This window comes from Arthrobacter sp. AOP29-A2-19 (genome assembly GCF_058138025.1).
This window is the reverse complement of record NZ_CM176894.1, coordinates 789,941-901,316: the sequence shown is the minus strand read 5'-3', so window position 1 is coordinate 901,316 and position 111,376 is coordinate 789,941. Positions and strand designations below refer to the sequence as shown.

At 70.3% G+C, this 111,376-nt stretch carries 102 protein-coding genes and 1 tRNA gene (2 of these 103 cut by a window edge); 41 read left to right on the top strand and 62 right to left on the bottom strand.

What is annotated here, in order from left to right; translation table 11 throughout:
* The 4 genes from AC3ZJJ_RS04080 to AC3ZJJ_RS04065 form a co-directional block, all read right to left on the bottom strand.
* A protein-coding gene (locus AC3ZJJ_RS04080; RefSeq protein ID WP_489895681.1) for a cytochrome b/b6 domain-containing protein crosses the window boundary here: on the bottom strand, nt 1-485 show its 5' portion. It extends 385 nt beyond the left edge of the window; the window shows 485 of its 870 coding nt (coding positions 1-485); it begins with the start codon at nt 483-485; the stop codon falls past the left edge of the window.
* A gap of 211 nt (nt 486-696) precedes the next feature.
* Nucleotides 697-773, bottom strand: a tRNA-Met gene (locus tag AC3ZJJ_RS04075).
* A gap of 103 nt (nt 774-876) precedes the next feature.
* Nucleotides 877-3,816 (bottom strand): UPF0182 family membrane protein, encoded by a 2,940-nt coding sequence (locus AC3ZJJ_RS04070; RefSeq protein ID WP_489895679.1) that lies wholly within the window; start codon nt 3,814-3,816, stop codon nt 877-879.
* 248 nt (nt 3,817-4,064) lie between these two features.
* On the bottom strand, nt 4,065-5,171 hold the full coding sequence (locus AC3ZJJ_RS04065) for a YlbL family protein (protein WP_489893980.1): 1,107 nt from the start codon (nt 5,169-5,171) through the stop codon (nt 4,065-4,067).
* Nucleotides 5,172-5,327: 156 nt separating this feature from the next.
* Here AC3ZJJ_RS04065 and AC3ZJJ_RS04060 point away from each other — a divergent pair, with 156 nt between their 5' ends.
* Nucleotides 5,328-6,857, top strand: a complete 1,530-nt coding sequence (locus tag AC3ZJJ_RS04060) for a zinc-dependent metalloprotease (RefSeq protein ID WP_489893979.1) — start codon at nt 5,328-5,330, stop codon at nt 6,855-6,857.
* Nucleotides 6,858-6,928: 71 nt separating this feature from the next.
* Here the strand turns inward: AC3ZJJ_RS04060 and AC3ZJJ_RS04055 are convergent, their stop codons facing one another.
* Nucleotides 6,929-7,513 (bottom strand): M48 metallopeptidase family protein, encoded by a 585-nt coding sequence (locus AC3ZJJ_RS04055; protein WP_489893978.1) that lies wholly within the window; start codon nt 7,511-7,513, stop codon nt 6,929-6,931.
* Between the two features lie 144 nt (nt 7,514-7,657).
* Here AC3ZJJ_RS04055 and AC3ZJJ_RS04050 point away from each other — a divergent pair, with 144 nt between their 5' ends.
* On the top strand, nt 7,658-8,692 hold the full coding sequence (locus AC3ZJJ_RS04050; protein WP_489893977.1) for a ThiF family adenylyltransferase: 1,035 nt from the start codon (nt 7,658-7,660) through the stop codon (nt 8,690-8,692).
* Nucleotides 8,693-8,764: 72 nt separating this feature from the next.
* Here the strand turns inward: AC3ZJJ_RS04050 and AC3ZJJ_RS04045 are convergent, their stop codons facing one another.
* Nucleotides 8,765-10,885, bottom strand: coding sequence for an ATP-dependent DNA helicase UvrD2 (locus AC3ZJJ_RS04045; protein WP_489893976.1), 2,121 nt, complete (start codon nt 10,883-10,885; stop codon nt 8,765-8,767).
* A 5-nt stretch (nt 10,886-10,890) separates the two neighbouring features.
* A complete protein-coding gene (gene nudC, locus AC3ZJJ_RS04040) occupies nt 10,891-11,877 on the bottom strand; it encodes an NAD(+) diphosphatase (RefSeq protein WP_489893975.1) in 987 nt (328 codons plus the stop codon).
* A 130-nt stretch (nt 11,878-12,007) separates the two neighbouring features.
* Here nudC and AC3ZJJ_RS04035 point away from each other — a divergent pair, with 130 nt between their 5' ends.
* The gene (locus AC3ZJJ_RS04035; RefSeq protein ID WP_489893974.1) at nt 12,008-13,459 is read left to right on the top strand and encodes a phosphotransferase; all 1,452 of its coding nucleotides are present in this window, start codon (nt 12,008-12,010) and stop codon (nt 13,457-13,459) included.
* 1 nt (nt 13,460) lies between these two features.
* On the opposite strand, the gene AC3ZJJ_RS04030 is transcribed toward AC3ZJJ_RS04035, so the two are convergent.
* From AC3ZJJ_RS04030 to AC3ZJJ_RS04020, 3 genes are read right to left on the bottom strand one after another with little or no spacing between them, the layout of a single operon-like run.
* The gene (locus tag AC3ZJJ_RS04030; RefSeq protein ID WP_489893973.1) at nt 13,461-16,919 is read right to left on the bottom strand and encodes an ATP-dependent helicase; all 3,459 of its coding nucleotides are present in this window, start codon (nt 16,917-16,919) and stop codon (nt 13,461-13,463) included.
* The gene (locus AC3ZJJ_RS04025; protein ID WP_489893972.1) at nt 16,916-20,233 is read right to left on the bottom strand and encodes an ATP-dependent helicase; all 3,318 of its coding nucleotides are present in this window, start codon (nt 20,231-20,233) and stop codon (nt 16,916-16,918) included. Before AC3ZJJ_RS04025 ends, AC3ZJJ_RS04030 begins: the two co-directional genes overlap by 4 nt.
* Nucleotides 20,233-20,631, bottom strand: coding sequence for an MGMT family protein (locus AC3ZJJ_RS04020; protein WP_489893971.1), 399 nt, complete (start codon nt 20,629-20,631; stop codon nt 20,233-20,235). The genes AC3ZJJ_RS04025 and AC3ZJJ_RS04020 overlap by 1 nt, the downstream gene beginning before the upstream one ends.
* Nucleotides 20,632-20,722: 91 nt before the next feature.
* Here AC3ZJJ_RS04020 and AC3ZJJ_RS04015 point away from each other — a divergent pair, with 91 nt between their 5' ends.
* The 4 genes from AC3ZJJ_RS04015 (at nt 20,723) to AC3ZJJ_RS04000 (ending at nt 24,296) form a co-directional block, all read left to right on the top strand.
* The gene (locus tag AC3ZJJ_RS04015; protein WP_489893970.1) at nt 20,723-21,433 is read left to right on the top strand and encodes a 3'-5' exonuclease; all 711 of its coding nucleotides are present in this window, start codon (nt 20,723-20,725) and stop codon (nt 21,431-21,433) included.
* A gap of 217 nt (nt 21,434-21,650) precedes the next feature.
* Entirely contained in the window at nt 21,651-22,640 is a 990-nt protein-coding gene (locus tag AC3ZJJ_RS04010; protein WP_489893969.1) for a methionine ABC transporter ATP-binding protein, read from the top strand.
* A gap of 2 nt (nt 22,641-22,642) precedes the next feature.
* Nucleotides 22,643-23,323, top strand: coding sequence for a methionine ABC transporter permease (locus AC3ZJJ_RS04005; RefSeq protein WP_489893968.1), 681 nt, complete (start codon nt 22,643-22,645; stop codon nt 23,321-23,323).
* 127 nt (nt 23,324-23,450) lie between these two features.
* Entirely contained in the window at nt 23,451-24,296 is an 846-nt protein-coding gene (locus AC3ZJJ_RS04000) for a MetQ/NlpA family ABC transporter substrate-binding protein (RefSeq protein WP_489893967.1), read from the top strand.
* A gap of 143 nt (nt 24,297-24,439) precedes the next feature.
* Here the strand turns inward: AC3ZJJ_RS04000 and hemL are convergent, their stop codons facing one another.
* From hemL to hemE, 8 genes are read right to left on the bottom strand one after another with little or no spacing between them, the layout of a single operon-like run.
* Nucleotides 24,440-25,750: a glutamate-1-semialdehyde 2,1-aminomutase gene (gene hemL, locus AC3ZJJ_RS03995; RefSeq protein ID WP_489893966.1), complete on the bottom strand. Its 1,311-nt coding sequence runs from the start codon at nt 25,748-25,750 to the stop codon at nt 24,440-24,442.
* A 3-nt stretch (nt 25,751-25,753) separates the two neighbouring features.
* Nucleotides 25,754-26,737: a porphobilinogen synthase gene (hemB, locus tag AC3ZJJ_RS03990; RefSeq protein ID WP_489893965.1), complete on the bottom strand. Its 984-nt coding sequence runs from the start codon at nt 26,735-26,737 to the stop codon at nt 25,754-25,756.
* On the bottom strand, nt 26,734-27,684 hold the full coding sequence (locus AC3ZJJ_RS03985) for a uroporphyrinogen-III synthase (RefSeq protein WP_489893964.1): 951 nt from the start codon (nt 27,682-27,684) through the stop codon (nt 26,734-26,736). Before AC3ZJJ_RS03985 ends, hemB begins: the two co-directional genes overlap by 4 nt.
* 8 nt (nt 27,685-27,692) lie before the next feature.
* Nucleotides 27,693-28,664 (bottom strand): hydroxymethylbilane synthase, encoded by a 972-nt coding sequence (gene hemC, locus AC3ZJJ_RS03980; RefSeq protein WP_489893963.1) that lies wholly within the window; start codon nt 28,662-28,664, stop codon nt 27,693-27,695.
* Nucleotides 28,661-29,818, bottom strand: a complete 1,158-nt coding sequence (locus AC3ZJJ_RS03975; RefSeq protein WP_489895677.1) for a ferrochelatase — start codon at nt 29,816-29,818, stop codon at nt 28,661-28,663. Before AC3ZJJ_RS03975 ends, hemC begins: the two co-directional genes overlap by 4 nt.
* 50 nt (nt 29,819-29,868) lie before the next feature.
* Entirely contained in the window at nt 29,869-30,576 is a 708-nt protein-coding gene (hemQ, locus tag AC3ZJJ_RS03970) for a hydrogen peroxide-dependent heme synthase (RefSeq protein ID WP_489893962.1), read from the bottom strand.
* A 45-nt stretch (nt 30,577-30,621) separates the two neighbouring features.
* A complete protein-coding gene (gene hemG, locus AC3ZJJ_RS03965) occupies nt 30,622-32,142 on the bottom strand; it encodes a protoporphyrinogen oxidase (protein ID WP_489893961.1) in 1,521 nt (506 codons plus the stop codon).
* 55 nt (nt 32,143-32,197) lie between these two features.
* Nucleotides 32,198-33,271, bottom strand: coding sequence for a uroporphyrinogen decarboxylase (gene hemE / locus AC3ZJJ_RS03960; RefSeq protein WP_489893960.1), 1,074 nt, complete (start codon nt 33,269-33,271; stop codon nt 32,198-32,200).
* A 138-nt stretch (nt 33,272-33,409) separates the two neighbouring features.
* Here hemE and AC3ZJJ_RS03955 point away from each other — a divergent pair, with 138 nt between their 5' ends.
* Nucleotides 33,410-34,777 (top strand): glutamyl-tRNA reductase, encoded by a 1,368-nt coding sequence (locus AC3ZJJ_RS03955; RefSeq protein WP_489893959.1) that lies wholly within the window; start codon nt 33,410-33,412, stop codon nt 34,775-34,777.
* 84 nt (nt 34,778-34,861) lie between these two features.
* Here AC3ZJJ_RS03955 and moeB read toward each other — a convergent pair whose 3' ends face one another.
* Nucleotides 34,862-36,043 carry a molybdopterin-synthase adenylyltransferase MoeB gene (moeB, locus tag AC3ZJJ_RS03950; RefSeq protein ID WP_489893958.1) on the bottom strand — a complete coding sequence of 394 codons (1,182 nt, stop codon included), beginning with the start codon at nt 36,041-36,043 and terminating at the stop codon, nt 34,862-34,864.
* A gap of 215 nt (nt 36,044-36,258) precedes the next feature.
* Between moeB and AC3ZJJ_RS03945 the strand changes: the two genes are divergently transcribed.
* Nucleotides 36,259-36,840: a TetR/AcrR family transcriptional regulator gene (locus tag AC3ZJJ_RS03945; protein WP_489895675.1), complete on the top strand. Its 582-nt coding sequence runs from the start codon at nt 36,259-36,261 to the stop codon at nt 36,838-36,840.
* Nucleotides 36,841-36,896: 56 nt separating this feature from the next.
* Nucleotides 36,897-37,118, top strand: coding sequence for a DUF3107 domain-containing protein (locus tag AC3ZJJ_RS03940; protein WP_489893957.1), 222 nt, complete (start codon nt 36,897-36,899; stop codon nt 37,116-37,118).
* A 75-nt stretch (nt 37,119-37,193) separates the two neighbouring features.
* Here AC3ZJJ_RS03940 and AC3ZJJ_RS03935 read toward each other — a convergent pair whose 3' ends face one another.
* Nucleotides 37,194-37,871 (bottom strand): ferritin-like fold-containing protein, encoded by a 678-nt coding sequence (locus AC3ZJJ_RS03935; RefSeq protein WP_489893956.1) that lies wholly within the window; start codon nt 37,869-37,871, stop codon nt 37,194-37,196.
* A 52-nt stretch (nt 37,872-37,923) separates the two neighbouring features.
* Here AC3ZJJ_RS03935 and AC3ZJJ_RS03930 point away from each other — a divergent pair, with 52 nt between their 5' ends.
* The 3 genes from AC3ZJJ_RS03930 to AC3ZJJ_RS03920 all read left to right on the top strand — a co-directional run bounded on the left by AC3ZJJ_RS03930 (nt 37,924) and on the right by AC3ZJJ_RS03920 (nt 42,339).
* Nucleotides 37,924-39,387: an RNB domain-containing ribonuclease gene (locus tag AC3ZJJ_RS03930; protein WP_489893955.1), complete on the top strand. Its 1,464-nt coding sequence runs from the start codon at nt 37,924-37,926 to the stop codon at nt 39,385-39,387.
* 283 nt (nt 39,388-39,670) lie between these two features.
* Nucleotides 39,671-41,368 (top strand): DEAD/DEAH box helicase, encoded by a 1,698-nt coding sequence (locus tag AC3ZJJ_RS03925; RefSeq protein ID WP_489893954.1) that lies wholly within the window; start codon nt 39,671-39,673, stop codon nt 41,366-41,368.
* A gap of 65 nt (nt 41,369-41,433) precedes the next feature.
* A complete protein-coding gene (locus tag AC3ZJJ_RS03920) occupies nt 41,434-42,339 on the top strand; it encodes a DNA-methyltransferase (RefSeq protein WP_489895673.1) in 906 nt (301 codons plus the stop codon).
* On the opposite strand, the gene AC3ZJJ_RS03915 is transcribed toward AC3ZJJ_RS03920, so the two are convergent.
* A complete protein-coding gene (locus tag AC3ZJJ_RS03915; RefSeq protein ID WP_489893953.1) occupies nt 42,336-43,196 on the bottom strand; it encodes a PHP domain-containing protein in 861 nt (286 codons plus the stop codon). The two genes, AC3ZJJ_RS03920 and AC3ZJJ_RS03915, sit on opposite strands and share 4 nt — an antisense overlap.
* A gap of 77 nt (nt 43,197-43,273) precedes the next feature.
* Between AC3ZJJ_RS03915 and AC3ZJJ_RS03910 the strand changes: the two genes are divergently transcribed.
* On the top strand, nt 43,274-44,842 hold the full coding sequence (locus AC3ZJJ_RS03910; RefSeq protein WP_489893952.1) for an aminopeptidase P family protein: 1,569 nt from the start codon (nt 43,274-43,276) through the stop codon (nt 44,840-44,842).
* 47 nt (nt 44,843-44,889) lie between these two features.
* Here AC3ZJJ_RS03910 and AC3ZJJ_RS03905 read toward each other — a convergent pair whose 3' ends face one another.
* Complete coding sequence (locus tag AC3ZJJ_RS03905) at nt 44,890-45,735, bottom strand: YflT domain-containing protein (protein WP_489893951.1); 846 nt, start codon at nt 45,733-45,735, stop codon at nt 44,890-44,892.
* Nucleotides 45,736-45,842: 107 nt separating this feature from the next.
* On the opposite strand from AC3ZJJ_RS03905, the gene AC3ZJJ_RS03900 reads away from it, so the two are divergent.
* From AC3ZJJ_RS03900 to AC3ZJJ_RS03890, 3 genes are read left to right on the top strand one after another with little or no spacing between them, the layout of a single operon-like run.
* A complete protein-coding gene (locus AC3ZJJ_RS03900; RefSeq protein ID WP_489893950.1) occupies nt 45,843-47,129 on the top strand; it encodes a magnesium transporter MgtE N-terminal domain-containing protein in 1,287 nt (428 codons plus the stop codon).
* Nucleotides 47,122-47,721: a DUF1003 domain-containing protein gene (locus AC3ZJJ_RS03895; protein ID WP_489893949.1), complete on the top strand. Its 600-nt coding sequence runs from the start codon at nt 47,122-47,124 to the stop codon at nt 47,719-47,721. Before AC3ZJJ_RS03900 ends, AC3ZJJ_RS03895 begins: the two co-directional genes overlap by 8 nt.
* 55 nt (nt 47,722-47,776) lie before the next feature.
* The gene (locus AC3ZJJ_RS03890; RefSeq protein WP_489895671.1) at nt 47,777-48,865 is read left to right on the top strand and encodes an Mrp/NBP35 family ATP-binding protein; all 1,089 of its coding nucleotides are present in this window, start codon (nt 47,777-47,779) and stop codon (nt 48,863-48,865) included.
* 46 nt (nt 48,866-48,911) lie between these two features.
* Here the strand turns inward: AC3ZJJ_RS03890 and AC3ZJJ_RS03885 are convergent, their stop codons facing one another.
* The 3 genes from AC3ZJJ_RS03885 to sigE form a co-directional block, all read right to left on the bottom strand.
* Nucleotides 48,912-49,298, bottom strand: coding sequence for a sec-independent translocase (locus AC3ZJJ_RS03885; protein WP_489893948.1), 387 nt, complete (start codon nt 49,296-49,298; stop codon nt 48,912-48,914).
* 70 nt (nt 49,299-49,368) lie between these two features.
* A complete protein-coding gene (locus AC3ZJJ_RS03880) occupies nt 49,369-50,346 on the bottom strand; it encodes a zf-HC2 domain-containing protein (RefSeq protein WP_489893947.1) in 978 nt (325 codons plus the stop codon).
* Nucleotides 50,347-50,979 (bottom strand): RNA polymerase sigma factor SigE, encoded by a 633-nt coding sequence (sigE, locus tag AC3ZJJ_RS03875; RefSeq protein ID WP_489893946.1) that lies wholly within the window; start codon nt 50,977-50,979, stop codon nt 50,347-50,349. It lies immediately after the preceding gene.
* A 105-nt stretch (nt 50,980-51,084) separates the two neighbouring features.
* On the opposite strand from sigE, the gene AC3ZJJ_RS03870 reads away from it, so the two are divergent.
* Entirely contained in the window at nt 51,085-51,720 is a 636-nt protein-coding gene (locus AC3ZJJ_RS03870) for an O-methyltransferase (RefSeq protein WP_489893945.1), read from the top strand.
* A gap of 98 nt (nt 51,721-51,818) precedes the next feature.
* Here AC3ZJJ_RS03870 and AC3ZJJ_RS03865 read toward each other — a convergent pair whose 3' ends face one another.
* The 3 genes from AC3ZJJ_RS03865 to AC3ZJJ_RS03855 all read right to left on the bottom strand — a co-directional run bounded on the left by AC3ZJJ_RS03865 (nt 51,819) and on the right by AC3ZJJ_RS03855 (nt 53,229).
* On the bottom strand, nt 51,819-51,986 hold the full coding sequence (locus AC3ZJJ_RS03865; protein WP_489893944.1) for a DUF3117 domain-containing protein: 168 nt from the start codon (nt 51,984-51,986) through the stop codon (nt 51,819-51,821).
* Nucleotides 51,987-52,089: 103 nt separating this feature from the next.
* Nucleotides 52,090-52,440, bottom strand: a complete 351-nt coding sequence (locus AC3ZJJ_RS03860; protein ID WP_489893943.1) for a DivIVA domain-containing protein — start codon at nt 52,438-52,440, stop codon at nt 52,090-52,092.
* A gap of 9 nt (nt 52,441-52,449) precedes the next feature.
* Nucleotides 52,450-53,229 carry an LOG family protein gene (locus AC3ZJJ_RS03855; protein ID WP_489893942.1) on the bottom strand — a complete coding sequence of 260 codons (780 nt, stop codon included), beginning with the start codon at nt 53,227-53,229 and terminating at the stop codon, nt 52,450-52,452.
* A 132-nt stretch (nt 53,230-53,361) separates the two neighbouring features.
* Here AC3ZJJ_RS03855 and AC3ZJJ_RS03850 point away from each other — a divergent pair, with 132 nt between their 5' ends.
* The 4 genes from AC3ZJJ_RS03850 to AC3ZJJ_RS03835 all read left to right on the top strand — a co-directional run bounded on the left by AC3ZJJ_RS03850 (nt 53,362) and on the right by AC3ZJJ_RS03835 (nt 56,755).
* Nucleotides 53,362-54,135 carry an amino acid ABC transporter ATP-binding protein gene (locus AC3ZJJ_RS03850; RefSeq protein WP_489893941.1) on the top strand — a complete coding sequence of 258 codons (774 nt, stop codon included), beginning with the start codon at nt 53,362-53,364 and terminating at the stop codon, nt 54,133-54,135.
* Between the two features lie 70 nt (nt 54,136-54,205).
* Complete coding sequence (locus tag AC3ZJJ_RS03845) at nt 54,206-55,027, top strand: glutamate ABC transporter substrate-binding protein (RefSeq protein WP_489893940.1); 822 nt, start codon at nt 54,206-54,208, stop codon at nt 55,025-55,027.
* Nucleotides 55,028-55,172: 145 nt separating this feature from the next.
* A complete protein-coding gene (locus AC3ZJJ_RS03840; RefSeq protein ID WP_489893939.1) occupies nt 55,173-55,850 on the top strand; it encodes an amino acid ABC transporter permease in 678 nt (225 codons plus the stop codon).
* The gene (locus tag AC3ZJJ_RS03835) at nt 55,847-56,755 is read left to right on the top strand and encodes an amino acid ABC transporter permease (RefSeq protein WP_489893938.1); all 909 of its coding nucleotides are present in this window, start codon (nt 55,847-55,849) and stop codon (nt 56,753-56,755) included. The genes AC3ZJJ_RS03840 and AC3ZJJ_RS03835 overlap by 4 nt, the downstream gene beginning before the upstream one ends.
* A 142-nt stretch (nt 56,756-56,897) precedes the next feature.
* Here the strand turns inward: AC3ZJJ_RS03835 and dapE are convergent, their stop codons facing one another.
* Nucleotides 56,898-58,016 (bottom strand): succinyl-diaminopimelate desuccinylase, encoded by a 1,119-nt coding sequence (dapE, locus tag AC3ZJJ_RS03830; RefSeq protein WP_489893937.1) that lies wholly within the window; start codon nt 58,014-58,016, stop codon nt 56,898-56,900.
* Between the two features lie 41 nt (nt 58,017-58,057).
* On the opposite strand from dapE, the gene dapD reads away from it, so the two are divergent.
* Both dapD and AC3ZJJ_RS03820 read left to right on the top strand, forming a co-directional pair.
* On the top strand, nt 58,058-59,029 hold the full coding sequence (dapD, locus tag AC3ZJJ_RS03825) for a 2,3,4,5-tetrahydropyridine-2,6-dicarboxylate N-succinyltransferase (protein ID WP_489893936.1): 972 nt from the start codon (nt 58,058-58,060) through the stop codon (nt 59,027-59,029).
* A gap of 76 nt (nt 59,030-59,105) precedes the next feature.
* Nucleotides 59,106-59,957: a hypothetical protein gene (locus AC3ZJJ_RS03820; protein WP_489895669.1), complete on the top strand. Its 852-nt coding sequence runs from the start codon at nt 59,106-59,108 to the stop codon at nt 59,955-59,957.
* 13 nt (nt 59,958-59,970) lie between these two features.
* Here AC3ZJJ_RS03820 and AC3ZJJ_RS03815 read toward each other — a convergent pair whose 3' ends face one another.
* The 4 genes from AC3ZJJ_RS03815 to fdxA form a co-directional block, all read right to left on the bottom strand.
* Nucleotides 59,971-60,609 carry a hypothetical protein gene (locus tag AC3ZJJ_RS03815; RefSeq protein ID WP_489893935.1) on the bottom strand — a complete coding sequence of 213 codons (639 nt, stop codon included), beginning with the start codon at nt 60,607-60,609 and terminating at the stop codon, nt 59,971-59,973.
* A gap of 154 nt (nt 60,610-60,763) precedes the next feature.
* Nucleotides 60,764-62,047, bottom strand: coding sequence for a citrate synthase (locus AC3ZJJ_RS03810; RefSeq protein WP_489893934.1), 1,284 nt, complete (start codon nt 62,045-62,047; stop codon nt 60,764-60,766).
* Between the two features lie 97 nt (nt 62,048-62,144).
* Nucleotides 62,145-63,260, bottom strand: a complete 1,116-nt coding sequence (gene dapC, locus AC3ZJJ_RS03805; protein WP_489893933.1) for a succinyldiaminopimelate transaminase — start codon at nt 63,258-63,260, stop codon at nt 62,145-62,147.
* 25 nt (nt 63,261-63,285) lie between these two features.
* On the bottom strand, nt 63,286-63,609 hold the full coding sequence (gene fdxA / locus AC3ZJJ_RS03800; RefSeq protein ID WP_489893932.1) for a ferredoxin: 324 nt from the start codon (nt 63,607-63,609) through the stop codon (nt 63,286-63,288).
* Between the two features lie 131 nt (nt 63,610-63,740).
* On the opposite strand from fdxA, the gene AC3ZJJ_RS03795 reads away from it, so the two are divergent.
* Nucleotides 63,741-64,031, top strand: a complete 291-nt coding sequence (locus AC3ZJJ_RS03795) for a putative acetyltransferase (protein ID WP_489893931.1) — start codon at nt 63,741-63,743, stop codon at nt 64,029-64,031.
* A 42-nt stretch (nt 64,032-64,073) separates the two neighbouring features.
* Here AC3ZJJ_RS03795 and AC3ZJJ_RS03790 read toward each other — a convergent pair whose 3' ends face one another.
* Nucleotides 64,074-65,306 (bottom strand): MFS transporter, encoded by a 1,233-nt coding sequence (locus tag AC3ZJJ_RS03790; protein ID WP_489893930.1) that lies wholly within the window; start codon nt 65,304-65,306, stop codon nt 64,074-64,076.
* A gap of 204 nt (nt 65,307-65,510) precedes the next feature.
* On the opposite strand from AC3ZJJ_RS03790, the gene AC3ZJJ_RS03785 reads away from it, so the two are divergent.
* On the top strand, nt 65,511-66,005 hold the full coding sequence (locus AC3ZJJ_RS03785) for an ArsR/SmtB family transcription factor (protein ID WP_489893929.1): 495 nt from the start codon (nt 65,511-65,513) through the stop codon (nt 66,003-66,005).
* A 186-nt stretch (nt 66,006-66,191) separates the two neighbouring features.
* Here AC3ZJJ_RS03785 and AC3ZJJ_RS03780 read toward each other — a convergent pair whose 3' ends face one another.
* Together AC3ZJJ_RS03780 and typA are read right to left on the bottom strand one after the other, a co-directional pair.
* Nucleotides 66,192-66,611 carry a hypothetical protein gene (locus tag AC3ZJJ_RS03780; RefSeq protein WP_489893928.1) on the bottom strand — a complete coding sequence of 140 codons (420 nt, stop codon included), beginning with the start codon at nt 66,609-66,611 and terminating at the stop codon, nt 66,192-66,194.
* Nucleotides 66,598-68,520: a translational GTPase TypA gene (gene typA / locus AC3ZJJ_RS03775; RefSeq protein ID WP_489893927.1), complete on the bottom strand. Its 1,923-nt coding sequence runs from the start codon at nt 68,518-68,520 to the stop codon at nt 66,598-66,600. Before typA ends, AC3ZJJ_RS03780 begins: the two co-directional genes overlap by 14 nt.
* 190 nt (nt 68,521-68,710) lie before the next feature.
* On the opposite strand from typA, the gene AC3ZJJ_RS03770 reads away from it, so the two are divergent.
* On the top strand, nt 68,711-69,589 hold the full coding sequence (locus tag AC3ZJJ_RS03770) for an SGNH/GDSL hydrolase family protein (RefSeq protein ID WP_489893926.1): 879 nt from the start codon (nt 68,711-68,713) through the stop codon (nt 69,587-69,589).
* Nucleotides 69,590-69,621: 32 nt separating this feature from the next.
* Here AC3ZJJ_RS03770 and AC3ZJJ_RS03765 read toward each other — a convergent pair whose 3' ends face one another.
* Nucleotides 69,622-71,463: an ABC transporter ATP-binding protein gene (locus AC3ZJJ_RS03765; RefSeq protein ID WP_489893925.1), complete on the bottom strand. Its 1,842-nt coding sequence runs from the start codon at nt 71,461-71,463 to the stop codon at nt 69,622-69,624.
* 89 nt (nt 71,464-71,552) lie between these two features.
* Between AC3ZJJ_RS03765 and AC3ZJJ_RS03760 the strand changes: the two genes are divergently transcribed.
* On the top strand, nt 71,553-72,176 hold the full coding sequence (locus AC3ZJJ_RS03760) for a PH domain-containing protein (RefSeq protein WP_489893924.1): 624 nt from the start codon (nt 71,553-71,555) through the stop codon (nt 72,174-72,176).
* Between the two features lie 55 nt (nt 72,177-72,231).
* On the opposite strand, the gene AC3ZJJ_RS03755 is transcribed toward AC3ZJJ_RS03760, so the two are convergent.
* The 6 genes from AC3ZJJ_RS03755 to ychF form a co-directional block, all read right to left on the bottom strand.
* Nucleotides 72,232-73,287: an ABC transporter permease gene (locus AC3ZJJ_RS03755; RefSeq protein WP_489893923.1), complete on the bottom strand. Its 1,056-nt coding sequence runs from the start codon at nt 73,285-73,287 to the stop codon at nt 72,232-72,234.
* The gene (locus AC3ZJJ_RS03750) at nt 73,284-74,828 is read right to left on the bottom strand and encodes an ABC transporter permease (protein WP_489893922.1); all 1,545 of its coding nucleotides are present in this window, start codon (nt 74,826-74,828) and stop codon (nt 73,284-73,286) included. Before AC3ZJJ_RS03750 ends, AC3ZJJ_RS03755 begins: the two co-directional genes overlap by 4 nt.
* A 205-nt stretch (nt 74,829-75,033) precedes the next feature.
* Entirely contained in the window at nt 75,034-76,812 is a 1,779-nt protein-coding gene (locus AC3ZJJ_RS03745; protein WP_489893921.1) for an ABC transporter family substrate-binding protein, read from the bottom strand.
* A 356-nt stretch (nt 76,813-77,168) separates the two neighbouring features.
* Nucleotides 77,169-77,747: a DinB family protein gene (locus tag AC3ZJJ_RS03740; RefSeq protein WP_489893920.1), complete on the bottom strand. Its 579-nt coding sequence runs from the start codon at nt 77,745-77,747 to the stop codon at nt 77,169-77,171.
* An 83-nt stretch (nt 77,748-77,830) separates the two neighbouring features.
* Nucleotides 77,831-78,103, bottom strand: coding sequence for a mycothiol transferase (locus AC3ZJJ_RS03735; protein WP_489893919.1), 273 nt, complete (start codon nt 78,101-78,103; stop codon nt 77,831-77,833).
* Between the two features lie 116 nt (nt 78,104-78,219).
* Nucleotides 78,220-79,305, bottom strand: coding sequence for a redox-regulated ATPase YchF (ychF, locus tag AC3ZJJ_RS03730; RefSeq protein WP_489893918.1), 1,086 nt, complete (start codon nt 79,303-79,305; stop codon nt 78,220-78,222).
* 54 nt (nt 79,306-79,359) lie between these two features.
* Here ychF and AC3ZJJ_RS03725 point away from each other — a divergent pair, with 54 nt between their 5' ends.
* Nucleotides 79,360-80,625 (top strand): DNA recombination protein RmuC, encoded by a 1,266-nt coding sequence (locus AC3ZJJ_RS03725; RefSeq protein ID WP_489893917.1) that lies wholly within the window; start codon nt 79,360-79,362, stop codon nt 80,623-80,625.
* 40 nt (nt 80,626-80,665) lie between these two features.
* Here AC3ZJJ_RS03725 and AC3ZJJ_RS03720 read toward each other — a convergent pair whose 3' ends face one another.
* Together AC3ZJJ_RS03720 and AC3ZJJ_RS03715 are read right to left on the bottom strand one after the other, a co-directional pair.
* A complete protein-coding gene (locus AC3ZJJ_RS03720; protein ID WP_489893916.1) occupies nt 80,666-81,760 on the bottom strand; it encodes a 4-hydroxy-3-methylbut-2-enyl diphosphate reductase in 1,095 nt (364 codons plus the stop codon).
* 10 nt (nt 81,761-81,770) lie between these two features.
* On the bottom strand, nt 81,771-82,679 hold the full coding sequence (locus AC3ZJJ_RS03715; protein WP_489893915.1) for a hypothetical protein: 909 nt from the start codon (nt 82,677-82,679) through the stop codon (nt 81,771-81,773).
* Nucleotides 82,680-82,796: 117 nt separating this feature from the next.
* On the opposite strand from AC3ZJJ_RS03715, the gene xseA reads away from it, so the two are divergent.
* Nucleotides 82,797-84,065, top strand: a complete 1,269-nt coding sequence (xseA, locus tag AC3ZJJ_RS03710) for an exodeoxyribonuclease VII large subunit (RefSeq protein ID WP_489893914.1) — start codon at nt 82,797-82,799, stop codon at nt 84,063-84,065.
* Nucleotides 84,058-84,291, top strand: a complete 234-nt coding sequence (locus AC3ZJJ_RS03705; RefSeq protein WP_489893913.1) for an exodeoxyribonuclease VII small subunit — start codon at nt 84,058-84,060, stop codon at nt 84,289-84,291. The genes xseA and AC3ZJJ_RS03705 overlap by 8 nt, the downstream gene beginning before the upstream one ends.
* Before the next feature lie 6 nt (nt 84,292-84,297).
* Here the strand turns inward: AC3ZJJ_RS03705 and AC3ZJJ_RS03700 are convergent, their stop codons facing one another.
* The 7 genes from AC3ZJJ_RS03700 to AC3ZJJ_RS03670 form a co-directional block, all read right to left on the bottom strand.
* On the bottom strand, nt 84,298-85,269 hold the full coding sequence (locus tag AC3ZJJ_RS03700) for a PPK2 family polyphosphate kinase (RefSeq protein ID WP_489893912.1): 972 nt from the start codon (nt 85,267-85,269) through the stop codon (nt 84,298-84,300).
* A 41-nt stretch (nt 85,270-85,310) separates the two neighbouring features.
* Entirely contained in the window at nt 85,311-86,525 is a 1,215-nt protein-coding gene (locus AC3ZJJ_RS03695) for a pyridoxal phosphate-dependent aminotransferase (protein WP_489893911.1), read from the bottom strand.
* Between the two features lie 136 nt (nt 86,526-86,661).
* Nucleotides 86,662-87,630 (bottom strand): ABC transporter substrate-binding protein, encoded by a 969-nt coding sequence (locus AC3ZJJ_RS03690; RefSeq protein WP_489893910.1) that lies wholly within the window; start codon nt 87,628-87,630, stop codon nt 86,662-86,664.
* Nucleotides 87,627-88,331 carry an ABC transporter permease gene (locus AC3ZJJ_RS03685; protein WP_489893909.1) on the bottom strand — a complete coding sequence of 235 codons (705 nt, stop codon included), beginning with the start codon at nt 88,329-88,331 and terminating at the stop codon, nt 87,627-87,629. The genes AC3ZJJ_RS03690 and AC3ZJJ_RS03685 overlap by 4 nt, the downstream gene beginning before the upstream one ends.
* Nucleotides 88,328-89,032, bottom strand: coding sequence for an ABC transporter permease (locus tag AC3ZJJ_RS03680; protein ID WP_489893908.1), 705 nt, complete (start codon nt 89,030-89,032; stop codon nt 88,328-88,330). Before AC3ZJJ_RS03680 ends, AC3ZJJ_RS03685 begins: the two co-directional genes overlap by 4 nt.
* Complete coding sequence (locus tag AC3ZJJ_RS03675; RefSeq protein ID WP_489893907.1) at nt 89,019-90,008, bottom strand: ABC transporter ATP-binding protein; 990 nt, start codon at nt 90,006-90,008, stop codon at nt 89,019-89,021. The genes AC3ZJJ_RS03680 and AC3ZJJ_RS03675 overlap by 14 nt, the downstream gene beginning before the upstream one ends.
* On the bottom strand, nt 90,005-90,490 hold the full coding sequence (locus AC3ZJJ_RS03670) for an NUDIX hydrolase (protein ID WP_489893906.1): 486 nt from the start codon (nt 90,488-90,490) through the stop codon (nt 90,005-90,007). Before AC3ZJJ_RS03670 ends, AC3ZJJ_RS03675 begins: the two co-directional genes overlap by 4 nt.
* Nucleotides 90,491-90,558: 68 nt before the next feature.
* Between AC3ZJJ_RS03670 and AC3ZJJ_RS03665 the strand changes: the two genes are divergently transcribed.
* Nucleotides 90,559-91,050 (top strand): Lrp/AsnC family transcriptional regulator, encoded by a 492-nt coding sequence (locus tag AC3ZJJ_RS03665; RefSeq protein ID WP_489893905.1) that lies wholly within the window; start codon nt 90,559-90,561, stop codon nt 91,048-91,050.
* On the opposite strand, the gene AC3ZJJ_RS03660 is transcribed toward AC3ZJJ_RS03665, so the two are convergent.
* A complete protein-coding gene (locus tag AC3ZJJ_RS03660) occupies nt 91,019-92,272 on the bottom strand; it encodes an MFS transporter (protein ID WP_489893904.1) in 1,254 nt (417 codons plus the stop codon). The two genes, AC3ZJJ_RS03665 and AC3ZJJ_RS03660, sit on opposite strands and share 32 nt — an antisense overlap.
* A gap of 166 nt (nt 92,273-92,438) precedes the next feature.
* Between AC3ZJJ_RS03660 and AC3ZJJ_RS03655 the strand changes: the two genes are divergently transcribed.
* The 5 genes from AC3ZJJ_RS03655 (at nt 92,439) to AC3ZJJ_RS03635 (ending at nt 97,383) form a co-directional block, all read left to right on the top strand.
* On the top strand, nt 92,439-92,918 hold the full coding sequence (locus tag AC3ZJJ_RS03655; RefSeq protein WP_489893903.1) for an Lrp/AsnC family transcriptional regulator: 480 nt from the start codon (nt 92,439-92,441) through the stop codon (nt 92,916-92,918).
* Nucleotides 92,919-92,967: 49 nt separating this feature from the next.
* Complete coding sequence (locus tag AC3ZJJ_RS03650) at nt 92,968-94,758, top strand: tetratricopeptide repeat protein (protein WP_489893902.1); 1,791 nt, start codon at nt 92,968-92,970, stop codon at nt 94,756-94,758.
* A 75-nt stretch (nt 94,759-94,833) separates the two neighbouring features.
* Nucleotides 94,834-95,253 (top strand): hypothetical protein, encoded by a 420-nt coding sequence (locus AC3ZJJ_RS03645; RefSeq protein WP_489893901.1) that lies wholly within the window; start codon nt 94,834-94,836, stop codon nt 95,251-95,253.
* Complete coding sequence (locus AC3ZJJ_RS03640) at nt 95,253-96,737, top strand: sensor histidine kinase (RefSeq protein ID WP_489893900.1); 1,485 nt, start codon at nt 95,253-95,255, stop codon at nt 96,735-96,737. The genes AC3ZJJ_RS03645 and AC3ZJJ_RS03640 overlap by 1 nt, the downstream gene beginning before the upstream one ends.
* Nucleotides 96,715-97,383: a response regulator transcription factor gene (locus AC3ZJJ_RS03635; RefSeq protein ID WP_489893899.1), complete on the top strand. Its 669-nt coding sequence runs from the start codon at nt 96,715-96,717 to the stop codon at nt 97,381-97,383. The genes AC3ZJJ_RS03640 and AC3ZJJ_RS03635 overlap by 23 nt, the downstream gene beginning before the upstream one ends.
* 92 nt (nt 97,384-97,475) lie before the next feature.
* Here AC3ZJJ_RS03635 and AC3ZJJ_RS03630 read toward each other — a convergent pair whose 3' ends face one another.
* From AC3ZJJ_RS03630 to AC3ZJJ_RS03615, 4 genes are all read right to left on the bottom strand, one after another.
* Nucleotides 97,476-98,048 (bottom strand): hypothetical protein, encoded by a 573-nt coding sequence (locus tag AC3ZJJ_RS03630; RefSeq protein WP_489893898.1) that lies wholly within the window; start codon nt 98,046-98,048, stop codon nt 97,476-97,478.
* A 151-nt stretch (nt 98,049-98,199) separates the two neighbouring features.
* Nucleotides 98,200-99,429, bottom strand: coding sequence for a phosphotransferase (locus tag AC3ZJJ_RS03625; protein WP_489893897.1), 1,230 nt, complete (start codon nt 99,427-99,429; stop codon nt 98,200-98,202).
* Nucleotides 99,430-99,438: 9 nt separating this feature from the next.
* A complete protein-coding gene (locus AC3ZJJ_RS03620) occupies nt 99,439-100,146 on the bottom strand; it encodes a hypothetical protein (RefSeq protein ID WP_489893896.1) in 708 nt (235 codons plus the stop codon).
* Nucleotides 100,147-100,429: 283 nt separating this feature from the next.
* Entirely contained in the window at nt 100,430-101,047 is a 618-nt protein-coding gene (locus AC3ZJJ_RS03615) for a GNAT family N-acetyltransferase (protein WP_489893895.1), read from the bottom strand.
* A gap of 133 nt (nt 101,048-101,180) precedes the next feature.
* On the opposite strand from AC3ZJJ_RS03615, the gene AC3ZJJ_RS03610 reads away from it, so the two are divergent.
* From AC3ZJJ_RS03610 to cpaB, 3 genes are all read left to right on the top strand, one after another.
* The gene (locus AC3ZJJ_RS03610; protein ID WP_489893894.1) at nt 101,181-101,792 is read left to right on the top strand and encodes a 5-formyltetrahydrofolate cyclo-ligase; all 612 of its coding nucleotides are present in this window, start codon (nt 101,181-101,183) and stop codon (nt 101,790-101,792) included.
* A 99-nt stretch (nt 101,793-101,891) separates the two neighbouring features.
* Entirely contained in the window at nt 101,892-102,185 is a 294-nt protein-coding gene (locus tag AC3ZJJ_RS03605) for an FmdB family zinc ribbon protein (protein WP_489893893.1), read from the top strand.
* Between the two features lie 104 nt (nt 102,186-102,289).
* On the top strand, nt 102,290-102,994 hold the full coding sequence (gene cpaB / locus AC3ZJJ_RS03600) for a Flp pilus assembly protein CpaB (protein ID WP_489893892.1): 705 nt from the start codon (nt 102,290-102,292) through the stop codon (nt 102,992-102,994).
* 11 nt (nt 102,995-103,005) lie between these two features.
* Here the strand turns inward: cpaB and AC3ZJJ_RS03595 are convergent, their stop codons facing one another.
* The 4 genes from AC3ZJJ_RS03595 to AC3ZJJ_RS03580 form a co-directional block, all read right to left on the bottom strand.
* On the bottom strand, nt 103,006-106,863 hold the full coding sequence (locus AC3ZJJ_RS03595; protein ID WP_489893891.1) for a DNA helicase: 3,858 nt from the start codon (nt 106,861-106,863) through the stop codon (nt 103,006-103,008).
* Between the two features lie 259 nt (nt 106,864-107,122).
* Nucleotides 107,123-108,712, bottom strand: a complete 1,590-nt coding sequence (gene guaA / locus AC3ZJJ_RS03590) for a glutamine-hydrolyzing GMP synthase (RefSeq protein ID WP_489893890.1) — start codon at nt 108,710-108,712, stop codon at nt 107,123-107,125.
* Between the two features lie 41 nt (nt 108,713-108,753).
* Nucleotides 108,754-109,233, bottom strand: coding sequence for a DUF3817 domain-containing protein (locus AC3ZJJ_RS03585; RefSeq protein WP_489893889.1), 480 nt, complete (start codon nt 109,231-109,233; stop codon nt 108,754-108,756).
* Nucleotides 109,230-110,150: an SURF1 family protein gene (locus tag AC3ZJJ_RS03580; protein ID WP_489893888.1), complete on the bottom strand. Its 921-nt coding sequence runs from the start codon at nt 110,148-110,150 to the stop codon at nt 109,230-109,232. The genes AC3ZJJ_RS03585 and AC3ZJJ_RS03580 overlap by 4 nt, the downstream gene beginning before the upstream one ends.
* Before the next feature lie 207 nt (nt 110,151-110,357).
* Between AC3ZJJ_RS03580 and AC3ZJJ_RS03575 the strand changes: the two genes are divergently transcribed.
* A complete protein-coding gene (locus AC3ZJJ_RS03575) occupies nt 110,358-110,936 on the top strand; it encodes a GNAT family N-acetyltransferase (RefSeq protein WP_489893887.1) in 579 nt (192 codons plus the stop codon).
* A 169-nt stretch (nt 110,937-111,105) separates the two neighbouring features.
* Here the strand turns inward: AC3ZJJ_RS03575 and AC3ZJJ_RS03570 are convergent, their stop codons facing one another.
* A protein-coding gene (locus AC3ZJJ_RS03570) for a PTS sugar transporter subunit IIA (protein WP_489893886.1) crosses the window boundary here: on the bottom strand, nt 111,106-111,376 show its 3' portion. 218 nt of this gene lie beyond the right edge of the window; 271 of the gene's 489 nt are visible here — the last part of the coding sequence; the start codon falls outside the window, past its right edge — the gene reads right to left on this strand; the stop codon is at nt 111,106-111,108.

The window sequence follows — 111,376 nt, the reverse complement described above, 5'->3', positions numbered from 1 at the left end:
ACCCAGCCGTTCTCCAGGGGCCAGTCGAGGGACGCGTACTGGAGGGCGGCGGAGAGCGCATTGGGGAACACGTCCCAACTGGTCGGAACAATCCGCATCCAGTGGCCGGTGGCGAAGAGCAACACAACGAAGACGACGCCGTTCAGGACCCAGAGCGCGTCCAGCGTCAGGTGGAACCACAGGTCGATGCTGATCCTCTTCGGGGGGTTCTTGGTCCTGATCAGACCCTTGTTGTTTCGGGTCCAATGGGCCGGCGGGCGGGTGCTCGTCCTCACCTGCCATCCGGAGCGGATGATCAGCACGATGAAGAAGGCGTTGAGGAAGTGCTGCCACCCCAGCCACGCCGGAAGGCCCGCTGGTGCACCCGCGGGAAGGTCCGTGTGTCCCGGATAGGTCGTCAGGAAACGCTGGACGCCCTCCAGCGTGACGAGCCAGCGCGCCGCCAGGACCACGAGGGCCAGGAGTGCCACGGCGCCGACGGCGATCCAAAGGAAGCGCCTCCAGGCCGCCTGCTCGGGTCGGGCCGTCTTGTTCGCTGGGGACGTCACGGGGGGTTCCTCTCGGGGCGGCGGATTTCAAGAGAAACACTACTAGCCCCATCCGAAAAGCACGCGGCACGCCGCAGGACACCGCAGGTTCGGCTGACAAGGAAGGCCCCGGCCGATGTCTCCATCGGCCGGGGCCTTGTTCACTGCGTGGTTGCGGGGACAGGATTTGAACCTGTGACCTCCGGGTTATGAGCCCGGCGAGCTACCGAACTGCTCCACCCCGCGGCGTGAGCTACAAGCTTCGCACCTTTGCCCCACAAGCACAAATCGGGGCGTCCGGCGGCCGGGCCATGGCCCGGCCGCCGGTTGCCACCCAGTCCGCGAGGGACTAGCCGTTGCCCTCCGCGGGCGCCGATTCGGACGGCTCGGCGCCGCCGTCGGCCCCCTCCTCGGCGGCCGGCGGAACGGCCGGCTCCCCGCTGATCTCGGCTTCCGCGTCGAGGGCCCGGTTGAGCGCCTCCTGCAGCTTGGCCTGTTCCGCTCCATAGGCGGCGAAGTCGCCTTCGGCCAGTGCGGCCTGCCCGGCCGTGATGGCCGCGTTGGCGTCCGCCAGCGCGTCCTTGAGGCGCTGCTCCGCGGTCGCCGTGGCAGGGTCCTCGGTCCCCGGTTCGGGCGTGCCGCCCTCGCCCTCGTTGGTGACCGCTCCAGAGGAACCCTCGAAGAGCTGGTCGAGCGCCTCGGAGAGCGTGTCGGCGAAGCCGACCTTGTCGCCGAAGGACACCAGAACCTTGCGCAGCGTCGGATAGGACGTCTGGCCGGTCGACTGCACGTACACGGGCTGCACGTGCAGGATGCCGCCGCCGACGGGCAGGGACAGCAGGTTGCCGTTGATGACCTTGGAAGCGCCCTGGCGGAGCAGGTTCAGCTGGGTCGACACCTCGGTGTTGGAGTCGAAGTTCTGCTGCGCCTGGCCCGGCCCGGGCACCACAGTGTTCCGCGGCAGCTCAAGGAGCCGGAGCGTGCCATAGCCGTCGCCCTTGACGCCGGCCTCGGTGCCCGCGTCCGCCTCGGCGGACAGGAACCCGTAGAGCACGTTGCGCTGTTGGCTGCCCGCGCTGGTCGCCGGGATGAACGTGGAAGTCAGCGAGAACGCCTCGTCCTCTTGGTTCGGCATCCGCAGCGACAGGTAGTACGGCGGCTGCTTGACGGCGCTGCCCGGCACCGTTGGGTCGTTCGGGACGGCCCACGCGTCGTTGGACTCGTAGAAGTCGTCCGCGTCCGTGACGTGGTACTGGCCGAGGAGCTCGCGCTGGACCTTGAACAGGTCCTCCGGGTAGCGCACGTGCGCCATCAGGTCCGCCGTCATCTCCGAGTAGGGCTTGATCGTCGTCGGGAAGACCTTCTGCCACGCCTGCAGCAGCGGCTCGTCGGGCTCCCAGGCGAACAGCTCGACCGAGCCGTCGTAGGCGTCCACGGTCGCCTTGACCGAGTTGCGGATGTAGTTGACCTGGCCGGTCAGCGCGTTGGTGCGGTTCTCGCCGGTCAGCGAGTCGCGGACGGCCGATTCGAGCTGCTGCGCGGTGGAGTACGGGAAGCTGTCGTTGGTCGTGTAGGCGTCAACGATCCACTTGACGCGCCCGTCGACGATCGCCGGGTAGGTGTTGGAGTCCACCGTGAGATAGGGGGCCACCTTCTCGACGCGCTCCTTGGGGCTGCGCTCGTAGAGGATCTGCGACTCGGCGTTGACGGCGTCGGACAACATGAGGTCGGTGGAGCCGAACTTCAGCGAATACACGAGGCGGTTGAAGAAGTTGCCGACACTCGGGCCGCCGTCGCCCTCGAACGTGGTCTTGGCGTCGCCCGCGCCCGACTCCTCGCCCTCGCCCTGCGGGCGGTCGAGCTCGCGCGGCGCCCAGTCCTCGGGCCCTCCGACCACGGAGTACTGCGGCGAGAACTCGCCGAAGTAGATGCGCGGCTGGTACGTGGAGTCGTCGCCGAGGACACCCTCGGTGGGGATTCCCTCGAGCATGAAGTCCGGGCGTCCGCCGGACGCGACCTTGGAGCCGTAGGCGGCGACGACGCCGTAGCCGTGCGTGTACGTGATGTGCTGGTTGACCCAGCTGTCCGTCTGGTCCACGTTGACCTCGCGCACGGCGATCACCGTGTCCTCCACCTTGCCGTCCACCTCGTAGCGGTCGACGTTCAGGGTCGGGGCGAACTTGTAGTACGTGCGGAACTGCTGCAGCTGCGCGAAGGCGTCGGAGATGAGGTTCGGGTCCAGGAGACGGATGTTCGTGGTGGTCGCCCGGTCCTTCGCCAGGGCGTTCTTCTCCGTATCCGTCGTGGCGTCGTAGTCCATCGTCTCGATGCCATCGAGCCCGTAGGCCGCCCGGGTCATGTCGATGTTGTTCTGTATGTATTGTTGCTCGAGCGTCTTCTCCGACGGGATGACCTGGTACTGCTGGACGATCAGCGGGTAGACGCCGCCCGCGACCAGCGCCGTGACCACCAGCATGGCCGCGCCCACGATGGGGAGCTTCCACCGGCCCATCAGGGCGCCGGCCACAAAGAGGATCGCCACCAGGATCGCGGCGATCGCGAGGATCGTCTTGGTGGGGATGACCGCGTTTACGTCGGTGTACAAGGCGCCGGCCGCGCGGCCGTCCTGCGAGACGAGCGTGGAGTAGCGGTCCAGCCAGTAGTTGCCGGCCTGGAGCAGCAGGAACAGCCCGGCCGCCACGCTGATGTGGACGCGCGCCGCTCGGGACACAACGATGCCGCCGCGCTCCTCGATGCGGATGCCCCCGTAGAGGTAGTGCGTGAGGATTCCGGCGATCCCGGCGATCAGGACCACGCTGATCAGGTAGCCCACAAGGAAGCCGAGGAACGGGAGCGTGTTCATGTAGAACGACAGGTCCATCCCGAAGCGGGGATCGACCTGGCCGTAGGGAACCTGGTTGAAGAACAGCAGCACCTGCTGCCATTGCGAGGTGGCGGCGGTGGCCGCGAACGCGCCGATGACCACGGGAACGCCGATCATCACCAGGCGGCGGATGGGCTCAAGCTGGGACTGGTACCGGTGCAGGCTGTCCCGCATCTGCGCATCCGGCGCGTAGACCGGGCGGCTGCGGTAGGCGAGCATCAGGCTGAGCCAGGTGGCGGCGGCCATGATCAGGAACGCGACCGCGAAGATGGCGGCCCTCGAGAGGTTCTCCTTCCAGAAGACCTCGGAGAAGCCCAGCTGGTTGTACCAAAGGACGTCCGCATAGATGTTCGCGAAGAACACGAACGCGGCTACGACGACGCCCACGACCACGAGGGTCGGCAGCAGCGCGGATGGCTTGCGTGGTGGTCCCTGCGGCGGTCGTGTTCCGCCGTCGGGGTCGCCGGGGCCTTGGGGGCGTCCGCCGAACGGATTGTCAGCACCGAATGTCACTGTAAAACCTCATCATCGGGGTCTGGCTATGTGCCGCCGGCGCGAATGCGGGACGGTTTATCTATCATTCTGCCTTGGCGCGGGTGGCCGGAGCGAACCGATGGGGCCGGGTGCGGCGCATCGATGGACGATCGTGACGTTCAGGCGCCGCAGGCCGGCAACGACGCCGGGTCCTTGCCGTCGGCGATCTCCTCGACGGCCGCGCGGGCCTCGTCGAGGGTCGCGACCTTGACCACGCTCAGGCCGTCGGGGACACGCCCGGCGATGTCGGCGCAGTTCCCGGCCGGGGCGAGGAACACTTCGGCGCCGGCGTCGCGGGCGCCGACGAGCTTTTGGGCAATGCCTCCGATGGGGCCGACCTGGCCGTCGGGGGTGATGGTCCCGGTGCCGGCAATGTGCCGTCCGCCCGTGAGGTCGCCCTCGGTGAGCGTGTCCACGAGACCCAGCGAGAACATCATGCCGGCGCTGGGACCGCCGACGTTGGCCAGCGTGAACTCGACGTCGAACGGGAAGGTGAAGTCGGTCTTCAGGAAAACTCCGAGCTGCCGCTGGCCGTCGCTTCCGGCGGTGGTGCGGGCCTGGACACGCACCTCGTCGCCGTCGCGCTCGATGCCCAGGGAGACCGGAGCGTCTCCCGCGTCCTGGAGGGCGCCGCGGAGCATGCCCAGCCCGGTGATGGCGCGCCCGTCGACGGACTTCAACACGTCTCCCTCGGCGAGGACGCCGTCGTTCGTGTCGGTGGCCATCCCCGTGACGGACAGGGTCTGGCCGTACTCGATGCCGAGGTTCGTGAGGGCCGCCGCCACGGACGTCTGCTGCGAGTTGTCCATCAGCGACGCGTTCTGGTCGCTGACCTGATCGCCGGTCACGCCGCGCGGGTAGACCGACTCCTCCGGGTAGACGTCCTGTTCCGGATCCGCCCACCCCTGGAGGACCTGGAACAGCGGAATCCGGCGGTCCGCTCCCCCGCGGACATAGACGGTGGTCAGGTCAAGGCTCCCCGTCGGCGCATACGATTCGCGCCCGGTGACCTTGATGACCGGTTCGCCGTCCACAATGCCGACCGTGTTGATGGCTGGTCCCGGCGACTCGACGACGTATGGGCTCGGCAGTGCCATGGCCGCAAAACCGATGAGCACGGCGGCGCTGGTCGCGCCGACCAGTGTGCGCTGCATCCTGAGCCGGCGGCGCGGCCCCGGATCCACGACGTCGTTCGGCCCCTGCGGGACCTGCTGCGTTTCCGTCACCTGGTGCTTCCCCTTCCGCCGACGCCCCCTGGCGTCCGGCTGGGCCATTACGGCCCCACCAAGGCTACAAGGTCTTGGCGCGCCGGGCGCTTTGCCGTCAGCGAACCGCGGGGGAATCCATGGGAAGCGCACGGGGGCGGAGGGTAACGTTGAACCATGGCTGACACACCCCCAGACAAGCGCCCCGACGACTCCAACGAGCCGGAGGACTCCGGGAAGGATCCCTTCGCGGAAATGCTGGCCGGCCTCTTCGGCGGCGGCGCGACGGGCGGCTTCGATCCCAAGAACCTTCCGGAGGGGCTCGGTGCCGCGATGGGCGCGCCGAACGACCCCGAGGCCCTCTCCGCCATGTTCCGCCAAGTGCAGGCCATGATGGGCGCGATGGCGTCCGGGGACGGCGGTCCGGTGAACTGGAAGCTCGCGCAGGACTCCGCCCGCCAGGCCGCCGCGGGCTCGGATCCGAGCGTGACACCCGCGCGGGCAGGCGCCGTGTCCGACGCCGGCCGGCTGGCCGACCTGTGGCTCGACCAGGCGACGGCGTTCACGTCGGACTCGGCCGGATTCGCGGCGCTTTCACGCGCCGAATGGGTGGAAAAGACCATGCCGACCTGGAAGACCCTGACCGAGCCCGTGGCGGTAAGCGTGGCCCAGGCGATCAGCTCCGCCATGCGCGACCAGCTCCCCGAGCAGCTCAAGCCGATGCTCGGCGGGGCACAGGGAATCTTCCAGAATCTTGGCGGAGCCATGTTCGGCATGCAGCTGGGAACCGCCGTCGGCGGCTTGGCCAAGGACGTGCTGGGGGCCAGCGACATCGGACTTCCGCTGGCCGGCTCCACGCCCTCCCTGGTTCCCGCCAACATCACCGCCTTCGGGGAGGGACTGGACATCCCGGAGCAGGAGGTGCTGCTCTTCGCCGCGCTGCGCGAGTCCGCCCACGCCCGGCTGTTCCTGCGTGCCCCGTGGCTCAAGGCACACGTGCTGGGCGCCATCGAGGACTACTCCCGCGGGATCCACATCGACATGTCGCGCATCGAGGAGGCCGTGCGGGACATCGATCCGTCCAATCCCGAATCGTTCCAGGGCGCGGTCACCGAGGGACTCTTCACGCCGCAGCGGACCGGCGCCCAGGACGCGGCGCTCGCCAAGTTGGAGACCGCCCTCGCGCTCATCGAGGGATGGGTCGACGAGGTCGTCGCCGCAGCCGCCACGAACCTTCCCTCGGCCGCCGCGTTGAGGGAGACCGTCCGCCGCCGCCGCGCGTCCGGCGGCCCCGCGGAGCAGGCCTTCGCCTCGCTGGTTGGATTGGAGCTGCGCCCCCGCCGCCTCCGCGACGCCGCGCGACTGTGGGCGCTACTGTTGGAGGAACGCGGCCAAGAGGGACGCGAGGACGTCTGGTCGCACCCAGACCTGATGCCGACCGCGGAGGACCTCGACGACCCCGAGGGCTTCGGCAAGCGCCGGGCACTGGTGGACGCCACCGACGGGGAACTGGACGAGGCCCTGAACCGTTTGCTGGCCGGAGGGTACGACGTTCAGGAGACGGAAACCGCGGAAGACGGCGGCGGGCCGGCTCGGGATGCCGCCCCCTCGGCCGAGGGTGGTCCGGTCCGGGGCGAAGGCACCGAGGACGGCACCGAGCGGGACAGCCCGGACGAGGGCGGCGGCGACATCAAGCCGGGCAACTAGTCCGACCGGACCCGGCGGGCGATCGGTTAGCCGGCCGGGCGGTGGTCCGCCGGGGTTTGGCCCGCCGGGAGCTAGTCCGTCTCCCGCGGCGCGTCGTTGCCTCCGAGGCGGTTGAGCGCGAACGAGACGCCCTGCAGGTAGGCCTTCGCCTCTGCCGTGCGGGGATATCGCGACTCGAGCGCCTTGAACCGCGGTCCGTGGCCGCCCGGTTCGGCCAGATGGGCGAGTTCGTGCACCAGGACGTAGTCGCTGACCCATTCGGGCATGGCCATCAGGCGGTCGGACAGGCGGATGGTTCCCTCCTCTGGCGTCGCCGAGCCCCAGCGGGACTGTTGGTTGGTGACCCAACGAACGGATTCGGGCGCCCCGCGGCCCCCCAGGTACCTGGCGCTCAGCCGCGCGGCGCGTTCCATCAGCTCGGCGTCGCTCTTCGCTCCGCGCCTGCCCTCGCGGCTGCGGCCGGCCCGCAAACGCTCCACCATGTCCACCACCCACTTGTCCTCCTGGGCCGCGCTGAGCCGGGCCGGAACGGAGACCACGGCGGCGCCGTCCCGCCAAGCGGCGGACACCGTGCGTGTGCGGCGGGCGGAGCGGACAACGCGGACGCGCAGCCCGTCGGGGGCGGTGAATTCGCGCTCCTTGGGCGAGGCCGGCATGGGGACCCTCCATTCTTTTCGTCGACTGTCGCTGGTGTGGCCGACTCTCCCCAGGCTTCCTGTGGATAGCGGCATGTCGGCGGACGCGCCGTGTCAGGATGGCTATCCCAACAGCGTCAATCCACGCCTTGCGAGGAGGCTCCCATGAGGATCAACCCCGGACTTCGGGTCATCAGCCTAGCCGACGGGTCGGTGTGCATAGGCTCCGGACCGGGGGGCCTGTGGATCGGTGGATTGGACGACGGCGACCGCGCCTTCATCGCCTCGCTGGGGGCATCCGCCGTCGCCGCCGCGGATGGACCGGCCGGCGGGCACCCGCCGGGACCGGCGCCGGCCCCCGCCTTGATCACCGTCTCCGAGGAACGTGCCGGGGAGCTTCTCGCCGCGCTGGCGCCCGTGTTGGTGCCGGAGACCCCCTTCCGGATTCCCGGGACCCGGGCGTCGATGCTGGCCCCGGACATCGCCCAGTGGTCCGCGGCCTACGGGAGGCACGCGGGTCCGGCCGTGGAGGTCAGGTCGCGGGCGGTTGTCCGGATCCACGGGCTGGACCGGTGCGGCCAGTCGATCGCCTCGCTGCTGGCCGCCGCGGGGGTCGGCACGGTTGCACTCTGCGATCCGGGGCGGGTGGAACCGGGCGATCTCGGAGTCGGGCCGCTCCGGCTGGCGGACCTCGGGATGCCGCGCCCTCGGGCCCTCGCGCGGAGCCTGTCCCGGCACTGGACGCATACCCGGTTCCCCGAGTGGACACCCCGCTTCGGCGGGACCGCGCAGGAGGCGGACGCCACCGTTGTGGTGACCCGCGATTGGGTAGGCGCGGACGTTGCCGGGCACCTGGCGCAAACCCAGATCCCGCACCTGCGCGTCCTGTTCACCGACACCGGGGCGCGGGTGGGGCCGCTGGTTGTGCCGGGGCTGACGGCGTGCCTGGATTGCTCCCCCGTGCCGGGGCTGCCCGCACAGGTCCTGGACGCCGACGCGGCGCCGGCCACGGCGCCCGAGGTTTCGGCCGCCGCGACCGCCGCCGGCCTCGCTGTCATGCAGATCCTGATGCTCGTCGACGGGGTGAATGTTCCGGAGGCGGCCGACGCGGTGATCTGCCTGGACCTCGGGACCGGCGGGATCACCCGGGAGGCAGTTGCCCCGAGCCCGGACTGCCTCTGCCTGGCGCGCGCCGCGTAGCCCGCTGCGCCGCGCTGGCACGCGATCCGGCGGCACAGCGGTCGCGCGGCTCCGCGGTGCGCGGCATCACTGTCAGGCGGGATCGGCTCCGGCGTTGAGGATGTCCAGGACGTCCCGCCCATAGCGCTCCAGCTTGCTGGAGCCCACGCCGGCGACCTTGGCCAGGCCCGCGGCATTGGTTGGCTTGCCCTCCGCGATCGCCATCAGGGTCGCGTCGGTGAACACCACGAACGCCGGCACCTCGGAATCCTGGGACACCTTGAGGCGCCAGGCGCGCAGCCGTTCGAAGACGGCCTCGTCGTAGCCGGGCGGGCAGTTCCCGCACCGGCCCAGTTTGCGCTCCGCCGCGGAGGACAGCAGCGTGCCGCACATCCTGCACGTTGGCGGGCCGGCGGCCTTTCGGCGCCGCGTGGGGCGGGTGGCCTCCCGCCCGGCGCGCCCGGCCTCGGCTGGCCGCAGTCCCTCCAGGAAGCGGGAGGGCCTCCGGTTGGACCGCCCTCCCGGGGTCCGCGCCAAAGACCAGCTGAGGGAAAGGTGGACGCGCGCACGCGTGATGCCGACATAGAGCAGGCGCCGTTCCTCGTCGTAGTCCGCCTGGTCGTCCGCGAAGGAGATCGGCATCAGCCCCTCGCTCAGCCCCACAAGGAACACGGCATCCCACTCCAGGCCCTTGGCGGAGTGCAGGGAGGCGAGCGTGACGCCCTGGACGGTTGGCGCGTGCTGCGTCGAGGCGCGCTCGTCCAGTTCCGCGACGAACTCGGTCAGCGTGAACGGCGTCTCGCGCCCCGCGCGGGCGGTCGCCAGCTCCTCGGCGAGCGCCACCAGGGCGGAGAGCGACTCCCAGCGTTCGCGGACGGCGCCGCCACCCGCCGGCGCCTCCGCCGAGTAGCCGAGCGAGGCCAGCACGTCGCGGCACAACTGCGGAACGGCGTCGTCGGTCTGGGTGCGCGAGGCTGCGCGGAGCTGGAGGATGGCGTCGCGGACCTCGCGGCGCTGGAAGAACCGCTCGCCGCCGCGGAGCTGGTATCCGATGCCCGCCGATGCCAGGGCCTGCTCGTAGGCCTCCGACTGGCCGTTGGTGCGGAACAGGACCGCAATCTGGGCAGCCTGGACACCGGACTCCATCAGGGCGCGGACGCGCCCGGCAACCTGCGCGGCCTCTGCCTCGTCGTCGCTGCACTCGACGAATTCGGGATCCGGGCCCGCCTCCCGCTGCGCCACCAACTCCAGCGGCTCCGGCCACTTAGCCGTCCCCACCGGCACGCCGGGCTCCGGGCGCCGTCCGGCGAGCAGCCGGTTGGCCAGGTGGACCACCTGGGGCGTCGAGCGGTAGTCGCGCACGAGCTTCACCACGGGGGCACCGGGGTACCGCTGGGTGAACCCCAGCAGGTGCGCCGGCGTCGCCCCGGTGAAGGAGTAGATGGTCTGGCTGGAGTCGCCGACGACGCAGAGCTCGTCGCGACCGCCGAGCCACAGATCCAGGAGCCTCTGCTGCAGGGGCGAGACGTCCTGATACTCGTCGACCACGAAGTGCCGGTACTGTTCGCGCACGGCGGCGCCCACCTTGGGGTCCTCGTCGAGGATGCCCACGGTGAGAAGCAGGACGTCCTCGAAGTCGATCATGTTGCGGTCGGTCTTGACGTCCTCGTAGGACTGGAAGAGTCGGGACAACGTGGTGTGGTCCAACCCCGCCGCCGGCACCCTGCCGGCCGCCGCGGCCGCGTAGCCCTCGGGCGTGTGCATGGAGACCTTGGCCCATTCGATTTCCGCGGCCAGGTCGCGGATGGCTGCCCGGTCCGTGCTGATCCTCAGCCGGCGGGCGGCCTCGGCGACCAGCTGCGCCTTGTGGTCCACGATCGCCGGGAGTTGTCCGCCGATGGCCTGCGGCCAGAAGTACTGCAGCTGGCGCAGGGCGGCAGCGTGGAAGGTGCGGGACTGGACGCCGCCGGCCTCGAGGTCGCGAAGCCTGGTTCGCATCTCCCCCGCGGCGCGGGCGGTGAACGTCACGGCGAGCACCTGGTTGGGCTTGTAGACGCCGGAGTGGACGCCGTAGGCGATGCGGTGCGTGATGGCCCGCGTCTTGCCGGTCCCTGCGCCGGCCAGGACGCACAGCGGCCCGTTGAGCGTGGTGGCGACTTCGCGCTGCTCGTCGTCGAGTCCGCCGAGGATCTTCTCTTCGAGGGTGGTGCCCATGTGTCCTAGTTCTCCAGCTGCCTCGGCTCGGGAAGCGGGGCCCCGAACCATTGCTCGAGGAGGGCGCTGGCGATCGAGACGCCAGAGGGGACCGTGATGGTTCCGTCCTCCACCTCCCGGGCCAGCTCCTCGCGGGTGAACCAGCGCAGCGCGATGATCTCCTCGCCGTCGGGGATCGTGGCCGTCGAGGAGGCCTTCGCGGTGAAGCCGCACATCAGCGACGCGGGAAACGGCCACGGCTGGGATCCCATGTAGCGCGGCGAGTGCACGTCGACCCCCGATTCTTCGGCGACCTCCCGGACGACCGCCGCCTCCAGCGACTCGCCGGGCTCGACAAAGCCGGCAAGCGTCGAGAACCTTCGCCCGCCCCATTGCGCGTTGGCCCCCAACAGGAGACGGTCCCGCTCGTCGGTGATCGCCACGATGATGGCCGGATCCGTGCGGGGAAAGTGCTGCGAGCCGTCCGCGGGGCACGTCCGCACCCAGCCGCTCTGCACGACGTCGGTTGCCGCGCCGCAGCGGGGGCAGTGCCGGTGGGTGGCGTGCCAGTTGGCGATCGCGACCGCCTCGACGAAGAGCGCGCCCTGGTGGGCCGGCAGCCCGGCCGCGACGTCGCGCAGACCCAGCCATTCCACGTGATCCTGAGCCTCGTCGGGCACGGCCGTCAGGACGGCGAGGACCACCTCGGAGTTTTCGGCGCGGCCCAGATAGACCAGGATGGTGGCGCCGTCGGCAGACTCGGGCCCGGCCAGCACCAGGGCGCCGTCGGCGACGGGCGCCTTGCCCCCCACCATCCGCAGGACACGCGTCTCCGGGCTCGCCAGCAGCCCCGGCAGCCAGTCCCCGTCCGCCCGGCGCTCGCAGCCGCGGTCCACCGTGCCGCGTGTCAGGGGCAGCTCGCCCAGCGCGGGGAAGGGTCCGCCCGCGGCGACGCCGGCCGCCCGCCCGGTCGCGATGGCGCGGTCAACGGATTCAGCCTGGCGAAAAGTCATGTACCTACCGTACTGACCCCGCGGCCGGGTCCGCACACCGGCCGCCAGTCTGTGGAAGGATGCCCTCTTCACGCGACTCGCCGCCCCGCCAGAGCCCCGGGGGGCGCTCCCTGCGCATACGGTGGAACACGTGAAACGCTCTCCCATGGAACTTGCCGCCATCGCGACCGCTGCCGTGCCGGGGCTGACGCCGGTCGGCGTCGCCGGGATCGCGGACGACGCCGACGATTTCGACTCGGCCGTCATCGTCGACGCCCAGCAGAACCGTTGGCGCGTCAGGTCGCCCCGCCACGACGAGGCGAGCATGCGCTTGGAGACCGAACTCACGGCCCTTCGCTCTTTCACGCCCGGCATCCGGGCCGACCTTCCGTTCCGCCTCCCGTCCGTCGCGGGAACCGTCCGGCAGGGATCGCTGCGGACCTTCGTCTATAACCACCTTCCCGGATCCGCCCTCGCGCTTGACGAGTTGATCGCCTCGGGCGGTAAGACCGCAGAGGACGTCGGGCGGACAATCGCCGCAATCCACGGACTGCCCGAGGACGTGGTGGACCGCGCGGACCTCCCCAGCTACACGGCCAACGAGTTTCGCCAGCGCCGGCTGAACGAACTGGACCAGGCGGCCACCACCGGACGCATCCCGGCGCGCCTGCTGCGCCGCTGGGAGCACGCCTTGGAGGACGTGGCCCTCTGGCGGTTCAACCCCACCGTTGTCCACGGCGACCTGCACGAGGAGAACCTGCTCCTGGAGGACGGCAAGGTCACGACCGTCACCGGCTGGACCGACATGCGCATCGGCGACCCGGCCGACGACCTCGCCTGGCTGGCCGCTGCGCACGAACAGTCGTTCGCGGACGCCGTGCTCGAGGCATACGTGGCGGTCCGTGGGGAGCGCGCGGACCCGCACCTGATGCGCCGCGCGGCGCTCGCCGCAGAGTTCGCCCTGGCCCAGTGGCTCGCCAAGGGCATCGCCAACGAGGATCCCGACCGGATTGCCGAGGCCGAAGACATGCTGCGCGAACTGGACGAGGATGTCGCGGAGTACGGCGGCCAACCGATCAGCATCGTCGAACCGCCGCGCGTCGATGGTGCGGACGAACCGGCGCGCCCATCGCCCGGTGGACCGGCGGCCGACGAGCTTGCCCACGATGGCCTCGCGGGCACCCGCGAGGACGGCGCGACTTCCACGGGCGGCGTCGATGGCGACGACGCCCACGAGGCGCCCGGCACGCCTCGGGAGTCCACGCCCGGGGAATCCAGGGGCGCAAAGTCCATGGAACGGGAACCCTCGCGGGATCCAGCTGTCGAGGACGGCGTGGAGGACGGCGCGGTCATCGTCTCCCGGCCGGACGCCGCCGGCGAGCCGGACGATGCCCCGGTCGCCGAGGGCGGCGAGGGGCGCAACACGGACGCGCCCGGGGAGCGCGAGGACACGGACGGAGACTCCGAGGACGCGCGCAAGGAGGACGACGACGATCGGCCCGAATTCGTCGTCGACACCGAGGTGGCCCAGCAGGCAGCGTCGGAGGTCCCGACCTCCGCCATCCCGGTCATCCTGGTGGAGAAGAGGGAACCGCGGCCGTAGGTCAGTCGGCCTGCCCCTCGGCCGGCCGGCCGAGGGCGTCCGTGATGAGCCGAACCAGCGCGGCCTCGTCGGCGAGGTCGTGCGGGCGGATGGTTCTTCCCTCGCCCACGTAGTAGAACGCCGCCTGGACCCGCTCGACTCCGATGCCCTGAAGGCGCGCCCAGCCGAGCCGGTACACCGCCAGCTGCAGTGACTTGATGGCCAGCTCCCGTCCGGACGGAACCCTCCCGGTCTTCCAATCGACCAGCGTCCAGAGCGTGGAACCGTCGGCGGCCCGCTCGCGGAACACGGCGTCGATCCTGCCGCGCACCGTGACCGGACCCACCGGCGTCTCCAGGGGCACCTCGACGAACGCCGGCTGACGTTCGGCCCATTCCGAGGCCAAGAAGGCGGCCTTCATTTCGTCCAGGCCGTACATGTCCTCGACGTAGGCGTCGGCCGCTCCCGGGAACTCGCCGAGGTCCAGCATCCCGGTGTTGCCGTAGTGTTCCTCGACCCAGGCATGGAAGGCCGTTCCCTTGCGCGCGGCGATGCCGGGCCGGCGCGGCACGGGGCGCCGCAACTGCCTCAGGACCGCCTCGGTGTCCGTGGCGAGCTCGACGAACAAGGACGCGCGCACATGTTTTGGCGCGGCCAGCGCATCGGGCTGCCCGTCCTCCCCCTCGTGGGCCCGCATCAGCAGGGTGGCCTCGTGGCGCCAGTCGCGGCCCGCTGGGGTCAGGGGCGCAGCGTCCGTCTCCGCCGACCGGCCGCCGGCGGTCAGGGAGTCCATGGCTGCTTCGACGGATGCGGCCGCGGCCTCCAGTGCCGCGCGGCGACCGGCCCGGATTGGCTCGGCGGTCTCTCCGCGGACCTTGGACGCGCCTTCAAGGGGATCGTAGGGCCAGAGTGCCTGGACTGGCTCCTCCCGGAACGGGTTCTCCCCCGGGGCGTGTTCGTCGTCCACCCACAGCGCGCGTGCCGCCGACGGGGTTGGACCCTCCACGAGCGGCAGGAGGTCGTTGAGGAACATCGACGGGGACGTCGGCTTCGACCTTGTGCCGGTCCAGACCGTTGCGGAGCAGATCAGCAGGTCGCGGGCCCGGGTCAGTGCGACGTAGGCCAGGCGCCGTTCCTCCGCCTCCCCATGGCCGATGACGCGGGAACGGAAGTCCTGCTCGGCCTCCAGCGCGTCGAAGAGGCTCGCCTGGTCGGTGTCCCACTGCGGCAGGTCGTGCCTGTCGCCCCGCAGCGGCCACGGCAGGGCGCTGTCCCCTGACGTCCAGCGCGAGTCGCGCGCGGTGGGGAACACCCCCTCGTTGAGGCCCGTGACCGCGACGACGTCCCACTCGAGTCCCTTGGAGGCATGGATGGTGAGGAGTTGCACCGCCTCCTCCGTCGCCTCCTGCTGGACGACCTCCAGCCCGCCCTCCTTGGCGGCGGCGGCGTCGAGCCAGGCCAGGAAACCCGGAAGGTCGGTGCGCAGCGCCGAATCGGCATATCCGGCCGCCACGTCGGCGAAGGCATCCAGGTGCCTGCGACCCGCGTGGATGCCCGTTCCGGGCTTCGACGCCACCTCTATGTCCAGCAGCAGGGCGCGCTCCACCTCGTGGACGAGGGTGGGCAGGCCGTCGTCCACGAAGGTGCGCAGGTGCCGGACCTCGCGCTGGAGCCGCGACAGGCGGTTGAGCGCCTCCTCGGTCAGGGACCGGCCGTCCTGGCTCGTCCACCCCGGCTGGGGCAGCCAGTCCAGGGCCTCGACCAGGCTCGCCGCGTCCGAAAGTTCCGATCGCGCCTCCGCCCGGTTCGCGTCGTCGGCCGTGTCGGGGGACTCCACGTCCAGCGGCCGCCGGTCCCGGATGGCCGTCTCCCGGCGCCGGGCCAGGAACCTGGACCAGTCCGCGAAGGCCATGAGGTCCGCGGGTCCAAGCCGCCAGCGCGCGCCGGCGAGGATTCTCAGGAGCGCGTCGGAGCGCGCCGGATCCACAAGAACCCTCAGCGTCGCGACCAGGTCGGTGATCTCGGGCATGCCCAGAAGCCCGCCGAGTCCCACGATCTCGTAGGGGATCCCCTGCTCGACCAGGGCTTCGGCGATGCCCGCCAGCTGGCCCCGTGTGCGGCACAGCACGGCCATCGTCGGCGCCCTGCCGTGCGCGGACCGGAAATCGTGGTGTTCGGCCAGCAGGCGGCGGGCCAGACCCGTCGCCTCGTCCGCGCTGGTGGCATGCCGGCTCAGCTCCACCCGCCCCGCACCCGCGAACGGGCTGGCCACAAGCGGCGGGACCTCGATGCGGCCGGCGTCTCGGTTGGGGTCGGTCTTGTTCAGCGCCGCCGAGACGGCGTTCGCGGCCTGGAGGACGTTCACTGAATTGCGCCAGGCAGTCGTGAGGAACGCGACGTCCGCCGGGCGCCGGGAACCGTCGCCGGCCACCCTGGGGAACTCCTGCGGAAAGCGGAACAGCTGGCCGGCGGAGGCACCCCGGAATCCGTAGATGGACTGGTTCGGATCCCCGACCGCCGTGATCGCGTGCCCGTCCCCGTAGAGGTTGGCGAACAGCACCATCTGCGCGTGCGACGTGTCTTGGAACTCGTCCAGCAGCACCACCTTGAAGCGCTCGCGCTCGGCCTCGCCCGCGGCGGGGACGGTGCGTGCGATGCGCGCGGCCAGAGCCACGAGGTCCCCGTAGTCCAAAACCCCGCGCTGCCGTTTGGCCTCGGCGTAGCGACCGGCCAGCTCGGCGACCGTCGATCGGGTCCGCAGCCTGTCCAGCAGGTCGCCGCCCTTCTGGGCACGTGCCGTGGTCTTGCCTTCGCGGTAGGGCAGCGCGTCGAGCCGCCCGATGAGTTCGTCGAGAAAAGAACGGGCCTCCGCGTGGTCCACAAGGTGTTCCGCGCATTCGCCGGCGAAGGTGACGACGGCGTCGATGAGGGTGGACTTCGACGCGGAAAGGTGGCCGTGGTCGCCGTCGTAGTCCTCGACGACCCCCGCCGCCAACTGCCACGCCTGGGCGCTGCCGAGCAGGGCGGTATCGCTCTCCACACCGATCCGCAGACCGTGGTCCTGCACCAGCGTGTTGGCGTACGAGTGGTAGGTCGAAACCGTCGGCTCCAGCGGGACCTCGCCGTCGTCGTCGGTGGCGGGCATCAGACCACTGGCGGCCAGCGTCGCCAGCTGCTGCCGGATCCGCTGGGCGAGTTCCCCGGCGGCCTTCCGCGTGAAGGTCACGCCGAGGATCTGGTCCGGGCGCACGTGCCCGTTGGCGACGAGCCAGACGACGCGATCCGCCATGGTGGCGGTCTTGCCGGAGCCCGCACCCGCGATCACCAGCATCGGGGAGAGCGGGGAACTGATGATTCGGGACTGCTCGGGAGTCGGCTGGTGCTGGCGGAGCAGGTCCGCCAGCTCCTCCGGCGTGTGTTTGCGCCCGGTTGCGGCGTCTCCGCTCGGCGCCCCGCCGCCGGACGTCGTGGATTCGCTCACGGCTCGGTCACCTGCCGTCCTTCGCTACAGAGCGGGCATACGGTCGGGAGACGGCAGGATGTGCCGGACCGCCCTCCCTTGCCGGGGTCGTGTCTGGCCAGGAAGTCGGAGGCCCCCATCAGGCCGGCGGCCTCAAGCACCATGGGCGTCGCCCAGTCGTCGCTCTCGACCGGCGGTTGGGCCTGCTCCCGCGGCGATTTGGTCGCGGTGCCGAGCTGGACCAGCGCCGCGCCCGCCGGGCTGGACGGAAGGCTGTCCCCCAGCGCTCCGGCAAGAACCGCGGCCTGGTAGCTGCCGAGCTGGGCATTCCTGGCCACGTCCTTGCCGGCCGGCTGGGACTTGCCCGTCTTGAGGTCGACGACGAAGGGACGGCCCTGCGCGTCCACCTCGACGCGGTCGATGACGCCGCGCAGCCTGGCGGTCTGCCCGCCGCCCTCGATGGCGACGTCGAAGTCGACCTCGCGGCCCACCAGCCGCCGCCCTTCCTGGCGCATCAGGAGTCCGTACTGGGCAAGCTTGCGCAGCATCGTTTCGGCGCGTTCGCGGTCGCGCGACGTCTCCCAGTTCGCCGGCAGATCCAACTCTGGCCAGCGGCGGTCGAGTTCGGCGCGGTACTGGTCTCCGGTCGCGTCGGGATGGTCCTCGGCGATCGCGTGGACGAGTGTGCCCAGGCTTCGCGCGAAATCCGTGGCGGCCTCCCCGCCCGCCGCCTGGACGAACCAGTTCAGCGGAGATTCAAGGGCAGCCTCGACGCGGGAGGGCGACACGCGCACCGCGTGCCCGTCGGGCGCCACGGGGGCGTCGGTGGTGGCCGGCAGAAGCCCCCACCAAGACGCCGGGGCGGCTCCCCGCACGGTCTTGCGGCTCGTGGCCAGCGTGGCAAGGACTGTGGCCGCGTCCCGCTGCTCGCCTGGCACACGGCCGCCCGACTCCGCGGTCTGGCGGAGCATTGCCACCAGCGAGCCCAGCGTCCTGGGCCGGGGCACCGCCGTCAGCGGCCTCGAACGCTCCCTGTCGGTCCACGGCAGCACCAGGTCCAGGAAACCCGAGGGCTGCTGGTTCTCCGACGCGACCGCGATGCAGACCAGCGCCTCCCTGGCACGCGAGCAGGCGCTGGCGAAAGTGCGCAGTTCGTCCGCCCTCACTGCCCTGAGCCGGGATGCCGCGTCGCGTTGTGCGAGGGCGCGCGGACCGTGCTCCACGACGTCGGCGAGGGCCCCGCTCCCCAGCAGCTCTCCGCGCAGCCGGGTGTTCGGCCAGGTGCCCTCCTGCAGGCCGGGCACAAGCACCAGGTCCCATTCCCGGCCGGCGGCGGCCGCGGGCGTGACCACTTCCACCGAGGGGCGCGTGCCCCCGCGTCCGGCCAAGGAATCCATGGGAAGCTCCTGTCCCAGAACGTGGTCCACGAATTGGCGGACCGTGGAACCGGGCAGCTGGTCCACGAAGCGCTCCGCCGCCTGGAACAGGGCGAGCACCGCGTCCAGGTCGGCGTCCGCGCGTGCCCCGGCGGACCCGCCGGACAGCGCAGCGTCGGTCCACCTCGAGGCCATGCCGGAGGCGTCCCACAACGCCCACAGCGCGGTCTCGGCGTTCGCCTCGGGCCGCGAGGCCTCCGCCTGGGCCGCCGCCAACATCCTGCCGAGCCGCTGGGCGCCCCGGCCCTCGCGGCCCAACGCCTCCAACAAGAGGAGGTCATTGAACATGTCGGCGAGCAGCTCGCTGCTGCCCCTCGAGCCACCCGCCAGCCGCTCCTCGCGGCGCAGCGCCTGACGGAGCCTCCGCACGTCCAGGGCGGTCGACAGCCCATAGCGGGACGTCAGCAGCGCCTCGACGGCGGGCGCATCCATTCCCGCTGGCGCGGGCGGCTCCGTCTCCTCGTCGGCGTAGTCGTCCGCGCCCGGACCATCGGCCAGCGCCAGCCGCAGCAGTTCCAGCAGCGGACGCACGGCCGGCTCGTCGCGCAGCGCGACGTCGGCCGGCGGGACGGTGACGGCGATGCCCTGTGCCCCCAGGTGCCGCGCCACCGTGCGGACCTGGCCGCCGTTGCGCACGATCACGACAATGCGCTCCAGCGGGCGGCCGCCCATCAGGTGCTCCTCGAGGATGCGCTGCGCAACAAGCCGAAGTTCGTGGATCGGGGATTCGACCAGGTGCACCTCGACGTTGCCGTCGGCGATCGGATCGGGCCGCCCCGGGGCAGCGCCCTGCGAATCGTCGGGCACGGCGTCGAGGCGCCTGCCGGCCGCCCCGGCGGCGAGCGGGATACGGCGGGCGATGCGACCCCAGGACCTGGCGATGTCCGGCGCCATGCGCAGGGACTGCGTCAGCTCGATGGCCACGGCGGGCCGCTCGGCGGAGCCGTAGAGGGAATCGAAGCGGCCGAGGAAGTCGGGACGTGCCCCGCGGAAGCCCTGGACGGTGTTGTCCGGGGCGGCGAAGGCCAGCAGGTCGGAGCCGGTGCACAGCGCCGACAGGAGTCGGTGTTGGGCGGGGTTGGCCTCCTGGAGGTCGTCGACGGCCACCAGTGCAAGGCGCGAGCGCTCGTCCGCCAGCAGGCCCGGGTTGGTGTAGAGCAGGTCCGCCGCGGCCGTGATGAGGCCCGCGGGGTCGAACGCCTCGGCGCTGCCGAGGTCCAGTAGGTCCCTGTACTCCTGGTAGAGCGAGGCGGCGGCTGCCCATTCGGGCTTGCCGCAGGTCGCGCCCAGCTCCTCCAGATCACCCGCCTCGAGGCCGTGTTCCGCGAGCCGGTCGAACAGTTCGCGGATCTCTTGGCGGAAGCCCCTGGTGGACACGGCCTCGCCCAAGGACGCCGGCCACAGCGGCCCGTCGGTGAGCCCCGCCTCGTGGCCCGCCAGGAGCTGTCCGATCAGCGTGTCCTGCTCGGGCCCCGAAAGCAGCCTCGGCGGCCGCTCCACGTATGGCAGATAGCCCTGCAGCCTGGCGCGCCGTATGAGGTCGAAGGCGTAGGCCGCCCAGGTTCTGACGGCCGGTTCGGAGAAGGTCTTGTCCGTTCGGGCGGACAGCTCGTCCCGCAGGCCCGCTGCCGCCGCCCGCGACGGTGCGACGACGAGAAGCGCCTCGGGAGGCAGCCCGTCGCGAAGGCGCCGTTCGACGGCGTCGAGCAGCGCCGTCGTCTTGCCGGTTCCCGGCGCTCCGAGCACCAGGACGGCGCCGTGCCCGGACGCGAGTTCCGCGATGCGCCGCTGTTGCTCGTTGCGGGCAGTGGGCTGCCCGGCGCGCGCCGCAACGGCGTCGGCGGAGGCGGGGCGGGCGGCGTCGGAGGGGGCGGCCTCTTGCTGGATCACGCCCTCCATTAGAGCAGTGGCCCCCGACGCTTTGGCTCCGCGACTCGCTGCCGCTCGCGGAGCCGCAAACGCTCGGCAAGCGCGTCGATCGCGGCGAAGTCCTCCTGCGTGGGCCGCCACCTCGCCTCGGGCATCGCCACGTGGCCGTTGCGCAGCGGCGTGCCCTCCTCGGCCCACCGCGCCGCGGCGTCCACGGCGAGGTCGGCCGGCAACGTGCCGTTGGACCGGACGACGCGCCACCACGGCACCGGGCGGCCCCCGTGCCCACCGCTGCGGGCCATCGCGGCGCCGACCTGCCGTGGGCCGCCCGCGCCGAGCAGCTCCGCGACGTCCCCGTAGCTGACGGCGCTGCCCCGGGCGACCAGGGAGGCAACTTCGAGGACGGCCTCGGCGTAGTCGGTGCGCATGTTCTCCAGCCTAGGGCGCGTCGGAGATCACTTGTCCACACGCCGCGGAGCGTCCGCCAAGTCGTCGGGACCCGACGGTAGCGTGGGCAACATGAGCAACTGGCATGAACTCCCCCGGGCGGCCTTCGACCTGGAAACCACGGGCAGGGATCCGCTCGAGGCGCGGATCGTCACGGCGTCCGTGGTCGTGGTGAACGGGCGGCAGGAAATCATCAACCACCGCGAGTGGCTGGTCAACCCCGGCATCGTGATCCCGGAGGAGGCGGCAGCCATCCACGGGGTGAGCACCGCCCAGGCCATCGCCGAGGGCATGGATCCGGCACAGGCCACGGCCGAGATCGCGGCACACCTGCGCAACCTCTTCCAGACCATGCCCGTCCTCGCGTTCAACGCCAGCTACGACTTCACCGTGCTGGCGCGGGAGTGCGCGCGCCACGGCGTGCGGCCCGTCGAGCCCACCCCGGTGGTGGATCCCTTCATCATCGACAAGCACGTGGACAGGTACCGCCGCGGAAAACGCACCCTGACGGCCATGTGCGAGTTCTACGGCATCCCACTCCACAACGCCCACACCTCGGTCGCCGACGCCGCCGCCACCATCGCCGTGGCCCACGCCCAGGTCAGCAAGTACGCCGATCAGCTTCAGGTGGACCCGCTGGAACTCCACGCGGCACAGGTCGGTTGGGCCGCCGAACAGGCGGCGAGCCTCCAGGACTTCTTCCGGCGGAAGGACCCGACGGCCGAGGTGGACGGATCGTGGCCCATGAGGGCAGTGGAGGCCCACAGCGTCGCTGTGGGCTAAACCACGGTGCTTCGGGGCAACAAACACCGCCGGAGCACCGCATGGCGACGCGTCGGTCGTTCGATGCCGAAGCCCTCTACCCGCGAAATCTTCGATCCACACAGCCATCCGCGGGCCAAGAGTGGGTAAAGACGGAATATGACGTAGGTTGGCGTCCATTTGTTCGGCAGTGGTTAGATGTGGGGTAAGGTTTTCCGCCCCAGCTCTCGAGGTTCACTTGATCACTGTCACCGACCTGCGCAAGGTGTATCGCCAGGGAGACCGCGCCGTCGTCGCCCTCGACGGCGTGACGCTCAGCGTCCCCAAAGGCTCAGTCCACGGCATCATCGGCCACTCCGGCGCAGGCAAGTCAACGCTGGTGCGTTGCCTGACGCTCTTGGACCGCCCCACGTCTGGATCGGTGGCCATCGATGGCAAGGAACTCTCGAACGTTGGCGACCGCGACCTTCGCTCAGCCCGACGACGCATCGGCATGGTCTTTCAGCACGCGAACCTTATGGACTCGCGCACGACGGCACAGAACGTCGCCTTTCCGCTCGAGCTCGTCGGCACGCCGAAGCAGCGCGTCCAAGAGCGTGTCGCGGAGCTCCTGAAGCTCGTGGGCCTCGGCGACTTCGCCGATGCCTACCCGTCCCAACTCAGCGGCGGCCAGAAGCAGCGCGTGGGGATCGCCCGCGCGCTCGCCACGGACCCAGACGTCCTGCTCTGCGACGAGCCGACGTCGGCCCTGGACCCGCGCACCACGGACGAGATCCTGGACCTCATCAAGGCCGTCCGTGACCGCCTTCAGCTGACGGTCCTGATCATCACGCACGAGATGCACGTGGTGAAGCGCGCCTGCGACTCGGTCTCGCTGCTGGAGGCCGGACGCATCGTCGAACACGGCGGCCTGGCCGAGGTCGTCTCGCGCCTGGACGGGCGGCTCTCCGCGGCCCTGCTCCCGCTTCCGGGCGACATTCCCGACGATCTCCCGGCCGGGACGGTGCTGGAGCTTCTGTACTCGGGAGAGCAGGCAGTGGAGCCCGTGATCTCCGGCATCGCCCGCCGCTTCAACACCGACGTCAACGTCCTCGCCGGTTCCGTCGAGTCGCTGGGCGGCGCGCAGTTCGCCCACCTCCGGATCCACCTTCCGGTCGGCAGCGATATCGCCGCCATCACCGACCACCTCAAGACCAGCGGCATCGCCGTTTCCTCGAAGGAGGCCTGACCGTGGACTTCTTCAATGAACTCTTCAGCAACCCGGCGATCACCCGGGCCATTCCCGAAGCCACCTTGGAGACACTCCAGATGGTCGGCATTTCCGGATTCTTCACCCTGCTGGTCGGGCTTCCCCTGGGCATCGTGCTGCAGGCGACGTCGCGCGGCGGCCTGACCCCGATCCGCTGGCTCAGCTTCTTCCTGTCGGGCATCGTCGTCAACATCACCAGGTCGATCCCCTTCGCCATCCTGATGCTGTCCCTCATCCCGCTGTCCGTGCTCATCACCGGCAGCTCGCTCGGCCCGATCTCCGCCTCGGTGCCGCTGACCATCGGCACGATCCCGTTCTTCGCAAGGTTGGTCGAGACCGCGCTGCGCGACGTGAACACCGGAAAGGTGGACGCGTCCCTCGTGATGGGTTCCACCAAGATGCAGGTCGTGCGCAAGGTCCTGGTGCCCGAGGCCATGCCCGGGCTCGTCGCGGCGCTGACCACCACCCTCGTGACCCTCGTCGGATACTCGGCGATGGCCGGGCTCGTCGGCGGCGACGGACTGGGACGCCTGGCCTACAACTACGGCTTCCAACGCTTCGAATTCGAGGTCATGATTGTGATTCTCGTGGTGATGGTCGTCTTGGTCCAACTGATCCAGATTGTCGGCGACCTCGTCGCGCGGCGCGTCGACCACCGCTAACTGTCCCCGGCGACACCCACAGGCAACCGCCGCCCCGTGCGGCGTGCACGCAGCCAGTAGCCGCTAGCTGTGAACACCACCGGCACCGTTCCCGACGGCCCGGTCAACAAGAGAAGGAACGCAGACCATGCGTAAGAAAATCGCACTTGCCCTGACCGGCACCGCCACGTTGTTCGCCCTCGCGGCCTGCGGCGGCGGAAACAGCGCCGCCCCCAGCGCCGATGCCACCCTCGATCCGGCCAGCCCGACCGTGGTCAAGGTCGGCGCCAGCCCGGTTCCGCACGCGAAGATCCTTGAGTTCGTGGACGAGAACCTCGCCAAGGAAGCCGGGATCGACCTGGAGATCCAAGAGATCGACGACTTCCAGACCCCCAACACCGCGCTCGACGAGGGCACCCTGGACGCCAACTACTACCAGCACCTTCCGTGGTTCGAGGACCAGGTCGAGACCAAGGGCTACGAGTTCGAGCACGGCGAGGGTGTCCACATTGAACCGTTCGCCGCGTTCTCGGACAAGTACGACGACGCCTCGGCCGTGCCGGACGGCGCCAAGGTTGTGCTGACCAACGACCCCGCAAACCAGCTGCGCGCCCTGAAGGTGCTCGAATCCGCCGGCCTCCTGTCCAACGTCGCCGACGATTCGGCCGTGCTGACGCTGACCGACGAGCAGAACCCCAAGAAGCTGGAGTTCTCCGAGGTTCCTCCGGAGCAGGCCGTTCAGGTGTTCAAGCAGGATCCGTCCTTCGACATCGCCATGATCAACGGCAACTTCATCCTGCAGGCCGGCCTCAAGAGCGCCGACGCCCTGGCTGTGGAGTCCGTCGAGAACAACCCGTACGCCAACTTCCTTGCCTGGCGCGCGGGCGAGGAAACGGCCGCGATCACGAAGCTGGACGAGCTCCTCCACAGCGAAGAGGTCGCCGAGTACATCGAGAAGACCTGGCCCGACGGCGACGTCATCCCCGCCTTCTAGTCGGGGAGAACGCCGGTCCGCAGACGGCAAACAGAAGGGGGCGGTTGCCCGGAACCCAGGTTCCGGGCACCGCCCCCTTTCTCGCGCCAGCCCCGCCCCCACCGCGGCCTTGCGCGCCGGGCCGTGGTTTAGCGGGCCGTGGTTTAGCGGGCCGTGGCGGCGGCTGCCGCGCGGGCGGCCGCGGGCAGGGCGTCGTACACCTGGTTCATGGCCGCGTCGTCGTGCGCGGCGGAAAGGAACCAGGCCTCGAAGACACTTGGCGGCAGGTAGACGCCGGACTCCAGCATCGAGTGGAAGAACGGCGCGAAGCGGAACGCCTCCTGCGCCTGCGCCTGCGCGTAGTTGTGGACGCCGTCCGCGGACGTGCCGAAGGCGATCGAGAACAGGTTCCCGGCACGCTGGACGGAGTGGTCCACACCCTCCGCGTCGAGCGCGGAGGAGACCGCCGCCGAGAGCTGGAGGCTGGTCGCGTCCACCTTCGCGTAGACGTCCCTGGTGGCGTGCGTCAGGGTCGCGACGCCGGCGGCCATGGCGACGGGGTTTCCCGAGAGAGTGCCCGCCTGGTACACGGGACCGGTCGGCGCGAGATAGTCCATGACCTCCGCCCGCCCGCCGAGCGCGGCGGTCGGCAGCCCCCCGCCGATGACCTTTCCGAACGTGAAGAGGTCCGGCGTCCACCCCTCGTTGTGGCCGGTGAGGCCCCAGTAGCCGGCGTAGCCGGTGCGGAACCCGGTGAGCACCTCGTCGAAGATCAACAGGGCGCCGTGCGCCGTCGTTGTGCGGGACAGGAAGGCGTTGAAGCCCTCGGCCGGCTCGACGACGCCCATGTTCGCCGGCGCGGCCTCCGTGATGACGGCCGCGATCCTCTCGCCGTGCTCAGCGAAGGCCGCCTCGACGGCTGCCGGATCGTTGTAGGGCAGGACCAGCGTCTCGGCCGCGGTGGCGGCCGTGACCCCGGCGGAGCCCGGAAGCGCCAGCGTGGCCAGGCCCGATCCGGCGGCGGCGAGCAGCCCGTCCAGGTGGCCGTGGTAGCACCCGGCGAACTTGATGATGAGGTCGCGGCCCGTGTAGCCCCGCGCCAGCCGCACGGCGGTCATCGTCGCCTCGGTGCCCGTGGAGACCATTCGGATCCGCTCGACGCCGGGGACGCGCTCCATCACGAGCTCCGCCAGGCGGCCCTCGTCCGGCGTGGACGCGCCGAAAGAGAGACCGTGGTCGACGGCGGCATGGACGGCAGCAAGGACCTCGGGGTGGGCGTGCCCCAGCAGCGCTGGGCCCCAGGAGCAGACGAGGTCCACGTAGCGGCGCCCGTCCGCGTCGGTGAGGTGCGGCCCGTGGGCGTCCACCATAAAGCGCGGGGTGCCGCCCACGGAGCCGAACGCTCGGACCGGCGAGTTCACGCCGCCCGGCATCAGCTTCTGGGCGCGGTCGAAGAGTTCCTGCGATGAGGCCATGGTCTACTTTCCTTCTTTCAGCCAGCCGGCGAGTTCGGCGGCCCAGTAAGTCAGGACGGTGTCCGCCCCTGCCCGGCGGATGCCGAGGACGGATTCGGTGATGGCGGCGCGGCGGTCGATCCAGCCGTTGGCGGCCGCGGCCTCGATCATCGCGTACTCGCCGGAGATCTGGTAGGCGGACACCGGGACCGGGGACATGGCGGCGACGTCCGCGAGGATGTCCAGGTAGCTCATGGCCGGCTTGACCATCACCATGTCCGCGCCCTCGGCGAGATCCAGCTCCACCTCGATCATGGCCTCGCGCCGGTTGGCGGCATCCATCTGGTAGGTGCGGCGGTCGCCCGTCAGCTGCGAGTCGACCGCCTCGCGGAACGGCCCGTAGAAGGCCGAGGCGTACTTGGCCGCGTAGGCGAGGACCGCGGCGTCCACGTGGCCAGCCGCGTCCAGTGCCTGGCGGATCACGGCGACCTGGCCGTCCATCATGCCGGACGGGCCCAGCACGTGGGCGCCGGCCTCCGCCTGCGCCACGGCCATCTCAGCGTAGATCTCCAGCGTCGCGTCGTTGTCGACCCGGCCACGGTCATCGAGCACTCCGCAGTGGCCGTGGTCCGTGAACTCGTCGAGGCAGACGTCGCCCATGACCACCAGCTCGTCGCCGACCTCGGCGCGCACGTCGCGGATCGCCTTGTTGAGGACGCCGTCGGGATCCAGGCCGGCGCTGCCCGTGGCGTCGCGGGTCTCGGGAATCCCGAACAGCATGATGCCGCCGAGTCCGAGTTCGGCGGCCTCTGCGGCGGCACGCCTCAGCGTGTCGGTGGTGTGTTGGACAACGCCCGGCATGGACGTGATGGGGTTGGGCTCGCCGATGCCCTCGCGGATGAAGGCGGGAAGGATCAGCTGGTCCGCGGACAGCCGGGTCTCGGCGACGAGGCGGCGCAGCGCGGGTGTGGTGCGCAGGCGGCGCGGACGGCGATGGGGAAAGCTCACATCGGCTCCTTTTCGAAGGTGGTGGTCGTGGCGGGTGGGGGGCCGGAGGGGGAAGCGGCGGCGTGGAGTGCGGACTCCCAAGCGTCGCACAGTCCCCGCGGTGTCGGCAGCGCGGCAGTCGCCGCGACGGACAGTCCGAGGCGCCGGGCCTCGGCGGCGGTGCTGTGGCCGATGGCGACGACGGCGACGGCGGGGTGTGGCGCGGGGGCCAGCCCGTGGAAGCGGCGGGCGATGCTGGGCGAGGTGAGGAACACCGCGCCGATGCCGGTGGCCGGGCCATCGCCCGTCGGGGAGCCCGCGCCGCCCGCCGCCCCGCGCGCGCCCCCCGGCCCAGCCAGAAGCTCGGCGAGGCGCTGCGGCGTGACGCTGGGCGCCGCCTCCCCCGCCGCGCCCGGCAGCCTTTCGCCGACCCGCCGGGCGGGGTCCGCCGGGGCGTCGACCGTACGGTAGGCGGCCACCGTGACGGTGGTCCAGCCGCGGGCGGCGAGCCCCGCCTCGAGCGTGGGCGCCGCGATGTCCGCCTGTGGCAGGTACACGGATCCCGGCGCCTCCGACGGCCATGCCGCAAGGATCCCCACGGCCGAGTGGTCCTGCGCCGGGACCAGGTCCACGGTGATGCCGACGGACTCGGCGGCGGTCCGGGTCGCATCCCCCACGGCCGCCACCCTCGTGGACTCGGGCACCGCGAGGGGAACGCCCAGCGCACGGCACCGCTGGACGAGCGCCTCCACAGTGGTTCGGCTGGTCAGCACCATCCAGGCGAACCCGCCGTCGAGCAGCCGGCCGACCGAACGGTCCAGCGCCGAGGTGTCGTCGGGCAGCTCGAAGTCGATCAGCGGGCAGACGATGCCCGTGGCGCCGCGCGACGCCAGCTCGGCAAGGATGCCGCCGGCCCGCCCGGGGCCGCGCAGGACCGCCGCCGTCCGGCCCTCCAGCGGGCCGCGCATCTCCATCCTCAGCCCAGGTCCGCGAGTTCCGCGGCGCCCAGCCCCAGAAGTTCGTCGGCGAGGTCGCTCCCCAAGGCAAACGCCTCGTCGAGGGCGAGCCCGGTACTTGCCAGGCTCCGCCGGATCATCCGGGACCCGTCGGTGCTGCAGACGGCCGCCTCCAGGACCAGGGAGTCGCCGTCGATGCGGGCGAGCGCGCCGATCGGGGCGCTGCACCCGGCCTCGAGCCGCGCCAGCAGTCCGCGCTCGGCCGTGACGGCAAGCCTGGACGTCCCGTGGTCGAGCGAGGCGAGCGCCGCCGCCAGGGTCCCCTCGGAGGCCGTCTCCGGCCGGGATTCCACGGCGAGCGCGCCCTGTCCCGGCGCGGGAAGCATCACGGAGGGGTCCAGGTACTCGGTGACGTGGCCCTCCAGCCCCAGGCGCCGGAGGCCGGCCGCCGCCAGAACGACGGCGTCGAGGTCGCCGAGTCTGCCCCGGCCCACCCCGCCGTCGTCCTCGGGGCGGAACAACCCCGCCACCCGTCCCAGGCGGGTGCCGACGTTGCCGCGAATGTCCACGACGACCAGGTCCGGCCGCGCCGCGCGCAACTGGGCTGCACGGCGCGGGGAACCGGTGCCCACGCTCGCTCCGGCGGGCAGGTCCGCGAGGGTGAGGCCGTCCCGCGCGCACAGGGCGTCTCGCACGTCCACGCGTTCGGGCACGGCTGCGATGACCAGCCCCTGTGGCTGCTTGCTGGGCAGGTCCTTGAGCGAGTGGACGGCGACGTCGCATTCGCCGTTGAGCAGCGCCATGCGCAGGGCCGCGGCGAAGACCCCGGTGCCGCCGAGTTGGGACAACGGACCGGCCGTCACGTCCCCCTCGGTCTTGATCCGCACGATCTCGTAGTCGGGAGCACCGGCGGAAGCGAGCGCCTCGGCGACCGTGGTCGTTTGGGTGACGGCCAGCGCGCTTCCGCGGGTGCCCACCACAAATCCGGTCATGACCGCGGCACTCCTACCTCGGAGTCGACGGCGGCGATCGTGGGTTTGACGGTGCCGTCGCGCATGGTCTTGGAGCAGCAGTTCGGGCGGCACACGTCGAACCAGGGGCCGAGGTCCGCCGCGGACGCGCGGCCGGGCAGCAGGGGCCGACCGTCCGTGCCGGGGAGGCGCTCGGACAACATGTCCACGATTCCCTCCACGTACTTGCGGTGCGTTCCCGGCGTGGGGACGCGGTGGAAGACCAGCCCGAGCTCGGCGCAGGTCTCCCGGGCCTCGGTGTCCAGGTCCCAGAGGACCTCCATGTGGTCGCTGACGAATCCGATGGGGACGACCAGCACCCCGCGCGTCCCGCCCGCGGAGTATTCGGCGAGGGCGTCGTTGATGTCGGGCTCGAGCCACGGCACGTGCGGTCCGCCGGAGCGCGACTGGAACACCAGCGAGGTCTCCAGGCCCCGCGCCTCCGGCACGCGTTCGACGATGGCCCGGCCCACGGCGAGGTGCTGCGCCGAGTAGACGTCGGTCTCGAGCGTGGCGGCCAGATCGCGCGGGCCGGCGGCCTCGGCGTCGGTGGTCGGGATGGAGTGGGTGACGAAGACGATGCGCACCTCGGCGCCGTCCTCACCCGCCTCGGCCAGGCGGGAGCGCACGTCGGCGATGCCGGCCGCCACGCCCTCCACGAAGGGCTCGACGAACCCCGGGTGGTCGAAGTACTGGCGCACCTTGTCCACCTCGAGCTTCCCCTCCAGGCGGGTCTCGCGCAGGGCGACGCCGAGGTCCTCGCGGTACTGGCGGCAGCTGGAGTAGCAGGAGTAGGCGCTGGTGGTGAACATCAGGACGCGCTGGTGCCCGGCGTCGTACATCTCGCGCAGCGTGTCCGGGACGAACGGCGCCCAGTTGCGGTTGCCCCAATAGACGGGCAGGGCGATCCCCCGCGCCTCGAATTCGGCCTCGATGGCCGCCTTGAGGGCGCGGTTCTGGGCGTTGATCGGGCTGACGCCTCCGTTGGCGCGGTAGTGCGTCGCAACCTCTTCGAGGCGCTCGTCGGGGATGCCGCGCCCGCGTGTGACGTTCCGCAGGAACGGGATGACATCCTCCTGGCCCTCGGGTCCACCGAAGGACGCAAGCAGGACGGCGTCGTACGGCTTGGGGTCCATGCGGCCGTCGGCGTCGTATCCCTCGCGCGGGTCGAAGATCAGCTGGGCGCTCACCGGAGCACCTCGGCGATCCCGGCCGCGTCGATCCGGCGGCCGGTGTAGAACGGGACTTCCTCGCGGACATGCAGGCGCGCCTCGGAGTAGCGAAGGTGGCGCATCATGTCCACGAGGTCGATCAGCTCCGGCGCCTCGAGGCAGATCATCCACTCGAAGTCGTTGAGCGCGAACGAGGCTACGGTGTTGGCAAGCACCTGGGGGAAGTCGCGTCCCAGGACGCCGTGGTCGCGCAGCATCTTGCCGCGGTCCTTCGGGTCCAAAAGGTACCAGTCGTAGGAGCGCACGAACGGGTAGACCGTCATCCAGGTGCTGGGCTCCTTGCCGCGTGCGAACGCCGGCGAGTGGTCCTTGGCGAACTCCGCCTCGCGGTGCACGCCCATGGAGGACCATGCGATCGAGGTCTCGGCGAAGAGGAAGCTGCGGCGGATCTTGCGCACAGCCTCCTGCAGGTCCTCGGCCGCCGGCCCGTGCAGCCAGACCATCACGTCGGCGTCGTCCCTCATGGCGGAGACGTCGTAGGCCCCGCGCAGGGTGACGCCGTCGGCGGCGAGCTCGGCGACGAGCGCGTCGAACGCGGCCACGCCCTCCGAGCGGTCGAGGTCGGAGTCTCGCTTGAACACGGTCCAGAGCGTGAAGTACAGCGTGTCTCCCTCGCGCTCGCGGTCGGCGAGCACGGGGCTGTTGTAGGGGTTCTCGCTCATGGCGGCCTCTTTCTCTACGGGGATCGTTGGGTGTCGGGGGGCGGCTCAGCTGGCGGAGATGCCGATCCGGTTGCGGGTGTCCTGGACGATGGCGGCAAGTCCGGTGCCCGCGAGCCAGGCGCCGACCACGTCGATGCCTGCGACCGCGGCGAGGTCGCCACGGAACGCGGCGACCCTGTCGCGGTGGCCCGTGGTCGCGAACGGCAGCGCCCCGCCGTAGCGCACCACGTCCCAGCCCAGCACGTCGGTGTCCTGGAGGTCCACCCCCAGCAACTCGCGGGCGTCCAGGACCGCGGCGTGGCGGAGTTCCTCGTCGGACGAGTCGGCGACGCGCGAGGTCCTCTCTGAGACCCGGCCGTAGGACAGGCGCAGCACGTGTGTGCCGGGGCCGGCCTCCTCGGCGAGCCACGCCCACTTGGACGTCGCGTGCGTGATGGCCTTCGCGCCGACCGCGGCCGCGCCGGGGGCGACCAGCATGCCGGTCCCCCGCGGGGCCTCGTCGAGCTCGGGCTTGTCGACGACGAGCGTGACGAGCGATACTCCCGCGCCCTCCTGCGGGCGGTGCCGGGCCACACCCGCCGCCAGCGGCGCCAGCAGGTCGACGGCGGTGGGTCCGGTTGTGGCGACGACGATCCGGTCCGCCTCGATGCGGCGCGGTTCCGCGTCCTTGGCGCCGCGGACGGTGACGGCCCAGGGGCTCGTGGGTTCGCCGGTCCGGGCAGCGGTCTCCGCGGCGCCGGCGTGCTCGATGGCGGCCACAGGCGTGTCCGCGTGCAGCACGGCACCCCGCTCGCGCAGGTCCTGGACCAGGGCGGAGACCAGTCGGTGCATTCCGCCGGAGAGCCCCGCCACGGCCGATCCCGCGGGGGCGGCGGAGCGGATCGACGCGGCGGCGCGGGCCAGCGAGCCGTGCTTGACGACGGCTGCACGGAGCCCCGGGGCCACGGTGTCCACGTCGAGGGTGTCGGGATCGGCGGAGTGGACCCCGGAGACGACGGGGGCGACCAGCGTGTCCAGCACGGCGCGGCCCATCCGCGCGCGGACCAGTTCGCCGATGCTCAGCGGCTCCTCGGCGACTTGGCGCGACACCGGCATCGCCAGGTCCGCCGCGGCGCGCAGGGACGCCGCCGCCCCGATGGCCCGCTTAACGTCCTCGGCCGCGGGGTCGCCGGGGATGCCAAGGATGCCGGTCTGCGGCATGGGCAGCGCGGCCCCCTTGTGGCCGGTCCCGCGCTCCACATACAGCCAGGCGCCGCCGGGACAAGGCAGGACGATGTCCTCCCCGAGTCCCAACTCGGCGAGCAGGTCCGCCACGGCGGTGTTCCGGGTGGCGAAGGATTCGGCGCCGGCGTCCAGGACCAACCCGGCGACCGTGTGCGGGGCGACGCAACCGCCGAAGGCGCCGGTCGCCTCGAAGACCTCCACCGCGTGCCCGGAGATGGCGAGCTCGCGCGCGGCCACCAGCCCGGACACGCCACCTCCGACGACGACGGCCCTAACCGGCGCGGGCACGGGGATTCCGTCCCCGTCTGCGCGGTGCGCGTGGCGTTCGTTCCGGTGTGGCATCGGTGTCCTTCCCTGCGTGGTCCTGCCCTGTGGCGGATGGTTGACGGTGGCCCGGCTACGGTCGGGTTGCCGGGGCGATCGAGTGCACGAGGTCCACGACCCGGGTGAGGACCTCGGGGTCCGTCTCCGGCGGCACGCCGTGGCCGAGGTTCACCACGTGGGCCGGCGCGGCCTCCCCGGCCTTCAGCACATCCCGGACATGCGCCTCGAGGACGTCCCACGGTGCCGGGAGCAACGCGGGGTCGATGTTGCCCTGCAGCGGGACGGATCCGCCGAGGCGGCGGTTGGCCTCGTCGAGCGGCAGGCGGTAGTCGACGCCAACCACGTCGACCCCGACGTCGCGCATCGCGGGCAGGAGTTCCGAGGTCCCCGTGCCGAAGTGCACCAGTGGGGCGCCGAGGTCGCGGACGTGGTCGAGCGCGCGGGTCGACGCCGGCGCCACGTGCCGCTCGTAGTCGGCGAGGCCGAGGCTGCCGGCCCAGGAGTCGAAGAGCTGACCGGCGCTGGCACCGGCCTCGAGCTGCGCGCGCAGGAACTGGCCGGAGGCGTCGGCCGCCCAGTCCGCCAGGGCCTGCCATGTCTCCGGTTCGGCGTGCATCATGGTCCGGGGCCCCAGGTGGTCGCGGGACGGGCGTCCCTCGACCATGTAGGCGGCCAAGGTGAAGGGCGCGCCGGCGAAGCCGATCAGCGGGGTTGATCCAAGCGCGTCCACTGTCATGCCGACCGCTTCGCGGATCGGATCGAGCGCCGACGACTCGAGCCTCGGCAGGGCGGCGACGTCGGCGGCCGTGCGCACGGGCTGGCCCAGGACCGGTCCGACGCCGGGGACGATGTCAACGTCGATGCCCGCAAGCTTGAGGGGGATGACGATGTCGGAGAAGAAGATGGCGGCGTCGACGTCGTGCCGGCGGACGGGCTGAAGGGTGATCTCGGAGGCCAGTTCGGGCCGAAGACACGAATCCAGCATCGGGATGCCTTCGCGCAGGGTTCGGTATTCCGGCAGCGATCTTCCTGCCTGGCGCATGAACCACACGGGGCGCCGGCTGGGCACTCCGCCGCGGTATGCGGTGATCAGAGGGGATTCGGCAGTTCGGCCATCCTGCAGCGGATGGCTTGCGCTCAACGTCATGGCATTGATTCTGCCAACTTGGCCTCGATAACAGCTAATCCCCGACCGCCGCCACGGCCCAAAGGTGGGATAGGACACTCACATGTGCGCTATTTGCGCGCGTTTTGGAGCGGAAGGGGGCGGTAGGATGGATCCACTGTGGTTTTCGTATCGCTTGTCGCCTCCCATTCGGATATCGACCTCGAGACCGTCGCCCGGCTGAGTGCCGGCGCCTCCGGGGTCGCCTCAGCCGTGCTCGACGGCACCACCCCGGTTTCGGGCGCCGTGGTGTTGGCGACCTGCAACCGGTACGAGGTTTACTGCGAGGCTCCGTCCGAGCAGGATGTCGAGGCGGCCCGCTCCGCGGTCATCTCCCAGATCGCCGACGCCTCCGGCCTCGCCGAACAGCACGTGTCCTCCGCCCTCGCCACCAAGACCGGCCAGGATGCCGTCGACCACCTCTTCGCGGTCGGGGCCGGGCTGGACTCGGCCGTCATCGGCGAACGCGAGATCGCCGGACAGGTCCGCAGGGCGCTGATCGAGGCCCAGCACGGCGGCACCGCCTCGGGCTCGCTGGTCCGGCTGTTCCAGACGGCCTCGCGCACCGCGAAGGACGTCGGTACGCGGACGGCCCTGGGCGGGCGCGGACTTTCGATCGTTTCCGTCGCCCTCGACCTGGCCGCGGACATCGCCGCCGACGCCTCGTGGTCCTCCAAATCGGTCGTCGTCTTCGGCACGGGCGCCTACGCGGGGGCCACCATGGCACTGCTGAAGGAGCGCGGCGCCACCAACATCTCCGTCTACTCCGCGTCGGGACGGGCCGAGGCGTTCGTCGCCACCCGTGGCGGTACCGCCCTGGACGAGTCGTCGACGGCGGCCGCGCTCGCTGAGGCCGACGTCCTCATCGGCTGCAGCGGCGGCGGACGCCGCATCACCGCCGCCGACTTGGCCGGCTTGGAGCGTGGCGGGCGCCAACTTGTGGCGATCGATCTGGCCCTGACCCGCGACTTCGACCAGTCCGTCGAGGACCTGGACGGGGTTGAGCTCATCACACTGGAGTCCGTTCGCATGGCGGCCCCGGCCGAGCAGGCCCAGGCGCTGCGCGAGGCCCGGACAATCGTCAGCGACGCCGCCAGGGAGTTTGTGAACGACCAGATGGAGCGTTCCGCCGACGCCGCCATCGTCGCGTTGCGCCGGCACACCCAGCGGGTCTTGGAGACCGAGGTGGGGAAGGTGCGCGCGCAGCACGGCTGCACGGCCGCCGCCGAGGAGGTGGAGTTCGCCATGCGCCGGATGATGCGCCAACTGCTTCATGCCCCCACGGTGCGGGCCCGCGAGCTCGCGTCCGAGGGCCGGCACGCGGAGGTCGAGGCGGCCCTGGAGACCTTGTTCGGCATCTCGGTCGGCGCTCCTGCCGCCGGTGTGTCGCGGGAAGCCATCCCACCGGCCGGACCCGCGGAGCCGCGCACGGACGTGTGCCCGGTCGGCGAGCCTGCCGTCCGCGCCTCGGTGCGCAACGCCGGCTAGCGGACACGCCCGCCGGGGACCCGGTCGGCCAGAAACGACGTCGACCGGGGGCACAGCCGCCCGTCGACCTGCCCGCCCGGCGACTCAGTACACCGGCTTGCCGGGCTCAACCTCGTCGATCCACGCCAGGATGCCCCCGGCCAGATGCCGCGCGTCGCCGTAGCCCCGCTCCAGCAGGTGACCCAGCACCTCTCCGGACCGGGCCCCGGACTTGCAGTGCAGAACCAGTGGGACGTCCCGGGGCAACTCGATGTCGCCGCCGAGAACCTGTCCCCGCGGCGCGAGTTCCGCACCGTCGATGGACACGATCTCCGCCTCTCCCGGCTCGCGCACATCGATCAGCCTGAAGTCCGCCCCGCCCTCGGCGCGTGCGGCGAGCATGGCCTCGAGTTCTCGGGCCCCGACCGTGGGCAGTTCGCGTTGCGACGCCTGCGACGGCATGCCGCAGAACGCGGGGTAGTCCTCCAGCAGCTCGGCCGGCTGGACGGTCTCGGGGTCGGGCCTGAGCCGGATCTCCTGCCAGGTCATGGCCAGCGAGTCCAGGATCAGCACCCTCCCGAGCAGGGGCTCCCCCATCCCGGTGACAAGCTTGATCGCCTCGGCCACCATCACGGAGCCGATCTGGGCGCAGAGGACGCCGAAGACCCCGCCCTCTGCGCAGGAAGGTACGGTGCCGGCCGGCGGCGCCTCCGGGTACAGGTCCCGGTACGTGGGCCCGTGTCCGCCCCAGAAGACGCTGACCTGCCCGTCGAAGCGCAGGATCGAGCCCCAAACATAGGGAATCCCCACGATGGCGGCCGCGTCGTTGACCAGGTAGCGGGTGGCGAAGTTGTCCGTTCCGTCGAGGACCAGATCGTAGCCTGAGAAGATCTCCAGGGCGTTTCCCGCGTCCAGCCGTTCCTGGTGCAGGACCACCGAGACGAGCGGATTGAGGTCGAAGATGGATTCGCGGGCAGATTCGGCCTTGGACTTGCCGAGGTCCGACATGGCGTGGATCACCTGCCGCTGCAGGTTGGATTCGTCGACGGTGTCGTCGTCCACGATCCCCAGGGTCCCGATTCCGGCGGCCGCAAGGTACAGGAGCGCGGGCGACCCGAGGCCGCCCGCCCCCACCACCAGAATGCGGGCGTTCTTCAGGCGGCGCTGGCCGTCCATCCCCACCTCCGGAATGATGAGGTGGCGCGAGTACCGGCGCAGCTCGGCGGCCGTAAGTTCCGGTCCGCGGTCAACGAGCGGGGCTCCGGGCCCCCGGCGTGCGGTGTCCATGGGCCAACTCTAGTCCGCCGCCACTTGTCGGGAGAGCTGCGCGCGGCGGTTTTCGTCCCTCGCCCGCGCTAAGTTCGTCCCTCGCCCGCGCTAAGGGCGGAACGCTCGTTACCCCGGCGTAGAATAACGTGACTCAGTCCGTCCGGCACCGTTGGCGGCCCGGCGAAAGGCAGGAAGTGGAACGCATCCCAGAGCGTGCGCCGAAGACCCAGCGTATGCCCCGCGAGCAACGCCGCAAGCAATTGCTGCGGGCCGCGCACCAGGTCTTTGTCGCGAATGGCTACCACGGCGCCTCCATGGACGAGATCGCCGACGTGGCCATGGTCAGCAAGCCCGTGCTCTACCAGCACTTTCCGGGCAAGCGCGAGCTGTACATGGCCCTGCTCGACGCTCACTTGGCGGACCTGACCGAACTGGTGCTCGCGGCCATTTCCTCCACAACGGACAACAAGCAGCGCGTGCAGGCGACCATCCGCGCCTACTTCGAGTTCATTGCGCACGACAGCCAGGCACATCGCATGGTGTTCGAGTCCGACCTGATGAACGACCCGGAGGTCAGCGCCCGGCTGGAGGGCTTCAACGCGAAGTTCGCGTCCGCGGTCGCCGACGTCATCGCCGAGGACACCAAGCTGCCGCGTCCGCAGGCCCTCCTGCTGGGGCGGGGACTCGCCGGCATGGCCCAGGTATCGGCCCGCTATTGGCTCGAGCTCGAGGAGGACGTGGACCTCGACGACGCCGCCGAGCTGGTCTCCCGTTTAGCTTGGCGCGGAATCGGTCGGTTCCCCAAGGAATCCTGAAGTAGATTCGTAGCTGACACAGTCGAACGCTTGCCTGCCTAAGAAGGAGCCGCCCCATGGACGTGCGCATTGGAATCCAGAACGTCGCCCGTGAAGTACTCGTCGAATCCTCGGATTCGGCGGCCAAGGTCTCGGAACAGGTGACCAAGGCCATCCACTCCGGGAACGAACTGCAGCTGACCGACATCAAGGGCCGCGTGGTCATTATTCCATCCGCGTCGATCGGCTACGTCGAAATCGGCGCCGAGGAGCAGCGCCGCGTCGGCTTCGCCCACTAGCGACCACACAGACGTCGGGCAACGCCGCCGCCCGGACCCGCTCCCCTCAGGGGGCCGGTCCGGGCGGCGGCCCGTTTAAGCCGTCAGCCCCAGGTCGCTCATGCGGCGCGAATGGTTCTCGACGAGCCTGGCGAAGAGCCGGGCGACAGCCGCCTCGGGCGCGGTGTCCGCGGGCAGGAGAAATTCCCAGAAATCGTGCTCGTCCCCTATTCGGTGCGCCTGCGTCAACACCTCGCCCAGCAACCGCCGCCCCCACAGCGCCAGACGGGAGGACAGCCGGGGATCCTCGCGCAGCGACTCGTTCAGCCTCTCGCGCAGCCAGCGGGTCTGGTTGTCGGTGGACTGGACCTCGGAGACCAGCACGCGCGCATCGGCGTCGAGCGCGGCGGCGATCGCCTGGTAGAAATCGCCGGAGACCGAATCGATGACGTAGGCCTTCATCAGCGACTCGAACCAGTCCCCCGGCCGGGTCCGCTCGTGAAGGGCATCGATCGACGCCACGAACGGTTCCATGGCCGCGTGGACGTCCCCGCCGCCCGCCTCGATGCGTTCGCGCACCAACTCGTAGTGGCCGAACTCGGCCACCGCCAACCGTGCCAGCGCGTCCCGGTCCGCGAGCGTCGGGGAGAACCGCGCGTCGGAGGACAGGCGTTCGAAAGCCGTCAATTCCCGGTAGGCCATCATGCCGTAGAGGGCCGATTCGAAGCGCTCGCGGGTGGCCTCGTCGAGGAGGGGCAGGGGCTGCTCGGTCATCCCCCAACCCTACCCCCGGGCCCTTTCGCGGGTCGGTGGGTAGGCTGTGCCTGTGGTGTACCAGCAGATGAACATCAAGACCAGCGCCCGCCGGACCGCGCTCGAGGCGGCCATGTCAGCCATGGAGGTGGAGCTGGGCCTGCCGCGCGAATTCCCCCCGGAGGTGGCCGCGGAGGCGGAACGCATGGTCGCCGATCACTCCCTGCCCGGGGAGGACATGACCGGCGTCGACTTCGTCACCATCGACCCGCCCGCCTCGACCGATCTCGATCAGGCCGTCCACATCGAGCGGGACGGCGACGGCTACACCGTGCGCTATGCCATCGCGGACGTCCCGGCGTTCGTCGCCGATGGCGGCGCCCTGGATGCCGAGACCCGGCGCCGCGGCCAAACCTTCTACCTTCCGCACCGGCGCATCGCGCTTCACCCCGAGACCATCAGCGAGGATGCCGGGAGCCTGCTTCCCGGGCAGCGCCGCGGGGCGTACGTCTGGACCTTCACGCTCGACGCCGACGCGAACGTCTCCACCACATCGCTGGTGCGGGCCACCATCGAGAGCCGGGCCAAGCTGGCGTACGCCGACGTGCAGGCGGACCTGGACGCCTTCAGCGCCAGCGAGTCGCTGCGCCTGCTCCGCGAGGTCGGCCTGAAGCGCATCGCCTTGGAGCACGCGCGCGGCGGCGCCAGCTTGCGGTTGCCCGAGCAGGAGGTGGAGGTCGACGACGCCGGCGCCTACCGCCTCGTGGCCCGCGCGCCGCTGCCGGTCGAGGACTGGAACGCGCAGATCTCACTGATGACTGGGATGGAGGCGGCCCGGATCATGCTTGAGGGCCGCGTGGGCATCCTGCGGACCATGCCGCCGCCGGACGCGGCCAGCGTCGGGCTCTTCCGGCGCCAGGCGGCCGCGCTTGGGACCGAGTGGAGGGAGGACGTCCGCTACGGCGACTTCCTCCGCAGCCTCGACGTCGGCGACCCGCCGCAGATGGCCGTCATGCACGCCGCCACGTCGCTCTTCCGCGGCGCGGGCTACACGGCCTTCGACGGCGAGCCGCCCGCCGAGACGCTCCAATCGGCCATCGCGGCCCCCTACGCGCACACAACGGCGCCCCTGCGCCGGCTCGTGGACCGTTTTGTCCTGGTGGTCTGCGAACACTTGTCGCGCGGCGTCGAGGTTCCGGAGGGAATACGCGCCGCGCTCCCGCTGCTCCCCGCGCTGATGGAGGAGTCCAATCGCATGGCCGGGCGCGCGGAGCGCGAGGCGCTGAACGCCGTCGAGGCGGCCCTGTTGCTCGGCCGGGTCGGCGAGAGGTTCGACGCCGTGACGGTCGGCGCGCCGGCCCCGGAACAGGTGGAGCGCGCCCGGGGAAACGGCAAGCCCGCCTACGGAACGCTACTGGTCACGGATCCCGCGATCGCGGCGCGCTTTGTGGGTGACGTGCCGGCGGGCGAGCGTGTGGTGGCGGAGCTCGTGGAGGCGGACATCGAGTCGCGCTCCGTCCTCTTCCGCGTGGTCTGATCCGCGTCCGGGCCTGTGCGGCCACGGTGACGCGGGCCACGAACCGGGCCGTTGGCCCGCGGCGCGCTAGACTATGGGTGTAGACAAGGATGCCCGGTCGTACCCATACGCATTTTCTTGGCAGCGATTCCCAGCGAACCTGCACCCCGGCGCGAACTTCGCGCTTGCTAGCCCGCGATCGGCTCCGCTGGATGCGCCGCTGTCGCGGTGGACTCCGTCCCGCCCATTCCGGCGGTGCACGTCGAGCACGCCCGTGGCCGGCGCCTAAACGAATGAGAACCAATTGAACACTGAACAGCACCTGACTGCCGACGGTGGCACCGAGGAGATCGAGGTCGAGGAAGTCCTCGCCACCGACGAGGTCCCCCACGAGATTCCCGAGCAGACCTTCGCGGACTTCGGTGTCCGCCAGGACATCGTCGACTCGCTCGCCTCGGCCGGCATTCTCCACCCCTTCCCGATCCAGTCCATGACGCTGCCCATCGCACTGGGCGGCCACGACATTATCGGACAGGCCAAGACCGGAACCGGCAAGACGTTCGGGTTCGGCATCCCCGCGCTGCAGCGCGTCGTCGGACCCGACGACGCCGGCTACGACCAGCTCCCCTCCCCCGGAGCGCCGCAGGCACTCATCGTGGCCCCGACGCGCGAACTTGCCGTCCAGGTCGCCGCGGACATCGCCAAGGCCTCCACGCAGCGCAACGCGCGCATCGCCACCATCTACGGCGGCCGGGCCTACGAGCCGCAGATCGAGCAGCTTCAGTCCGGCGTGGAAATCGTTGTGGGCACCCCCGGGCGCCTGATCGACCTCTACAAGCAGAAGCACCTCAACCTGAAGAACGTACGGATCGTTGTGTTGGACGAGGCCGACGAGATGCTCGACCTCGGCTTCCTCCCGGACGTCGAGACGCTTCTTGGCGCCACGCCGGCGATCCGCCAGACCATGCTGTTCTCGGCCACCATGCCCGGCCCCGTCGTCGCCATGGCGCGCCGCTACATGAGCCACCCGACGCACATCCGCGCGGCGGATCCCGAGGACGACGGCATCACGAAGAAGGACATCCGCCAGGTCATCTACCGGGCACACCAGCTCGACAAGGACGAGGTCGTCTCACGGATCCTGCAGTCCGAGGGCCGCGGACGCACCATCATCTTCACGAAGACCAAGCGTTCGGCCGCCAAGCTCAGCGAGGAACTGATCGACCGCGGATTCGCCGCCGGATCCATCCACGGCGACCTCGGCCAGGGCGCCCGAGAGCAGGCGCTCCGCGCGTTCCGCAACAACAAGGTCGACGTGCTTGTGGCCACAGACGTGGCCGCCCGCGGCATCGACGTCGACGACGTCACCCACGTCATCAACCTGCAGTGCCCCGAGGACGAGAAGACCTATCTGCACCGCGTGGGCCGCACCGGCCGCGCCGGGAACAAGGGAACCGCCGTCACGTTCGTGGACTGGGAAGACGTCCCGCGCTGGGGCCTCATCAACAAGGCGCTCGGCCTGGACCAGCCGGAGCCGGTGGAAACCTATTCCTCGTCGGCCCACCTGTACGAGGACCTGCACATTCCCGCCGGGACCAAGGGCCGCCTGCCGCGCAACAAGCGTGTGCTCGAGGGGCTTTCCGGCGAGACGCTCGAGGACCTCGGCGAGACCGGCAAGAAGCCCTCGGGCCGCGGCGACCGCGACGCCCGGGGCGGGCGCCCGGACCGCGACGCGCGTGGGGGTCGCGGACGCGACTCGCGCCCGGAGCGCGGCGCCGGCGGCGGCCGCCATGGCCACAGCCACGGCCGCGCCGACCGCCCGAACAAGGAGACCACGGGCGAGGGCCGCAGCCGACGCCCCGAGGAGGCCACCGAGGCCCGCTCCGCCGCGCCCGCGCTCGACGCACAGACGGCGACCGACGCCGCGCAGCCGGCCCGCCGGCGCCGTTCGCGCACGCGCCGCCGCAACGGCGAGGTCGTCGACCGCAACGAGTCCGAATAGCCGCCATGGATTTGTCCCGCACCGCCGACGGAGGCCCCGACCAGCTGGTCGGGGCCTCCGCCCGCATGCCCTCGGCCCCGCCGGATGCCGCGGCCGGGCCCTCCGCGCCCCCGGCGTGGGCGCCGGACGGGCCCAACCTGGTGGTCCACGCGGAGAACGCGGACTACCTTCCCACCCTGCCCGACGGGGCCTTCACGCTGATCTACGTCGATCCCCCGTTCAACACGGGGCGCAGGCAGAGCCGGCAGCAGACCAGGACCGTGCGCGCGGAACCGGGAGCGGGCGACCGGGTGGGCTTCAAGGGCGCCAGCTACTCGACGGTCCGCGGGGCGCTGAGCAGCTACGACGACGCCTTCGCCGACTATTGGGCGTTCCTGGAACCGCGACTCAGGGAGGCCAGGAGGCTCCTGTCCGACGACGGGACCCTGTACGTCCACCTGGACTACCGCGAAGTGCACTACGTGAAGGTCATGCTGGACGCGATCTTCGGACGGGAATCGTTCCTCAACGAGATCGTCTGGGCCTACGACTACGGGGCGCGCGCCAAGAACCGCTGGCCGGCGAAGCACGACAGCATCCTGGTCTACGTGAAGGATCCCGCCGCCTACCACTTCGATTCCGAGGAGGTGGACAGGGAACCGTACATGGCCCCGGGTCTCGTCACCCCGGAGAAGGTGGCCCGCGGCAAGCTGCCCACCGATGTCTGGTGGCACACCATCGTCTCCCCCACGGGCAGGGAAAAGACCGGCTACCCCACGCAGAAGCCCGAAGGCATCCTCCGCCGGATCGTCGCGGCGAGCAGCCGTCCGGGCGACTGGGTGCTGGACTTCTTCGCGGGGTCCGGCACCACCGGCGCGGTGGCCTCGGCACTGGGGAGGCGTTACGTCTGCGTGGACGCCAACCCGCAATCGCTCGCCGTGATGCGCAAGCGGCTGCCCGACGCGGCCGTCCTGGGCGGCGGGTTGGCCTAGGTTGTTCGGGGCATGCCGACCGGCGAAGACCCCGTTCCGGCCTCGAGGATCCGCTCCAGCATCTCGGGCGTGGTGCTGTTTTCCCCCAGCAGGTTGGGCTTCCCGGCGCCGTGGTAGTCGCTGGAACCGGTGACGATCAGGTGGTGCTCCGCCGCCAGTGCGCGCAGGAACGCGCGTCCGCCCTCGGGATTGTCGCGGTGGTCCACCTCAACCCCCATCAGGCCGGCCGCGATCATGTCCTCGAAGACGGACTCGTCGACCACGCGCCCGCGGGCGGAGGCCACCGGGTGGGCGAAGACCGGCACGCCGCCGGCCGCCCTGACCAATCCCACGGCGCTCACGGGATCAACGGCATAGTGGCCCACGTAGTAGCGGGACTGCGAGGTCAGGACCGTGGCGAAGGCCTCGGACCGGTCGGCGGCCACTCCCGCCGCGACCAACGCGTCGGCGATGTGCGGCCGGCCGATCGTGGCCCCGGGCGCGCGGTGGCGGTTGACCATCTCCCAGTCGACCGGGAAGTCCTCGGACAGAAGGGCGACCATCCGACGCGCGCGGTGGACGCGCGCGTCGCGCGCCTTGTTGATCTCCTCCAGCAGGCCTTCGTGGCCCGGATCGTGCAGGTAGCTGAGCAGGTGCACGCTGACGCCCTCGCGCGTCTTGCAGGAAATCTCCATGCCGGGCACCAGGCCGACACCCAGACGCACGGCCGCCTCGGACGCCTCCGTCCAGCCGCTTGTCTGGTCGTGGTCGGTCAGCCCGAGAACATCGATCCCGGCATCGGCCGCGGCCGCGACGACGCCGGCCGGCGCCTGGGTGCCGTCCGAAACGTTCGAATGCGCGTGGAGGTCGATCAGCATGGCTCAAGCGTAGCCGGGCGCCCCGGTGGAACCGGCGCCTTGGTGGATTTGGCGCGCTTTGAGACGATGGACGGGTGATGACTGAATCGAACGACACCCCAGGAAGCGATCAGCCGCTCGAGGACCGCGTGAACAACCGTTCCCAGCGCCCGAGCTCGGATGCCTTCAAGGAATTCATGGCCACCCAGTGGGCCCCGGCCTCCACCGAATCCCCCGGGGCGGACGCGGTGGCCCCGTACGCGGCCAGGCGCCGGCGCGCGGTCTCGGACAGGTTCCCGGGCGAGCGGCTGGTGCTCCCGGCGGGCCCTCTGAAGGTCCGCTCCAACGACACTGACTACCGATTCCGTCCGCACTCCGGCTTCGCCCACCTCACGGGGCTGGGCGTCGACCACGAGCCCGAGGCCGTGCTGGTGTTGGAGCCCACCGACGAGGGTCTGGGCGACGACGGGGGCAACCACTCGGCGACGCTCTACTTCCGGCCGCTCGCCGGGCGGGACACCGAGGAGTTCTACTCGAACGCACGCTACGGCGAGTTCTGGATCGGTTCCCGTCCCACCCTCGGCGAGCTGTCCGCCCGCCTGGCCCTCCCGACCGCCGACATCGGCGACCTGGAGGTCGCCGTGACGAAGGACGCCGGCGCGGTCGAGTTCGGCGGCATGCGAATCCGGCTGCTGCGCGACGTCGATCTGAACTGCGACGCGCTCGTGGACACGTCGAGGATCAACACCGGCGTCGACCTTGAGGTCTCCGACCGCCTCGACGGCGAGCTGGCCGAGGCGCTCTCCGAGCTCCGCCTGGTCAAGGACGAGTGGGAGATTGCGCAGATGCGCCTCGCCGTGGAGGCGACGGTCAACGGCTTCCACGAGGTGGTGAAGGAAATCCCCCGGGCGATCGCCCACGACCGCGGAGAGCGCGTCGTCGAGGGCGCGTTCTTTGCGCGCGCCCGCGAAGAGGGCAACGACCTGGGGTACGACACGATCGCCGCCGCCGGAAACAACGCCACCGTCCTGCACTGGATCCGCAACAACGGCCGCGTCTCGACCGGTGACCTGCTGCTGCTCGACGCCGGCGTCGAGGCGGATTCGCTGTACACGGCGGACATCACGCGCACGTTGCCGATCAACGGCAAGTACTCGGACGTCCAGCGCAAGATCTACGAGGCCGTGCTGGAAGCAGCAGACGCGGCCTTCGCCGTGGCCCGCCCGGGCACGCGGTTCCGCGACCTGCACACCGCGGCCGTGGAGGTCCTGGCCACGCGGCTCGCGGAGTGGGGCCTGCTGCCCGTCTCCCTCGAGGAGGCGCTTTCCGACGAGGGCCAGCACCACCGCCGCTGGATGCCGCACGGTACCAGCCACCACCTGGGGCTCGACGTTCACGACTGCGCACAGGCCAAGCGCGAGCTGTACCTGGACGGCGTGCTGGAGGAGGGGATGGTCTTCACGATCGAACCCGGCCTCTACTTCAAGAACGAGGACCTGGCCGTGCCCGAGGAATACCGCGGCATCGGCGTCCGCCTCGAGGACGACGTGCTGGTGACCGCCGACGGGTGCGAGAACCTCAGCGCCGCGCTGCCGCGCACACCGGACGAGGTCGAGTCGTGGATGGCCGGGATCTACGCCGGGGGCGAGCACACCCCCCGCGGCTAGCGGCCACCGGCCACCGCCGGAACGGCTAGCGGCCACCGCCGGAACGGCTACCGGTCCCCGCTTGCGCCCTCGGCGCCGGGGGCCGGCTTGCCGTCCGGCGTCTGGTCAGGGGCCGGGGTTTCCTCCGCCCGCGGCTTCCCCACGGAAGCGCCCTCGTCCGCGGGGCCGGCGGGCGAGGCGGTGCCGGCCGGGTCCACGCGCACGCCGTACTGCGGTCGCCCGTCCGGCAGGTCGCCGATTCCCGGACGCGCGGACCCGGCGGAGCCGGGCTGGGACTCGCCCGGCTGGGCAGTCCCCGGCGCCGCGACCGGCGGGTTGCCCGTGTGTTGCGGCGCGGCGTCGTTCTGCGGCGCCGGACGCGATGGCCTGCCCCATGCCGACGCCGGGCGCTGCGCCTCGCCGGAGTTCATGGGCAGCTTGGCCGCCAGCTGGCGGGCCGCCGCCGCGTGCTCGAACCCGACCACAACGTCGTAGTAGCCCGCCATGACCTGGCTCGAGGACGCGAAGTCGCGCTTGCCCTTGCGGAACGAATAGCCGACGACGCCGACGATCATCCAGATGGCCATGCCCAGACCCACCGAAGACAGGATTTGGGTGATGCCGCCCGTTGGGGTGAAGAGGCTGAGCAGCAGCCCCACGAACACGCCGAACATGGCGCCCTGGGCGGCCCCCGCGAGGGCGACCTTGGGGTAGCTGAGTTTAGCAGTCACGCGCTCCACGGACTTCAGGTCGTTGCCGATGATGCTGACGTTCGCGACCGGGAAGTCGTTGTCCGCAAGGTAGTCGACGACCTTCTGCGCGTCGAGGTACGACTGGTAGCGGCCGAGCACCTCGCCCCGCGGAAGTCCCTGGGAAGCCGGATCGGACGCGTTCGCACCAAAAGGAGAAGACATGCTCCCATTCTGCCCCGGCGGCACTTCCACCGGGACCGTTATCGCTGCGGGTGAACCGGCCCCCGGGCGGAATCTCCCCTGCGCCGCACAGGCAGTAGCCTAAGTAGGTGAGCAGCTCCCTGAACAAGGTCTTTATTGCCCGCCTGCTCGGCCTCGACGTCTTCGACCCCCTCGGTGACCGCCTGGGCCGGCTGCGGGACGTTGTTGTGCTCGACCAAGGACCGTCGAAACCGGCACAGTGCGTGGGCCTCGTGGTCGAGGTGCCCGGGAAGAAGCGCGTTTTTGTGCCCATGACCCGCGTGCACGCCATCGAGTCCAGCCAGGTGATCTGTTCCGGCCTGGTCAATCTGAGGCGCTTCCAGCAGCGCGGCGCGGAACGCCTGGCCGCCGCGGAGCTGTTCGACAGGAAGGTCGTCTTCAAGGACGGCTCGGGCAACGGCGTCGTCGAGGACATCGGCCTCGAGCGGTTGCGAAGCGGCGACTGGATCATCTCCGACTACTACGTGCGGCGCGGCGAGACGGGCGGCTTCCGCGCCCTGCGCCGGCTCTCGCGGGGCGAGCGCCTGCTGGTCGCGCGCAACGAGGTGGTCCACGGCGACCTCGAGGAGCCGCAGGCGGCGGCGCAGTTCGTTGCCGCGCACGAGGAGCTGAAGCCCGCGGACTTCGCCGAGGCGCTGCACGAAATGAACGACAAGCGCCGCGTCGAGGTGGCCAGCGAACTCCAGGACGACCGCCTCGCCGACGTGCTGCAGGAGCTGCCGGACGACGAGCAGGTCCAGATCCTGTCCTCGCTGGACATGGAGCGCGCCGCGGACGTGCTTGAGGAAATGGACCCGGACGACGCCGCCGACCTCCTGGCGGAGCTTTCCGAGGAGCAGCAGGAGGCCCTGCTGGGCCTGATGGAGCCGGACGATGCCAAGGACGTCCGCCGGCTGTTGGAGTACGAGGAGAACACGGCCGGATCGATGATGACCACCGTCCCGATCATCCTGCCCCCGGAGGCCACAGTCGCCGAGGCCCTCGCCTATGTCAGGCGGGAGGAGTTGAGCCCCGCCCTGGCCTCGTCGGTGTTCGTGTGCCGGCCGCCGTCGGAGACGCCCACCGGCCGCTACCTCGGCGTCGTCCACATCCAGGCGCTGCTGCGCTGCCCGCCGCCGGAGCCGCTGGGCAACATCCTCGACACGGACCTGGAACCGGTGCACGACTTCGCCGGCATCAGCGAGGTCGCGCGCATCCTCGCCGCCTACAACCTCACGTCGTTGCCCGTGGTGAATTCCACCGGGCGCCTGGTGGGCGCGGTGACGGTGGACGACGTGCTGGACCACCTCCTGCCGGACGACTGGCGCACCCACGACGACGACAAGGAACCGAAGGGAGAACACGCCAATGGCTGAGAAGAACAATCCCACGTCGGGACTCGATACCCCGTTGGCGGCGCGCGAGCGCTTCTGGCCGCGCGTCTCGCCGAATCCCGACGCCTTCGGCAAGGCGACCGAGGGGTTCGCCCGCTTTATGGGCACGCCGACGTTCCTCCTGTACATGTCAATCTTCTGTGTGTTCTGGCTGGTCTGGAACACGTGGGCGCCGCCCCACCTGCGCTTCGACGACGCCGCGATCGGCTTCACCGCGCTGACGCTGATGCTCTCCCTGCAGGCGTCCTACGCCGCCCCGCTGCTCCTGCTGGCGCAGAACCGCCAAGACGACCGGGACAAGGTCTCCGTGACCGAGGACCGCCAGCGTGCCGAGCGCAACCTGCACGACACCGAGTACCTCACCCGCGAGCTGGCCGCCCTCCGCATCGCCCTGCGCGACGTGGCCACCCGCGACTACGTGCGCAGCGAACTGCGTTCGGCGCTCGAGGACCTGTTGGAGTCGAACGACGGCGAGGAGATCCGCCTGCGCGGCAAGTCCCCGAAGAAGAAAAAGGAGCGGGTCGCCGACGCCACCACGCAACTCCCGCGCGTCACCCCCGGCAGCGGTGCCTGAGCGCGTGAACGGCACCACCCGCAAGGCAACCGGGCCGACCGCCCCGGAAAGCGTGATGGCCGCGCTGTCCACCGTCCAGGACCCGGAACTGCGCCGGCCCATCACCGATCTCGGCATGGTCGAGTCCGTCGAGGTGGCCGACGACGGCGCGGCCCGCGTCCGCGTGCTGCTGACCATCGCCGGGTGCCCCCTGCGCAACACCATCGTCGAGGACGTCACCGCCGCCGCCTTGGGGGTTGCGGGCGTCGCCACCGTCACGGTCGACGTGGGCGTGATGACACCCGAGCAACGGGCCACCCTGAAGGAGGGGCTGAAGGTCCGCTCCGTCCCGTTCAGCTCGCCGGGATCGCTGACCCGCGTAATAGCCGTCGCCAGCGGCAAGGGCGGGGTGGGCAAGTCCAGCCTCACCGTGAACCTGGCCTGCGCGATGGCCGCGGACGGACTGCGCGTGGGGATCATCGACGCGGACGTCCACGGGTTTTCCGTGCCCGGGCTGATGGGCATCACGCAGCCGCCGACTCGGGTGGACGAACTGATCCTGCCGCCGGTGGCCCACGGCGTGAAGGTCATCTCCATCGGCATGTTCGTCGAGGGGAACCAGCCCGTGGTGTGGCGCGGTCCCATGCTCCACCGGGCCTTGGAGCAGTTCCTGACGGACGTGCACTTCGGGGACCTGGACGTACTGCTGCTGGACCTGCCGCCGGGCACCGGCGACATCGCCATCTCCGTCGCCCAACTGCTGCCCGGCTCCGGGCTGTTGGTGGTGACCACGCCGCAGTCGGCGGCGGCGGAGGTGGCCGAGCGCGCGGGTGCGGTCGCGAAGCAAACGGGCCAGGAGGTGCTCGGCGTCGTCGAGAACATGTCCTGGCTCGAGTTGCCCGGCGGCGGCCGCATGGAACCGTTCGGTTCGGGCGGCGGCGAGCTGCTGGCCGGGCGCCTGGCCGAGACGCTGGGTGCGCCGGTGCCGCTGCTTGGCGGCATCGCACTGGATCCTCGGCTGCGGGAGGGCGGCGACTCCGGCGTCCCCGTGGTGCTGTCCCATCCCGAAGCTCCGGCCTCGCGGGAGATCGCACGCATCGCCAGCACGCTGGCCAACCGGCCCCGCGGCCTCGCGGGCAAGCCCTTGGGAGTCAGGCCCGCCTAATTGCGTCCGTCGCCAGGCTGCGTCCGTCGCTACGTTACTTCCGTCGCTACGTCGCTTCCGAGTCGAACGGCGCGGACTCGCCCTCGGCCAACCGCGGTTCGCTGGACCGGGGCGCCGGCGTGCGCTGCGCCGAAATGGCCTTGGCCGGGGTCTCTTTGGCCGCGGCCACGGCGTCGTCGAAATCGTCCAGCAGCGCGTCCTTGATGATCTTGCGCGGATCGTATTGGCGGGGATCGAGCTTGCGCCAGTCGATGTCCGCGATCTCGTCGCCGACCTCCTCGCGGAGCTGTTCCTTGGCGCCCGTGGCCATGCGGCGGACTTCCTTGACCAGCCGGGCCAGTTGCTGCGCGTATTCGGGCAGCTTGTCTGGACCCAGGACAAGGACCGCGAGCACCGCGAGAATGAGGAACTCGCCACCGTTAATTCCGAACACGCTTAGAGATTACCCGCTCGGTCGCGCATCCCCGTATTCCGCGCTTCGTCGCGCGGCGCCGGATCCGGCGTCACCGTTCGGTGTCCACAATCATCAGCCGGGCCATGCCACGGCCGATGCGCTCCCAGGCGTCGGGATCCTCGGCGCCGCCCGGGACCAGCTTCGAGTGCTCCGTCACGACGATCCGGCGCAGCACGGCCTCGGTGACGCGTTGCCCCAGCGTGGACTGCACCTCGTAGGCGGCCGATTCCATCTCGACGGAGGCGGCCTGCGTCGCGCCTGAGGCTTCTTCCGGCTCGATGGACGCGCGTTCCCCGGCCACCAGGATGGTCTCGTCCCCCGACATGGGCTGGACGCCCCGCGCGGGCGACGGGGAAGGGCGCGGGACCGCGTCGGCGCCACCGAACGCCAGCGCGTCCGCCATGCCGTCGGCGTCCATGCGCCGCTCCGTGACGCGCAGTTCCCCGGCGGCTCCCGAGAACTCGAGGGACAACCGCGCGGAGCCCTCGAGCCTCTCGCCCGTGGCCTTGACCAGCGCCAGCCCGATGTGCGTGAACTCGGGGCAATTCCACCCGGCGGCACGCAACCGGGCGATGTCCTCGCTGTCCAACGCCGCGGGCTCGTCGGCCCACGCCGCCGAAACGGCGGTTGCGGCGGCCAGGGTGGAGCGCTCGGGGCCACCCAGAAGCCAGGCCGCCCCCAGGACGCCGGCGACAAGAACCATCACGGCGACGGAGGCCAGCGCCGGCGCCATCCTGCGCAGCGTGGACCGATGGCCGTAGCCGTCGGCCAGGGTGGCCCAGTCGGCGTCGTCGTCCAAAGCGCGGTCCGGTTGGAACAGCCGGTCCAGTAGCGCGGGATCGGGACTTGGGCCCGGGTTCGCGGTGGAGGAGATGGCCCGCAGACGTCGGAGCAGCCGCTGGCGGTCCTCGAGACCCACGCGGCAATCGGCGCAGCCCCGCACGTGCTCCTCGAGCGCCGCCGCCCTTTCGACGGGCAATTCCCCGTCGATGTAGGCGTCGAGCCAGCGCTCCTGACGGTGCCTCACCTAGTGGGCCTCCGACACGGACGGTCCCACCTTAGGCAGCACCATGCCGGTCGCGGCGGTCCGGGACGGGTTGCGGTGCGCAAGCTTCTCGCGCAGGAGCGCGCGTCCGCGGTGGATGCGCGAACGGACGGTGCCCAGTTTGACTCCCAGCACGGCCGCGACCTCCTCGTAGGACAAGCCCTCCAGGTCGCACAGCACCACGGCCGCGCGGAAGTCCGGCGGAAGCCCGTCAAGGGCCGCCTGCACATCGATGTCCAGGTTGTTGTGCTCGAAGCTTCGCTCCGGCCCGGGGTCCTTGCCCTCCACGCGACTCTCCGCGTCCTCGGCCAAGGCATCGAAGCGGATGCGGTTCTTGCGCCTGGCCTGGTCCAGGAAGAGGTTGGTGGTGATGCGGTGCAGCCAGCCGCCGATGGTTCCCGGCGTGAAGTTGTGGAGCGAACGGAAGACCCGGACGAAGGTTTCCTGGGTCAGGTCCTCGGCGTCGAACTTGTTGCCCGTCAGGCGGTATGCAAGCCGGTAGACCTTCGGCGAGTGGACCTCTACGATCTCTTCCCATCCCGGAACGCCCGTTTCCTCGGGCTCGGGTGCGGGAGCAGCTGCGCGGGTCGTGTCGGTGGCGTTCACGTACCCCATTCTGGCCGACCACCCTGTGAGATTGCTGAAGAATGGCTGGCGTTAGGATGGAGTGCGGCCGTCCGGCCCTCCACTCCCCGATACCCCGAAGGAACTTCCACGCCAATGAGCGCCGACAAGCAGAGCAGCTGGTCCTACACCGAGGCCTTGCCGGTTGAGGACGAGGTCGTCACCCGCGCCCGCGAGCGCGGCCACGAGCTCGGCGTATCGCCCGTCGGCTCCGGCACCGCGGCGTTGCTCACGGTCCTTGCCGCCTCCTCGAAGGCGCGCACCGCGGTGGAGGTCGGCTCCGGCGTCGGGGTCTCCGGGGTGAGCCTGCTGCGCGGGCTGGACCGGCAGTCGGTGTTCACGACCATCGACATCGACGTGGACCACCTCAACGCGGCCCGCGAGGCCTACCTCGACGCCGGAATCGCGCCCAACCGGACGCGGACCATCTGCGGCCGCGCACGCGACGTGCTGCCCCGCCTGACGGATTCGGCCTACGACCTGGTGTTCATCGACGCGGACAAGACGCACCTCGTCGATTACGTGGAGCATGGCGTGCGGCTGCTGCGCCGGGGCGGCATGCTCCTGGTCCACGACGCGCTCGACGAGGACCGCGTCCCGCAGCCGGCGGTGCGCCAGCCCAGCACGGTGGCCGCGCGGCAGATCGGACGCTACCTCAGGGAGCGCGAGGACCTCGTGACATCGGTCGTGCCCACGGGCAGCGGCCTGCTGCTCGCCGTCAAGACCGCGTAGCCGCCGGCGGCCGGTCCGCCGATTCCACGCACACGAAAGGGTTCGGACGGTCGCTGCCGTCCGAACCCTTCGACGTCTGTGTCACAGTTCCGGAAGGACTACTCCGTGACGCCGACTAGGCACTCCTTGAGCTCGGCCGCCTCGGCCACGTTCAGCTCCACCACAAGGCGCCCACCGCCGTCGATCGGCACCCGCATGATCAGGCTACGGCCTTCCTTGGTGACCTCCATGGGGCCATCCCCGGTACGCGGTTTCATCGCAGCCATTGGCGCTGTGTTCCTTCCTAGATGTCACGGAACCCCCTGGCTCCGCCGGTCGAACGTTGAACGAAGCCGCCGGGGCGGTAATGCGTTCAACCTGCATTTCATATTATTCCGGAGAATGGTTCGTGGCGCTAATCACAGGGCCGCGCCGCGCGTCGTCGAGTTCCGCATTGAGGAGGTCGATTTCACCGGCCAGGGCCTCCAGGACCGCGTCGACCTGGTCGCAGCGGTACCCGCGCAGACCCACGCCGAGCCTGACTCCCTCGATGTCGGTGCCCGTGGGACGCTCGGGAAGCAGCACCGGGGGCAGTGTGGGAAGGGGCTCGGCGAGACCGAGAATCTCCCCCGCAGGCGACGTTCTCGGCGAGACATCCGTCGGCCGCCGCCACCGGCCGACGGACAGGAACACCGCGGCGCCGGCCACCAGCACGGCCAGAAACAACAGCAGGTATTCCAACGCCGTTTCCTAGCCTCTGGTGTGGTGGTCGTTGTGCGACATGATCAGGCGTACGGCCTCGGCGGGGTCGTCGGTCAGTTGGATCAGGTCCATGTCCCGCGGCGAGATCGCGCCCTCCTCGACCACGGTGGCGCGCAGCCAGGCCACGAGCGGCTCCCAGTAGGAGGTTCCCAAGAGGACGATCGGGAAGCTGGTCACCTTTTCGGTCTGGACGAGCGTCAGCGCCTCGAACAGCTCGTCGAGGGTTCCGAATCCTCCCGGAAGGACGATGAAACCCTGCGAGTACTTCACGAACATGGTCTTGCGGGCGAAGAAGTAGCGGAAGTTGATGCCGAGGTCGACGAACTCGTTCAGGCCCGTCTCGAACGGGAGCTCGATTCCGAGCCCCACCGACGTGCCCTCGGCGGCGACGGCACCCTTGTTGGCGGCCTCCATGATCCCGGGACCCCCGCCGGTGATGACCGCGTATCCCGCCTCGGCGAGGAGGAGGCCGATCTGCTCCGCCTGCTCGTAGCGCTCCGTCCCCCGGGCCGTGCGGGCGGAGCCGAATACGCTGACGGCTGGCCCCAGCTCGGACAGCGTACCGAATCCCTCGACGAACTCGCTCTGGATCCGCAGCACGCGCCAGGGGTCGGTGTGGGTGAAATCTATGCCCCGGTTGGAGTCCAGCAGCAGGGCATCGGCCTGCGGTGTTTTGGCCTGCTCGTGGCGCAGGACCACCGATCCCTTGCGCCGCGCGGGGTCCGGCAACGGATCGAACTGTGGTCCTTGGGAGTTGTTGCTAGGCATGTTCCCACCCTATAGGCAGGCTAGTCGGCCACGGCTCCGGCTGTTTCAGCAAAGTTAAGATTCCGCGACGATCCTTCCAGAAGTACGGTGAGGTCAGTTGTGGCATGCCTTACATCGACTAGTCTCGTCCCTATGAGCACAGATCCTCTGACCGGCAACGCCACGGCGTCCGGACCGATCGTCCGATTGGCCAAGGTCAACAAGCATTACGGGCCACTGCACGTGTTGCAGAACATCGACCTCGAAGTCGCCAAAGGCGAGGTGGTTGTCGTCCTCGGTCCCTCCGGATCCGGCAAGTCCACGTTGTGCCGGGCCATCAACCGCCTGGAGACCATCGACGACGGCGAGATCTACATCGACGGCAACAAGTTGCCGGAGGAGGGGAAGCAGCTCGCGGCGCTCCGCGCCGACGTCGGCATGGTCTTCCAGTCCTTCAACCTCTTCGCGCACAAGTCCATCCTGGAGAACGTGACCCTGGGCCCGATCAAAGTTAAGGGCATGAAGAAGGCCGAGGCGGACAAGCTGGCCATGCAGCTCCTGGAGCGCGTCGGCGTCGCCAACCAGAAGGACAAGCTGCCCGCGCAGCTCTCCGGCGGGCAGCAGCAGCGTGTGGCCATTGCCCGCGCGCTGGCCATGCGACCGAAGGTGATGCTGTTCGACGAACCGACCTCGGCGCTGGACCCGGAGATGATCCAGGAGGTCCTGGACACGATGGTCGGGCTGGCCAAGGAGGGCATGACCATGATCGTGGTGACCCACGAGATGGGGTTCGCCCGGAAGGCCGCCGACCGCGTGGTCTTTATGGCGGACGGGCAGATCGTGGAGCAGGCCGTCCCGCACGAGTTCTTCACGAACCCCAAGAGCGACCGCGCCAAGGACTTCCTCGGCAAGCTGATCACCCACTAGCCCCCGGCACACAACCACACATCACTCGCGGCCGCCCTGTAGGTGCGGCCAAAGAACCAAGGAGAAACACATGCGCAAGTCCCGCATCGCGCTCGCGGCCGTCACGGCCGCGGCCGCACTCACCCTGACCGCCTGTGGCGGCGGCGGCGCCGGCGAGGCCGACGACACCATCAAGATCGGCATCAAGTTCGACCAGCCGGGTCTGGGCTTCAAGGACGGCGACACGTTCAAGGGATTCGACGTCGACGTCGCCAAGTACGTCGCCAACGAGCTGGGGTTCCCGGAGGACAAGATCGAGTTCGTGTCCGCGCCGTCCGCCAACCGCGAGACGATGCTGCAGAACAACCAGGTCGACATGATCTTCGCGACCTACTCCATCACCGACAAGCGCAAGGAAGTCATCGACTTCGCGGGCCCGTACTTCGTCGCCGGCCAGGATCTGCTGATCAGCGTGGACTCGGACATCACCTCCCCCGAGGACCTCGACGGCAAGAACCTGTGCTCCGTCACCGGCTCCACGTCGGCCCTGAAGGTCAAGGAGACCTACGCGTCCGGCGTGAACCTGCAGGAGCTTCCGGGCTACGCGGAGTGCACCACCCAGATGTCCGGCGGGACCATCGACGCCGTCACCACCGACGACATCATCCTGGCCGGCCTCGCCGCCCAGCCCGCGTACCAGGGCAAGTTCAAGGTCCTGGGCAAGCCGTTCTCCGAGGAGAACTACGGCGTCGGACTGCCCAAGGGCTCCGACAAGTGCGAGGCCATCAACGAGGCCATCACGAAGATGATCGAGTCCGACGAGTGGGAGAAGGCCTTGGAGGCCAACACCGAGGGCACCGGCTACAAGCCGAACGCCGATCTCAACCCGCCGACCCCGGCCGCCTGCGCCTAGTCAGCAAGCCCGGCCGCGGCGGGGGACGCCACGCGTTTCCCGCCGCGGCCAGACCCGGGCGGGCGGCTCCTGCGAAGGAACCGCCCGCCCGGGACCGCTCTCCCACTGGGCCGCGCACGCGCGGCCACCGAGATAGAGGCAGGCAGTGGAAAACTACCTATCGATCTTCACGGAATACAACATCCCCGCGGCGTTCTGGGTCAACATCCAGCTGACGTTCTGGGCGGCCATCGGAGCCCTCGTCCTGGGCACGTTCCTGGCCATGATGCGCATTTCCCCCGTAGCGAGCTTCCGCGCGATCGGAACGTCGTACGTCAACCTGATCCGCAACACCCCGCTGACCATCATCATCCTCTTCGGGGTGCTTGCGCTGAACGGGCAGCTCGGGCTGAACCTCGGCGGGGGCTTCCAGGAAAACTTCTTCCGCCTCGCCGTGATGGGGCTGGCCATCTACCACGCGGCCTTCGTCTGCGAGGCCATCCGCTCGGGCGTCAACACCGTTCCGCTCGGCCAGGCGGAGGCGGCGCGCGCGATCGGCCTCGGCTTTATGCCGGCGGCCCGGCTCGTGATCCTCCCGCAGGCCTTCCGCGGGGCGATCGTGCCCCTGGGCAACGTCCTGATCGCCCTGATCAAGAACTCCACGGTTGCGGCCGTGGGTTCCGTGGCCATCGAGGCGTCGTCCGTCATGAAGACGATGATCGACGTCCGCGCGGACATCGTTATCCCGATCTTCCTCACCTTTGCCGCCGGGTTCGTGATCATCGTGATCCCGGTCGGACTCCTGACCACCTGGCTCTCCAAGAAACTGGCGGTGTCCCGATGAGCGCATCGGTAATCTTCGACGCACCCGGCCCCAAGTCGCGCCGGACCATCCTCGCGATCAACGTCGTCGGCGTGGTCGTCATCGTGGGCCTGCTGTGGTGGATCATCGCCGGCCTCGCTGCCAAGGACCAGATGCAGGCCTCGCAGTGGGACGACTTCCTGGAGGCCAGCACCTGGACGGACTACCTGCTTCCGGGCCTCGGCAACACCCTGAAGGCCGCGGCCCTGGGCATCGTGGGATCTGTCGTGTTCGGCCTGATCTTCGGCATGGGCCGGCTCTCACACAACAAGCTGATCAACGGGGTCAGCTCCGTGGTCGTCGAGTTCTTCCGCGCGGTTCCCGTGCTGCTGATGATCGTGTTCTTCAACGTGTTCTTCGCCCGCACCCTGCAGATTTCCAACGAGAGCGCCCTGTGGGCGGTGGTCGCGGCCCTGGTCTTCTACAACGGCTCCGTCGTCGCCGAACTGGTGCGCTCCGGTGTGCACAACCTGCCCAAGGGCCAGCGGGAGGCGGGCATCGCCATCGGCCTGACGCGGCAGCAGTCGCTCCGCCTGATCGAGATCCCGCAGGCGCTGATCGCCATGCTCCCGGCCCTCATCGGCCAGTTCGTGGTGATCCTGAAGGACTCGGCGCTGGGCTACATCATCAGCTTCAACGAGCTGCTGTTCTACGGCCGCACCTACTCCTCGCCCAACGGCAACGTGTTGCAGGCCCTGATCGTGGTCGCCGCGATCTTCATCGTCATCAACTTCTCGCTCTCGCGGCTGGCCGAGTTCGTCTCGAGCCGGCTCAGCAGCCGGGGTCCGGGCAAGGTCAAGAAGGACGCCGATCCGCCGGTCGGGGTTCCGGCCGGCCTCCCGCCCGCGGCAGGCTCCGCGACGACGACCACGGCTCCCCCGGGCTAGCGCGGGCCGGGCCGGCGGACCCTGCCCGCACGGCGGGCCGGGTCCGCCGGTGGCTTTACGAAGACGCGGGACGCGGAAACCGCACGGGAGGCGGCGCACCATGGGTGCGCCGCCTCCCGTGCGGATCGGGTCAGCCATCGGGTCAGTCGGTGAGCCATCGTGTCAGGGCGGCCAGGCACGCGCGAACGGCCTCCGCCTCAACGTGTTCGTCGTCCGAGTGCGCCAGCAGGGCGTCGCCGGGGCCGAAGTTCACGGCCGGAATCCCCAGCTCGGAAAACCGCGCGACGTCCGTCCAGCCGTACTTGGGCAGCGGAACGGCGCCGACGGCCTCCACGAAGGATGCCGCTGCCGGGTGGTTCAACCCGGGGCGCGCGCCGGGCGCGCCGTCGGTCCGCTCAATGTCGAACCCGTCCATCAGGGCGCGCACGTAGGCCTCGGCGTCGTCGATGGTCTTGTCCGGGGCAAAGCGGTAGTTGATCTCCACCTCGCAGCGGTCGGGGATGACGTTGCCGGCGATGCCGCCCGCGATCCGCACGGCGTTAAGGGACTCGCGGTACCGCAGTCCGTCGACGTCGACCGTCGCCGGTTCGTGCGCGGCCAGCCGGGCCAGGATCTCCGAAGCGGCGTGGATGGCATTCTCGCCCATCCACGCGCGGGCGGAGTGGGCCGCCACGCCACGAGTGGTCACCCGGAACCGCGAAGTCCCGTTGCACCCGCCCTCCACGGTGCCGTTGGTGGGCTCCAAGAGGATCGCGAAGTCGCCCTCCAAGAGCTCCGGGCTATTGCGCACCAGGCGGCCCAGGCCCGACTTGGCGCCTTCGACCTCCTCGTGGTCGTAGAAGACATAGGTGACGTCCCGGTTGGGCGACAGCATGCCGGCCGCGAGGGCCAGCTGCACCGCGACGCCGCCCTTCATGTCCGTGGACCCCCGCCCGAACAGCGTCCCGTCCTCCCAGCTGGAGGGCACCGTTCCGCGCGACCCCTCGGTGGTGGGTAGCGGTACCGTGTCCAGATGCCCGGCCAGGACCACGCGTTCGGGACGGCCCAGCCTGGTGCGGGCGACGACCGCGTCGCCGTCCCGGTGCACCTCGAGGTGCGGCAACCCCCGCAGGGCCGCCTCGACCTGGTCGGCGACCGCCCGCTCGTTGCCCGACACCGATTCGACGTCGATCAGGTCTGCGGTCAGTTGGGCGACGTCGCCCCGGAGGTTCAGGGCGGGTGGCTGCGGTTCGCGTGATGGCGCGGTCTGGGCTGAGGTCACCCTTCCAGCCTAACGCCAGTCCCCGCGGCTACCATGGAGGCATGACTTCCGCGAACTCCCAGCCCAGTCTTGCCCAAAACCCCGCCGATCCGACCGTGCGCCTCGCAGCCGGCTACGGACTCGCCACGTACGCGGCCGACGGTTCGGTCCTGGACGTGTGGTTCCCCGCCCCGTCGCTCGGGCCGCTCGACGGCGCCGAAAAGGTGTCCGGCGAACTCGCAGCGGTGCGGGTGGACGACGCCGATCGCGGCACCACGCAGTCCGTCGTCGAAATCGAGATCGACCTTGACGTCGCGCCCGCGGACGCCGTGGACGCGTGGCTGCGCCTCCACCTCCTGTCCCACCGCCTCGTGGCCCCGAACGCGCAGAACCTCGACGGCGTGTTCGGCCTGCTCGCCAACGTGGTGTGGACAAACTTCGGCCCCTGCTCGGTCGACGGGTTCGAGGCCACCCGCCTGCGGCTGCGCCGCCGGGGAGCCGTGTCCGTCTTCGGCGTGGACAAGTTCCCCCGCATGGTGGACTACGTGATGCCGTCCGGCGTCCGGATCGCCGATGCCGACCGGGTCCGCCTCGGCGCCCACCTCGCCCCGGGCACCACGGTGATGCACGAGGGCTTCGTGAACTTCAACGCCGGGACCCTCGGATCTTCGATGGTCGAGGGACGCATCTCCGCCTCCGTGGTGGTCGGCGACGGCTCCGACGTCGGCGGCGGCGCGTCCATCATGGGCACCCTGTCCGGCGGAGGCAAGGAACGGATCGTGATCGGGCAGCGCGTGCTGCTCGGCGCGAACTCCGGCGTCGGAATCTCCATCGGCGACGACTGCGTGGTGGAGGCGGGCCTGTACGTGACCGCCGGCACGCGCGTCCAGCTCGGCGACCGCACGGTGAAGGCGCTGGAGCTCTCCGGAGTTCCCAACCTGCTGTTCCGGCGCAACTCCACCTCCGGAGCCGTCGAGGCCCTCCCCCGCCAGGGCCAGACGGTGGAGCTGAACTCCGCCCTGCATGCCAACTGACCCCCACCGCAGCGTCTTCGCGCTCGCCGCGGAACCCGGCCGGACGTCCCCCCGGGGGAGGTCCGGTAAGAAGACTATCCGCCGGCGCCGCCGCGCGCGCTCCCTCGTGGCGCTGGCCCTCAGCGTCGCCGTGGTGGGCGGCGGTGTCTCTGCCGCCTACAACTACCTCGAGGACGAGCAGACGCTGGTGCGCGAGCGCTGCACCGCCGTCGTCGGCCCCGACGAGCACGAGCTCGCCCCGGATCAGGCCGGCAACGCCGCGCTGATCGCCGCCGTCTCCGTCCGCCGCGGCATGCCCGCGCGGGCGGCGACGATCGGCATAGCGACGGCGGTCCAGGAGTCCAAGCTGCGCAACATCGACTACGGCGACACCGCCGGCCCGGACTCGCGCGGACTGTTCCAGCAGCGCCCCTCCCAGGGCTGGGGCACGCAGGCGCAGGTGCTGGATCCGCTGTATGCGGCGAACCGTTTCTACGAGGAGCTGGACACCTTCGACTACGTGACCATGCCGATCACCGAGGCCGCGCAGAAGGTCCAGCGCAGCGCCTATCCGGAGGCCTACGCGGACCACGAGCCGGAGGGGCGGGCCTACGCGTCCGCCCTGACGGGCAACTCCCCCGCGGCGCTGAACTGCGTGCTGCGCAAGGCGACGGCGGCGGGCAACCCGCAGACCGTCGCCGACTCGGCGGAGGCCGCCTTCGGGGACCTCGGCGCCACCGTCGAAGGCAGGAACGTCATCCTGGACGCCGACGGGAAGCGCGGCTGGGCGGTGGCACAGTGGGCGGTCGCCAATGCGGCGGCGCACCAGAGCACGTCGGTCGGCCACGCCGGCCTCGTCTGGAACCGTGCCGAGGACGGATGGGTGCCGGCGTCGACCACCGAGGGCCGTGTTGTCATCAGCTTGGCCGGGGAGCCGGGCGAGGGCTGACCCGCCCGGCGGATCAGGCGAGCATGCCGACGATGGGCTGGAGATAGCTGCGGAACAGTTCCTCGTGCCGCGGCAGCTCCTGGCTGAGGATCACGGTGCGCGGCTCCACGAACCACGCGCGGGGCTCGGCAAGCGGCAACTCCAGAAGGTTGAGGTCGATGGACGCCGCCGGACGGTCCAGCTCCAGGCCACGGTCCTCCACCAGGCGCTCGAGCGCCACCCTGCGTCCCGCAGCCGAATGCTCGCGGGACACCGCACGGTATTCCACCAAACGGTCGTCGACCCAGCTGAAGGCCGCGCCGTAGTGGGCGCGCATCAAGCGCTGCAGCGTGGGCGAGTCGTCAAAGCCGGGGAAGCGTGGCGGATCGAAAACCGCCCCCAAGTCCACGCGCCTGCCCGCGGGCGCGCGCACCGGGCCCCCGTCCTGGTGCAGGAGACGGTGCCACCACTGCTGCCACTCCTGCTTCAACTCGGCGGCGCCGTGCTGCGGCACCTCCGGGGCCGCCACGGGCTTCACCGGAGGCGCGAGGGGACACAGCATCGGTTGTTCGGCGTGCGTGATGCCGGCAAGGTCACGGAAGTACAAGGCAAGCAGGATCTGCTCGTGCGTGTCCGCAAACACCCGCCAGCCATCGCCGGTCTGTTCGTACATCCACGGCCTTCCTCTGTGAAGGTCCTTCTCACTCAAGACTAGACCCGATTGGGCCGCCCCGCACCGCGATTTGCCGATGGCTTCCCGGCGCAACGACGGCGGCGGCCGGCCCGCTGGGAGCCGGCCGCCGCCGTTGTGTCTGTACCGCGCCGGGCTAGTTGCCCGGGTAGTTCCGTTCGCCCTCGCCGATGTACAGCTGGCGCGGACGGCCGATCTTCAGCTGGGGGTCCTGGATCATTTCGCGCCACTGGGCGATCCAGCCGGGCAGGCGGCCGATCGCGAAGAGCACGGTGAACATCTTTTCCGGGAAACCCATGGCCTTGTAGATCAGGCCCGTGTAGAAGTCGACGTTCGGGTAGAGCTTGCGCTCGATGAAGTAGTCGTCGGCCAGGGCGCGCTCCTCGAGGCGCATCGCGATGTCCAGGAGCTCGTCGTTGCCGCCGAGCTTGCCCAGGATGTCGTGCGCCGTCTTCTTGATGATCTTGGCGCGCGGGTCGTAGTTCTTGTAGACGCGGTGCCCGAAGCCCATCAGGCGGACGCCGTCCTCCTTGTTCTTGACCTTCTCCATGTAATCCTCGGGCTTGATGCCGTCGGCCTGGATCTGGCGCAGCATCTTCAGCACGGCCTCGTTCGCGCCGCCGTGGGCGGGGCCGAAGAGGGCGTTGATGCCAGCGGACACGGAGGCGAACATGTTCGCGTTGGAGGATCCCACCAGCCGCACGGTCGACGTCGAGCAGTTCTGCTCGTGGTCCGCGTGCAGGACCAGCAGCTGGTCCAGCGCCTTGACCAGGTCCGGGTCGACGTCGTACGGCTCGGCGGCGAGCCCGAAGCTCAGGCGCATGAAGTTCTCCACCAGGTTCATGGAGTTGTCCGGGTAGAGCAGCGCCTGGCCGATGGACTTCTTGTGCGCGTAGGCCGCGATGACCGGCATCTTCGCCAGCAAGCGGATGGTGGAGAGCTCCACCTGCTCCTCGTTGAAGGGGTCGAGCGAGTCCTGGTACCAGGTGGACAGCGCGGAAACCGCCGAGGACAGCACCGGCATCGGGTGCGCGTCGCGCGGGAAGCCGCCGAAGAAGCCCTTGAGCTCCTCGTGCAGCAGGGTGTGCCGGCGGATCTTCTGGTCGAACTCCTCCAGCTCCGTGGCGGACGGCAGGTTGCCGTAGATGAGCAGGTAGGAGGTCTCCAGGAACGTGGAGTGCTCCGCCAGCTGCTCGATCGGGTATCCGCGGTAGCGCAGGATCCCCGCGTCGCCGTCGATGTAGGTGATGGCGGACTTCGTGGCCGCGGTGTTCATGAAGCCGGGGTCGTATGTGACGGCGCCCGTCGTCTTGAGCAGCTTCGCGACGTCGAGGCCGTCGTTGCCCTCGACCGCTGGGACTACAGGGAGCTCAAGCTCCGACCCCGCTAGTGTCAGGCGGGCAGAATTTTGATCCGTCATGGCTTCTCCTCACCGGAGTACAGGTGTTCCAATAGGCAATAATCAGGTGTCACGCTACCGGCAAGTCGCCATTGTTCGCTAATCCGTACGTCACGTTTCAGCCACTGTTGGCCGCGCGAAGACGCTCGACCGCGGCATCGATCCGCTCGTCGGGGGCGGTCAGGGCTACCCGAACGTAACCCTCCCCCGCCGTGCCGTAGAAGCTGCCCGGGCCCACGACGATCCCGAGGTCGGCGAGCCGGCCGACCGTGGTCCAGGTGTCCTCCCCGGCGGTCGCCCACAGGTAGAGCCCGGCCTCGGAGTGCTCGATCCGCAGCCCGAAGGCCTCAAGTGCCGGCAGCAGCCGCTCTCGCCTTCCACGGTAGAGGTCCTTCTGCGCGGCGACGTGCTCGTCGTCGCCCAGAGCCACGCGCATGGCCTCCTGCACCGGGTAGGGCACGATCATGCCGGCGTGCTTGCGGTTGTTGATCAGGTTGGGCATCAGTTCCGGTGCCCCGGCGACGAACGCCGCCCGGTAGCCGGCAAGGTTGGACTGCTTGGACATCGAGTAGACGGAGAGCAGGGAGCCGTGGTCCCCGGCGCTCACGCGCGGATCCAGCACTCCCGGCACGCCGGCCTCCCACTTGCCCCAGCCAAGTTCCGCGTAGCACTCGTCCGATGCGACGACGGCGCCGAGCGAGCGGGCGTCGCGGATCAGTTCGGCGAGCTCGTCGACGTCGCGGACGATGCCGGTCGGGTTGCCGGGCGAGTTGACCCACACCAGCCGCACGCGGGAGCGGACGTCCGCGGGCAGGTCGGAGAGCCGGTCGGCGGCGACGGCTTCCGCGCCGGCGAGCCTCGCGCCAATGTCGTAGGTGGGGTAGGCGATCTCTGGGCGGACGACGACGTCGCCCGGGCCCACGCCGAGGAGCAGCGGCAGCCAGGCGACGAGTTCCTTGGAGCCGACCGTGGGCATGATGTTGGCCGGGTCGATGCCCGGCGTTCCGCGGCGGCGGGCGTACCAGTCGGCGATGGCTCGGCGCAGGGCACCGGTCCCGTGCGTGGTCGGGTAGCCGGGCGCGTCGGCCGCGGCGGACAACGCCTCCCGGACGATTGCGGGCGTGGGGTCCACCGGCGTGCCGATCGAGAGGTTCACCAGCCCGCCGTCGTGCCGGGCCGCGGTGGCGAGGTACGGGGCGAGCGAGTCCCAGGGGTAATCGGGGAGTGTCAGCATGGCGTCGATGCGCGGCGGGTGGCCGCTAGCCCTGGTTCTGCGGCGGCAGGACGGCGATGATCGGATGGTCCTTGCCCGTGTTGCCCAGCTTAGCGGCCCCTCCGGGGGAGCCGATCTCGTCGAAGAACTCGACGTTCGCCTTGTAGTACTCGGCCCACTGCTCCGGGGTGTCGTCCTCGTAGTAGATGGCCTCCACCGGGCATACCGGCTCGCAGGCACCGCAGTCGACGCATTCGTCCGGGTGGATGTACAGCGAGCGCTCGCCCTCGTAGATACAGTCGACGGGGCACTCCTCGATGCAGGCCTTGTCCTTAACGTCGACGCACGGCTGGGCGATGATGTAGGTCACGGTACCCGGAGCCTTTCCTGTGGTGTGGGATGAACTGGTGCGCGGCCGGAGTACGGACGCGCACCACCAGCTTAGTCCTCCGGGCCCCCGCCCGCTCACGGTGTCGGTGTGGCCGCGGCTACGATCGGGTGATGCCGAACGACTTTTTCGACGCCCTCTCCGCGGGAGACCGGATTGTGGTCCGCTACCGGCTGGGCGGCCCGGAGACGGGTCCCCGGTTCAGCGACGTGCTGGGCACGTACGCGGGCCTGGCCTCCCCGGCGGGGCCTACCGCGGCGTGCGCCGCGGGCGAGGGTGCCGGCGCGGCCGACTCGCTTGTGGTGGTGCACACAAGGTCCGGCGAGGTGCTGGTGCCGCGGGGCTCGGTGACGCACGCAAAGCGCGTGCCTCCCGCGCCGGACCGGCGTCGTTCCCGGGCGTAGGCGACGGCGTTCTCCGCCGCCCGCCCGCTTCGCCGCGGCACCCTACCGGCGGTGCTTGGGCGAGCGTCCGGCGTCGTGCTCCACTTCCTCCGGGAGCGTGCGCATGGTGGCCAGCGGCGAGAAGACCAGCGGAAGGACCGCCAGGGCGCTTCCGGCCACGCCGACCCACAGCGCGGCCACCAGGCCCGCCCTTTCGCCCAGGAAGCCGGCCAGTAGCGCGGCGAAGGGCAGAACGCCCCAGACCAGGAAGCGGATGGATGCGTTCATCCTGCCCAGCAGGCGCGGCGGGCAGATGCGCTGGCGCATGCTGACTTGGATGATGTTGTAGATCAGCACGCCCACCGTCATCACGAACATCGACGCAGCGAGGACCAGGAACGCGGCCAGCTCGCCGTCGACGAAGGTGGACAGCGGAAAGCCGGCCATTCCGACCGCCGTCAGGAGGGAGCTCAGCGGAAGCGACGTTCCCTCCCCCACAAGCTTGGCCACCTGCGGGGTCACCGACGCCGCGAGCAGCCCGCCCACTGCGCCCACGGAGTAGATCAGGCCCAACTGGTACGTTTCGAGGCCCAAGGTGCGCAGGACCAGGATGGGCAGCAGCGTGAACACGATTGTGCTGAAGAAATTGGTGATGGCGGTGGTGAGCGCGATCCGGCCGATGAGCGGGTGGTGGACAACGTAGCTCATTCCCTCCCGGATCTCGGCGATCAGGTTGCGTTGCTCCACCTCCGGCGCGGGCACCTCGTGGTCGCGGACCCGCCACAGGCAGACGGCGGAGACGAGGTAGCCGACCGCCTCGCCGATGAAGAGGATCGGCGCAGTGGTGATCGTCAGCAGGCCGCCGCCGATGGCCGGCCCGGCGAGCCGCGACACCTGTCCCGTAGCCTCCAGCTTGGCGTTGGCCCCGGAGATGTCGTCGCGGTCCACGAGCGACGGGATGTAGGACTGGTAGGAAACGTCGAAGAACACGTTGGCCACGCCGATGGCGGCGGCGATGATCCACAGGTGCCACATCTCCATCATGCCGGTAAAGTAGAGGGCCGGAATGGCCAGCATGGCGACCACCCGCGCCAGGTCCGCGCGGATCATGACCCGGCGCTTCATCCACCGGTCCACCCAGGCCCCGACCGGGAGGCCGACCAGCAGGAAGGCCGCAGTGTTCGCCGCGTTGAGCACGCCGACCTCCCACTCGGTGGCCTGCAACATCACCACCGCCAGGACCGGCATGGCCACGGCACCGAGCTGCGCCCCGAGCTGGCTGAGGGTCTGGCCCAACCAGAAGACCAGGAAATTCGCATCACGTAGAAGGGGTTTGGCCGGTTGGCTCACATCATCGTGAAATCCGGCGGGTCCGCCCCCAGCGGATCCCCCCGTTCCATCCGGCGCCGGCTGAGACTGGTGCCTAGAGGAGGTCATACAAACCTTGCTATGCGATTTGAGTAAGTCAATCAGTACGGTTATTTACCGTATGCTGAACATATGGCAACCGACGAGGAGCTGCAAGCACGAGCCCGAGCCCTGAGCTCCCCCATCAGGCTCCGAATCCTACGCCTCTGCCTGCACAAATCTAGGACGAACAAGGAAATCGCCGACCTGCTGGACATTAATCCGGCAACGTCGCTGCATCACGTTCGAACGCTCCTCGCCACCGGTTACCTCGAGGCGGAGCCCGCCCGACGCGGAAACCGCGGTGCCAAGGAGGTTCCGTACCGCAGCACACGGATGTCCTGGGGAACGAAGCTTCCCGACGCCGCTCCGGTGCTCCTCGAGACGTTCCTTCAGGAGATCGACGGGCTGGCACCGAACGAAATCCAGGTCCTGCGCGTCGGCCTGAAGCTCACGGAGGCCGACCAGCGCGAGCTGCTCGAGCGCATCAAGGACGTCGTGTCCGACTACGCGCTGCGCCCGGCCGACGAGGACGGCGTCGCCACCTCGCTCTTCGTGGCACACCACCTGGACCAGTCGGCGAACTAGCTCCGGCGGCCGCCCACGCCGCCCCCCGCACCCGACACGCCGCACCCCAACCGCTCGCTTCCTGACGAACGCAAAACACCCCCCGAAGTGGACATTTCCACGCTTAGTTAGGCGTGGAATTGTCCACTTCGGGGGGTGTGCCGGTGGGGGTGCCGTGCCGGGCGGACCCGGAGGATCCTAAGGCGGCTACCGGGTGCGCATGGCGCGCGCACACACCAGAAGCGCGACGACGGTCGCCGCCGCGATGCCGTACATCCACACCGCGCCGGCCAGTGCCGGTCCCGGAAGGGCCTCGTGGTTGGCCCAGGAGACCAGCAGGCGGTTGCGCTCGTCCAGCGAGGCCCACGCCACGAGTCCGTAGGACGTGATGCCCGCCAGCGCCGTGGCCCAGACCCGCTCGGCGTAGATGCCCGCCACGGTGAACAGGCTGCCGGCGAAGACCAGTGCCAGGACCGCGCCCCAGGGCAGGGGCGTCTCCCCGGCGTAGAAGACGTGCGCGTGCAGCAGTGTCCCGACGACCGCCGACAGCGCCCCCGCCACGAGGGCGGCCAAGACGGCTGTGGCGGTCGCCAGGGACTTGTGGCGCGACTCGCTAGGAGCGGGCACGGGCGCGCTGCGACTTCTGGCGCTCGCTCACGTTCAGGATCAGCTTGCGGATGCGGATGGCCTCGGGGGTGACCTCGACGCACTCGTCCTCGCGGGCGAACTCGAGGGACTCCTCTAGCGTGAGGTTGCGCGGCGGGGTCAGGTTCTCGAAGGTGTCCGAGGAGGCCGCACGCATGTTGGTGAGCTTCTTCTCCTTCGTGATGTTCACGTCCATGTCGTCGGCGCGCGAGTTCTCGCCGACGATCATGCCCTCGTAGACCTCCGAGGTCGGCTGGACGAAGAACGAGCCGCGCTCCTGCAGGTTGATCATCGCGAACGGGGTGACGACGCCGGCGCGGTCGGCGATCATCGAGCCGTTGGTGCGGTACTCGATATCGCCGGCCCACGGCTCGTAGCCCTCGGCGATGGAGGCGGCGATGCCGGCGCCGCGGGTGTCCGTGAGGAACCGGGTGCGGAAGCCGATCAGGCCACGGGCGGGAACGATGAACTCCATGCGGACCCAGCCGGTGCCGTGGTTGGACATGTTGGTCATGCGGCCCTTGCGCGCGGCGAGAAGCTGCGTGACGGCGCCGAGGTATTCCTCCGGCACGTCAATGGTCATGTGCTCCATCGGCTCGTGCAGCTTGCCGTCGACGGTCTTGGTGACGACCTGCGGCTTGCCGACGGTGAGCTCGAAGCCCTCGCGCCGCATCTGCTCCACGAGAATCGCCAGCGCGAGTTCGCCACGGCCCTGGACCTCCCAGGCGTCGGGACGCTCGGTCGGGAGCACCTTCAGCGACACGTTGCCGATGAGCTCCTTGTCGAGGCGGTCCTTGACCTGGCGCGCGGTGACCTTGGCGCCCTTGACGCGGCCGGCCAGCGGGGACGTGTTGATGCCGATGGTCATGGAGATCGCGGGATCGTCCACGGTGATCAGTGGCAGCGGCTTCGGGTTCTCGAGATCGGTGAGGGTCTCGCCGATCATGATGTCCTCGATGCCGGCGACGGCGACGATCTCGCCCGGGCCGGCCGACTCGGCCGGAACGCGGGTCAGGCCCTTGGTGGCGAGCAGCTCGGTGATCTTCACGGTCTTGAGCTGGCCGTCCTGGCGGGCCCAGGCAACCTGCTGGCCCTTGCGGAGGGTGCCGTTGAAGATGCGGAGCAGGGCGAGGCGGCCCAGGAACGGCGACGCGTCGAGGTTGGTGACGTGCGCCTGGAGGACTTCCTCCGGGTTGTAGGCCGGGGCCGGCACGTGCTCCATGATCGCGGCGAACAGCGGCTCGAGATCCTCGGAGTCCGGAAGGGTCCCGTCCTCGGGCTTGTTGCTGGACGCGCGGCCGGCCTTGCCGGACGCGTAGACCACGGGCACGTTCAGCACGGAGTCGAGGTCCAGGTCCGGCACCTCGTCGGAAAGGTCCGAGGCCAGGCCGAGAAGCAGGTCCATGGAGTCGGAGACGACGCCGTCGATGCGGGCGTCGGGACGGTCGGTCTTGTTCACGACCAGGATGACCGGCAGCTTGGCGGTGAGGGCCTTGCGGAGAACAAAGCGGGTCTGGGGCAGCGGCCCCTCGGACGCGTCCACGAGGAGGACGACGCCGTCGACCATGGACAGGCCGCGCTCGACCTCGCCGCCGAAGTCGGCGTGGCCCGGGGTGTCGATGACGCTGATGGTGACGTCCTTGCCCTGCGCGGAGGGGCCCTGGTAGAACACGGTGGTGTTCTTCGCGAGGATGGTGATGCCCTTCTCGCGCTCGAGCTCGCCGGAGTCCATGACCCGGTCTTCGGTTTCGCCGTGGGCCGAGAAGGCGCCGGTCTGCCCCAGCATGGCGTCCACCAGGGTGGTCTTTCCATGGTCGACGTGGGCGACGATGGCTACGTTGCGCAGGTCTTCGCGACGTGCGGTGTTGACTGCCGAGGTGAAATCTGACATGCGTTCGAGGCTCGCTTCATTTGGGGTCTGGGGTCAGTGCGGTGGGGCCACGGCTGACCCAATCAACCATTCTAACCTTTAGGAAAAATCCACCCAAACCGGCTGGCGCGCCGCTATGGCGCGCCGGGCCGTTCGGGGGCAGAATGAATCACTGCCAAAAGGCGGCAGGCTTCGGGGGAAGGTCGTTGTCATGGCGGAGAATTACAGGCTGCTCCTTGCGCTGACGACCGCCGGGGCCCTCGCCGCCGCAACGCTCCTCTCGCCCGCCGCTCCCCCACTGGCGGCCAAACCGACGGTGGAAGCCGGCGCCGGGCAGGCCGTGTCGCCACCCGCGGTCGCCGCCGTGGGCGCCGCCGCTCAGCCGGCGGGCTGGGACTCGGCGGGCAGCACGGGCACCGTGGCGAACCCCGCAAGCGGCCGCCTTGAACTCGTGTATCCGGAACCCGGCAAGATCGCCCTTGTCATCGGCGATTCGCAGGCCGACGGCGCCGCGGGCGTCCCAGGGTCCATGGCCTGGCCGCGCCTGGCCGCAGAGGCAGCCGGCTACGTGCCGCTGTTCCGCGGGCGCGGCGGCACGGGCTTCACGGCGGCAAGGCCGGACGCCGCAAACTACGTGACCGCCCTGCGCACCCAGCAGTGGCTTGTGCCGCACGGTGGTGTGGGCCTGGTGGTCATCCAGGGCGGGGGAAACGACGCGCGGGTGGGCGCCGGCGACGCCGAGATCGCGGACGGCGCCATCGAACTGGTGCGCGAGCTGCGGCGGAGCTACCCGACGGCGCCCATGGTCATGGTGGGCACGCTGGCGCGCGCCGCGGACGACGGCGGCGGACGGCGCCACGAGGTGGACGCCGTCCTCGCGCGGGCCGCCGCCGCCGCAGGGGTGTCCTTTGTGCCGGCGGGCGACTGGATCACCAGGCTGGGCCTGGGACCGCACCTGGTCGACGGCACCCACCTCGACGCCGCCGGGCACCGGCTCGCGGCCGATGCCCTGCTGGCGGAACTGGGCGGGCGCGGCCTGCTCCGGGACACGGCGATCCTGGCCGGCGGAGGGCAGACGCCGGCCGGTTAGGCCGGCGTCCCCCGCCAGGGACGCGGGGCCGGCTAGGAGGCCTCGGAGTCGGCCAGCAGCTTGGCGCGCAGTTCGCGGCGCTCGCGCTGCGCGGCCGGGTCCGGGACCGGGACGGCGGCCATCAGCCGCTGCGTGTACGCGTCCTTGGGCCGGCGCAGGACCTCGTCGCGCGGCCCCTGCTCAACGATCGCGCCGTGCCGCATCACCACAATGTGGTCCGCGAGCACGTCGATGACGGCGAGGTCGTGGGTGACGAACAGCGACGCGAAGCCCATCTCCCGCTGCAGGTCCTGGAACAGCTCCAGGACCTTGGCCTGCACGGAGACGTCCAGCGCCGAGGTCGGCTCGTCGGCCACCATCAGCTTCGGCTCCAGCGACAGGGCGCGGGCGATGCCGACGCGCTGCTTTTGGCCGCCGGAGAGTTCGTGCGGGTAGCGGTTCCGGTAGTTGCGGGGCAACTCCACCTGGTCCAGCAGCGTCTCGATGCGTTTCTGCAGCGCGGCGCCCTTCGCGACGCCGGCCAGGAACATCGGTTCGCCGATCGATTCGCCGATCGGTAGCCGCGGGTTCAGCGAGCTGGACGGGTCCTGGAACACCATGCCGATCTGGCGGCGCACCTCGAACAGTTCGCGCGACGTGGGCTTGAGCCCGGAGATGTCCTTGCCGTTGACCACCAGCGAGCCCTCGGCCACGGGCAGGAGCCCGACGGCGGCGCGGCCAATCGTCGTCTTGCCGGAACCGGACTCCCCCACCAGGCCCACGACCTGGCCCTGGTGCACCGTCAGGTTCGCGCCCTCGACCGCGCGGAACGCGGGCACGCGCCCCTGCTTGGGGTACTCGATGGCGACGTTGTTCAGTTCGAGGACCACGGGCCGGGAGCGCATCTCCGCCTCCTGGGCGCGCGCGGCCTCCGCCCCGGCGAGGACCTCGCGTTCCCGGATCTCGAGCGCGCGCGCGTCCACGGCGTCGAGTTCTATGTGCGTTGCGGCGGCGACCGACGCGCTGATGTCCACGGCGGTGTCGGTGTCCGCGCCGGCGCCGAGCATCGGGACGGCGGCGAGCAGCGCCTGCGTGTAGGGGTGCTTGGGTTGGGCGAAGATCTCCTCGGACGTCCCCGTCTCGACGATGCGGCCCTGGCGCATCACGGCGATGCGGTCGGAGAGATCGGCGACGACGCCCATGTCGTGGGTGATGAGCACGATCGCGGAGTTGAGCTTGTTCCGCAGGTTCCGCATCAGGTCGAGGATCTCGGCCTGGACGGTGACGTCCAGCGCCGTGGTGGGTTCGTCGGCGATCAGCAGCTTAGGATCGCAGGACAGCGACTGCGCGATCATGGCGCGCTGGCGCTGTCCGCCGGAGAGCTGGTGGGGGTAGGACTTGAAGGCCTTCACGGGATCCGGAAGCTCGACGAGCTCCAGCATCTCCAGTGCGCGCTTCTCCGCCTGCGCCGGCGAAATCGGATTGTGCAGGCGCAGCGTCTCGATGATCTGGAAGCCGATCGTGTAGACCGGGTTCAGGGCCGTCATGGGCTCCTGGAAGATCACCGCGACGTCGTTGCCGCGCACCGTGCGCAGCGCCGTGCCGGAGAGCCCCAGCAGCGACGTGCCGTTGAGCAGGACGTCGCCGCGGACGCGGCTGTTGGAGGGCAGCAGCCCCAGCAGAGCCATGGAGCTGGCGCTCTTGCCGGAGCCGGACTCGCCGACGATCGCCAGGACCTCTCCCGCGTTCACGTGGTAGTTCAGGTCGATGGCGGCCGGAACCCATTCCTTGTCCACGCCGAAGTCCACGCTGAGGTTCCGGACCTCCAGGACGGGGGTGCCGGGCGCCACCTTGTCCAACGTGCCTACTGCGCTGCCTGCAATGTAATCGCTCATGGTCTCTCGACTTTCCGTGCTTCCGGGCATTGCTCGTGGATTGCGGTCCGCTGCGCGGGGTACGCCCGGTTTCCTGAAACTATAGGGCTATGACTTCTTCTCCCAACGCGCAGCCACCGTTCACCTACCGGGCCAGAACCAGCTTGGTCCTGGCGGTGGTCCTGGTGGCCGTGGCCGTGGTGGGGGTGGTCTCGGTGGGTGTCGCTGGAGGCATCGGGCGGCTGCCCGACGCGCTGCCGCTCCTTGCGGTCGCGTACGCGGCCTGGCTGTTGTTCTGGTTCCCGAAGGTTGAGGTCGACGCCGAGGCGGTCACCCTGGTCAATCCGTTCCGGACTGTCAGCGTGGGCTGGAACGCGCTGATCCACGTCGACACCAAGTACGCGCTGACGCTGCTCACGCCGCACGGCCGCTATTCGGCATGGGCCGCGCCGGCACCCGGTGTTGTGTCCAGCCTGCGTGACGCCCGCACCTCCACCAAGGCCGAGGAGCGCGAGGGCGGAAACTGGAAGTCCATCCGCCCCGGCGACCAGATCGGCAGCGATTCGGGGGCCGTGGCCCACGTGATCCGGACCCGCTGGCAGGCCATGGCCGACCGGGGTCAGATCAACGTGGACGAGACGCAGGCCAACCGCCCCGTGGTGAGGTTCCACTTCGTTCATGTCGGCCTCCTCTTGGTGCTCGTCGTCGCCTGCTTCGTGGTTCCCGCGCTGTAGCCGCCTCGCCCGGTCCGGATCCGCCGCGTGCGGCGGGTCCGGACCGGCCACGGGGCTACGGCCGCGGCGCGTCCGGATTCGGGGAGACCGCCGTGGGGGCCGTGCCCTGCATCTGGACGTCCTTCGCCCGCTTGGCGTTGAACTTCTTCTGCCGGGGATCGAACGCATCGCGCAGGCCGTCGCCAATGAAGTTGATGCACAGGCAGATGGTCACGATGAACAGGCCGGGCCACCAGAACAGCCAGGGACGCGTCGTGAACGCCTCCTGGTTGTTGCTGATGAGCGAGCCGAGCGACACGTCCGGAGCCTTCACGCCCAGGCCCAGGAAGGACAGCGACGTCTCGAGCAGGATGGCCGAGGACATCAGCAGTGTGACGTTGACGATGATCACGCCGACCGCGTTGGGCAGGATGTGCTTGAACATGATGCGCGTGTTCGAGGCGCCCGCGATCCGCGCCGCGTCGACGAACTCGCGCTCCCTCAGGCTGAGGAACTCGCCGCGGACCAGGCGCGAGAGCCCTGTCCAGATGATGAGGCCGACGAACACGCCGAGCGCGACGGTGGCCATGTTTCCGGTGACCTTGTCTCCGGCGATGCGGCCCAGAACGGCGGCGAGGATGATCAGCGGGATGATGATGATGATGTCGACGATGCGCATCAGGACGGCCTCGATCCAGCCGCGGAAGTAGCCGGAGACCGCGCCCACCACAACGCCGAGGAACCCGCCGACAGCGCCGATGATGAACATGATCATGATCGACTGCTGGGCTCCGCGCATGGTCATCGCGAAGTAGTCGCGGCCGATGCGGTCCTGGCCGAACGGGTGCTCGCCCCAGTTGAAGAGGTGGACGAACGTCGGTGCCCCGTTGTTGACCTCGGCGGAGAACTGGGTGTGGTTGTACTTCCACCAGCCGGGAATGCCCACGAACCCGATCGAGGTGAACGCCATGATGACGATCAGGACGAAGACCACGATGCTGCCCACGGCGGCGGTGTTGCCGAAGAAGCGCTTCCGAACGATGGCGCCCTGCGACAGGCCCTTGGTCGCTGCCTTGGCCGGGGCCGGCGAGGGTGCCTGCCCCGTCGGGATGGTTGTGTTTGGAGCTGTCATGCTTTCACCCTCACTCGCGGGTCGAGAACGGAGTACACCAGGTCGGCGACGAGGTTGAAGACGAGCGCGAGGATGCCCGTCACCAGGAAGACGCCCATGACCGGGTTGGGATCGGGAATCGGCGTCAGCGATTTGACGAAGAGTTCGCCCATTCCGGTGAACGCGAAGACGCGCTCGGTGATGACGGCGCCGCCGATCAGGCCGCCGATGTCGAAGGCGACCAGCGTCGCCAGCGGGATCAGCGCGTTGCGGAACGCGTGGCGCATCACGACCGTGCGCTCGGGCAGGCCCTTGGCCCGCGCCGTGCGGATGTAGTCCATCTGCATGATCTCCAGCATGGAGGCGCGCGAGTAGCGGCTGTAGCCGGCAAGGGAGACGAGCATCAGGGCGATCGTCGGCAGCAGCATGTGCGTGAAGGTGTCCAGCCCATGGATCCACCAGTCGCCCTCGAGGTTCGGGGTCGAGGCGCCGACGGTCGCGATAGGGCGTCCGCGGATGCGTGAGTTGGAGAAGTACTCGGGCCAGGTGACCATAAACCGGTCCAGGACGATCAGCCCGCCCACGATGAACGCCGTGACGGATGCCGTGCGCATGCTCTGGCCGCGGTCGTAGCCTCCCATCAGCCAGCCGACGAGACAGCCGACGACGATGGTTCCCACGGCCAGCAGCACCATCATCAGCGCGGTCGCCTGGCTGAACAGCGGGTTGAGCAGGTAGTAGAACACGAGGCCGATCGGGACCATCAGCAGCGCCGAGTAGAGGGCCTTCTTGTTCTTGACGCCGGCCATCAGCTGTGTGACCACGAAGGCGACGCCGGCTCCGGAGAGGGCGATGAGGATGGGACCGAGGCCCGGCGCGCTGAACCAACCGGTGGCCGACATCGCCAGCATCAGCGCGGCGGTGGCCGCGGCGCCGATGACGAAGGTCAGGCCGCGCTTTTTCCAGCTGCCGGCGGAGAACACCAGCACGACGACGCCGATGAACAGCGACGTGATGATCACCGCGGTGGGGGTGAAGACCGGTTCGGCCAGGAAGTTGTTGAAGCCGATCGCACCGTATTCCTTGAGCAGGACGGCCAGCCAGAAGATCGGCAGGGAGAAGAAGAGGAACGCCATGAAGGTGACGGAGTAGTCCAGCGAGCTGTACTGGCGCAGGGCGGTGATGACGCCGAGGGAAATGCCGATGATGATCGCGAGGACCGTGGCGGCGGTCACCAGGAGGATGGTCTGTCCCATCGCCCGGCCCAGGGCGGCGGTGACGGGGTCGCCGACGAGGTTGACGCCGAGATCGCACCTGCCCACAAAGGGAACCACACACTGGACGGCGCCACCGAGCCATTGGAAGTAGCGGAGCGGTGCCGGAGTGTTCAGGTTCAGCGAGTCCGTGCGCTGGGCTATCAGGGCTTCCTTGTTGGGCAGTCGGCTCTCACGCAGGTCGCTGAGGGGGTCGCCCGATGCGGCCGTGAGGAGATAGACGAAGAAGGATGCCCCGAAGAGGATAAGCACGGCGGTGATGAGGCGCCGGACGATGTACGTCACCATAAAAATGAACCTCGAGTTCGGGTCTCCGGGAGTGTCCCGGGTATGTGAATCGTTGTGTGGCGCTGCCCCGACCCGCGGAGAAACGGGCCCGTTGCGGGAGTGGGGCGGCGGCGTCGTCGGCGGATTTCCACCGGCATCAGGAAGCGCCGGGACCAAGTACTTCGGTCCCGGCGCCCCTGGTTATCCCTGGATGCGGGGGATGGTGCTACTGCTTAAGGCTCCACTCCCAGAAGTTCCACCAGACGCCGGTCTGGTTGGGCATCGACTTCAGGCCCTCGACCGAGGTGCTGTAGGCGTCCAGGTTCTTGGCCTGGAAGAGCGGGAGGCCGTAGGCGTCCTCGAAGAGGTGCTTGTCGATCTCCTGCTGGATCTCGGTCTGGCGTGCCGGGTCCGGGGTCGAGATGATCTCGTCCGCCAGCGCGTCGACAGACTTGTTGGAGTAGGCGCTGTAGTTGCCGCCGCCGCCGGTCTTGAAGATCTGCGGGACGCCGGAGACACCGACGCCCGGGGAGATCCAGCCGAAGATGGAGGCGTCGTACGTGCCGTCGCCCAGCTTGTCGCCCCACGCGGCGTCGCCGCCGTCTTCGATCTTGAAGCCGGCCTGCGTGGCGGACTCCTCGATCAGCGCGTAGGTGTCGACGCGGTTCGGGTTGCCGGAGTTGTAGAGGATCCGGACCGTCGGGGTCTTGCCGTCAAGGAGTTCCTTGGCGCCGGCGATGTCCGGCTCGGCGTACTCGGAGGAACCGTTGGCCTCCACCGAGCCCGCGTAGCCCTCGTTGGCCGGGACGAACATCTGCGAGTCCAGCGGGACCGCTTCGTTGTCCAGGTCGCCGACAACCGAGTCGACGATCTGCTTGCGCGGAATCGTCTTGAGGAACGCCTCGCGAACCGCCTTGTCCTTGAACACTTCGCTGTTGAACGACAGGTCGAGGTGGTCGTAGGAGAGCTGCTCGTCGACGTTCACCGCGACGGTGTCGCCGATGGCCTCGATCTGCTCGAGCGTGTCGGACGACGGCTGCGGCGCGATGATGTCCGCCTCGCCGTTCTTGAGTGCCGCGATCTGCGCCGGCGCCTCGCCGATGTACTTGACCACGATGCTGTCGACCTTGGGCTGCGGTCCCCAGTTGAACTTCTCGTTGCGGACGAGGGTCATGGACTGGTCCGCGACCATGTCCTTCACCATGAACGGTCCGGAAGCGACCAGGAGGTCGGGATCGCTCGGGAGCGTCTTGGTCTCGTAGCCGGTGTTGTAGAAGTCGGCGACCTTCTTGACGGTCGCGTTGGCCTTCGCCGGCTTCTCCGGGTCGCCCTTGGGGGTCTCGAGAATGAGCTTGGACAGCTCCTCCGTCGTGATGTCCGCCTTCTTGGCCGCGATGTGCGCCGGGGTGGTGATGCCGAAGGCAATCTCCCAGTCGGCGAACGGCTTCGTGTACTCAAGGGTGACCGAGCGGTTGTCGTCGCCGACGACCGGGGTCTTGGTCAGGCCGAGTCCCGTGGTGTCGCCCGCGTAGTTGAAGTAGGAGGTACCCGACTCGACTTCGCCGTTTTCGTCGAGCTTGGCGTCGTCGAAGTGGCCGGAGAAGACCGCCCAGGCGAACAGCATGTCGTCGGCGTCGATCGCTTCGCCGTCGGACCAGGTGACGCCCTCGTTGATCGTGTACTTCACCGTGAACGGATCCTCGGAAACCACTTCGTAGTTACCGAACTGCTCGTTCTTCTGGACCTTGAGGTCGTTGGTGATGTAGTTGAAGTCCCACTGGGTCGTGTAGGCGATCTTCGAGTTGATGTCCGTGTTGCCATTCGGCGTGTCCGGGTTGAGCGAGCTGAAGATGTTGGTCTCCACCACACGGATTTCGCCGCCGCTTGCAGCTTCGCTGCCCGCGGACGACGAGTTGTTGGTGCCGGTGCTTGCAGCGCAGGCGCTCAGCGCCATAGCAGCCGCGGCGCCTACGGCAACAGCCTTGGAAATACGCGTCAAACGCATTCCGCCTCCTTGGTTTATAGGTGTGTTTTCAAGCCAAGCTCTGCACTTGCCCCCGACGCATCCGCTGGACGTGGCGCGTCTCACAAGCAGAAACTTTAGACTGACAAGTCCGGTCTTGGATATAAAAATCTCGTTTCAGAATGCGATGTTATGGAGTCGCAACTTTAAGCGGGGTAGGTCACTTTTGCATCAGCAGAGTCCCGGACTGGCGGGGATCCGCGGGGAATCAAGGATTTGCTTCACATTGGGTTTCGCCAACTAGTCGGCTTCGCGGCGATTGGCCATTACCGGCAGGTAGTCAAAATTGTTAACCTGTCCGGGCGTGTCACGGTTTCGGAGGCGCCGCACGGTCTCGGCTATGCTCCGGCCTCTTCCGCGGTCCGCTGCAGTCTTGCGCGGTATGCGGCCCACCACTCCCGGTCCCCGCCGGGGAGGTTGCTGGTGCCCTCGCGCAGGCCGGCCGCGCCGTCGAGCGTTTCCCGCACGACGTCGGCATGGCCGGCGTGGCGCGCGGTCTCGGCTATCACGTGGACCAGGACGAGGTGCAGGGTGACGTCGCCCCGGGAGCCCCACCACGGAACATGTCCCGCTGCGTCGAGGTCCCGCTCCGCGATCGTCTGGTCCGCGAACGCCCACGCCCGCCTGTAGAAGGCGACGATGTCCGCGGGCGACTCGTCCGCCGTCGCCCACATGTCCGCGTTGTCCTCGGCGTCTTCGTCGGTCCACGGCATGGGCTCGGAGGAGGGGCGGCCGAAAACCTCGCCGAAGTAGCCGAACTCGATGCTTGCCAGGTGCTTGACCAGCCCCAAGAGGTTGGTCCCCGTGGGGGTGGCCGGCCAGCGCAGGTCCCGCTCCCCCAGCCCCTCGAGTTTCCATAGCACGGCGTCCCGCTGGGTTTGCAGGTACCTGTGCAGCATGTCCTTGGCGTCTTCCATGGGGCCAGACTAAGGGAACCCCTGCCGACCGGTCACGGATCGCGGCGACACCACGGCCTCGGGCGGCGCGGGCGCCCCGGCGATCAGAGCTCCACCGCGCCGTCGATCAGCTCCCGCAGGATGTCCGCGTGGCCCGCGTGCCGCGCGGTCTCCTCGATCAGGTGCACGACGATCGAACGCAGCGGATCGAGGCCGTCTTCTCCGGGATTGGGAACGGCCGCCAGGGTGTCCAACCCGTCGGCGGCCCGCACGATCGCGTCGCTGCGGACACATGCCACCCGGTAGGCCTCGACCAGGTCCGCACGCTCGTCGACCACCATGGACTCGTCCGTGGAGATGGGCTCGTCGAGGAACACCCGCCGCAGCCAGTGCTCCTCGACCCAGGTGAGGTGCTTGATCAGGCCGAGAAGTGTGGCATGGGCGCCAGACTATCCGGCCCGCTCCCCGATGGCCATGGCGCCGACGGGGAGGACTAGACGTTGAAGCGGAACTCCACGACGTCGCCGTCCTTCATGACGTACTCCTTGCCCTCGATGCGGGCCTTGCCGGCAGACTTCGCCGCGGCGACCGACCCGGCGGCGACCAGGTCGTCGAAGCCGATCACCTCGGCCTTGATGAAGCCGCGCTGGAAGTCGGTGTGGATGACGCCCGCGGCCTGCGGTGCCGTATCCCCCTTGTGGATGGTCCAGGCGCGTGTTTCCTTGGGGCCGGCCGTGAGGTAGGTCTGCAGGCCCAGGGTCTCGAAGCCGACGCGGGCCAGCTTGTCCAGCCCGGACTCGGCGTAGCCGGCGTCCTCGAGCATCTCTGCGGCCTCCTCCTCGGTCAGCTCGGCCAGCTCGGACTCGAACTGGGCGTCGAGGAAGATGGCCTCAGCGGGAGCGACGAGGGCGGAAAGCTTCGCCTGCATCTCGGCGTCGGCCAGGCCGGCCTCGTCGGTGTTGAAGACGTAGATGAACGGCTTGGTGGTCATCAGCTGCAGCGGCGCGATCTCCTCGAGGTCCACCTTGGCGGCGGCGGCGCCGGCGAACAGGGTCTTGCCCTCCTCCAGCACCTTCTGCGCGGCCTTGACGGTCTCGATGAACGACGCCTCGATCTTCTTCGCGCGCAGTTCCTTCTCAAGGCGCGGCATCTGGTTCTCGATGGTCTGCAGGTCTGCCAGGATCAGCTCCGTGGAGATGGTCTCGATGTCCGACGCCGGGTTCACCTCGCCGTCGACGTGAACCACGTCGGAGTCCTCGAACGCGCGGGTCACTTGGCAGATCGCGTCCGCCTCGCGGATGTTGGCCAGGAACTTGTTGCCCAGGCCCTCGCCTTCGGAGGCGCCCTTGACGATGCCGGCGATGTCGACGAACGAGACGGTCGCCGGCAGGATGCGGTCGGAGGAGAAGATCCCCGCGAGGACCTTGAGCCGCGCGTCCGGGAGCGGCACCACGCCCACGTTCGGTTCGATGGTCGCGAACGGGTAGTTCGCCGCCAGCACCTGCGCGCGGGTCAGTGCGTTGAACATGGTGGACTTGCCGACATTGGGCAGTCCGACGATTCCGATAGTTAGAGCCACGGGAGAAGAGTCTACCTGCCGCAATCTGTCGGTGGCGGCTGGCAGAGTGGTGACATGGACGCAATCGGTTGGATAGTGGCAGGTCTCACCTTCGTTTTGGGTGCGCTGGTCGGCGCGGCGGCCCTGTGGTGGTTCGGCGCGCGGGCGTCGCTGGCGGGGCTGCGCGAGGAGAACGACGACGCCGCGCGGCGCCTGGGGGACGCGGCGGCCGCTCTCGCCGCCGCCCACGCGGAGAAGCGCATGCTTCAGGGGCGCGTGGACGAGGACCGCGAACGCGGCAGGCAGGACCAGTCCGTGCTGCAGGCGTTGGCGCCCGTGGCCGAGAAGCTCCGCCAGGTCCAGACCCAGGTGTCCATCCTGGAGCGGGACCGCGTCGAACAGTTCGGCCAACTCAGCCAGCAGCTCGTTGTCGCCGCCGAACAGGACGCCGCGCTGCTGCGCACCACGGCCTCGCTGGCCGGCGCCCTGCGCAACAACGCCTCCCGCGGCACGTGGGGCGAAGTCCAGCTGCGGCGCGTTGTGGAGGCCGCCGGCATGCTCAACCACGTGGACTTCAGCGAGCAGACGACCACGCACACCGGGCAGCGCCCGGACCTGGTGGTGTCGCTCCCGGGCGGCAAGTCCGTCGCCGTGGACTCCAAGGTTCCGCTGGGGGCCTATCTCGAGGCGCAGGAGCTGGACACGGACGCGGATCCCGCCGCCCGCGTGCGGCAGCGCGAACTGCTGGCCGCCCACGCGAAGGCCCTGCGGTCGCACGTGGACGCGCTGGGTTCGAAGAAGTACTGGGAATCGGTGCCCGGCAGCCCGGAACTGGTCGTATGTTTCCTTCCGGCGGAATCCTTCCTCGCGGCGGCGCTGACCGCCGACGCCGGGCTGCTGGACTACGCCTTCTCGAGGAACGTGGCGCTGGCCTCCCCCGCCACCCTGCTCTCCATCCTCAAGGGCCTGGCGTTCGCGTGGCGCCAGGAACTGCTGACGGAGAACGCCAAGGCCCTGTTCGACCAGTCGCGGGAACTGTACGAGCGGCTGGGCACCATGGGCGGGCACGTCACGCGGCTCGGCAGCTCGCTGAAGGCCAGCGTGGAGAAGTACAACTCGTTCGTCGGCGCGCTGGAATCCCGCGTGCTGCCATCGGCGCGGCGGATCCAGGAACTCGATCCGGGACTCGGCGCGGATCCGTCGACCCGGACGACGCTGGAGGCACTCCCGCTCGAGGCGACGCCGCGGGTGCTCAGCGCGACCGAACTGCTGGACGAGAGGCAGTTCGCCGACAACGCGAGCCACGGAGACGTGCCGGGCAGGTCCGCCGCCGCGGGGTAGGCGCCGCCCCGGGCCGGACACTGCGACCCGCGGATGGCGGCTAGTTCGTGGGCCGGGAGCCGCGTCCGCCGAGCGCCACCGTGCCGTCGCCGGCTTCCTTCAGCTTGGCGCGCAGTTCCTTGGGAAGCGAGAACAGGATGTCCTCCTCCGCCGTCACGACCTCCTCGGCCGGGCCGAAGCCGTAGTCGGTCAGCAGGCTGAGCACGTCCCGGACCAGGACCTCGGGCACGGAGGCCCCGGAGGTCACGCCGACCGTGGCGACGCCCTCGAACCAGGTTTCGTCGATTTCGTTGGCGTAGTCCACGCGGTACGCGGCGCGGGCGCCGTATTCCAGCGCCACCTCGACCAGGCGAACTGAGTTGGACGAGTTGGACGACCCCACCACCAGCACCAGGTCCGCCTGCGGCGCGATCTTCTTGATCGCCGTCTGCCGGTTGGAGGTCGCGTAGCAGATGTCGTCGCTCGGCGGGTCCTGCAGGTTGGGGAAACGATCCCGGAGGATCCGCACGGTCTCCATCGTCTCGTCCACGGACAGGGTGGTCTGCGACAGCCAGATCAGCCTCTCGGGATCGCGGACCTGAATGGTCGCGGCCTCCTCCGGGTTGTTGACGATCTGCGTGTGCTCCGGGGCCTCGCCGTAGGTCCCCTCGACCTCCTCGTGCCCCTCGTGGCCGATCAGCAGAATTTCGTAGTCGTCCTTGGCGAAGCGGACGGCCTCGCGGTGCACCTTGGTCACCAGCGGGCAGGTCGCGTCGATGGTGCGCAGGTTGCGGTCCTCGGCCGACTGCACTACGGCGGGGCTCACGCCGTGGGCGGAGAAGATGACCAGCGCGCCCTCGGGAACCTCGTCGGTCTCCTCCACGAAAATGGCGCCGCGTTCCTCGAGCGTGGTCACCACATGCAGGTTGTGGACGATCTGCTTCCGGACATATACGGGCGGCCCGTAGTGCTCCAAGGCCTTCTCGACGGCGATGACGGCCCTGTCGACGCCCGCGCAATAACCGCGCGGCGCCGCGAGCAGGACGCGCTTGGGACCCTCGACGGGAGCGGCGGCCGCGACGTCCTCGGGGCTGCGCCGCCGGCGTGGGACCTGCGGCATGGGCACGGAGACCGGAACGGTGGCGGTGGTAGGCATGCCTTCAATTCTAGCGGGTCGGACGCCGACGGCTCAGGGCGTGGGTCACCATCGAGACGACCACCACAACGGCACCGGCGGCCGCGGTCCACGCCCCCCAGGGAACCAGCTCCGTCCCGAGCCCCGACACCAGCGTGTCCCGGACCAATCGGGCCAGCGGATCGCCCCCGGGGTCGGTGCCCGCGGCCGCTCCGGACGCCGCCAGGTCGGCGGCCCACAGCCAGGCGGCCAGCCCCGCTCCCCCGGCGACCGCTCCGCCGAAGGCCAACGCCAGCCAGCGGCGGCGTCCCGCCACGGCGAGTGCCAGCAGGCACACGGCCGCCGATCCCGCCGCGTACCACCCCCACTGCCCGGCCTGCGCCACGGCCGCCGCGATGGGCCGCTGCAACGGGTCGTCCTCCGCGGGCACGCCCAGGTCCACACCGACGGTCTGGTCCGACGAAACGCCCTCAACGAGAGCACCCAGGCCGAAGGCTCCAGCCGCATCCCTCAATTGCTCGTAGCCGAGGGACACGATGGGTCCGAGGTCCAGGACCACGCCGGCGTTGTCCGCGGTTCCCTCCTGGACCATGCCGAGTTGGGCCACGTAGTCCTCCCGCGTCAGGTCGATGCTCTGAAGCCACGCGTCCTCGAATCCGGGGGCCGCCGCCACCTTCTCGACCGCCGCGGTGGCCGCGCGTTCGAGCAGCGGCTCGGCCGCCGAGGGCAACGCGATCTGCCCGGGGACCTGCTCCGTGATGGCGGCCACCAACCGCGGCGCCAAGGCTTCCGCCAGCGCCGGATCCTTCGCCAAGGGGCCGGCAATGCCCCGCATGGGTCCCGCGGTCGTGGCCAGTCCGTCCACGAACGCGCCGGCGACGCCCAGGCAGGCCAGGGTGGCGGACGCCAGCATCAGCAGCGACGCAAGAATGGCGCGCATTGAGGCTCCCTTCAGGGGCCGCCGGGGGTGGCTTGCCCGTTTTGTCCCACCTTACTGATATTGATTGGGGGATCGGATTTACCGGTCCACTCGCACCAAAGCACAGGGAGGACTGCCGTGGACGACCAACGTGCGGACGTTTCCTCGCTGCCCGCGACGGCAGCGGAGACCACGCCGGATTCGCCCTGGCCGTTGCGCGTCTTCTCCGAGAAACTCAAGGCGCACATCGAGCGGTCGCCCGACGTCTGGATCGAAGGCCAGCTCCTCGAGGCCAACATCCGCAACGGACACGCCTACCTGACCATGCGCGACGTCGACGTCGAGTACTCGCTGTCGGTCAACGTCTGGGCGTCGGTGATGCGGACCCTGGACTCCCGGCCGGAGGTCGGCGCCCGGGTGGTGGCGCGCGTGCGCCCCAACCTGTATCTGAAGACCGGGCGGCTCTCCATGACCGCCTCCGACCTGCGCCCCGTGGGCCTCGGGGACCTGCTGGCCAGGCTGGAGCGGCTCCGCCAGTCCCTGGGCGCGGAGGGCCTCTTCGACCCTGCCCGCAAACTGCCCCTGCCCGTGCTCCCCCACCGCGTCGGGCTAATCACCGGCCGCAACTCGGACGCGGAGAAGGACGTGGTGCGCAACGCGTCGCTGCGGTGGCCCGGTGTGGAGTTCGAAATCCGGAACACGGCCGTCCAGGGCGTCAACGCCGTCCGGGAGATCGTTGCCGCCCTGCGCGACCTCGATGCGATGGAGTCGGTCGACGTCATCGTGATCGCCCGCGGCGGCGGCGCCCTCGAGGACCTCCTGCCGTTCAGCGCCGAGGAACTGGTGCGCGCCGTCGCCGCCGCCGGCACGCCGGTGGTCAGCGCGATCGGGCACGAGGCGGACCGGCCGATCCTGGACGACGTCGCCGACGTGCGCGCCTCCACCCCCACCGACGCGGCCAAGCGGATTGTCCCGGAGGTCGGCGAGGAGCGGAAACGGATCGAACAGGCCCGGCTCCGCCTGGACCGCGCTGTGCACCAGTTCGTCGAACGCGAGTCCCACCGCGTCGAGTCGCTGCGGAGCCGGCCCGTGATGGCCAATCCCGCGGGCATGGTCGACGTGCGCGCAGAGGACGTCGCCCGGTGGCGGGGCCGTTCCCTCCAGTCCATGCGCAACGCGCTGGCCCGCGGGTCCGACGCCGTCGCCCACTTGCGCGCGCAGGTGCGCGCCCTGTCGCCGCAGCAGACCCTGGACCGCGGCTACGCCGTGGTCCAACGCGCCGGCGGTGCGGTCGTGAGGGACCCGGCCGAGGCGCCCGCCGGCACCGAACTCGCGGTGCGGGTCGCGCGCGGACGCTTCGCCGCCGTCGCACTGGAAACCACCACCGAAGGGACACCCCATGACTGAGAACCAGCCCAACGCGGACGTCGCACAGCTGAGCTACGAGCAGGCGCGCGAGGAACTGGTCGCCGTGGTCTCCCAGCTGGAGGCGGGGGGCGTCAGCCTGGAGCAGTCGCTGACCCTGTGGGAGCGCGGCGAGGCCCTGGCCGCGCGTTGCGAGGCGTGGCTGGAGGGGGCGCGGCGGCGCCTGGAGGCAGCGCGGAACGGCGCCGGCGAGACACCGGACGCGTAGCGCGCGCTAGTCGGTTGACGCGGCGAGCCTCCGCTTCTGCTCCTCGACGTCGAACGTGGCCGGCGGCCACCGCGGGTCGATGTCCGCGAGAGCGTCGATGAGCAGCTGCTGGACGGCGATGCGCGCGTACCACTTCCGGTCCGCCGGGACCGCGAACCAGGGGGCCTCGTCCGTGTCGGTGCGCCGGATCGCGGTCTGGTAGGCGTCCATGTATTCGTCCCAGCGTTCCCGCTCGTCGATGTCCGCCGGGTTGAACTTCCAGTACTTGTCCGGGCGCTCCAGCCGCTCGGCGAGGCGGTCCCGCTGCTCCGACTTGGAGATGTGCAGCATCACCTTGACCAGGCGGGTTCCGGACGCGGCCACCCTGGCCTCGAACTCGCGGATCGCCCCGTAGCGCCGTTCGATCTCCTCCGCCGGCGAGAGCTCCCGGACCCGGTGGATCAGCACGTCCTCGTAGTGGGACCGGTCGAAGACGCCGATGATGCCCGCCCCCGGAAGTTCCCTCTCGATCCGCCAGAGGAAGTCGTGGGACTGCTCCTCCTTCGTCGGCGCCTTGAACGCGCGGTGTCCCACCCCCTGCGGGTCGACGGCCCCGATCACGTGGCGCACGATGCCGCCCTTGCCGGCCGTGTCCATGGCCTGGAGGATCAGCAGCACACTCGCCTTCTCCCCGCCCCCGCGGGACGCGGCGAAGAATCGCTCCTGCAGCTCGCTGAGGACCCCGTCGGACGCGGCGAGGGTCGCAATGCCGTCCTCCTTGGCGCCGGAGTAGCCGGGAGAGGAGCCCGGGTCCACGGCATCCAGCCGGAGGTCCTTCCCGGCGCGCAGCACTTGGCCCGGCGGGACATCGAATCCCTTCGCGTCTCCGGGCGGGACCGGGGCGTCCTCGACCGCCACGGACCCGGGGCCGCTCTTGCCCTTGCCATTCTTGCCGTTCCCGTTTTTGCCGTTGCCGTTCCCGTTCTTCTTGTCTCCCATGCGCACACTATGCCACCGGCGGGGCGCGGAAGGGGAGGCCGTCAGACGCGGATGTCCTCCAGGTATTCGGCGATCCTGCCCACGGCGTCAGTGATGTCGCGGACGTTCGGCAAGGTCACCAGCCGGAAGTGGTCCGGGGCGATCCAGTTGAAGGCGCGGCCGTGCGAGATGAGGATTTTCTGCTGCTTCAGCAACTCGAGCGCGAACTGCTCGTCGTCGCGGATGTGGTAGACCTCGGGGTCCAGCTTCGGGAACAGGTACAGCGCGCCCCGCGCGGGCTGGCAGCTGACTCCGGGAATCTCGTTGAGCAGCCGGTGCGCCACATCGGTCTGCTCCTTCAGCCGGCCGCCGGGCAGGATGAGGTCGTTGATGGACTGGTACCCGCCAAGCGCCGTCTGGATGGCGTGCTGGGCCGGGACGTTGGCGCACAGCCGCATGTTGGTCAGGAGGTTGATGCCCTCGATGTAGTCGCCGGCGAGGTGCTTGGGACCGGAGATCGCCATCCACCCCGCGCGGAAGCCGCACACGCGGTACGCCTTGGACAGCCCGGAGAAGGTCAGGATCAGGACGTCGTCTGCCAGCGACGCGGTGTTGATGTGCACGGCGTCGTCGTAGAGGATCTTTTCGTAGATCTCGTCGGAGAAGACCACCAGGTTGTGCCTGCGCGCCAGTTCCAGCATCCCCTGGAGGATGTGCTTGGGGTACACCGCGCCGGTCGGGTTGTTGGGATTGATGATGACCATGCCCTTGGTGCGCGGGGTGATCTTCGCGGCCATGTCCTCCAGGTCCGGCAGCCACCCCTCCTCCTCCACGTTGAGGTAGTGCACCGGCGTGCCGCCCGCCAGCGAGACGGAGGCCGTCCAGAGGGGATAGTCGGGGGCCGGGATCAGGATTTCGTCGCCGTTGTTCAGCAGCGCGTTCAGGCTGAGCGTGATGAGCTCGGAGACCCCGTTGCCGAGGTAGATGTCGTCCACCCCGATGGTCTGGATGCCGCGCGTCTGGTAGTACTGCGAGACGGCCGTCCGCGCCGAGAAGATGCCGCGGGAGTCGCTGTAGCCCTGGGCCGTGGGCAGGTTGCGGATGATGTCCACCAGGATCGCGTCCGGCGCCTCGAAGCCGAACGGCGCGGGGTTGCCGATGTTGAGCTTCAGGATGCGGTGGCCCTCGGCCTCCATGCGCTGGGCGTGCTCGAGCAGCGGTCCACGGATGTCGTAGAGGACGTTGTGGAGTTTGGACGACTGCTTGAATTCTGGCATTTTCCTAGCTTCTCACAGCGGCCGGGCGCGGCTGTGGATTGTGATCAATACAACGCGAGGCGCCGCCTCCGCACCCCCTGACGGGGATACGACGGCGGCGCCTCGTCGCCTTTCCCGCGCTGCCGCGGGCCCCGCGCTACTGGGTGAAGCCCTTTTCCTGGAGCCACTCGGCGGCCGCCTCGGCGGGCTCGAGCTTGGCGTCCCCGGAGACGGAGCGGTTCAGGTTGATCAGGTCCTCGGTGGTCAGCTCCGCGGACACGCGGTTGATCTGCTCGGCCGCGGCCTCGTCCACCACGGACGAGTTGACCAGCGGGAGGACCTGCTGGGCGATGAAGTTGTTCTTCGGATCCTCCAGCACCACCAGGGAGTTGTCGGCGATCGAGGGGCTGGTGGTGAAGATGTCCGCCACCTGCACCTGGTCGCTGATGAGCGCCTTCACGGTCAGCGGTCCGCCGCCGTCGGCGATCGGCTCGAAGGCCTTCGGCGTGCAGGAGTACTTGGACTCGAGCCCCGGGAGGCCGTAGGCGCGGGTCTTGAACTCCGGCGGCGCGCCGATGGTGAGCTCGCCGCAGACCTTCGCCAGGTCCTCGATGCTCTTGAGCGAGTACTTGGTGGCGGTGGCGGAGGTGACCACGAGCGAGTCCTTGTCCTCGGCCGAGGACGCTTCCAGGACACCGAGGCCCTCGGGAAGCGCGTCGTCCAGCGCGGTGCGGATGTCCCCGGCGGAAACCTCGGTGGCGTCGGCGCTGAAGAAGAGCAGCAGGTTGCCGGAGTAGTCCGGCACCACGTCGGCGGAGCCGTCCTTGACGGCCTCCACGTAGGCCTCGCGCGCGCCGATGCCGGGCTTGGTGGTTGCCTCGATGTCCGCGGCGTTGAGCGCGCCGGCGTAGAGCTCGGCGATGATCTGGCTCTCCGGGAAGTCCGCGGAGCCGATCACCAGCGGGCGGTCGACGCCGCTCGCGGTGGCCTGCGGCGCGTCCGTGGCCAGCGGGTCGCCGCCTCCGCCGCAGGCTGCGAGGGACAGCGTCGCGGCAAGCCCGGCGGCGAGGCCGAAGGCGGCACGGGTGCGGAAGCGCGGTCGGGAAGTGGGGGTCTTGCGGTTCATGGTTTTCCTCCGGAATGTGTGGCAAGGCCCGGCGAGACGGCAAACTTCTGAACTACCGCCAGCACCGCATCAACAACAATAGCCAAGATGGCGATGGTCACGGCACCGCCCAGAACCTGACCGTAGTCCCGCACGGCGATGCCGTCCATCAGGAACCGCCCCAGCCCGCCCAGGTTGATCACGGCGACGACGGCGACGGTCGCCAGGATCTGCAGGACCGCCAGGCGCAGCGCCCCCATCAGGACGGGCAGCGCGTTGGGCACCTCCACGCGGAAGAGCACTTGCGGCTCAGTCATTCCAACGGCCCTCGCCCCGTCCACCACCTGCTTCGGAACGGCACCGATGCCCGCCGCGGTGCCCGCCAGCAACGGGGGCACGGCAAGCAGGACCAGGGCCCAGATGGGCGGCATCACGCCGAGCGTGCCGGACAGCAGGATGAACAGCGTGACCATGCCCAGGGTCGGCAGCGCGCGGAGCATGCCGGCGGCCGCCACCACGCCAACCCGGCCGCGGCCCGTGTGTCCCACGTACAGGCCGATGGGCAGGGCGATCGCCAGGGCGATCGCCAGCGTCAGCCCCGTGTAGGCGATGTGCTCGCCGGTCCGCACCCAGATGCCCCCGGGTCCGGACAGCGTCCCGGGGCGTGAGAGCCAGTCGGCGAACTGGTCCACGGGACCGGCGGGAAGCCGGACGCCCCTCACGCCGCGCTCCCGACGTGCGCCGGGACCACGACGGCGGCCACGGCCACCGGGACCGAGGAACGCGCCCAGGGGGTGGTCAGCCGCTGCAGCCCAACGAGCGCGAGGTCCATGACCAGCGCCAGCAGCAGGGTGGCGACAATGCCCACCATGATCTCGAACGGGAAGTTGCGCCGCAGGCCGTCCATAAAGAGCGTGCCCAGGTTCTCGATCCCGATCAGCGCGCCAACGCTGACCAGCGAGATGTTGCTGACGGAGACCACGCGGAGCGCCGGGAAAAGCACGGGCAGCGACAGCGGCAGGTCCACGGCGAAGAAGCGCCGGAACGGCCTGTAGCCCATGGCGTCCGCGGCGCGCAGGATGTCCGGGTCCACGGACTCCAGAGCGTCGGCGGCGCTGCGCACCAGCAGGGCCACCGCGTACATGGTCAGCGCGACGATGACGTTGGCGGGGTCCAGGATCTGCGTCCCCAGCACGGCGGGCAGCGCCACGAAGAGGGCCAGCGATGGGATGGTGTAGAGCAGTGCGCTGAGCTGGATCACGGTGCCGCGCACGGCACGGCGGCGGCGCGTCCCGTTCGCCCGCACGGCGCGCGCCAACGGCACCGAGATCAGCGCCGCGAGCAGCAGGGGCAGGATGGACTGGACCAGGTGCGAGCCGGAGAGTTCGAGCACGCGGTCCAGGTTCCGGCTAAGCCATTCCATGGGTCCCCGTTTCCGCGTCGGAGCGCTCGAGCGCCGAGACGACGTCGGAGGCGCGCGCCACTCCCGCGTCCCGGCCGTCCGCGTCGGTCCCGACGGCGATCCGTCCCGGCGAGGCGAGTGTGGCGTCCAGCGCGGCCCGCAGCGAACCGGAGACCGGGAAGCGGATCGCGGAGGCCAGCGCCCCGTCGTCGAAGCCGTCGAGGGGGTGCAGCGGGACCGACGCCGCGTGTTGGAAGGACAGCGCGCGGAAGCCGCGGTCGCGTCCCACGAAGCGGGCCACGAAGTCGTTGGCCGGCGCGGTGAGCAGTTCCTCGGGCGGCGCGAACTGGTGGAGCACTCCCCCGGTGCCGAAGACGGCCACCTTGTCGCCGAGGAGCACGGCCTCGTCGATGTCGTGCGTCACGAACACGATGGTCTTGGACAGCTCGGCCTGCAGCCGCAGGAGTTCCTTCTGCAGTTCCCCCCGAACCACGGGATCGACGGCGCTGAACGGCTCGTCCATCAACAGGACGGGCGGATCGGCGGCGAGCGCGCGGGCAACGCCGACGCGCTGCTGCTGGCCTCCGGAGAGCTGCCCGGGGTAGCGGTCCGCCAACGCCGGATCCAGCCCCACGCGCTCCAGCAGGCCGCCGGCCGCCGCGCGGGCCGCGGACTTGGAGACGCCGTTGAGCCGGGGAACCGTGGCCACGTTGTCCGCCACGGTGCGGTGCGGCAACAGTCCACCCTGCTGCATCACGTAGCCCATGGAGCGCCGCAGTTCGTGCGGCGGCACCGTGGAGACGTCCCGTCCGTCCACCTCGATGGTCCCGGAGGTCGGATCCACCATGCGGTTGATCATGCGCAGCGAGGTGGTCTTGCCGCACCCCGAGGGCCCGACGAAAACGGTGATCTGCCCGGCCGGCACGTGCAGGTTGAGCCCGCTGACGGCGGGCGCACCGCCGTCGTACCGCTTCTCGATGTTCCTGAAGTGGATCATGTGCTGCCCTCCGACTGGTTGGCGTGGTAGAGGCCGAGCGCGTGGTCCACGCGCGTGGTGCGTTCGAGCTTGGCGACGTCCGCGAGGTCGAACCACGCCGCCTGCGTGGTGGTGCCGTCCGCCTCGTGCGCGAGCTCGCCGCCGACGATTTCCGCGCGGTACACCACGGCGACCGTCTGCAGCGGCCGCGCCGCGTTGTGCAGGCGCAGCTCCGCGGTGACGTGGCCCGAGTCCACCCCGAGAAGTCCGGTCAGGCGGACGTCGTAGCCGGTTTCCTCCGCGACCTCGCGCACGGCCGCGTCCTCGATGGCCTCCCCCAGCTCCACCCCGCCGCCCGGCAGGGTCCAGCGCGGGGAGAACTCGGGGGCGGACGCGCGCATGTCCCAGAGCGCCAGCAGTATCCGGCCCTCGCGCACGACGACGCAATAGGCCGCAAGCCGGGTGTCGAACCCGCGGTACGGGACCGCCTCAGAGCTGGTCATTTGACCAGCGTACTGTCCGGGACGCGCCCCGTGGAGCGGCGCGGCGTGGACTGTGGTGGAATATCTCCATGCCCCCCGCACCGCATAGCCCGGCCACGGTTGCCCTCGACGACGTCGACCGCCGCATCATCGACGAGCTGCTCGCCGATGCGCGGATCAGCAACGCCGCCCTGGCTGAGAGGGTGGGGATCGCGCCGTCGACGGCGCTGCTGCGGACGCGGCAACTGGTGGAGCGCGGCGTCATCCTGGGCTACCACGCCGAGCTGTCGCTACCGGCCGTGGGCCGAGGCGTTCAGGCCCTCATTGCCGTGAAGCTCCGCGTCCACGACCGCGTGGAGATCGACAGGTTCACATCGAAGGTGCCGGGACTGCCCGAGGTGCTCTCGATGTTCCACGTTTCCGGCGGCACGGACTACCTGCTCCACGTGGCGGTCGCGTCCACGGACGCCCTGCGCGACTGGGTGCTGGACAACCTCGCCACCGAAAAGGCGGTCGGACACACCGAGACCACCCTGGTGTTCAACCACGTCAAGGGGCAGACGGGCCCGCTGCGCCCCTGACGGCTGTTGCCGCGGCAACGCCCAGGCACCCGAGTGCGCAGCACAAGGCAAATCCGTTCACGGCGGCCGGAAGGCCGAAGGCGGCGGCCGCGAGACCCAGGCCGAGCACCGGGACGGCGCTGCCCAAATACGTGACCACGTAGACCGTGCTGATCACTTGGGCGTGCTGGGCCGCCGGGACGCTGGCCGCGACGTCGTTGAACGCGCTGCGGAACGCCGCGCCCTGCGCCAGTCCCGCGAGGACGCTGGCGCCGACCAGCAGCTCGAGGCTGCGGAGCTGTCCGGCGACGGCCAGCAGCACGATCCCGGTCCCCATCAGGGCGAGCGCCGCGGGCAGCAGGCGGCGGTGCGCACGGCCGAAGAGCTGGCTCGTCGCCGAGGCGGCCAGCGTCAGGGCCGCGAGGACGCCGGTCAGCGGGCGGGACTCGATGCCGAACATTTGCGCGAAGTATGTGGGAGCGAGGGATAGCCCGAAGCCGAACAGCGAAAAGCTCAGGAACCCCACCACCGCGGCGGTCCAGAACTGGGGGCGGGCCTCTGCGCTGAGCCGCAACCTGCGCGGGCGAAGGGCCAGCGGCGCCCCGCGGCCCGGTGCCGGCGCCAGCGCGGGGCGGGCACGCAGCGCCCAGAGCGGGACCAGGATCGCCGCCAGCAGGACCCCGTGCACCAAGAACGGCGTGGCCGTAGGGGAAGGCAGGCCGCTGAGCAGTCCGCCGGCGACGGGCCCGGCCGCGACTCCCCCGGCCGAGGCCAGCAGCGTGAAGCGGCTGGCCCATTCCGGGTGCAGGGGCAGCAGCTCGCGCAGCGCCGCGCTGCTGGCGCCGGTCGCCAGCGCGATCGCGGCACCCTGCAGGGCGCGGCCGGCCACCAGCACGGACAACGAGGGGGCGAAGGCGAAGACGAGACCCCCGGCCAGTCCCACGCACACCGCCAGCACTAGCGCCGCCCGGCGCCCGATGTGGTCCGACCAGTGTCCGTAGAGGACCAGGCCGGCGATGAGCGCGAGCACGTAGGAGGAGAACGCCAAGGTGACCGCGAACGGCCCCAGGGCGAGTCGCTCCTGCAGCAACGGATAGATGGGGGTGGCCAGGTTGGCGCCGACCAGCAGCAGTGTCATCACCGCGCCCGTCAGGACCAGGCGGGTGCGCACGGAGGCGTCCCAGCCGTTCCGCGCGGCGAAGTCGCCGGTGGCGCGCATGCGCAGCTCATTGATGACGGTCATGGTGCCTTCCGGGTCCGGACGCCGTTCGGGTGCGGCCGGCGGGGGTCTCCAGCGGCCGCGAACAGTCCCAGTGTGCGCTCGGCGTGACCACGATGCGTCGAAACATGGTGCAGAATTGATCACAATCGTCAATATCCACCCCGACTGTGACGCGATGGGAATCAGAATGTCCAACCTGGACGACCTCGAGATCAGGCTCCTCCTCGCCCTCCTCGAGAACCCGAGGGCGCAGATCGGCGAGCTCTCGGAAACCCTCGGCGTGGCCCGGAACACGGTCCAGTCCCGGCTGCGCCGGCTGGACCGCGCCGGGCTGGTCCGCAACGGGGGCCGCGACGTCGACCTCACGGCGCTCGGCTTCGACGTCCTGGCCTTCATCACCATCGAGGTGGCCCACCGCGAGCTCGACGGCGTGATCGCCGCGCTCCGCCGCCACGAGCAGGTCCTGGAGGTCCACGAGATCTCCGGGCGCGGCGACATCTGGTGCCGCGTGGCCGCCCGCGACACGCACAATCTCCAGGCGGTCCTGCGCGCCATCCTGCGCATCCGCGGAGTCATCCGCACGGAAACGTCGCTTGCCCTGAGCGAACACATTCCCTACCGGGCGCAGCCCCTGCTCGGCAAGCTTGTTGACGGGGCCAGGCAGTAGGCTGGAGGCAAGCCCACCGCACCCGGCGACCCACAAGGAGGCGCCCCGATTGTCAGCCCTGGCCGAGCGTTTGCACGGCATCCTGACCGAACCACAGCCCAACCCCCTCGCAGCCCCCGCCGACGCGCAGGGTTGGCTGGAGCTCGCCTACGAGCGGGCCTACGGCGAGGACCACGACGGCGCCGTGCGCGCCGCCGAGGCGGGACTGGCGCTGTGCGGCGGCGACCCCGAATCGGGCGAGGGCATGGGAGATCCCGAGACGGCGCTGTCCCTCTGGGGCGTGGCGGCCTCCGTGCGCCACATGTCCGGGGAGGAGGACGCCGCGGCGAGCGCCGCCGGCGCCCGCGTGGCCCTGCTGCGCCGGCTGGGGCGCCCCCACCAGGCGGACCTCGAGGAGCACCTCGGCCCGCTGCTGTTCCGCGAACCGCGCCCCGAGGAGACCCCGGTCCTGGAGGCCGCCCTCGCCACCCACGCCGCCTCCGGCGCACCCGAATCCGTGCTGGCCGACGTCCGGCTGCCGCTGGCGGTGTGCCGCTACGAGGCCGGCGAGGAGTCGGCCATGGAGGACCTGGAGGCCTGCGCCTCCGCCTACCGCGAGGGCGGCCGCAGCGAAAGCGAGGCCGGCGCGCTGCTCTACCTGGCCCACGGCTATGCCAAGGCGGGTCGCCCGGAGGACGCCCTCCGCAAGGCCGACCAGCTGCTGGAGCTGCCCGTCAACAAGGCCATGCGCGCGGCCGTCTGGATGGTCAAGGCCACCGCCAACGCGGACCTGGACCGGCCGTTGGAGGCGGAGGGCTGCGCCGTTCGGGCGCTGGAACTCTACGCGGGGGCGGGGGTCCGCCGGGGAGCGGTCTCGGCCGCCGCGCTGGTCGCAAACCTGTCCTCGCTGTCGATGGACCAGGAGTCGGCCGTGACGGCCTGGCGCATCGCCGTCGAGCAGGCGGAGCGCGGAGAGTTCGGCGAGACCTGGGCCGTTCGCCTGGCCCTGGGCAACCAACTGCTGGAGGCGGAGGAGTTCCTCCTCGCCGAGGAGGTCCTGGACCACCTCGGCGCCTCCCTGGAGCAGAGCGGCAACTTTTCCGACCAGGCGCGGACGCTGATGTCGCTCGGGCACTGCCTGCGGCACCAGGAGCGCGACGAGGAGGCCCTTGCCGCGTGGGAGCGCGCGGCCAAGCTCTTCGAGGACCAGCAGTTGCCCGGCGACGCCGCCCGCGCCCTGCTGGCCGCCGGGACGTTGCTCTCCGGCGAGGACAACGCGTCCCTCACGCTGCCTTACTTCGAGCGGGCCATGTCCTTGGCCCGGCGCGCGTCGGACAGCGATCCGGGCGTCCTACCCCAGGCGCTGCACGCTCTGGGGCACGCGCTCTGCGAGGCGGGCGACCCCGACGGGCTGACCACGCTGGACGAGGCCATCCGCCTCGCCGACGAGCACGGCGCCGAATGGCACTCCGCGGACTTCCGCGACACCCGCGCCCGCAGCCTCTGGGCCCTCGGCCACGGGCCGGAGGCGGTGGCAGCGGCGCTGGAGGCGGCCGACCTGTTCCGGGAGGCGGAGGACGACGACGCCGGCGGGAACGCGGAGCTGTTCGCGGCGCACGTCCTGACGGAGACCGGCCGCGGCGAGGAGGCCGTCCCGCTGTACCGGCTGATCGCCGAGGAACACCGGGACAGCGTCGCGCACTTCTACGCGGCCCAGCGGGGGTTGGCCGAGGTGCTGGCCGGACAGGGGCTGCCGGTCCAGGCCGAGGAGGCCCGCCGCGCCGCGGAGGATGCCCTCCACGACAACGAGGCGGACCCCGACGGCGATCCGGGAGCCCCGTCGTCGTCACCGGACGACTAGCGTGACGTCCGCGGTCGGCGGTGCCCGAGCGGTCCTCTCATCCACGTCTCATGTGCCGCGGGTCTAATGGATCCCATGCTTCCCCGCACCATCCGCCCCCTGCTGGCCGCCGCCGTGGCCGCGTCGGTCGTCGCCATCGCCGTGCTGCTCGGCCTGGCCCTGGGCGCCCCGCAGCCCGTGGACCTCGGTCCTGGCCTGAGCGCCTCCGGGCCGACCGGCGAGAAGACGGCGGGGCCCTCGGCGCCGTCCTCGAGCGCGGCGCCCTCGACGGCGCCGCTGTCCTCGGCCAAACCCTCGTCCGCCAAGCCCTCGGCTTCTTCGCCCGCCGCGTCCTCCTCGGCCGACCCGTCGTCGTCGGCCACCAGACCGGCGGCCCCGAGCACCGCCGCGCCGGCGCCGCGGTCCCCCGAACCCGTGAGGCCGGCCCCGCCCGTCGAGTTCGACGACGACGACGATGATGACGGTGACGACGACGAAAACGACGGGGACGACTGATGCCGCCACGACCACCGCTGGCGTGGCTGGGAGGGCGCAGCTCGGTGGGCGCCCGCATCCTGGCCTCCATGGTGCTGCTGGCCCTCCTGACGCTGCTCGTGGCCGGAACCACGTCCTATGGCGTGCAGCGCGGGCAGGTGGCGGAACGGATCGACGATTCCCTGACCCGGTCGGTCCGCGAGTTCCGGGTGCTGGCCGAGGACGGCGTCGATCTGGAGACCGGGCGGCCGTTCACGACGGCCGAATCGCTGGTCTACGTGGCCATGCAGCGGACGCTGCCGGCCTCCAACGAGGGCCTGATGGCCCTGGATCCGCGCGGCGTCAAGTGGCAGGCGCCGGAGTCCGTCCAGCTTCGCCTGGAACAGGACAGGGAACTCGTCCGGGCGCTCGTGGGCGAGGGGCCGCCCGAACGGGTCGTCCTGCGCAACTTCGACACGGCGGCGACCACGTACCGGCTGGTGGTGGTGCCGGTGCAGCTTTCCTCCGACCAGCGGCCCATGCTGTTTGTCCTGGCCTACGACACCAAGGCGGCGCTCGACGAACTCAACCAGACCTACGCCGTGTTCTTCGCGGCCGGACTGGGATCGCTGCTGCTCGCGACACTGCTCGGCGGCGTGCTGGTGTCCCGGCTGCTGCTGCCGCTGCGCGAGCTGCGCCGGACGGCGGAGAACATCACCGAGCACGATCTCGACGAGCGCCTCGCCGTCTCCGGGACGGACGACCTGGCCGACCTCTCCCGCACGGTGAACCACATGCTGGACCGGCTGCAGCTCGCCCTGCGCTCCCAGCGCCAACTGCTCGACGACGTCGGCCACGAGCTGCGCACGCCGATCACCATCATCCAGGGGCACCTCGAGCTGCAGGACAACGCCGACGAGGACGACGTCGCGCAGACGCGCACCATCGCCTTGGACGAGCTGGACCGCATGACGCTGCTTGTGGAGGACCTCGTCACGCTGGCCAAGTCGGACCGCGCCGACTTCGTCGCCCCGGTCATGGTGGAACTCGACCACCTCCTTGACGACGTCCTCGACAAGGCGCGCGCCCTCGGGGACCGGCAGTGGATCGTTGAGCGCAGGGCGCACGGCGCCCTGGAACTGGACCAGCGGCGCATCACCCAGGCCATGCTGCAGCTCAGCCAGAACGCGGTGAAGTTCTCCGCCCCGGGCTCCACGGTGGCCCTCGGATCGTCGCTGCTAGGAGACCAGTTGCGGCTGTGGGTGCGCGACGAAGGCGTCGGCATCCGGCCCGAGGACCGCGAGGAGATCTTCAGCCGCTTCTCCCGCGGGAGCAACGGCAGCCGCGCGGAGGGATCGGGTCTCGGCCTGACCATCGTGCGGGCGATCGCCGTCGGCCACGGCGGAACCGTCCGCGTGCAGTCAACGCCCGACGTCGGATCGACCTTCTATTTGGACCTACCACTGAGGGGCTTTGTCTCCCCGCCGGAAGAAAGGGACGGGCATGAGCCAAATCCTGATTGTTGAGGACGAGGAACGCATCAGCGCGTTCGTTTCCAAGGGGCTGCGCTCCGCGGGATTCCAGCCCACCGTGGCCGTGACCGGCGCGTCCGGTCTGCACCTGGCGCAGACCGGTGACTTCGAGCTGGTCGTGCTGGACCTGGGCCTGCCGGACATGGACGGGTTCGACGTGCTGCGCGCCCTCCGCCGCGGCCTGAACGACGTGCCGGTCATCATCCTCACGGCGCGCTCCGGCGTCGAGCACACGGTCGAGGGGCTCGAAAGCGGCGCGGACGACTACATGGCCAAGCCCTTCCGCTTCGAGGAACTGCTGGCGCGCGTCCGGCTCCGGCTACGCCCCGAGGCGAACGGGTCGGACCTCGAGGGACTGGAGCACAACGGGCTCTCGCTGGACCTTCGGTCCCGCCGCGCGACGGTCGGCGGACGCGGGATCGACCTCTCCGCCCGGGAGTTCGCCCTGGCCGAGGCGTTCCTGCGCAACCCGGGCCAGGTCCTCAGCCGGGAGCAGCTGCTGTCCCGGGTCTGGGGCTACGACTTCGACCCCTCCTCCAACGTTGTGGACGTCTACGTGCGCTACCTGCGCAACAAGCTCGGCGCCCACCGCTTCGAGACCGTTCGCGGCATGGGCTACCGACTCTCCCGCGGCGCATAGCGCGGAGGCCGGCGCGTCCGGCGCGTCGCGACCAACAGCGATGGCGTCGCCGAACCGCTCGGCAACGCCATCGCTGTTGTTGTGAGGCGGGGCTACTCCGGCGAGTCGGCGCTGGCGGGCGTGTTGGGCGTGTTCGGCGACTGCGGGCTCGCCGGCGAGGCGGGCGACACAGGGCTGGCGGCCGACACCGGGCTGGCGGGCGACACCGGGCTGACGGCCGACGCGGGAGTGGCCGGGGAAACCGGGCTGGGCGCGGAGACCGGCGTGGGGGCCGACGCGGGCGAGGGAGCGGTGGCCGGCGACGGTGCGGAGGCCGGGCTTGCCGGTGAGTTCGGCGTCGCGGGGGACGCAGCGGACGCCCCGCGCTGGGTGAAGTCCGAGTCCTTGACCGTGGAGGGCGTCACCTTGGCCGGGGCCGTCGTGTTGGATTCCGTGGCGCTTGCCCGGACCGTGTTCGCCGTGGCCGCGGCGGGGGCCGCCGACGTGGCCGGCGCGGCCGAAGCTGGCGCCGGGGTGGACTGCGTGGCCTGCTCCACGCTCATCGCGTGGATGCCGCCGCCGAGGTCGGAGGATCCGTTGAACAGGCCGCTGTCCACGGCTGCGGCGCCGGCGCCCAGGGCCACAACGCCGAGGGATCCCGTGACGGTCCAAAATTTGCGGTTCATCATAAGAGTTCTCCTTGTCAGCGGTCCGCCGGTCGCGGCCCTTCCGTTGCCTTCCCCTCCAGTGTTCTCGGGCGGGATGAGAGGCAAAGGAGAAGCGGATGAGAAACCCCTCATGGGAGTGCCGGCGGCCGCGGGCGGCCGTTCGGGGGGCCTAGTTTGCGCGGTCGGCGAGCTCCTCGGCCGCGGCCAGCCGTCCGACGGCGTCGCTGTTCCACCCGGGCGATCCCGGGGTCCGTGCCCCGGCCACGAGCGACACCGCAACGCCGGCGGCGCGCGCCCACAGCGCGCGGGCATCCACCTGCTCGGCGAAGGCCCCGCCGAAGTGGTCCAGCGCCTCGGGAACGTGGGTGTAACGGGTGTCCACGGCGGGCAGCACGCCGATGTGGCCGAGCAGGCACGCCAAGTCGTCGACCCGGTGTCCCGGTCCGACCCCGTCCACGTCCAGGAGTCCGGAGACGTCGTTGCCCCGCATCAGGATGTTGGCCTCGTAGAAGTCCCCGTGAGTGGGAACCACAGGACCGCGGTCCGTGGCGGCGAACAGCCCGGAGAGGCGTCGCTCCAGCCGTGCGATGCGCTCCGCGTGCTCCGGCAACGCGACCGCGGCGGCCGACGCGTAGCGCGGGAGCCGGTCGGACCACGCGGGCCGCCGGGGCAGCCCGCGGACCCCGTCGGGAAGCAGGTCAAGCAGGGCCACGAGCTTGCCGGGCGGGAGGGACGTGGCGCCGTTGTGCTGGATGAGGCGTGACAGCGGATCGCCCGGCGCCTCGGCGAGGGCGACGACGTCGTTCACCGGAGCGCCGAGCGGCCGCGGGACCGGCAGGCCGGCGTCGTACAGGAGGCTGTGGCGCCGGTGCAGGCCCTCCGAAAGCCCGGCGCGCATGACCTTCAGGTAGACGCGGCGCGTGTGGACCAGCGGCGCCGGCGTGGCGAATTCCGCCCGGACGACCGCGCGGCGCAGGGGCCGGTACGTGACGGTCTCGAGGCGGCGCAGTCCGTCGCCGTCTCCCCACTGGCGCTCCACCTCCTCCGCCATCGTGGCCAGCGGCAGGCCGGGCAGCTTGGGGTCGTGCGGATGCCTCCAGAGGGACACCACCAGCGGAGCGTCCGGCGCTCCCCGATCGATGGCCTCCGCGTCGGCGGGAACCTCGATGCGCACGGTGCCGGCGGCGTCCGGTGCGGGCTCCGTGGTGATGCCGATGAATCCGCCGCCGTCGGCCAGCTCGTAGAGCGCGCTGATGCCCGCGCCGGGCCGGTGCTGCAGCTGGACCTGGCGGGGGGCCCGGGACGGTCCGCCGCCGATGGCCGCCGCAATGAGCTCGGCGGCACGGGATTCGAGGAACCCCAGTTGGAGTTCCTCGGGCCAGCCGGAAAGCGCGGGCACGTTGTGGGGCTAGGCGCGGCGGCGCTGCAGAACCGCGTCGAGGTTGATGCGGCCGGTGTCCTGGAGCGCGGCGTTCGGCGTCCGCTCCCCCGGGCCGGACACAACACCCTCGGCGCCGGATTCCCGCGCCTCGGCCGCGGCCTGCGCCCGGGTGTCCTGCAGGATGCTGGTGAGGGCGGTGGCCTTCTTGGGTTTGGGCTGGGGCAGGGCCGCCGGAACCGGGCGCTCGGCCTTGGCCGCCGCGACATAGGTGGGCTTGGGCACCTCGACGGGTTCCCAGGTGGGGGCGGGCACCGGGCGGCCGCCGGACTCGGCCGCGGACCGCTGGGCCGCCGACCTCAACTCGTGGACGGTCGGCGAGTCCTGACCGCTGGTGCGGTCCGGCTGCGCGTCGAAGAGTTCGGTCCGGCGGCGCGGGACCGTGGACTCCGTGTGCGGGGCGCGCATCGCCTCGGCGAACGCGGCCTCCATGCGCGCGAGCGCCTTGCGCCGGCGGCCGGTGACGGCCAGGATCCTCAGGCCGGCGAAGCTGAGGACCAATACGAGCGCGGAGAACAGCGGAACAAGGCCCGAGACCACGCCGAAGGGGGCCAGCAGGCCGCCGACCACCAGAACGACGGCGGCGACGGCACCCGTGGCGGCAATGGCCAGCGGGCCAGTGCGTATCCGCAGCGGCGCCTGCCGCTCGGCGGCTGCCTGGGGTGCTGGTGTTGCCATCGTGTTCCTCCGTGGGCGGACATTGCGGACTGCGCGGGCGCGGCGGGGCGTGTCCATACCCCTGCGCAGAAGACCCGGGACGACAAACGCGAGCATCACTCCGACCATGGCCACCAGGACCGCAGAGCTCTCGACTTGGACGTCCACAGCAACGACGTTACGGGCAGGTGTGGCGCGCATCGCGCATTCGCCCCGGTGTGTCCGGCGATACGGGGAAATTCACCAAAATCGTGACGGCGGCCGGGCGCGTCGCCGGACCGCGTTCCGGGGCCGACCTGCGCGTTCAGCGCGCGGCAAGCCAGCGCGCCATCAGCCCGCCGGGGATCTCCTCCGCGGTGAGGGCGAACGTCCGGTGGTCCGCCCACCGCCCGTCGATGTGCAGGTAGTTCTTGCGCAGTCCCTCGTCGCGGAAGCCGAGCTTTTCCACCACGCGCAGACTGGCGGTGTTCTCCGGCCGAATGTTGATTTCGAGGCGGTGCATGCCGAGTGTGCCGAAGCAGTGGTCGGCGGCGAGCGCCACCGCCGTCGGCGCCAGCCCCTGGCCGGCCCGGTCCCGGTCCACCCAATAGCCCAGCGACGCCGTCAGGGCCGAGCCCCACATGATCCCGGAGACCGTCAACTGCCCGGCCATCACGGGCTCCCGCCATGCCGGCTCCCGCACCGCGATCACCCAGGGCAGCGAATGCCCCGTGCGGGCCTGCCGGTTCAGCGACGAGACCATCCCGCGGAAGCTGGGCAGCGGGCCGCCCGGATCGGGTTGCGTCGCCTCCCAGGCGCGGAGCCAACCGGCGTTCCGGCGGCGCAGGTCCATCCACTCGCGCCGGTCGCGATGGCGCAGGGGACGCAACACCAGGTCACCGCTCTCGAGGGTGACCGGCCAGAACCGTCCGCCGTTAGCCATGGGGAAAGCTTATCCGCGGGGCGGCGGCGGGCCAGTCCGACGGCGGGGCGAGCCGGGCCGGTGGCGGGCCGTGCCGGGCCGGTGGCGACGCGGGTCCCCGCCCGACGGCGGCGCCGCGTCCTAGGATGGACCGGTGGACATCTTGAGCAAGGACGAGGCGCGCGCACTCTACCGCGGGCTCCGCAGGGGCCTCGACGCCGTGGAGCGCCAGCGCCAGGTGGACGCCATCCAACTTCACCTGCTCCCTTGGCTGGCGGAAAACGCGCCCCGCCGCGCCCTCACCTGCGTCCTGTCCTACGGCGCCGAGCCGCCCACCGGCCGACTGATGGACGTCCTGCACGCGGAGGGATTCCGTCTCTTGGTGCCGATCTGCGAACCCGGCCGCCGCCTGAGCTGGACCGAGTGGTACCCCGGCGTCCCGACACTTCGCAGCGACGTGGCGCCGATCGCGGAGCCCGTCGGCGAACGCCACGGCAGCGAGGTCATGTCCGCCGTCGACGTCGTCTTGGTTCCGGCCCAGGCCATCGATGCTGGCGGAGCCCGGCTTGGACAGGGCGGCGGCTACTACGACCGCTTCATCGCCTCGTTGGACGGCCACGATCCACGCCCGCTGCTGCTGTCGATGGTTTTCGAGCACGAACTGCTCCCCGCGGAATCCTTCGAGTACAACGCGCTGGACCGCCGGGTGGACGCCGTCGTGACACCGTCCGGGATCACATGGTTCCGGGGCGCCGCGGCGCCGTGATGTAGAATTGGCACTCAGGGGATTCGACTGCCAGCCGCCCGGCGGCGGCTGTTCCGGCCTCAAGGCATCCCCTGCCCAGTCACACCCGGAAGGAAACCCATGCCGACCTACGCCTACGCCTGCAAGGACTGCACCCACGCGTTCGAGATCGTCCAGTCCTTCACCGACGACTCCTTGACGTCCTGCCCCGAGTGCGAGGGCGCCCTGCGCAAGAAGTTCAACAGCGTCGGCGTGGTGTTCAAGGGCTCCGGTTTCTACCGGACCGATTCGCGGGGCGGCGCGTCCTCGACGGCTCCCGCCGCCTCCGGCTCGGGCGATGCCAAGGCCCCGTCCGAGTCCAAGTCCGCCGCCAAGCCCGCTCCGGCCGCGGCTACGTCCGGAGCCTCCGCCTAGCACTTTCCCGGCACACCCGGAGATTTCGGCCCCCACGGGCCGGGCCGTCCACAGTCCACCGACTGCGGGCGGCCCTTTTTATTGGCCCGTGGCGTACTGGTCCCATGACGAATCCGTTCGCAGTCCTATTCCGCGCCCGCGGCGGCCAGCGCGGCGGCGCGCCGTCCGGCTACCGCCGCTCGTGGCGGGAACTCGTGGCGCTGTACCGCCGGCCGCTCGCCGCCTGCCTCGCGGCCGTCTCAGTGGCCGCGGCCCTGGCGGTCTTGGCTCCCGAACAAGCCGAAGTCCGCTCCGTGGTGGTCGCGGTCCGCGACCTCCCGGCAGGGTCGGTGGTGCGGGAGGAGTCGCTCGAAGTGCGCGAGCTCGCCTCAGGGGCCGTCCCACAGGACGCCAGCACGAACATCGAGGAGGTGGTCGGCGGCCAGCTGGCGGTCCCCCTGGCGGCCGGTTCCCCGGTCCCGGCGGCGTCCCTCGTGGGACCGGGACTGCTGACCGGTACCGCCAGCGGGACCGTGGCCGTTCCCTTGCGCCCGGCCGATCCGCAGACCGTGGCGCTGCTCAGTCCGGGACAGCTGGTCGACGTTGTCCTGAGCGAGGGGAACGGCTACGAACAGGCGGTCGAGTCCCGCGTGATCGCGAGTTCGGTTCCCGTGCTGTGGGTGCCCACGGCGGACGACGCCGGGGCGTGGCCGGGTTCGGAGGCCGCGCCGGGGATGGTCGTCGTCGCGGCCTCCCAACGGGACTCCGCCGACCTGGCCGGCGCGGCCAGCCGCGGGCGGATCTTCCTGTTGCTGGTCGGCGCGCCGTGACGCGCCGCCGGCTAGTTCCAGTGCGGCGGGCGCTGCTCGCGCAGCCACTTGTCGCGGTCCTCGATGCTGTCTCCCCACGCGCGCGGGTCGTCCTCGGCCGCCAGCCGGGGAATCACGCTGTCGCCGGCGCGCTGTGCCTTGGAGGCCTCCGGGCCTTTGGCCGCGGGCGCCGGACCGTTTTCCTGGGACACGCTCTTCTCCTGTGGTTTCGGCGCCTTCTCGGCGGGTTCCAGGCCGATGTGGTCGGCAAGGGTCTCCGCGATGGACGCCGGGTCGCTGAAGACGTCGATCGTCCAGAGCGGCACGTAGCGCCACCCCATGGACTCCAGCAGTTGCGGCCTCAGCCGGCTGCGCGCCCGGACGGTCATGTTGCGGTAGGCCTCCGTGCCGTCGGAGACGACCGCGAGCGGCGGGTGGCCCTTGCCGTCGGCGCCCGGCGCCTGGGCGGCCAGGTCGAGCACGCCGCGGTAGCGCGGCTTGACGACGCCGCCGCGCTCGAGCAGGCGGGACATCAGGTCGGCCACCAGGGGGTCCTCGAGTTCGCCGCCGTCGCCCTGGACGCCGGAGTCGCCGGAAAGGACCCGCCCCACCAGCTCGATGAAGCGCTTGGCGCCTCCGTCCAGCCGCGTCTCGTCCAGGTCCTCGGGCCGCACCGAGGTGACCAGATGAAGCAGGTCCCGGGACCTGGTCACGCCGGTCACGAACAGCTCGTCGCCCCGCTCGCCGGACAGGGCGCCGAAGTCGTGCACGGCCTTGCCGTGCGGGGTCCGGCCGTAGCCGAGCGCGAAGACCACGGCGTCGCGGACCAGTCCGTGGGAGCGCTCGACGGACGAGACCTGGAAGGGCTCCGTGGTCCGCTTGAAGAAGTCCGCCGCCCAGGGGTAGTTGGGCAGCTGGAGGGCGATGCCCTCGGCGATGCGTGCGGCGTGCCGCTGGTTGGCCGCGATGACCGCCAGGGAGCGGTTGGGCCGGCGCCGGATGTGGCCGAAGACCAGATCGACGACACGGTTGACCTCCGCGACCGTCGTCTCCACCGCCTCTCCGCCCGGGCCGGGCATGCCCATCCCGTCCTCGACGTATTCGACGGACAGCGACGGGGTGCCGCCGGCCATCGCGCGGGCGGCGGGCAGGCGGTGCAGGTGCCCCCCGTAGTAGGCGTCGCCGAGCGCCTTGGTCAGCCCCTCGTCGACGCCGCGGTAGACGGTGTCGAGGCGGCGCACGGGGAGCACGGACGCCAGGGCGCCGAACGTGCTTACGGGATCGGCCGGCGCGCGGTTGGACGCCGTGGGGTCCACGGAGACGTGGAAGCTCCGGGGGGAGCCGAGCATGGCGTCGCCGAAGGCAACGACCTGCCGGGAGCGGCTGATGGAGCCGATTGCGCCGCGCAGCGACAGCGAGTCGGAGTCCAGCAGGATCACGGCGTCGAACTCGACCTCCGGTGGAACGGCCGCCGGGATCAGCAACGGCGAGCCGATCCAAATGGGCACCAGGGAGTTGACCAGCGGGACGCCCAGCTTGGAAAGGCTCTCGAGCGTGGGCTCGCCGTCCTTGAGCATGGCGCGCAGCTCACGCGACGCGGCCCGGTGGTCCGCCAGCGCGGCCTTCCACCGTTGGGTCATCAGCCAGCGAAGACGGGCCGCGCCGGAATCGATGTGGGTGTTGTCGGCCAGACGATACTCGGCCTCGAGGCGGCGGAGCTTGGCGCCGTCCGCCATGGCGAGGTAGTCGTCGCCGCTGATCATGGCCTCCAGCGCGGACTGCCACCACGCCAGGTCCAGCTCGGAGGACACGTGTTCCGCGCCGACCTCCCGCTCGGACAAGTCCGCCAGCAGGTCGGCGAGCCCCTGCTCGCGGAGCTGCTCCTGGAGCAGCGTCCGCTCCGGGAGCACCTCGAGGGACGCGCGGTCCGCGACGAGCTCGGCCAGCCTGTCGACGAGGCCGTCGATGGGCATGCGCTGCAGCGCGTCGCTGTCCTCGGTCCGGGCCAGCGCGTCAGCCAGCTTGTCCAGGCGGTTGCCGGCGTCGCGGTAGGACGCGTTGAGCTCGAGGAGGCCGGTCGGCACCAGCGGGTGCCGCTGGCTGGTCGCGTAGCGCGTCCACATGCCCCGCTGTCGCTGCACGTCCTGCAGCGACTCGTGGAGGTCCGTGATGTGCACGCCGGGGCGGACGTATTCCTTGGCGACGCGGCGGAGCCGCGAGCGGGTGATGGAGCTCATCTCGATCCCGTGCTCGCGGCGCCACGACGACGGCGCCGTGGCGCTGATCAGGTCCTCCACGGACCGGTCGAAGATGTCCGGCTCGAACTTGTCCAGGCTGCCGCGGACGTCCACCAGCAGTTCGAGCTGCGCGCCCCATTCGGCGAAGGTGGTGCCCAGCTTGATCTCGGAGTGGTCGGCGACCTTGAGCATGTCGTCGCGCAGCCTCGGCAGGTCGGCGGCCAGGCCGGTGGCCAGTTCGAGCGCGTTTTCGGTTTCCTTGCGGTTGCGCAGGCGCGAGCCGAACCACGGGCTGTGGGCGATGGACTTGCTGAAGCTGCCGACCTCGGCGGCGCGGCGCAGCTTCGCGGCGGTCTCGTGCCGGCTGGTGATGCTGTCCAGGACGCTGCGCTTCAGGCGCACGGTCGTCGACGGGGCCGTGTCCAGCGCGGTGAGCCGGGCCAGCTCCTGCATGGCCTGGTAGGGAGAGCATCCCCACCGGCTCCGCACGTTGTGGAGCGAGCGGACGTGGTCCAGCAGCGCGTGTCGGTGGCTGGTCAGCGTCTGGTGCAGCTTTTCCAGCTGGGGCTGGGTGGTGCGCTCGTTGCGCAGGATCGCGCGGGTGAGCTGCTCGCGCAGCTCTTCCGGCCCGGTCTCCGGGGACATGCGCAGCGCCAGGCTGCCCAGCCCCAGTTCGTCGAGGCGGGCCGCGAAGCCCAGCGCGGTCGCCCGGCGCTCGGCGACCACCAGGATGCGCTTGCCCTGACCGGCAAGGATCGCCGCGGCGTTGATGGCGGTCTGCGTCTGGCCGGTTCCGGGTGGGCTGGAGACGACGATCGACTCGCCGGCCTCGACCAGGTCCAGGGCCTCCTGCTGGCTGGCGTCGGCGTCAAGGACCAGGATCTCGTCGGCGGGGTCGCGCTCGTCGCTGCTCAGCACGGCGACCTCAGGCTCGGGGACGGCAACGTCCTCGCCGGCGTCGGCCGCCAGCAGCCGGGCGATCACGGGGTGGGCGGGGTCGAGCCGGGCGGGATCCGCGGGGTCGGCGAGGTCGGCGAACGTGGAGACGAGCAGCCGGTGCTCGATCACGGTCCCGGGGATGTCCGCGACCTGTTCGCGGAGCGTGTCCATGGCCTGCCGCGGGTTGAAGCGGGCGGTCATGTAGGCGGCGTCGCTCAGCGCGGCGGCGTCGATCTCCAGCCCGTGGTTCTCGGAGAAGTAGCGGACGAGCGCCGGGTTGACCTGCGCCCGGCCCAGCAACTGGACCTCGTGGTCGTCCTGCCCCTCCCGCAGTGTCAGGGAGACGCGGCCCAGCATGATCGGTGCGCTGAACTGCTCGCTGCGCCCGTCCTGCGTGGCCCGCCAGGTCGCGATGCCGGACGCCAGGTAGCCGACGTCGATCCCGCGGTCCTCGGAGAGCTCCTGGATCTTGGCGCGCAGGGCGCGGGCGGTGCGCCGGCCCACGGTGTACGTGTCCGCGTCGCGCAGCAACATCGACAGCCGCGTCCGGCGACCGGCCAGGAACTGCGCCAGGCCGGAGGGGTGCGCGTGCGTGAGGTCGATGCTGTTGGACGCCGAACCGGCGAACCGCAGCAGGGTGTCCGTCCCGGCACCGGGGCCCAGCTTCTCCAGCCAGCCGGCCAATGCCGCCCCGCTCTCCTGAGTCCCTACCACCGGAACACCCGCCTTTCTTGCTGTTGCGCCGCCGTCGTGCGGTCTCATCGGCGCGTGGGCGCCGTGCCGCTGTCCGCCGGCGCGAGGCCGTGACACTCCCGCGCACGGTCGGGCACGCGGGGCTCTCTCTAAACTACTGGACTCGGGCGCGCCGGTCGTTGACCGAAACACTGGGAACCCCAGCCGGAATGCGGAAGAGGAGGGGCTCCGTGGCCCCTCCTCCCCCGCTAACGTCGCCGCGGAAGGCCGCGGCCGGCGCCTACTCCCACTCGATGGTGCCCGGCGGCTTGCTGGTGACGTCCAGCACCACGCGGTTCACGCCCTCGACCTCGTTCGTGATGCGGTTGGAAATCCGCGCCAGCAGGTCGTACGGGAGCCGGGACCAGTCAGCGGTCATCGCGTCCTCGGAGGACACGGGGCGCAGCACGATCGGGTGGCCGTACGTGCGGCCGTCTCCCTGGACGCCGACGGAGCGGACGTCGGCCAGAAGCACCACCGGCATCTGCCAGACCTCTTGGTCCAGGCCGGCGGCCGTGAGCTCCGCGCGGGCGATCGCGTCCGCCTTGCGCAGCAACTCCAGGCGCTCCTCGTTGACGGCGCCGATGATGCGGATGCCGAGACCGGGACCGGGGAACGGCTGGCGCTGCACGATTTCCTCCGGGAGGCCCAGCTGGGCACCCACGGAGCGGACCTCGTCCTTGAAGAGGGCCCGCAGCGGCTCGACGAGCTCGAACTGCAGGTCCTCCGGCAGTCCGCCCACGTTGTGGTGGCTCTTGATGTTCGCCGCGCCCTCGCCACCGCCGGATTCGACGACGTCCGGGTAGAGCGTTCCCTGGACCAGGAAGCGGACCGGCTCGCCGGAGTCGGCGGCTTCGGCCATGATCGCTGCCTCCGCGGCCTCGAACGCGCGGATGAACTCGCGGCCGATGATCTTGCGCTTGGTCTCGGGGTCCGTGACGTCCGCCAGCGCGGTCAGGAAGCGCTCTCGCTCGTCCGCCACGTACAGCTTTGCGCCCGTGGCGGCGACGAAGTCGCGCTCCACTTGCTCGGCCTCGCCCTCGCGCAGGAGACCGTGGTTGACGAAGACGCAGGTGAGCTGGTCGCCGATGGCCCGCTGGACCAGCGCCGCCGCGACGGCGGAGTCGACGCCGCCGGAGAGCCCGCAGATGGCGCGGCCGGTGCCGACCTGCTCGCGGATGCGGTCCACCTGTTCCTCGAGGATGTTGCCCGTGGTCCAGTCCGGCTCCAAGCCGGCACCGTTGAAGAGGAAGTTCTCCAGGACGCGCTGGCCGTAGACGGAGTGCTTGACCTCGGGATGCCACTGGACGCCGTAGAGGCGCCTGTCTTCGTTGGCGAAGGCCGCCACCGGTGCGCCGGCCGTGGTCGCGAGGACCTCGAAGCCCTCGGGCGCCTCCTGGACGGAGTCGCCGTGGCTCATCCAGACGTTCTGGACGCCCGGCAGGCCCTTGAGGATCGACGTCGGCTTCTCAAGCACCGCCGTCGCGTCCGTGGCGCCATACTCGCGCAGGCCGGTCTGGGCGACCTTGCCGCCGAGGGCGTTCGCCATGGCTTGGAAGCCATAGCAGATGCCGAGCACCGGCACGCCTGCCTCGAAGAGGTCCGGGCCGACGAAGGGTGCGTTCTCGGCGTAGACGCTGGCCGGACCGCCGGAGAGGATGATGGCCGAGGGGTTCTTGGCCAGGATCTGCTCGGTGGTGAAGGTGTGCGGGACGATCTCCGAATACACGTTGGCCTCGCGTACGCGGCGGGCAATGAGCTGCGCGTACTGGGCACCGTAGTCGACGACCAGAACCGGCTTGTGCTCTGGGGTGGGGGCTGCGTTGGTCACGGACTCCAGCTTAGTCGAAGGCGGGTGGGGGCCGGTGCGCGTCAGTAGCGCTTGGCGGCTTCCGGGTGGGCCGCGAGTTCGCGCTCGACCTCGCCGTGGACCTTCCGCTCCATAAAGAACGACAGCAGGGGCACCACGCCGCCCAGCGCGATCGTGATGAAGCGGCTGAAGGGCCAACGCATGAGGGACCACAGGCGGAAGTCGGCAATGAGATATGCCACATACATCCAGCCGTGGACGATCAGGACGATCGTGGAGAGGTTCACGCCGCCCTCGAAGGCGCCGTCCTTCAGCAGGCCGAACGTGTGGGCCGTGCCGTCCGCCAGGGTGCCGCCGGCGACGATGTCCGAGCCGAAGCCGTACTTGGCCACCATCTCCACCACAACGAGCAGCAGCATCACACCCGTGGAGTACGCCAGGACCTTGTAGAGCGACGCCGCGCTGCGGATCTGTGCGCGGGTGCCGGCGAAACGGCGCTTGGCTGGGCGGGTGGGGCGGGCAGGGGCGGGCTGGTGGCTCACTTCTGTTCCTTGCTGTCGGTCGGCGTTGCGGGGCTGTGCGTCGGGGTGTCTTGCGGCGTGGGGGCCGGGTGTGCGTGCGCCGGGTCCGCGGCGGGTTGGTCCTGCGTCGGGGCGCCGGCAGTGCGCGGCGCGGCGGCGGCCGCGTATTCGGCCTCGGCTTCGGCTGCGTCGGCCAGGTCCTCCTGCTGCCGGCGGTAGTCGTCCACGACAAGACGCCACCACAGGAACACCGCAAAGCCGGCGAAGACCACCCACTCGATGCCGTAGAAGATGTTGAGCCAGTTGATCTCGCGTTCCTGCGGCTGCGGCCCGACGTCGACCTGCGCCAGGCCCGAGGCTTCGGCTCCCTCGCTGGAACCCGCGTCGTTCAGGACGTCGAAGGCGACGACGAAGCCGCTGTAGGACGGCACGTCCCACAGGTTGATGAGCTGGGCCACGGACAGCGAGGCAAGGGCGTCGCCGCTTTGCGCGCCGTCGATGGGCGACTCGGTCGGCAGGAGGCGTCCGGTCAGTTCCAACTCGCCGGAGGGGGCGGCGGGCGGGGGCGTCGGCCCGGCCTGCCAGCCGCGCACCACCGGGATGGTCGCATCGCCCTCGGCGCCGTCGACGGCGAACGGTGCGACCACCCAGTAGCCCGCCTGGTCCTCGTGGAGGCGGTCCGAAACCAGCACCTGCTTACCCGGCAGGAAGCGGCCGGTCGCGCTGACGATCTGGTCGGCGTCGGTGGCGAGCATCACAACGCCGGGCTGGAAGTGTTCGGTCAGGGGCACCGGGGTCTCGGTCTTGCTGACCGGCGGCGGCGCGGCCTCCTGCGAGCGGTCGAATTGCCACTGGCTCAGCCAAACAAACCCCGAAGCCACAAGAAGGGCCCCCACGAGTGCGAGGATCCATTGTGGTTTGAAGGCAGTTTTCAGCACCGTTTAACACTACTTCGATTGGCTGTAGAACAGCGAATGGGCGGAGGCGCGGCCGTCGTCCCCTACGGTCGATCCCCATAGGGAGCCAATCGTGGCAGGGGTACACGGCGCGCGATGCGGGTGGCACGCTTGCCTCAGCCGGGCCCGCACGTGGGAACCCCCGGCACATGGACCGGCGCGGCGGCGCCGGGGAACGGAGCGGAACCCATGGCGCTGATCGATGTGAGACCGGCACGCGAGTTCGACGACGTGGCGACGATGTTCGCGCCGAGGAACCCCGAATCGTCGGTGCGCTGGTGCCTGTCCTGGCGGCTCGCGTCGCGGGAGAACCGCGAGTTGCGCGGAGCCGCCCGCGCGGACAAGGTGCGTGAACTGTGTTCGCGCGACCCGGCGCCCGGCGTCCTCGCCTACGTCGATGGCGCGGTCGCCGGCTGGGCAGGCGTCGCGCCACGCGCGGAGCTGGCCCCGTTCGCCAACTCCAGGAAGATCCCGCACGTCGACGATCTCCCCGTCTGGTCCATCTGGTGCCTGCGGGTCAGGCCCGGTTTCCGGCGCCACGGCCTCACCGCCGCGCTCATCGACGGAGCCGTGGACTACGCGCGCGACGCCGGCGCCCCAGCGGTGGAAAGCTACCCGGTGGACAATGCCGGGGCGCGGGTGGACTTGACGATGGCGTTCGTCGGCACGCGCGCCATGTTCGAGCTCGCGGGTTTCGTGAAGGCCGCGGACACGGCGTCGGTGTCGGGCGGGATCCCGCGCATCCTGATGCGGCGGATGCTCGGCTGACGTACGCGTCGCTCGTCGCCTCGACGAAGGCAGATGCCCTCCCCCGGCGTTTCGCCGAAGCTAGATGCCCGGAATCGCCCCGATCGGGACATCTGCCTTCGTCGAAACGGGGAAGTGGGGCGCGCCGGCGCACGTGCCCTCGTCGAAACGGGCGGCAGGCGGCGGGCGGTTAGATCGCGTCGAAGTCGATCGCCGAGTTGATCAGCTCGGCGATGACCTCCTCGTCATAGGCGCGGCGGAGCGACTCGCGGAAAGTCTGCTTGGACAGGCTCCTGGCCAGCGACGCCAGAACGCTCAAGTGCAGCGAAAAGCTGGCGGCCGGGGTGGCGAGCAGCAGCACCACGGTCGCCGGACCGTCCGCCGCGCCGAAGTCCAGCGAGTGCCCGAACGCGGTCACGCCCACGGCGATGCTCACGTTCTCGGCGTAGTCGGTGCGCGCG

What these genes read in the sequence shown, in the direction of transcription:
- hemC (WP_489893963.1), bottom strand. Translation starts at nt 28,664, where the DNA reads ATGACCGGATTTGTGGTGGGCACCCGCGGAAGCGCGCTGGCCGTCACC.
- AC3ZJJ_RS03835 (WP_489893938.1), top strand. Translation starts at nt 55,847, where the DNA reads ATGAGCGCATCGGTAATCTTCGACGCACCCGGCCCCAAGTCGCGCCGG.
- AC3ZJJ_RS03660 (WP_489893904.1), bottom strand. Translation starts at nt 92,272, where the DNA reads ATGACCGTCATCAATGAGCTGCGCATGCGCGCCACCGGCGACTTCGCC.
- AC3ZJJ_RS03635 (WP_489893899.1), top strand. Translation starts at nt 96,715, where the DNA reads ATGAGCCAAATCCTGATTGTTGAGGACGAGGAACGCATCAGCGCGTTC.
- AC3ZJJ_RS03725 (WP_489893917.1), top strand. Translation starts at nt 79,360, where the DNA reads ATGGACGCAATCGGTTGGATAGTGGCAGGTCTCACCTTCGTTTTGGGT.
- AC3ZJJ_RS03920 (WP_489895673.1), top strand. Translation starts at nt 41,434, where the DNA reads ATGCCCTCGGCCCCGCCGGATGCCGCGGCCGGGCCCTCCGCGCCCCCG.
- typA (WP_489893927.1), bottom strand. Translation starts at nt 68,520, where the DNA reads ATGTCAGATTTCACCTCGGCAGTCAACACCGCACGTCGCGAAGACCTG.
- AC3ZJJ_RS03715 (WP_489893915.1), bottom strand. Translation starts at nt 82,679, where the DNA reads ATGCGCGCCATTCTTGCGTCGCTGCTGATGCTGGCGTCCGCCACCCTG.
- hemE (WP_489893960.1), bottom strand. Translation starts at nt 33,271, where the DNA reads ATGACGTTGAGCGCAAGCCATCCGCTGCAGGATGGCCGAACTGCCGAA.
- AC3ZJJ_RS03695 (WP_489893911.1), bottom strand. Translation starts at nt 86,525, where the DNA reads ATGCCAGAATTCAAGCAGTCGTCCAAACTCCACAACGTCCTCTACGAC.
- AC3ZJJ_RS03690 (WP_489893910.1), bottom strand. Translation starts at nt 87,630, where the DNA reads ATGAACCGCAAGACCCCCACTTCCCGACCGCGCTTCCGCACCCGTGCC.
- AC3ZJJ_RS04025 (WP_489893972.1), bottom strand. Translation starts at nt 20,233, where the DNA reads ATGGAGGGCGTGATCCAGCAAGAGGCCGCCCCCTCCGACGCCGCCCGC.
- hemG (WP_489893961.1), bottom strand. Translation starts at nt 32,142, where the DNA reads ATGCCACACCGGAACGAACGCCACGCGCACCGCGCAGACGGGGACGGA.
- AC3ZJJ_RS03615 (WP_489893895.1), bottom strand. Translation starts at nt 101,047, where the DNA reads ATGGCTAACGGCGGACGGTTCTGGCCGGTCACCCTCGAGAGCGGTGAC.
- AC3ZJJ_RS03620 (WP_489893896.1), bottom strand. Translation starts at nt 100,146, where the DNA reads ATGGCAACACCAGCACCCCAGGCAGCCGCCGAGCGGCAGGCGCCGCTG.
- AC3ZJJ_RS04060 (WP_489893979.1), top strand. Translation starts at nt 5,328, where the DNA reads ATGGCTGACACACCCCCAGACAAGCGCCCCGACGACTCCAACGAGCCG.
- dapC (WP_489893933.1), bottom strand. Translation starts at nt 63,260, where the DNA reads ATGCTGACACTCCCCGATTACCCCTGGGACTCGCTCGCCCCGTACCTC.
- AC3ZJJ_RS03740 (WP_489893920.1), bottom strand. Translation starts at nt 77,747, where the DNA reads ATGGAAGACGCCAAGGACATGCTGCACAGGTACCTGCAAACCCAGCGG.
- AC3ZJJ_RS04020 (WP_489893971.1), bottom strand. Translation starts at nt 20,631, where the DNA reads ATGCGCACCGACTACGCCGAGGCCGTCCTCGAAGTTGCCTCCCTGGTC.
- cpaB (WP_489893892.1), top strand. Translation starts at nt 102,290, where the DNA reads ATGACGAATCCGTTCGCAGTCCTATTCCGCGCCCGCGGCGGCCAGCGC.
- AC3ZJJ_RS03680 (WP_489893908.1), bottom strand. Translation starts at nt 89,032, where the DNA reads ATGGAATGGCTTAGCCGGAACCTGGACCGCGTGCTCGAACTCTCCGGC.
- AC3ZJJ_RS03655 (WP_489893903.1), top strand. Translation starts at nt 92,439, where the DNA reads ATGTCCAACCTGGACGACCTCGAGATCAGGCTCCTCCTCGCCCTCCTC.
- AC3ZJJ_RS03785 (WP_489893929.1), top strand. Translation starts at nt 65,511, where the DNA reads ATGGCAACCGACGAGGAGCTGCAAGCACGAGCCCGAGCCCTGAGCTCC.
- AC3ZJJ_RS03845 (WP_489893940.1), top strand. Translation starts at nt 54,206, where the DNA reads ATGCGCAAGTCCCGCATCGCGCTCGCGGCCGTCACGGCCGCGGCCGCA.
- hemQ (WP_489893962.1), bottom strand. Translation starts at nt 30,576, where the DNA reads ATGAGCGAGAACCCCTACAACAGCCCCGTGCTCGCCGACCGCGAGCGC.
- AC3ZJJ_RS03665 (WP_489893905.1), top strand. Translation starts at nt 90,559, where the DNA reads ATGCCCCCCGCACCGCATAGCCCGGCCACGGTTGCCCTCGACGACGTC.
- AC3ZJJ_RS04015 (WP_489893970.1), top strand. Translation starts at nt 20,723, where the DNA reads ATGAGCAACTGGCATGAACTCCCCCGGGCGGCCTTCGACCTGGAAACC.
- AC3ZJJ_RS03855 (WP_489893942.1), bottom strand. Translation starts at nt 53,229, where the DNA reads ATGCCTAGCAACAACTCCCAAGGACCACAGTTCGATCCGTTGCCGGAC.
- AC3ZJJ_RS03705 (WP_489893913.1), top strand. Translation starts at nt 84,058, where the DNA reads ATGACTGAGAACCAGCCCAACGCGGACGTCGCACAGCTGAGCTACGAG.
- hemL (WP_489893966.1), bottom strand. Translation starts at nt 25,750, where the DNA reads ATGGCCTCATCGCAGGAACTCTTCGACCGCGCCCAGAAGCTGATGCCG.
- AC3ZJJ_RS03675 (WP_489893907.1), bottom strand. Translation starts at nt 90,008, where the DNA reads ATGATCCACTTCAGGAACATCGAGAAGCGGTACGACGGCGGTGCGCCC.
- AC3ZJJ_RS04045 (WP_489893976.1), bottom strand. Translation starts at nt 10,885, where the DNA reads ATGGGCACCACCCTCGAAGAGAAGATCCTCGGCGGACTCGACGACGAG.
- AC3ZJJ_RS03910 (WP_489893952.1), top strand. Translation starts at nt 43,274, where the DNA reads ATGACTGAATCGAACGACACCCCAGGAAGCGATCAGCCGCTCGAGGAC.
- AC3ZJJ_RS03815 (WP_489893935.1), bottom strand. Translation starts at nt 60,609, where the DNA reads ATGTACGAACAGACCGGCGATGGCTGGCGGGTGTTTGCGGACACGCAC.
- AC3ZJJ_RS03975 (WP_489895677.1), bottom strand. Translation starts at nt 29,818, where the DNA reads ATGGACCCCAAGCCGTACGACGCCGTCCTGCTTGCGTCCTTCGGTGGA.
- AC3ZJJ_RS04000 (WP_489893967.1), top strand. Translation starts at nt 23,451, where the DNA reads ATGCGTAAGAAAATCGCACTTGCCCTGACCGGCACCGCCACGTTGTTC.
- AC3ZJJ_RS04055 (WP_489893978.1), bottom strand. Translation starts at nt 7,513, where the DNA reads ATGCCGGCCTCGCCCAAGGAGCGCGAATTCACCGCCCCCGACGGGCTG.
- AC3ZJJ_RS03575 (WP_489893887.1), top strand. Translation starts at nt 110,358, where the DNA reads ATGGCGCTGATCGATGTGAGACCGGCACGCGAGTTCGACGACGTGGCG.
- AC3ZJJ_RS03645 (WP_489893901.1), top strand. Translation starts at nt 94,834, where the DNA reads ATGCTTCCCCGCACCATCCGCCCCCTGCTGGCCGCCGCCGTGGCCGCG.
- AC3ZJJ_RS03865 (WP_489893944.1), bottom strand. Translation starts at nt 51,986, where the DNA reads ATGGCTGCGATGAAACCGCGTACCGGGGATGGCCCCATGGAGGTCACC.
- AC3ZJJ_RS03755 (WP_489893923.1), bottom strand. Translation starts at nt 73,287, where the DNA reads ATGACAGCTCCAAACACAACCATCCCGACGGGGCAGGCACCCTCGCCG.
- AC3ZJJ_RS03605 (WP_489893893.1), top strand. Translation starts at nt 101,892, where the DNA reads ATGCCGACCTACGCCTACGCCTGCAAGGACTGCACCCACGCGTTCGAG.
- AC3ZJJ_RS03640 (WP_489893900.1), top strand. Translation starts at nt 95,253, where the DNA reads ATGCCGCCACGACCACCGCTGGCGTGGCTGGGAGGGCGCAGCTCGGTG.
- AC3ZJJ_RS03760 (WP_489893924.1), top strand. Translation starts at nt 71,553, where the DNA reads ATGACTTCTTCTCCCAACGCGCAGCCACCGTTCACCTACCGGGCCAGA.
- sigE (WP_489893946.1), bottom strand. Translation starts at nt 50,979, where the DNA reads ATGGGGTACGTGAACGCCACCGACACGACCCGCGCAGCTGCTCCCGCA.
- AC3ZJJ_RS03700 (WP_489893912.1), bottom strand. Translation starts at nt 85,269, where the DNA reads ATGGGAGACAAGAAGAACGGGAACGGCAACGGCAAAAACGGGAACGGC.
- AC3ZJJ_RS03750 (WP_489893922.1), bottom strand. Translation starts at nt 74,828, where the DNA reads ATGGTGACGTACATCGTCCGGCGCCTCATCACCGCCGTGCTTATCCTC.
- AC3ZJJ_RS03630 (WP_489893898.1), bottom strand. Translation starts at nt 98,048, where the DNA reads ATGAACCGCAAATTTTGGACCGTCACGGGATCCCTCGGCGTTGTGGCC.
- AC3ZJJ_RS03915 (WP_489893953.1), bottom strand. Translation starts at nt 43,196, where the DNA reads ATGCTGATCGACCTCCACGCGCATTCGAACGTTTCGGACGGCACCCAG.
- AC3ZJJ_RS03895 (WP_489893949.1), top strand. Translation starts at nt 47,122, where the DNA reads ATGGCTGAGAAGAACAATCCCACGTCGGGACTCGATACCCCGTTGGCG.
- AC3ZJJ_RS03940 (WP_489893957.1), top strand. Translation starts at nt 36,897, where the DNA reads ATGGACGTGCGCATTGGAATCCAGAACGTCGCCCGTGAAGTACTCGTC.
- AC3ZJJ_RS03810 (WP_489893934.1), bottom strand. Translation starts at nt 62,047, where the DNA reads ATGACGGATCAAAATTCTGCCCGCCTGACACTAGCGGGGTCGGAGCTT.
- AC3ZJJ_RS03745 (WP_489893921.1), bottom strand. Translation starts at nt 76,812, where the DNA reads ATGCGTTTGACGCGTATTTCCAAGGCTGTTGCCGTAGGCGCCGCGGCT.
- AC3ZJJ_RS03935 (WP_489893956.1), bottom strand. Translation starts at nt 37,871, where the DNA reads ATGACCGAGCAGCCCCTGCCCCTCCTCGACGAGGCCACCCGCGAGCGC.
- AC3ZJJ_RS03770 (WP_489893926.1), top strand. Translation starts at nt 68,711, where the DNA reads ATGGCGGAGAATTACAGGCTGCTCCTTGCGCTGACGACCGCCGGGGCC.
- AC3ZJJ_RS03905 (WP_489893951.1), bottom strand. Translation starts at nt 45,735, where the DNA reads ATGTCTTCTCCTTTTGGTGCGAACGCGTCCGATCCGGCTTCCCAGGGA.
- moeB (WP_489893958.1), bottom strand. Translation starts at nt 36,043, where the DNA reads ATGGACACCGCACGCCGGGGGCCCGGAGCCCCGCTCGTTGACCGCGGA.
- dapD (WP_489893936.1), top strand. Translation starts at nt 58,058, where the DNA reads ATGACTTCCGCGAACTCCCAGCCCAGTCTTGCCCAAAACCCCGCCGAT.
- AC3ZJJ_RS03720 (WP_489893916.1), bottom strand. Translation starts at nt 81,760, where the DNA reads ATGCCTACCACCGCCACCGTTCCGGTCTCCGTGCCCATGCCGCAGGTC.
- AC3ZJJ_RS03670 (WP_489893906.1), bottom strand. Translation starts at nt 90,490, where the DNA reads ATGACCAGCTCTGAGGCGGTCCCGTACCGCGGGTTCGACACCCGGCTT.
- AC3ZJJ_RS03985 (WP_489893964.1), bottom strand. Translation starts at nt 27,684, where the DNA reads ATGCGCGGCCCGCTGGAGGGCCGGACGGCGGCGGTCCTGCGCGGCCCC.
- AC3ZJJ_RS03795 (WP_489893931.1), top strand. Translation starts at nt 63,741, where the DNA reads ATGCCGAACGACTTTTTCGACGCCCTCTCCGCGGGAGACCGGATTGTG.
- AC3ZJJ_RS03945 (WP_489895675.1), top strand. Translation starts at nt 36,259, where the DNA reads ATGCCCCGCGAGCAACGCCGCAAGCAATTGCTGCGGGCCGCGCACCAG.
- nudC (WP_489893975.1), bottom strand. Translation starts at nt 11,877, where the DNA reads ATGACTTTTCGCCAGGCTGAATCCGTTGACCGCGCCATCGCGACCGGG.
- AC3ZJJ_RS03765 (WP_489893925.1), bottom strand. Translation starts at nt 71,463, where the DNA reads ATGAGCGATTACATTGCAGGCAGCGCAGTAGGCACGTTGGACAAGGTG.
- AC3ZJJ_RS03870 (WP_489893945.1), top strand. Translation starts at nt 51,085, where the DNA reads ATGAGCGCCGACAAGCAGAGCAGCTGGTCCTACACCGAGGCCTTGCCG.
- AC3ZJJ_RS03850 (WP_489893941.1), top strand. Translation starts at nt 53,362, where the DNA reads ATGAGCACAGATCCTCTGACCGGCAACGCCACGGCGTCCGGACCGATC.
- AC3ZJJ_RS04050 (WP_489893977.1), top strand. Translation starts at nt 7,658, where the DNA reads ATGAGGATCAACCCCGGACTTCGGGTCATCAGCCTAGCCGACGGGTCG.
- AC3ZJJ_RS03890 (WP_489895671.1), top strand. Translation starts at nt 47,777, where the DNA reads ATGGCCGCGCTGTCCACCGTCCAGGACCCGGAACTGCGCCGGCCCATC.